104 protein-coding genes and 4 riboswitches are annotated in these 112,952 nt (G+C 64.3%); of the genes, 53 read left to right on the top strand and 51 right to left on the bottom strand.

Annotation, left to right across the window (positions count from 1 at the left end; all coding sequences use genetic code 11):
• Nucleotides 1–43: 43 nt before the first annotated feature.
• Nucleotides 44–811 carry a TerC family protein gene (locus NCR37_RS15500; protein ID WP_250473745.1) on the top strand — a complete coding sequence of 256 codons (768 nt, stop codon included), beginning with the start codon at nucleotides 44–46 and terminating at the stop codon, nucleotides 809–811.
• 3 nt (nucleotides 812–814) lie between these two features.
• On the opposite strand, the gene NCR37_RS15495 is transcribed toward NCR37_RS15500, so the two are convergent.
• The 5 genes from NCR37_RS15495 to cbiE are packed head-to-tail and all read right to left on the bottom strand — an operon-like array spanning nucleotide 815 to nucleotide 5,002.
• The gene (locus NCR37_RS15495; protein ID WP_250473744.1) at nucleotides 815–1,219 is read right to left on the bottom strand and encodes a DUF4186 domain-containing protein; all 405 of its coding nucleotides are present in this window, start codon (nucleotides 1,217–1,219) and stop codon (nucleotides 815–817) included.
• 6 nt (nucleotides 1,220–1,225) lie between these two features.
• Entirely contained in the window at nucleotides 1,226–1,951 is a 726-nt protein-coding gene (gene cobM, locus NCR37_RS15490) for a precorrin-4 C(11)-methyltransferase (protein WP_250473743.1), read from the bottom strand.
• 1 nt (nucleotide 1,952) lies between these two features.
• On the bottom strand, nucleotides 1,953–2,681 hold the full coding sequence (locus NCR37_RS15485) for a cobalt-precorrin-6A reductase (protein ID WP_250473742.1): 729 nt from the start codon (nucleotides 2,679–2,681) through the stop codon (nucleotides 1,953–1,955).
• Nucleotides 2,678–3,775 (bottom strand): cobalt-precorrin-5B (C(1))-methyltransferase, encoded by a 1,098-nt coding sequence (locus NCR37_RS15480; RefSeq protein ID WP_250473741.1) that lies wholly within the window; start codon nucleotides 3,773–3,775, stop codon nucleotides 2,678–2,680. The genes NCR37_RS15485 and NCR37_RS15480 overlap by 4 nt, the downstream gene beginning before the upstream one ends.
• A gap of 18 nt (nucleotides 3,776–3,793) precedes the next feature.
• Nucleotides 3,794–5,002: a precorrin-6y C5,15-methyltransferase (decarboxylating) subunit CbiE gene (gene cbiE, locus NCR37_RS15475; RefSeq protein ID WP_250473740.1), complete on the bottom strand. Its 1,209-nt coding sequence runs from the start codon at nucleotides 5,000–5,002 to the stop codon at nucleotides 3,794–3,796.
• Nucleotides 5,003–5,086: 84 nt separating this feature from the next.
• Nucleotides 5,087–5,274, top strand: a riboswitch (cobalamin riboswitch).
• A 142-nt stretch (nucleotides 5,275–5,416) separates the two neighbouring features.
• Between cbiE and cobG the strand changes: the two genes are divergently transcribed.
• Genes cobG through cobJ form a run of 4 tightly spaced genes read left to right on the top strand, consistent with a single transcriptional unit; the run spans nucleotide 5,417 to nucleotide 9,615 of the window.
• Complete coding sequence (gene cobG / locus NCR37_RS15470) at nucleotides 5,417–6,631, top strand: precorrin-3B synthase (protein ID WP_250473739.1); 1,215 nt, start codon at nucleotides 5,417–5,419, stop codon at nucleotides 6,629–6,631.
• Entirely contained in the window at nucleotides 6,624–7,250 is a 627-nt protein-coding gene (locus NCR37_RS15465) for a precorrin-8X methylmutase (RefSeq protein WP_250473738.1), read from the top strand. Before cobG ends, NCR37_RS15465 begins: the two co-directional genes overlap by 8 nt.
• Nucleotides 7,247–7,975, top strand: coding sequence for a precorrin-2 C(20)-methyltransferase (locus NCR37_RS15460; RefSeq protein WP_250473737.1), 729 nt, complete (start codon nucleotides 7,247–7,249; stop codon nucleotides 7,973–7,975). The genes NCR37_RS15465 and NCR37_RS15460 overlap by 4 nt, the downstream gene beginning before the upstream one ends.
• Nucleotides 7,963–9,615, top strand: a complete 1,653-nt coding sequence (gene cobJ / locus NCR37_RS15455; protein ID WP_250473736.1) for a precorrin-3B C(17)-methyltransferase — start codon at nucleotides 7,963–7,965, stop codon at nucleotides 9,613–9,615. The genes NCR37_RS15460 and cobJ overlap by 13 nt, the downstream gene beginning before the upstream one ends.
• Here cobJ and NCR37_RS15450 read toward each other — a convergent pair.
• The 4 genes from NCR37_RS15450 to cobW all read right to left on the bottom strand — a co-directional run bounded on the left by NCR37_RS15450 (nucleotide 9,594) and on the right by cobW (nucleotide 16,132).
• A complete protein-coding gene (locus tag NCR37_RS15450; RefSeq protein WP_250473735.1) occupies nucleotides 9,594–10,163 on the bottom strand; it encodes a vWA domain-containing protein in 570 nt (189 codons plus the stop codon). The two genes, cobJ and NCR37_RS15450, sit on opposite strands and share 22 nt — an antisense overlap.
• Nucleotides 10,164–10,276: 113 nt before the next feature.
• A complete protein-coding gene (locus tag NCR37_RS15445) occupies nucleotides 10,277–11,278 on the bottom strand; it encodes a magnesium chelatase ATPase subunit I (RefSeq protein ID WP_250473734.1) in 1,002 nt (333 codons plus the stop codon).
• Nucleotides 11,275–15,048, bottom strand: a complete 3,774-nt coding sequence (cobN, locus tag NCR37_RS15440) for a cobaltochelatase subunit CobN (protein ID WP_250473733.1) — start codon at nucleotides 15,046–15,048, stop codon at nucleotides 11,275–11,277. Before cobN ends, NCR37_RS15445 begins: the two co-directional genes overlap by 4 nt.
• A 4-nt stretch (nucleotides 15,049–15,052) precedes the next feature.
• Nucleotides 15,053–16,132, bottom strand: a complete 1,080-nt coding sequence (gene cobW / locus NCR37_RS15435) for a cobalamin biosynthesis protein CobW (RefSeq protein WP_250473732.1) — start codon at nucleotides 16,130–16,132, stop codon at nucleotides 15,053–15,055.
• A gap of 127 nt (nucleotides 16,133–16,259) precedes the next feature.
• A riboswitch (cobalamin riboswitch) is annotated at nucleotides 16,260–16,510 on the bottom strand.
• A gap of 53 nt (nucleotides 16,511–16,563) precedes the next feature.
• Nucleotides 16,564–16,811: riboswitch (cobalamin riboswitch) on the top strand.
• Between the two features lie 10 nt (nucleotides 16,812–16,821).
• Between cobW and NCR37_RS15430 the strand changes: the two genes are divergently transcribed.
• Genes NCR37_RS15430 through NCR37_RS15415 form a run of 4 tightly spaced genes read left to right on the top strand, consistent with a single transcriptional unit; the run spans nucleotide 16,822 to nucleotide 19,397 of the window.
• A complete protein-coding gene (locus NCR37_RS15430; RefSeq protein ID WP_250473731.1) occupies nucleotides 16,822–17,256 on the top strand; it encodes a cobalamin biosynthesis protein in 435 nt (144 codons plus the stop codon).
• An 8-nt stretch (nucleotides 17,257–17,264) separates the two neighbouring features.
• Nucleotides 17,265–17,867, top strand: coding sequence for a cob(I)yrinic acid a,c-diamide adenosyltransferase (gene cobO, locus NCR37_RS15425; RefSeq protein WP_250473730.1), 603 nt, complete (start codon nucleotides 17,265–17,267; stop codon nucleotides 17,865–17,867).
• A gap of 4 nt (nucleotides 17,868–17,871) precedes the next feature.
• Complete coding sequence (locus NCR37_RS15420) at nucleotides 17,872–19,170, top strand: cobyrinic acid a,c-diamide synthase CobB (protein ID WP_250473729.1); 1,299 nt, start codon at nucleotides 17,872–17,874, stop codon at nucleotides 19,168–19,170.
• Nucleotides 19,167–19,397, top strand: a complete 231-nt coding sequence (locus NCR37_RS15415) for a DUF1289 domain-containing protein (RefSeq protein WP_250473728.1) — start codon at nucleotides 19,167–19,169, stop codon at nucleotides 19,395–19,397. Before NCR37_RS15420 ends, NCR37_RS15415 begins: the two co-directional genes overlap by 4 nt.
• On the opposite strand, the gene NCR37_RS15410 is transcribed toward NCR37_RS15415, so the two are convergent.
• Both NCR37_RS15410 and NCR37_RS15405 read right to left on the bottom strand, forming a co-directional pair.
• Entirely contained in the window at nucleotides 19,394–20,158 is a 765-nt protein-coding gene (locus tag NCR37_RS15410; protein WP_250473727.1) for a CbtA family protein, read from the bottom strand. The two genes, NCR37_RS15415 and NCR37_RS15410, sit on opposite strands and share 4 nt — an antisense overlap.
• Before the next feature lie 9 nt (nucleotides 20,159–20,167).
• Nucleotides 20,168–20,404 (bottom strand): CbtB domain-containing protein, encoded by a 237-nt coding sequence (locus NCR37_RS15405; protein WP_250473726.1) that lies wholly within the window; start codon nucleotides 20,402–20,404, stop codon nucleotides 20,168–20,170.
• Nucleotides 20,405–20,435: 31 nt separating this feature from the next.
• A riboswitch (cobalamin riboswitch) is annotated at nucleotides 20,436–20,558 on the bottom strand.
• 27 nt (nucleotides 20,559–20,585) lie between these two features.
• Between NCR37_RS15405 and NCR37_RS15400 the strand changes: the two genes are divergently transcribed.
• From NCR37_RS15400 to hmuQ, 3 genes are all read left to right on the top strand, one after another.
• Complete coding sequence (locus NCR37_RS15400) at nucleotides 20,586–21,161, top strand: histidine phosphatase family protein (protein WP_502800531.1); 576 nt, start codon at nucleotides 20,586–20,588, stop codon at nucleotides 21,159–21,161.
• 72 nt (nucleotides 21,162–21,233) lie between these two features.
• Nucleotides 21,234–21,605, top strand: coding sequence for a DUF1428 domain-containing protein (locus NCR37_RS15395; RefSeq protein ID WP_250473724.1), 372 nt, complete (start codon nucleotides 21,234–21,236; stop codon nucleotides 21,603–21,605).
• Between the two features lie 39 nt (nucleotides 21,606–21,644).
• Complete coding sequence (gene hmuQ / locus NCR37_RS15390) at nucleotides 21,645–21,959, top strand: heme-degrading protein HmuQ (RefSeq protein ID WP_175941445.1); 315 nt, start codon at nucleotides 21,645–21,647, stop codon at nucleotides 21,957–21,959.
• Nucleotides 21,960–22,033: 74 nt separating this feature from the next.
• Here hmuQ and NCR37_RS15385 read toward each other — a convergent pair whose 3' ends face one another.
• Nucleotides 22,034–22,204: a hypothetical protein gene (locus NCR37_RS15385; protein ID WP_250473723.1), complete on the bottom strand. Its 171-nt coding sequence runs from the start codon at nucleotides 22,202–22,204 to the stop codon at nucleotides 22,034–22,036.
• A 232-nt stretch (nucleotides 22,205–22,436) separates the two neighbouring features.
• A complete protein-coding gene (lhpI, locus tag NCR37_RS15380; RefSeq protein WP_250473722.1) occupies nucleotides 22,437–23,378 on the bottom strand; it encodes a bifunctional Delta(1)-pyrroline-2-carboxylate/Delta(1)-piperideine-2-carboxylate reductase in 942 nt (313 codons plus the stop codon).
• A gap of 234 nt (nucleotides 23,379–23,612) precedes the next feature.
• Here lhpI and ppk2 point away from each other — a divergent pair, with 234 nt between their 5' ends.
• On the top strand, nucleotides 23,613–24,509 hold the full coding sequence (gene ppk2, locus NCR37_RS15375; RefSeq protein ID WP_175941441.1) for a polyphosphate kinase 2: 897 nt from the start codon (nucleotides 23,613–23,615) through the stop codon (nucleotides 24,507–24,509).
• Between the two features lie 6 nt (nucleotides 24,510–24,515).
• Here the strand turns inward: ppk2 and NCR37_RS15370 are convergent, their stop codons facing one another.
• The 5 genes from NCR37_RS15370 to NCR37_RS15350 form a co-directional block, all read right to left on the bottom strand.
• Nucleotides 24,516–24,737: a hypothetical protein gene (locus tag NCR37_RS15370; protein WP_250473721.1), complete on the bottom strand. Its 222-nt coding sequence runs from the start codon at nucleotides 24,735–24,737 to the stop codon at nucleotides 24,516–24,518.
• Nucleotides 24,738–24,882: 145 nt separating this feature from the next.
• On the bottom strand, nucleotides 24,883–26,388 hold the full coding sequence (locus NCR37_RS15365) for an efflux transporter outer membrane subunit (RefSeq protein ID WP_284506891.1): 1,506 nt from the start codon (nucleotides 26,386–26,388) through the stop codon (nucleotides 24,883–24,885).
• A gap of 8 nt (nucleotides 26,389–26,396) precedes the next feature.
• Nucleotides 26,397–29,597 (bottom strand): efflux RND transporter permease subunit, encoded by a 3,201-nt coding sequence (locus tag NCR37_RS15360; RefSeq protein ID WP_250473719.1) that lies wholly within the window; start codon nucleotides 29,595–29,597, stop codon nucleotides 26,397–26,399.
• A gap of 31 nt (nucleotides 29,598–29,628) precedes the next feature.
• A complete protein-coding gene (locus NCR37_RS15355) occupies nucleotides 29,629–30,825 on the bottom strand; it encodes an efflux RND transporter periplasmic adaptor subunit (protein ID WP_250473718.1) in 1,197 nt (398 codons plus the stop codon).
• 55 nt (nucleotides 30,826–30,880) lie between these two features.
• On the bottom strand, nucleotides 30,881–31,699 hold the full coding sequence (locus tag NCR37_RS15350) for an alpha/beta hydrolase (protein ID WP_250473717.1): 819 nt from the start codon (nucleotides 31,697–31,699) through the stop codon (nucleotides 30,881–30,883).
• 217 nt (nucleotides 31,700–31,916) lie between these two features.
• Between NCR37_RS15350 and NCR37_RS15345 the strand changes: the two genes are divergently transcribed.
• The 4 genes from NCR37_RS15345 to NCR37_RS15330 all read left to right on the top strand — a co-directional run bounded on the left by NCR37_RS15345 (nucleotide 31,917) and on the right by NCR37_RS15330 (nucleotide 35,957).
• The gene (locus NCR37_RS15345; protein ID WP_250473716.1) at nucleotides 31,917–32,927 is read left to right on the top strand and encodes a LysR family transcriptional regulator; all 1,011 of its coding nucleotides are present in this window, start codon (nucleotides 31,917–31,919) and stop codon (nucleotides 32,925–32,927) included.
• A gap of 253 nt (nucleotides 32,928–33,180) precedes the next feature.
• A complete protein-coding gene (locus NCR37_RS15340; RefSeq protein ID WP_175941427.1) occupies nucleotides 33,181–33,519 on the top strand; it encodes a DUF4148 domain-containing protein in 339 nt (112 codons plus the stop codon).
• 40 nt (nucleotides 33,520–33,559) lie between these two features.
• Nucleotides 33,560–33,706 (top strand): hypothetical protein, encoded by a 147-nt coding sequence (locus NCR37_RS15335; RefSeq protein WP_250473715.1) that lies wholly within the window; start codon nucleotides 33,560–33,562, stop codon nucleotides 33,704–33,706.
• Nucleotides 33,707–35,492: 1,786 nt separating this feature from the next.
• Nucleotides 35,493–35,957, top strand: coding sequence for a DUF3331 domain-containing protein (locus tag NCR37_RS15330; RefSeq protein WP_250473714.1), 465 nt, complete (start codon nucleotides 35,493–35,495; stop codon nucleotides 35,955–35,957).
• A gap of 35 nt (nucleotides 35,958–35,992) precedes the next feature.
• On the opposite strand, the gene NCR37_RS15325 is transcribed toward NCR37_RS15330, so the two are convergent.
• Entirely contained in the window at nucleotides 35,993–36,607 is a 615-nt protein-coding gene (locus NCR37_RS15325; RefSeq protein WP_250473713.1) for an NAD(P)-dependent oxidoreductase, read from the bottom strand.
• Between the two features lie 435 nt (nucleotides 36,608–37,042).
• Between NCR37_RS15325 and NCR37_RS15320 the strand changes: the two genes are divergently transcribed.
• Complete coding sequence (locus NCR37_RS15320) at nucleotides 37,043–37,240, top strand: hypothetical protein (RefSeq protein WP_159833576.1); 198 nt, start codon at nucleotides 37,043–37,045, stop codon at nucleotides 37,238–37,240.
• A 303-nt stretch (nucleotides 37,241–37,543) separates the two neighbouring features.
• Nucleotides 37,544–38,191, top strand: a complete 648-nt coding sequence (locus tag NCR37_RS15315) for a phosphoribosyltransferase (RefSeq protein WP_250473712.1) — start codon at nucleotides 37,544–37,546, stop codon at nucleotides 38,189–38,191.
• On the opposite strand, the gene mdeB is transcribed toward NCR37_RS15315, so the two are convergent.
• Nucleotides 38,188–40,902, bottom strand: coding sequence for an alpha-ketoglutarate dehydrogenase (gene mdeB / locus NCR37_RS15310; RefSeq protein WP_250473711.1), 2,715 nt, complete (start codon nucleotides 40,900–40,902; stop codon nucleotides 38,188–38,190). The two genes, NCR37_RS15315 and mdeB, sit on opposite strands and share 4 nt — an antisense overlap.
• A gap of 138 nt (nucleotides 40,903–41,040) precedes the next feature.
• On the opposite strand from mdeB, the gene NCR37_RS15305 reads away from it, so the two are divergent.
• From NCR37_RS15305 to NCR37_RS15290, 6 genes are all read left to right on the top strand, one after another.
• Entirely contained in the window at nucleotides 41,041–41,571 is a 531-nt protein-coding gene (locus NCR37_RS15305; RefSeq protein ID WP_250473710.1) for an Lrp/AsnC family transcriptional regulator, read from the top strand.
• A gap of 694 nt (nucleotides 41,572–42,265) precedes the next feature.
• On the top strand, nucleotides 42,266–43,159 hold the full coding sequence (locus NCR37_RS15300; RefSeq protein WP_250473709.1) for an ATP adenylyltransferase family protein: 894 nt from the start codon (nucleotides 42,266–42,268) through the stop codon (nucleotides 43,157–43,159).
• Nucleotides 43,160–43,209: 50 nt separating this feature from the next.
• Nucleotides 43,210–44,250 (top strand): S1C family serine protease, encoded by a 1,041-nt coding sequence (locus NCR37_RS15295; protein ID WP_250473708.1) that lies wholly within the window; start codon nucleotides 43,210–43,212, stop codon nucleotides 44,248–44,250.
• Nucleotides 44,251–44,372: 122 nt separating this feature from the next.
• A complete protein-coding gene (locus NCR37_RS28525; protein ID WP_350029063.1) occupies nucleotides 44,373–44,654 on the top strand; it encodes a putative hemolysin in 282 nt (93 codons plus the stop codon).
• A gap of 129 nt (nucleotides 44,655–44,783) precedes the next feature.
• Nucleotides 44,784–44,918, top strand: coding sequence for a hypothetical protein (locus tag NCR37_RS28385; protein ID WP_284506890.1), 135 nt, complete (start codon nucleotides 44,784–44,786; stop codon nucleotides 44,916–44,918).
• 167 nt (nucleotides 44,919–45,085) lie between these two features.
• Nucleotides 45,086–45,592, top strand: coding sequence for a DUF2628 domain-containing protein (locus tag NCR37_RS15290; RefSeq protein WP_250473707.1), 507 nt, complete (start codon nucleotides 45,086–45,088; stop codon nucleotides 45,590–45,592).
• A 116-nt stretch (nucleotides 45,593–45,708) separates the two neighbouring features.
• Here the strand turns inward: NCR37_RS15290 and NCR37_RS15285 are convergent, their stop codons facing one another.
• Nucleotides 45,709–45,909 (bottom strand): hypothetical protein, encoded by a 201-nt coding sequence (locus NCR37_RS15285; RefSeq protein WP_250473706.1) that lies wholly within the window; start codon nucleotides 45,907–45,909, stop codon nucleotides 45,709–45,711.
• A 270-nt stretch (nucleotides 45,910–46,179) separates the two neighbouring features.
• The gene (locus NCR37_RS15280; RefSeq protein ID WP_206469465.1) at nucleotides 46,180–46,923 is read right to left on the bottom strand and encodes a response regulator transcription factor; all 744 of its coding nucleotides are present in this window, start codon (nucleotides 46,921–46,923) and stop codon (nucleotides 46,180–46,182) included.
• A 490-nt stretch (nucleotides 46,924–47,413) separates the two neighbouring features.
• Here NCR37_RS15280 and NCR37_RS15275 point away from each other — a divergent pair, with 490 nt between their 5' ends.
• The 3 genes from NCR37_RS15275 to NCR37_RS15265 all read left to right on the top strand — a co-directional run bounded on the left by NCR37_RS15275 (nucleotide 47,414) and on the right by NCR37_RS15265 (nucleotide 50,484).
• Nucleotides 47,414–48,706, top strand: coding sequence for an MFS transporter (locus NCR37_RS15275; protein ID WP_250473705.1), 1,293 nt, complete (start codon nucleotides 47,414–47,416; stop codon nucleotides 48,704–48,706).
• A 107-nt stretch (nucleotides 48,707–48,813) separates the two neighbouring features.
• Nucleotides 48,814–50,250, top strand: coding sequence for an MFS transporter (locus NCR37_RS15270; RefSeq protein ID WP_250473704.1), 1,437 nt, complete (start codon nucleotides 48,814–48,816; stop codon nucleotides 50,248–50,250).
• Between the two features lie 66 nt (nucleotides 50,251–50,316).
• The gene (locus NCR37_RS15265) at nucleotides 50,317–50,484 is read left to right on the top strand and encodes a hypothetical protein (RefSeq protein ID WP_250473703.1); all 168 of its coding nucleotides are present in this window, start codon (nucleotides 50,317–50,319) and stop codon (nucleotides 50,482–50,484) included.
• A gap of 89 nt (nucleotides 50,485–50,573) precedes the next feature.
• Here NCR37_RS15265 and NCR37_RS15260 read toward each other — a convergent pair whose 3' ends face one another.
• A complete protein-coding gene (locus NCR37_RS15260; protein WP_175941399.1) occupies nucleotides 50,574–50,846 on the bottom strand; it encodes a hypothetical protein in 273 nt (90 codons plus the stop codon).
• A gap of 121 nt (nucleotides 50,847–50,967) precedes the next feature.
• Nucleotides 50,968–51,804: a helix-turn-helix domain-containing protein gene (locus NCR37_RS15255; protein WP_250473702.1), complete on the bottom strand. Its 837-nt coding sequence runs from the start codon at nucleotides 51,802–51,804 to the stop codon at nucleotides 50,968–50,970.
• Between the two features lie 235 nt (nucleotides 51,805–52,039).
• Here NCR37_RS15255 and motA point away from each other — a divergent pair, with 235 nt between their 5' ends.
• Entirely contained in the window at nucleotides 52,040–52,909 is an 870-nt protein-coding gene (motA, locus tag NCR37_RS15250) for a flagellar motor stator protein MotA (protein ID WP_250473701.1), read from the top strand.
• Between the two features lie 33 nt (nucleotides 52,910–52,942).
• The gene (motB, locus tag NCR37_RS15245) at nucleotides 52,943–53,926 is read left to right on the top strand and encodes a flagellar motor protein MotB (protein WP_250473700.1); all 984 of its coding nucleotides are present in this window, start codon (nucleotides 52,943–52,945) and stop codon (nucleotides 53,924–53,926) included.
• A 36-nt stretch (nucleotides 53,927–53,962) separates the two neighbouring features.
• Here the strand turns inward: motB and NCR37_RS15240 are convergent, their stop codons facing one another.
• Nucleotides 53,963–55,294, bottom strand: coding sequence for an Nramp family divalent metal transporter (locus tag NCR37_RS15240; RefSeq protein WP_250473699.1), 1,332 nt, complete (start codon nucleotides 55,292–55,294; stop codon nucleotides 53,963–53,965).
• A gap of 266 nt (nucleotides 55,295–55,560) precedes the next feature.
• On the opposite strand from NCR37_RS15240, the gene NCR37_RS15235 reads away from it, so the two are divergent.
• The 7 genes from NCR37_RS15235 (at nucleotide 55,561) to NCR37_RS15205 (ending at nucleotide 64,729) form a co-directional block, all read left to right on the top strand.
• Complete coding sequence (locus NCR37_RS15235) at nucleotides 55,561–55,839, top strand: DUF4148 domain-containing protein (protein ID WP_250473698.1); 279 nt, start codon at nucleotides 55,561–55,563, stop codon at nucleotides 55,837–55,839.
• Between the two features lie 164 nt (nucleotides 55,840–56,003).
• The gene (locus tag NCR37_RS15230) at nucleotides 56,004–56,267 is read left to right on the top strand and encodes a DUF4148 domain-containing protein (RefSeq protein ID WP_250473697.1); all 264 of its coding nucleotides are present in this window, start codon (nucleotides 56,004–56,006) and stop codon (nucleotides 56,265–56,267) included.
• Nucleotides 56,268–56,497: 230 nt separating this feature from the next.
• A complete protein-coding gene (locus tag NCR37_RS15225) occupies nucleotides 56,498–59,674 on the top strand; it encodes an efflux RND transporter permease subunit (protein ID WP_250473696.1) in 3,177 nt (1,058 codons plus the stop codon).
• Between the two features lie 24 nt (nucleotides 59,675–59,698).
• Nucleotides 59,699–60,982 (top strand): efflux RND transporter periplasmic adaptor subunit, encoded by a 1,284-nt coding sequence (locus tag NCR37_RS15220; RefSeq protein ID WP_250473695.1) that lies wholly within the window; start codon nucleotides 59,699–59,701, stop codon nucleotides 60,980–60,982.
• The gene (locus tag NCR37_RS15215) at nucleotides 60,979–62,430 is read left to right on the top strand and encodes an efflux transporter outer membrane subunit (RefSeq protein WP_250473694.1); all 1,452 of its coding nucleotides are present in this window, start codon (nucleotides 60,979–60,981) and stop codon (nucleotides 62,428–62,430) included. The genes NCR37_RS15220 and NCR37_RS15215 overlap by 4 nt, the downstream gene beginning before the upstream one ends.
• Before the next feature lie 47 nt (nucleotides 62,431–62,477).
• A complete protein-coding gene (locus tag NCR37_RS15210) occupies nucleotides 62,478–63,191 on the top strand; it encodes a heavy metal response regulator transcription factor (RefSeq protein WP_159834444.1) in 714 nt (237 codons plus the stop codon).
• Nucleotides 63,188–64,729 carry a heavy metal sensor histidine kinase gene (locus tag NCR37_RS15205; RefSeq protein ID WP_284506889.1) on the top strand — a complete coding sequence of 514 codons (1,542 nt, stop codon included), beginning with the start codon at nucleotides 63,188–63,190 and terminating at the stop codon, nucleotides 64,727–64,729. Before NCR37_RS15210 ends, NCR37_RS15205 begins: the two co-directional genes overlap by 4 nt.
• A gap of 13 nt (nucleotides 64,730–64,742) precedes the next feature.
• Here NCR37_RS15205 and NCR37_RS15200 read toward each other — a convergent pair whose 3' ends face one another.
• Genes NCR37_RS15200 through NCR37_RS15180 form a run of 5 tightly spaced genes read right to left on the bottom strand, consistent with a single transcriptional unit; the run spans nucleotide 64,743 to nucleotide 72,987 of the window.
• Nucleotides 64,743–67,490, bottom strand: coding sequence for a molybdopterin-dependent oxidoreductase (locus tag NCR37_RS15200; protein WP_502800530.1), 2,748 nt, complete (start codon nucleotides 67,488–67,490; stop codon nucleotides 64,743–64,745).
• Nucleotides 67,487–68,749, bottom strand: a complete 1,263-nt coding sequence (locus NCR37_RS15195; protein WP_250473692.1) for an NAD(P)/FAD-dependent oxidoreductase — start codon at nucleotides 68,747–68,749, stop codon at nucleotides 67,487–67,489. The genes NCR37_RS15200 and NCR37_RS15195 overlap by 4 nt, the downstream gene beginning before the upstream one ends.
• The gene (gene nirD, locus NCR37_RS15190; protein ID WP_250473691.1) at nucleotides 68,746–69,090 is read right to left on the bottom strand and encodes a nitrite reductase small subunit NirD; all 345 of its coding nucleotides are present in this window, start codon (nucleotides 69,088–69,090) and stop codon (nucleotides 68,746–68,748) included. The genes NCR37_RS15195 and nirD overlap by 4 nt, the downstream gene beginning before the upstream one ends.
• Nucleotides 69,091–69,105: 15 nt before the next feature.
• Nucleotides 69,106–71,646, bottom strand: a complete 2,541-nt coding sequence (nirB, locus tag NCR37_RS15185; protein ID WP_250473690.1) for a nitrite reductase large subunit NirB — start codon at nucleotides 71,644–71,646, stop codon at nucleotides 69,106–69,108.
• A gap of 15 nt (nucleotides 71,647–71,661) precedes the next feature.
• Nucleotides 71,662–72,987 (bottom strand): MFS transporter, encoded by a 1,326-nt coding sequence (locus NCR37_RS15180; RefSeq protein WP_250473689.1) that lies wholly within the window; start codon nucleotides 72,985–72,987, stop codon nucleotides 71,662–71,664.
• 574 nt (nucleotides 72,988–73,561) lie between these two features.
• On the opposite strand from NCR37_RS15180, the gene cobA reads away from it, so the two are divergent.
• From cobA to NCR37_RS15140, 8 genes are all read left to right on the top strand, one after another.
• Nucleotides 73,562–74,335, top strand: coding sequence for a uroporphyrinogen-III C-methyltransferase (gene cobA / locus NCR37_RS15175; protein WP_250473688.1), 774 nt, complete (start codon nucleotides 73,562–73,564; stop codon nucleotides 74,333–74,335).
• 106 nt (nucleotides 74,336–74,441) lie between these two features.
• On the top strand, nucleotides 74,442–75,017 hold the full coding sequence (locus tag NCR37_RS15170) for an ANTAR domain-containing response regulator (RefSeq protein ID WP_250473687.1): 576 nt from the start codon (nucleotides 74,442–74,444) through the stop codon (nucleotides 75,015–75,017).
• A gap of 20 nt (nucleotides 75,018–75,037) precedes the next feature.
• Nucleotides 75,038–76,165 carry a CmpA/NrtA family ABC transporter substrate-binding protein gene (locus NCR37_RS15165; RefSeq protein WP_250473686.1) on the top strand — a complete coding sequence of 376 codons (1,128 nt, stop codon included), beginning with the start codon at nucleotides 75,038–75,040 and terminating at the stop codon, nucleotides 76,163–76,165.
• 416 nt (nucleotides 76,166–76,581) lie between these two features.
• Nucleotides 76,582–77,175 carry a DUF2760 domain-containing protein gene (locus tag NCR37_RS15160; protein WP_250473685.1) on the top strand — a complete coding sequence of 198 codons (594 nt, stop codon included), beginning with the start codon at nucleotides 76,582–76,584 and terminating at the stop codon, nucleotides 77,173–77,175.
• Nucleotides 77,172–79,055, top strand: a complete 1,884-nt coding sequence (locus tag NCR37_RS15155; RefSeq protein WP_250473684.1) for an Hsp70 family protein — start codon at nucleotides 77,172–77,174, stop codon at nucleotides 79,053–79,055. Before NCR37_RS15160 ends, NCR37_RS15155 begins: the two co-directional genes overlap by 4 nt.
• Nucleotides 79,056–81,875 carry an Hsp70 family protein gene (locus NCR37_RS15150; RefSeq protein ID WP_250473683.1) on the top strand — a complete coding sequence of 940 codons (2,820 nt, stop codon included), beginning with the start codon at nucleotides 79,056–79,058 and terminating at the stop codon, nucleotides 81,873–81,875. It begins immediately after the preceding gene.
• Nucleotides 81,876–82,014: 139 nt separating this feature from the next.
• On the top strand, nucleotides 82,015–82,173 hold the full coding sequence (locus NCR37_RS15145; protein WP_159834431.1) for a hypothetical protein: 159 nt from the start codon (nucleotides 82,015–82,017) through the stop codon (nucleotides 82,171–82,173).
• A 257-nt stretch (nucleotides 82,174–82,430) separates the two neighbouring features.
• A complete protein-coding gene (locus NCR37_RS15140) occupies nucleotides 82,431–84,440 on the top strand; it encodes an ATP-binding response regulator (protein WP_250473682.1) in 2,010 nt (669 codons plus the stop codon).
• Here NCR37_RS15140 and NCR37_RS15135 read toward each other — a convergent pair.
• The 5 genes from NCR37_RS15135 to NCR37_RS15115 form a co-directional block, all read right to left on the bottom strand.
• Nucleotides 84,427–85,104, bottom strand: a complete 678-nt coding sequence (locus tag NCR37_RS15135; protein ID WP_250473681.1) for an alpha/beta hydrolase — start codon at nucleotides 85,102–85,104, stop codon at nucleotides 84,427–84,429. The two genes, NCR37_RS15140 and NCR37_RS15135, sit on opposite strands and share 14 nt — an antisense overlap.
• Before the next feature lie 12 nt (nucleotides 85,105–85,116).
• A complete protein-coding gene (locus NCR37_RS15130) occupies nucleotides 85,117–85,506 on the bottom strand; it encodes an MAPEG family protein (protein WP_250473680.1) in 390 nt (129 codons plus the stop codon).
• 40 nt (nucleotides 85,507–85,546) lie between these two features.
• A complete protein-coding gene (locus NCR37_RS15125) occupies nucleotides 85,547–86,389 on the bottom strand; it encodes a metallophosphoesterase family protein (RefSeq protein WP_250473679.1) in 843 nt (280 codons plus the stop codon).
• Nucleotides 86,386–87,393: a diacylglycerol/lipid kinase family protein gene (locus NCR37_RS15120; protein ID WP_250473678.1), complete on the bottom strand. Its 1,008-nt coding sequence runs from the start codon at nucleotides 87,391–87,393 to the stop codon at nucleotides 86,386–86,388. The genes NCR37_RS15125 and NCR37_RS15120 overlap by 4 nt, the downstream gene beginning before the upstream one ends.
• A gap of 129 nt (nucleotides 87,394–87,522) precedes the next feature.
• Nucleotides 87,523–87,963: a CBS domain-containing protein gene (locus NCR37_RS15115; RefSeq protein ID WP_175941349.1), complete on the bottom strand. Its 441-nt coding sequence runs from the start codon at nucleotides 87,961–87,963 to the stop codon at nucleotides 87,523–87,525.
• A gap of 312 nt (nucleotides 87,964–88,275) precedes the next feature.
• Between NCR37_RS15115 and NCR37_RS15110 the strand changes: the two genes are divergently transcribed.
• Complete coding sequence (locus NCR37_RS15110; protein WP_250473677.1) at nucleotides 88,276–89,232, top strand: chemotaxis protein; 957 nt, start codon at nucleotides 88,276–88,278, stop codon at nucleotides 89,230–89,232.
• A gap of 121 nt (nucleotides 89,233–89,353) precedes the next feature.
• On the opposite strand, the gene NCR37_RS15105 is transcribed toward NCR37_RS15110, so the two are convergent.
• From NCR37_RS15105 to NCR37_RS15095, 3 genes are all read right to left on the bottom strand, one after another.
• On the bottom strand, nucleotides 89,354–89,629 hold the full coding sequence (locus tag NCR37_RS15105; RefSeq protein ID WP_244850042.1) for a hypothetical protein: 276 nt from the start codon (nucleotides 89,627–89,629) through the stop codon (nucleotides 89,354–89,356).
• Between the two features lie 295 nt (nucleotides 89,630–89,924).
• Nucleotides 89,925–90,356 (bottom strand): response regulator, encoded by a 432-nt coding sequence (locus NCR37_RS15100; RefSeq protein WP_250473676.1) that lies wholly within the window; start codon nucleotides 90,354–90,356, stop codon nucleotides 89,925–89,927.
• A gap of 62 nt (nucleotides 90,357–90,418) precedes the next feature.
• Entirely contained in the window at nucleotides 90,419–90,766 is a 348-nt protein-coding gene (locus NCR37_RS15095) for a hypothetical protein (RefSeq protein ID WP_250473675.1), read from the bottom strand.
• A gap of 229 nt (nucleotides 90,767–90,995) precedes the next feature.
• On the opposite strand from NCR37_RS15095, the gene NCR37_RS15090 reads away from it, so the two are divergent.
• On the top strand, nucleotides 90,996–92,018 hold the full coding sequence (locus NCR37_RS15090) for a transporter (RefSeq protein WP_250473674.1): 1,023 nt from the start codon (nucleotides 90,996–90,998) through the stop codon (nucleotides 92,016–92,018).
• 21 nt (nucleotides 92,019–92,039) lie between these two features.
• Here NCR37_RS15090 and NCR37_RS15085 read toward each other — a convergent pair whose 3' ends face one another.
• Nucleotides 92,040–92,507 carry a nuclear transport factor 2 family protein gene (locus NCR37_RS15085; protein ID WP_250473673.1) on the bottom strand — a complete coding sequence of 156 codons (468 nt, stop codon included), beginning with the start codon at nucleotides 92,505–92,507 and terminating at the stop codon, nucleotides 92,040–92,042.
• A gap of 93 nt (nucleotides 92,508–92,600) precedes the next feature.
• On the opposite strand from NCR37_RS15085, the gene NCR37_RS15080 reads away from it, so the two are divergent.
• Nucleotides 92,601–93,185 (top strand): TetR/AcrR family transcriptional regulator, encoded by a 585-nt coding sequence (locus NCR37_RS15080; protein WP_250473672.1) that lies wholly within the window; start codon nucleotides 92,601–92,603, stop codon nucleotides 93,183–93,185.
• 10 nt (nucleotides 93,186–93,195) lie between these two features.
• On the opposite strand, the gene NCR37_RS15075 is transcribed toward NCR37_RS15080, so the two are convergent.
• The 4 genes from NCR37_RS15075 to NCR37_RS15060 all read right to left on the bottom strand — a co-directional run bounded on the left by NCR37_RS15075 (nucleotide 93,196) and on the right by NCR37_RS15060 (nucleotide 98,880).
• Entirely contained in the window at nucleotides 93,196–94,527 is a 1,332-nt protein-coding gene (locus NCR37_RS15075) for a TolC family outer membrane protein (RefSeq protein ID WP_250473671.1), read from the bottom strand.
• A complete protein-coding gene (locus NCR37_RS15070) occupies nucleotides 94,520–96,640 on the bottom strand; it encodes a peptidase domain-containing ABC transporter (RefSeq protein WP_250473670.1) in 2,121 nt (706 codons plus the stop codon). The genes NCR37_RS15075 and NCR37_RS15070 overlap by 8 nt, the downstream gene beginning before the upstream one ends.
• Before the next feature lies 1 nt (nucleotide 96,641).
• Nucleotides 96,642–97,871 carry an HlyD family secretion protein gene (locus NCR37_RS15065; protein ID WP_250473669.1) on the bottom strand — a complete coding sequence of 410 codons (1,230 nt, stop codon included), beginning with the start codon at nucleotides 97,869–97,871 and terminating at the stop codon, nucleotides 96,642–96,644.
• A gap of 73 nt (nucleotides 97,872–97,944) precedes the next feature.
• The gene (locus tag NCR37_RS15060; RefSeq protein ID WP_250473668.1) at nucleotides 97,945–98,880 is read right to left on the bottom strand and encodes a lysophospholipid acyltransferase family protein; all 936 of its coding nucleotides are present in this window, start codon (nucleotides 98,878–98,880) and stop codon (nucleotides 97,945–97,947) included.
• A gap of 650 nt (nucleotides 98,881–99,530) precedes the next feature.
• Between NCR37_RS15060 and NCR37_RS15055 the strand changes: the two genes are divergently transcribed.
• Entirely contained in the window at nucleotides 99,531–99,686 is a 156-nt protein-coding gene (locus NCR37_RS15055; protein WP_250473667.1) for a hypothetical protein, read from the top strand.
• A 156-nt stretch (nucleotides 99,687–99,842) separates the two neighbouring features.
• Here NCR37_RS15055 and NCR37_RS15050 read toward each other — a convergent pair whose 3' ends face one another.
• The 6 genes from NCR37_RS15050 to NCR37_RS15025 all read right to left on the bottom strand — a co-directional run bounded on the left by NCR37_RS15050 (nucleotide 99,843) and on the right by NCR37_RS15025 (nucleotide 108,656).
• Nucleotides 99,843–100,361, bottom strand: a complete 519-nt coding sequence (locus NCR37_RS15050) for a fimbrial protein (protein WP_250473666.1) — start codon at nucleotides 100,359–100,361, stop codon at nucleotides 99,843–99,845.
• Between the two features lie 76 nt (nucleotides 100,362–100,437).
• The gene (locus tag NCR37_RS15045) at nucleotides 100,438–101,520 is read right to left on the bottom strand and encodes a fimbrial protein (RefSeq protein ID WP_250473665.1); all 1,083 of its coding nucleotides are present in this window, start codon (nucleotides 101,518–101,520) and stop codon (nucleotides 100,438–100,440) included.
• A 34-nt stretch (nucleotides 101,521–101,554) separates the two neighbouring features.
• Complete coding sequence (locus tag NCR37_RS15040) at nucleotides 101,555–104,146, bottom strand: fimbria/pilus outer membrane usher protein (protein ID WP_250473664.1); 2,592 nt, start codon at nucleotides 104,144–104,146, stop codon at nucleotides 101,555–101,557.
• Nucleotides 104,147–104,290: 144 nt separating this feature from the next.
• A complete protein-coding gene (locus NCR37_RS15035) occupies nucleotides 104,291–105,034 on the bottom strand; it encodes a fimbria/pilus periplasmic chaperone (RefSeq protein ID WP_250473663.1) in 744 nt (247 codons plus the stop codon).
• Between the two features lie 117 nt (nucleotides 105,035–105,151).
• On the bottom strand, nucleotides 105,152–105,697 hold the full coding sequence (locus NCR37_RS15030; protein WP_250473662.1) for a fimbrial protein: 546 nt from the start codon (nucleotides 105,695–105,697) through the stop codon (nucleotides 105,152–105,154).
• Nucleotides 105,698–106,130: 433 nt separating this feature from the next.
• Nucleotides 106,131–108,656, bottom strand: coding sequence for an adenosylcobalamin-dependent ribonucleoside-diphosphate reductase (locus tag NCR37_RS15025; RefSeq protein ID WP_250473661.1), 2,526 nt, complete (start codon nucleotides 108,654–108,656; stop codon nucleotides 106,131–106,133).
• A 175-nt stretch (nucleotides 108,657–108,831) separates the two neighbouring features.
• On the opposite strand from NCR37_RS15025, the gene mobB reads away from it, so the two are divergent.
• Complete coding sequence (gene mobB, locus NCR37_RS15020) at nucleotides 108,832–109,356, top strand: molybdopterin-guanine dinucleotide biosynthesis protein B (protein ID WP_250473660.1); 525 nt, start codon at nucleotides 108,832–108,834, stop codon at nucleotides 109,354–109,356.
• Here the strand turns inward: mobB and NCR37_RS15015 are convergent.
• Nucleotides 109,353–109,850 carry a cupin domain-containing protein gene (locus tag NCR37_RS15015; RefSeq protein ID WP_250473659.1) on the bottom strand — a complete coding sequence of 166 codons (498 nt, stop codon included), beginning with the start codon at nucleotides 109,848–109,850 and terminating at the stop codon, nucleotides 109,353–109,355. The genes mobB and NCR37_RS15015 overlap by 4 nt on opposite strands.
• Before the next feature lie 74 nt (nucleotides 109,851–109,924).
• Here NCR37_RS15015 and NCR37_RS15010 point away from each other — a divergent pair, with 74 nt between their 5' ends.
• Nucleotides 109,925–110,662: an ABC transporter substrate-binding protein gene (locus NCR37_RS15010; RefSeq protein WP_250473658.1), complete on the top strand. Its 738-nt coding sequence runs from the start codon at nucleotides 109,925–109,927 to the stop codon at nucleotides 110,660–110,662.
• Nucleotide 110,663: 1 nt separating this feature from the next.
• The gene (locus NCR37_RS15005; RefSeq protein ID WP_250473657.1) at nucleotides 110,664–111,083 is read left to right on the top strand and encodes a GNAT family N-acetyltransferase; all 420 of its coding nucleotides are present in this window, start codon (nucleotides 110,664–110,666) and stop codon (nucleotides 111,081–111,083) included.
• A gap of 3 nt (nucleotides 111,084–111,086) precedes the next feature.
• On the opposite strand, the gene NCR37_RS15000 is transcribed toward NCR37_RS15005, so the two are convergent.
• Nucleotides 111,087–111,776 (bottom strand): DJ-1/PfpI family protein, encoded by a 690-nt coding sequence (locus NCR37_RS15000; RefSeq protein ID WP_250473656.1) that lies wholly within the window; start codon nucleotides 111,774–111,776, stop codon nucleotides 111,087–111,089.
• Between the two features lie 91 nt (nucleotides 111,777–111,867).
• Between NCR37_RS15000 and NCR37_RS14995 the strand changes: the two genes are divergently transcribed.
• Nucleotides 111,868–112,866, top strand: a complete 999-nt coding sequence (locus NCR37_RS14995; protein WP_250473655.1) for a GlxA family transcriptional regulator — start codon at nucleotides 111,868–111,870, stop codon at nucleotides 112,864–112,866.
• Nucleotides 112,867–112,952: the final 86 nt, after the last annotated feature.

Raw genomic sequence — 112,952 nt, 5'->3', positions numbered from 1 at the left:
CGGCTAAGATCACGCCTCTTCCCTCCCACGAACAACGCATCGCATGGACTACATTGCCGCCCTTCTCACCGACCCCGCCGCCTGGGCAGCCCTCGCGACGCTCGTCGTGATGGAAGTCGTGCTCGGCATCGACAACCTCATCTTCATTTCGATTCTGACCAACAAGCTGCCGGCCGAGCACCGGGCGCGCACGCAGCGCATCGGCATCGGGCTCGCGCTCGTGATGCGGCTCGGCCTGCTCGGCACCGTCGCGCTGATCGTGCGGCTCACCGCGCCGATCTTCGAAGCGTTCGGTCACGGTTTCTCGTGGCGCGATCTGATTCTGATTGCCGGCGGCGTGTTCCTCGTGTGGAAAGCTACGAGCGAAATTCATCATCACGTCACGCACGACGCCGAGGACCACGCCGGGCCCGCTTCCGGCGCGCGGCTCACGCCGTTGTCGGCCATCGGCCAGATTCTGCTGCTCGATCTCGTGTTTTCCATTGACAGCATCGTGACTGCGGTCGGCATGACGGAGCACATTCCGATCATGTTCGTCGCGGTTATCGCGGCGGTTTCCGTGATGCTGTTCGCGGCGGGGCCGCTCTCGCGCTTCATCGAACGCAATCCGACGATCGTGATGCTCGCGCTCGGCTTTTTGCTGGTGATCGGCATGACGCTGATCGCGGAAGGCTTCGGCACGCACGTACCGAAGGGGTACATCTATGCCGCGATGGCGTTCTCCGCGCTGGTCGAAGCACTGAACATGCTGGCGCGCCGCGCGAGCAGCAAGCGCCGCGTTGCGGTGCCGCGCGAGCAGAAGCCGCATTGAGCGTCAGAAGGGCAACTCGCGCTGCGGGTTGTCCTCGGTGCTTTCAGCGGCAGGCGGCATCGGCTGCGCGCGCAGCCATCGCTCGATGGCATCGACCACATGCTGACGCTCGGCATCGTCGAGCACTTTTCCCGCCGCGATGCCGTGCCATTTGGCGAGACATGTCCGGCAGCACGTTGCCGTCGCATGCTGCGCGATGAACACGGGATGCCCGCGAAACGGCGTCTGCTTGCCGTCGTTGAGCGGCGCCTGCGGCGCGAGGCGTTTCGCGATCAGTTCATGCGCCTGCGCGACCACCGTTTCAACGCCGCGCTCGCGCAGATAGCGGCCTTCGCGCACGCCGAGCGCAAATCGCCGGCGAAACGCGGATTTCGCGAGCGCATCGAACACGGCGTCGAGATTGCGCATGAACGCTCAGTCCTTCGCGTAGAGCGTCGAATCGGCGAAATCGCGAGCGTCGAGCACGCGGCCCACGAGAATCAGCGCCGTGCGCTCCATGCCCGATGCACGCACTTTCTGCGCGATATCGACGAGCGTGCCCTGCACGCGTTCTTCGTCCGGCCAGCTTGCGCGGAAGATCACGGCAACCGGACAGTCCTCGCCGTAATGCGGCAGGAGATCAGCGACGATGCGCTCGATATGCCGCACGCCGAGATGAATAGCGAGCGTTGCGCGATGACGCGCGAGGTCCGCGAGCGATTCGCCGGGCGGCATCGACGTTTTCGCCGCATAGCGCGTGAGGATCACCGTCTGCGAAATGCCCGGCAGCGTCAGTTCGCGCCCGAGCGCCGCCGCCGAAGCCGCCGTTGCCGTCACGCCCGGCACGACTTCATAAGGAATCCCTATCATTTCCAGTCGACGAATCTGCTCGCCAATTGCGCCGTACAGCGACGGGTCGCCCGAATGCACGCGCGCGACATCCTCGCCATTCATGTGCGCTTGCTGCAACAACGCGACGATGGCATCCAGATCGAGTTCCGCCGTATTCACGACGCGGTGCGCGCTATGCCCTTCGAGCACGCCTTCCGGCACGAGCGATCCCGCATAGAGAATCACGGGGCAAGCGCGAATCAGCCTTTGCCCTTTGACGGTGATGAGCTCCGGATCACCCGGTCCCGCGCCGATGAAATAGACCGTCATGTCAGTGAGAGTCGAGAGCGAGCAACGCGTGAAGCGCGCTCGCGGGGTCGTCGAATTCGCGGTCTGCTTCGGGCAGCATCGGCCGCGCGAGCATCACCACGGGTAACTGCTGTTCACGCGCCACCGCGAGCTTCGCCTCGGTCGCCCTGCCGCCGCTGTTCTTGCTGATGACGACATCGATGCGCGCGGCGTCGAACAATGCGCGCTCGCCGTCGATATCGAACGGTCCGCGCGCATCGAGAATGCTTGCGCGCGCCGTCCCTTCATGCGTCCCGAGACAGCGAATGGTCCAGTGCTGCGACGCGGGGATCTCGTTCAGATGCTTAAGCGGCTCGCGTCCGAGCGTGAACAGCGGCCTGCGAAACGGCGCGATACGCTCGACGATGCCGCGCCAGTCAGCCGCATCGCGCCAGTCGTCGCCGGCTTGCGGCTGCCACGCGGCCCGGCGCACGGCCCACAGCGGCACCTTCGCAAGCGTGCAGGCTTCGCGCGCATGGCGGCTCATTTGCGCGGCATACGGATGCGTCGCGTCGATGACGAGCGTGATCCGTTCAGCGTGCAAATAATCGACGAGACCCGCCACGCCGCCGAAGCCGCCCACGCGCACCGCACAGGCGAGATCCGTCGGCACGCGAGCGAGTCCTGCAAGACTATAGACATGCGGCGCGCCCATGTTTCGCGCGATGGCGAGCGCGTCGCCCGTGCCGCCGAGCAGCAACGCGCGCGTCATGCGGCGCTCCCGACGATCACGCCTTGCCTGTCGATTGCGAACGCCTCGACGATCACGCCGCTCGGCACGATATCGAGCGCCACGTCGCGGGCGCGCGCGCAGACGAGGTCGCCCAGCGCAATGCCTTCGGCGCGCGCCAGCTTCAGCGCTTCCTGACTCGTATTCGCCGCGCGGATGGCCGACTGAAGCGCCGCGCTCGCGCCCGCCTCCGCGGCCCGGCAGGCCAGCAGCGGCAAGTCGATGCTGGAGCTACGGCTGTGCAGGTCCATGTGTCCCGCCGCGAGCTTGCTGAGCTTGCCGAAGCCGCCGCACAGACTGAGCTTCTCGACCGGCGCGCGACGCAGATGCTTGAGCACCGCGCCCGCGAAGTCGCCCATTTCGATCAGCGCGATATCCGGCAGGCCGTAGCGCGCGCGCATCGCGTCTTCGCTCTGATTGCCGGTGCAGGCCGCGATATGCCGCACGCCGTTCGCGCGCGCCACGTCGATGCCCTGATGAATCGAGGCGATATACGCCGAACACGAAAACGGCCGGACGATGCCCGTGGTGCCGAGAATCGACAAGCCGCCCACAATGCCGAGCCGCGGGTTCATCGTCTTTTGCGCGAGCGCTTCGCCATGCTCGACGCCTATCGTCACATCGAAGCCGCCCGCATAGTCCGCGAGCGGCGCGAGCGCGAGGAGATGCTCGGTCATCATCTTGCGCGGCACGGGGTTGATGGCCGGCTCGCCGATGGCGAGCGCCAGGCCCGCTCGCGTCACCGTGCCCACGCCCGGTCCGGCGTGAAAGCGCACGCCCTGATCCGCCGAGAGACGCACGCGCGCAAACACGAGCGCGCCGTGCGTTACGTCCGGATCGTCGCCTGCATCCTTGATGACGCCCGCTTCCGCCGCATCGCGCATGCCGTCGATCAAGCGGCAGAATTCGAGCTTCATCGTGACGCGCTGGCCCTTGGGCAACACGATCTCCGCGCGATCGCTCGCCTGCCCGGTCAACAACAGACGCGCGGCTGCGAGGCACGTCGCCGTCGCGCAGCTTCCGGTCGTGTAGCCGCTTCTGAGCGGCGCGGGTTGTTCCGATGTCTCGTCACGCATGATGGGCGTCGAATGCGGTCAAGGCTTGCTCGCGCAGAGCAGCGTGATCGGCAACGCTTGCCGCCACGTATCGAAGCCGCCGAGCGGCTCCGCGAGCGCCACGCCGATGCGCACGAGTTCACCGCCATGCCGCGCGCGCCAGTCGACGAGCGCGGCTTCGCTTTGCAGCGTGACCGCGTTCGCAATCAGCCGCCCGCCCTGACGCAGCCGCGACCAGCACGTATCGAGCACGCCCGGCACGGTCACGCCGCCGCCGATGAACACGACGTCGGGCGCGGGAAGGCCCGCGAGCGCGGCGGGCGCTTCGCCCTTGACGAGCTGGAGCGCGGGGACGCCGAGCGCATCGCGGTTATGTTCGATCAGACGCTGCCGGCCCTCGTTCGCTTCGATGGCAATGGCACGGCAGGACACATGCGCGCGCATCCATTCGATGCCGATAGAGCCGCAGCCCGCGCCCACATCCCACAGCAGTTCGTGCGGCTGCGGCGCAAGGCGCGCGAGCGTGACGGCGCGCATATCGCGCTTGGTCAACTGGCCGTCGTGACGATACGCGTCGTCGGGCAGGCCGGGCGTGAGCGGCGGACCGGCATGACCCGCATGCGTGCGGCATTCGATGGCCACGAGATTGAGCGACGCCACGAACGGCTCGCGCCAGTCGTCCGCGCGCTCGTCGATGCGGCGTTCGTTCACGCCGCCGAGATGCTCGAACACGGTCATGCGGCTCGGGCCGAAGCCATGCGCCGTCAAGAGCGAAGCAATCGCAGCGGGCGTCGCGCCGTCCGCGCTCAGGACCAGCAGGCGCTCGCCGCGAAAGACATGCGCAAGCAGCGAGGCAACGGGCCGCCCGACAAGCGACACGCAGCACGCGTCCTGCAACGCCCAGTGCAAACGCGCAGCGGCGAGCGACAGCGACGAAGGCGTGGGAATCACGCGCATCTCGTCGACGGAAAGCTCGCGAGCGAGCGTCGCGCCGACGCCGAAGAACATGGGATCGCCGCTCGCGAGCACGCATACAGGCCTGCCGCGCGTGCGCTCGGCGAGCACCGCATCGAGAGAAAACGGGCTGGGCCACGGCACGCGGCGCGCGGCGATGCCCGCAGGCAAGAGCGCGAGATGACGCTCGCCGCCGTGGATCGCGCCGGCCTCGACAAGCGCGCGTCGCGCCGCGCGGCTGAGGCCCTGCCAGCCGTCCTCGCCGATGCCTACCACGGTCAGCCAGCTCGACATGGGGCGTGCCCTCCTTGCGGTTCGCGACGCGCTTCATGCGACGATACCCTGCACGAAGCGTTCTGATGGTCGATAAAAGCGGGCATAATACATCGGTACGTCGGTGCCCAACGGTTCAACCCGCGGGCCTAACAGGGAACACAGCGAAACTGTGGCTGCCCCCGCAATTGTACGCAGCGAGTCCGCGCTCCACTGCCACTGGTTTATACCGGGAAGGCCGGCGCGGGCGCAGACCTGCCAGCCAAGAGACCTGCCGACTCACGCTTTCCACGCTCAGCACGCTTCACACGCATTATTCGCGCGACGCCGTCCGGGCGGGGTGTACCGGTGGCATTGCCCGAAGCGAGAATCGCACCGGTCACGCTTTTGAACGCTTCTTTTCCGACACCGCGGCCATCGGCTTGTCCCGGCCTCATGCGCATCGTGCAGGCGCGCGACGGCGGGCTCGCGCGCCTGCGTCTTGCCGGCGGCGAACTTCGCGCGCACGCGGCGCATGCCGTCGCGCACGCGGCCGTACGGTGCGGCTCCGGCGTCATCGAACTGACCAATCGCGCGAATCTGCAGCTGCGCGGCATTCGCGACGATGCCCACGCGGAACTCGTCGATATCGCGCTGAACGCGGGCCTCGGTCCGCAAGCCCAAGGCGGCGACGACTTGCGCAACGTGATGCTGAGTCCGCTTGCGAGCGACGCCACGCGCCGCCTTGCCGCCGCCATCGTCACCGCGCTGCAGGGCGATGCCGCGCTGCACGCGTTGTCGCCGAAATTCGCGCTGCAACTGGACGGCGGCGAACGGCTCGCCATGCTCGATCATCCGCAGGATCTCTGGCTTTCCGCGCTCGACGACGACGCGCGTTACGCGTTCGGCTTCGCGGGCTCGATGCCGCATCGTGATAGCGACTTACCCGCGCTCGGCAGCATCGCGCGCGAACAGGTCGTGGACTTCGTGATCGCGGCGCTGCGCGCATTCGTTGCGCTCGCGTCGAAGGATGAACATCGCATGCGTGACCTGCTCGCGCGAATCGGCGTGACGCGCTTTCTCGCAATGCTTTCGTTCGATACCCTCGACACTGCCTGGCGTCGCGCGCCTGTCAGCGACGCGCTGCGCTTCGGCGCGCATCCGATGCCGGACGGCGGGCACTGGCATGTCGGCGCGCAGACGCGACTCGGACGGCTCGACGCCGCCACGCTCGACGCGCTCGCCAATCTGGCATCGACGCACGCGCAAGGCCGGCTCTTGATGACGCCCTGGCAAGGCGTGCTCGTACCCGGCGTCATGCCGCAACATGCTGAACACGTGCTCGACCGCATGAACGCGCTCGGCCTCGTCACGCGCGCGGATCATCCGCTCGCGCGTCTCATCGCGTGCGCCGGTTCGTCAGGCTGCGCAAAGAGTCGCGCCGATACCAAAGCCGACGCTCACCGCCTCGCCGCTCTGCTGTCTGTGCACGAGGATGTGCATCTAAGCGGCTGCGAACGTTCGTGCGCCGCCGCGCATCCCGTCGCAAACACATTGATCGCGGTGTCGACCGGACGCTATGACTTGCATGTCGACGCGCGCCTCGTCGCGCCAAACGTATCCATCGAAGAGGCGGCCGCGTGGCTCGCCCGGAGCCATGCCGATGCTTGACTATATCCGCGACGGGGCCGAGATTTATCGCCAGTCGTTCGCGACAATCCGCGCCGAAGCAAACCTGAGCGCCATTCCGCGCGACCTCGAAAAGCTCGCCGTGCGGCTGATTCATGCTTGCGGCATGGTCGATATCGTCGACGATCTGCGTTTCTCTCCCGGCGCGGGCGACGCGGGACGCGCGGCCCTCGCAGCCGGCGCGCCGATACTCTGCGATGCCCGCATGGTCTCGCACGGCATCACCGAGGCGCGTCTTCCGGCCGATAACCGCATCATCTGCACGCTCGGCGATGCGTCCGTGCCCGAGCGCGCCCGCGCGATGCGCAACACGCGTTCCGCCGCTGCGCTCGAACTCTGGCGGCCGCATCTGCAAGGGGCGGTCGTCGCGATAGGCAACGCGCCCACCGCGCTCTTTCATCTGCTCGACATACTCGATGCCGGCGCGCCGAAGCCCGCGCTCATTCTCGGCTTCCCGGTCGGTTTCATCGGCGCGGCGGAATCGAAGGCGATGCTCGCAGCCGACAGCCGTGGCGTGCCCTTCGTCGCATTACAGGGACGACGCGGCGGCAGCGCGATGGCCGCCGCCGCAGTCAACGCACTTGCTTCGGAAAACGAATGATGAGCGGACGCCTGTATGGTCTCGGCGTCGGTCCGGGCGACCCCGAACTCATCACCGTGAAAGCGCTGCGGCTTCTGAAGTCCGCGCCGGTGGTCGCGTATTTCGTCGCGAAGGGCAAGAAAGGCAACGCGTTCAGCATCATCGAAGCGCATCTCGACGACGCGCAGACGCGCCTGCCGCTCGTGTACCCGGTGACGACCGAAGTGCTCGAACCGCCGCTGTGCTACGAGACGATCATCAGCGCGTTCTACGATGAAGCCGCGCTCGCCATTGCAGATCATCTCGAAGCGGGCCGCGATGTGGCCGTGATCTGCGAAGGCGATCCCTTCTTCTACGGTTCGTACATGTATCTGCACGACCGTCTCGCCGGACGTTTCGATGCGCATGTCGTGCCCGGCGTCTGTTCGATGCTGGGCGGCGTGTCCGTGCTCGGCGTGCCGCTCGTTTATCGCAATCAGAGTCTCTGCGTGCTGTCCGGCGTGCTGCCGGAAGACGAGTTGAAGTGCAAGCTAGAAGCATCCGATGCAGCCGTCGTGATGAAGCTCGGCCGCAACTTCGACAAGGTGCGGCGCGTCCTCACCGATCTGGGACTGGACAAGCGCGCGCTCTATGTCGAGCGCGCGACGATGGCGAATCAACGGATCGTGCCGCTCGACGAAGTGGATCCGATGGCGTCGCCCTATTTCTCGCTGCTCGTCGTGCCGGGGACGAAATGGCAGGCATGAAGGCGGCGTCATCCATCGCGATCGTCGTGCTCGGCGAAAGCGCGCTTCCTGTCGCGCGCCGCATTCAGGCGCGTTATCCCGGGTCGCTCGTGCATGGTTTCGCCAACCGTGTTCATGCCGATATCGCCTACGACGATTTTGGGGCGCACTTGCGAGCGCTTTATCTTGCAGCCACGCCGATCGTCGCGCTGTGTGCGGCAGGCATCGTCATTCGCTCGCTGGCGCCTTGTCTCACGAACAAAAGCGCGGAGCCGCCAGTGCTCGCGGTCGCGCAGGATGGCAGCGCCGTGGTGCCGCTGCTCGGCGGCACGAGCGGCGTGAATGTGCTGGCGCGCGAACTCGCCGCGGCGCTCGATGTCACGCCCGCGATCACGACGAGCGGCGAGTTGCGCTTCGGCATGTGCCTGCTCGCGCCGCCCGAAGGCTACGCGCTGGCGGATATGGAGCGCGGCAAGCGCTTCGTGTCCGGCCTGCTCGCGGGCGAAACGACGCGCATCGAAGGTCATGCACCGTGGCTCCATGAGGCCGACTTGCCTCGCGCTCATGACGCGCGCCTTGCAGTGCGCATCACGCCGTATGTGATGAATGACGAGAGCAGTCTCGTGATTCATCCGCGTTGCGTGGCCGCATGGATCGAAGCGCCGGACGATGCGATTGCTGATCGCGTTCAGCGCGCGTTGCGCGAACACGGGCTGTCACCGCTTGCGCTGGCCGCGCTCGTCGCACCGACAGAGAGCATGACGTTCGATGCGCTCAGCGATGCTGCCAACACGCTCGACGTTCCCCTTCGCTTCAGCAACGAACAGCCGCCTAATGACGCGCTTCGCGCCCACGGAGTCGCGCTGAGCGTGGCCGAAGCGCCGATCGACGTCGAATCCATCGGTCGCGCGCGCGGCAGGTTGACGGTCATCGGACTCGGCCCCGGCAGCGCCGACTTGATGACGCCTGCCGCAAAAGCCGCGCTCGCGTCCGCGCAGGACGTTCTCGGATATGAAACGTACGTACGCATGGCCGGCCCGTTTCGCGCAGACCAGCGCGTTCACATGACGGACAACCGCGAGGAGTTGCAACGCGCACGCCATGCGTTCGAACTCGCGAGCGCAGGGCGAAAGGTCGTGGTCGTATCGTCGGGCGATCCAGGCGTCTTCGCGATGGCTGCCGCCGTGCTCGAAGCGCTCGACGAAGGACGCGCGACGCATGCCGAATGGGCCGCCGTGAAGCTCGCTATCGTGCCGGGCGTGTCCGCGTCGCTCGCAACGGCCGCGCGCGCGGGCGCGCCGCTCGGCCATGACTTCTGCGTGCTGTCGCTCTCCGACAACCTGAAGCCCTGGGACGTGATCGAGCATCGCATCCGGCATGCAAGCGAAGCGGATTTGGTCATGGCGTTCTATAACCCGCTATCGAAGGCGCGGCCCTGGCAGTTCGATCGCGCAATCGATATCGTGCGCGAGCATCGCGACGCGGCGACGCCCGTCGTGCTCGGCCGCGACGTGGGACGTCCGGCGGAAACGATGCGGGTCGTGACGCTCGGCGAATTGCACGGCGGTCTCGTCGACATGCGAACGATGGTGATCGTCGGGTCGACGAAGACACGCGTGATCGGCAACGGCGAATGGGTCTACACGCCCCGCTCGTATTGAAGCGATTCGGCGGATATGTGCTGCGCGCGCCAGTCGAGCGCCAGCGCGTGCGCCCCGCCGACTTGCACGCGTCCTTCCTCGAAATCCACCACGACGATACGGTCCGCCAGCGCGGGCGCTGCGGGCCGTTCGTTCGTGCGTCCATCGCTCAACAGCCACAGCCAGCGGCGTTGCGAAGGCTTGCGACGCGCAGCCCGCGCAAGCACGGTCGATGCCGTCGCTAACCCCAGCGTGAGCGGCGTGCCGCCTCCGCCGCCAATCGGCGCGATCCAGCGGTCATTGAACCAATGCGCCGTCCCCGGCTGACGACGCACTTCGGCGCGTCCCCCGCCGAAGCACACCAGCGCGACCTCCGCACGTTCGCGATAGGCGCGGTCGAACAGCGCGATCAGCAAGCCCTTCGCGCGCGCGAGACGTTCGCCGCCGAGCATCGAGCCGGAGCAATCGAGCACGAAGCAATGCAGCGCGGATGCTTCGCCCTGGCCGCGTCGAAAGCGCAAGTGGCCGACATCGAAGCGTGCATTGCCTTTGGCGCGCAGCGTCGCCATCCAGTCGACCGATGTCGTCGCGAGTCCCTCACGCGCATGTTCTCGCCCACGGGAGCGCGCCTCCTGCCATCGAAGACGATGCGCGTTCGCATCGGCGTCGGGCCTTCGATGGCTCAGGCTTTTTTTGCGGCGAGCGGCCTGACCTGCTTGACCTTCGCGATGCCGACGGGCTCCGGCGGCATGTAACCCCAGTCGCCGCCTTGCGCGGTATTGGCGCTTGCTTCCGGCCGCGATGACTCGCGAGACGACGCTTCAGGCTCGCGCCGGCGATGCCGCAATACCGCATCGGCCACGCAATCGACATGCTTCGTTTCAACGTATTCCGCGCCTTCCAGCGCCGCGAGCGCACGCGCCGCGCGCAACATCACGAGATCGGCTCGCAGGCCGTCGACGTTGGCCGCAATGCACAGTTCGCTCACGTGCGCATGCACGACGTCATCGAAATCGAATTCGTCGAGCGCGCCGCGCGCCGCCTCGATGCGTTCGGCCAGCGCCGCTTGGTTATCCGCGTGCCGCGCGCGAAACGCTTCGGCGTCCGAATCGAATGCGAGTCTCGCCTTGACGATCCGCTGACGCACGTTGGCGTCGAAGCAGTTCGCGAGTTCGACGGCAAGCCCGAAGCGATCCAGCAATTGTGGACGCAGTTCCCCTTCTTCCGGATTCATGGTGCCGATCAGCACGAACCGCGCGTCATGGCGATGCGATATGCCGTCGCGCTCGATGATATTCACGCCGCTCGCCGCCACGTCGAGCAGTTGATCGACGAGAGGATTCGGCAGCAGGTTCACTTCGTCGACATACAGGACACCGCGATGCGCTTTCGCGAGCAAGCCCGGCGAGAACTTCACGCCGCCATCACGCAATGCGCTTTGAATATCGAGCGTGCCGATGAGTTGCTCTTCGCTCGCGCCGAGCGGCAGGGTGACGAGTTTCCCTTCCGGCAGGAGTTCAGCGAGCGCGCGCGCCGCCGTGGATTTCGCCGTGCCGCGCGGTCCGCTCACGAGCACGCCGCCTAATGACGGATCGACAGCCGCGAGCAGCAACGCCTGTTGCAACGGCGCTTGCCCGACGAGCGCGGTGAAAGGAAACGCGGGAAAAAAAGAGGTTTCGTTCAAGTCTGTCGGCCTTCGAGTTGCTGCTCGACATCGAGCAGATGCTGCGTCACGGACTGCCGATAGTCGCCGGGTTCCTGCCACAGCCCGCGCTGCATCGCTTCGAGCAGGCGCTCGCAGATCGACTGGAGCGCGTGCGGGTTGTGTCGCGCGATGAATTCACGCGTACCGGCATCGTTCACGTATGCATCCGTGACGAGCGCATATTGGTGATCGGAGACGACGCGCGCGGTGGCATCGTAACCGAAGAGATAATCGACCGTCGCGGCGAGTTCCGACGCGCCTTTGTAGCCATGCCGCTTCACGCCGTCGATCCACTTGGGGTTGACCACGCGCGAGCGCACCACGCGCGAAATTTCTTCGTTCAGCGTGCGCATGCGCGGCGCGGCGGGGTTGCTGTGGTCCGCGTTGTACGCCTGCGGCTGCACGCCCGACAAGTAACGCACCGCCGCGATCATTCCGCCCTGAAACTGGTGATAGTCGTTCGAATCGAGCAAGTCGTGCTCGCGGTTATCCTGGTTCTGAAGCACCACATCGAGTGTCGAGAGCCGCGCGCCGAAGGTCGAACGCGCTTCGACGCCATCGCCGGCCTGCGAATAGGCATAGCCGCCCGTGCTTTGATAAGCGGCGGACAGATCGGCATCGGTTTCCCATTGCTTCAGGTCGATGAGCTCCTGCAAGCCCGCGCCGTACGCGCCCGGCTTCGTGCTGAACACGCGCCAGCCGGCACGAAGCCGAGCTTCTCTGGCATCGACGCCGCGTCCGATCAACTCGTCCCGCTCACGCAGAATACGCGCGCGAATCGGGTTGACGTCTTCCGGCTCGTCTTCGAGTTCCGCTATGGCCTGCACGGCTGCATCGAACAGATGCATGAGATTGGCGAACGCATCGCGGAAAAAACCGGATACGCGCAGCGTGACGTCGATGCGCGGCCGGTTGAAGATGGAGATCGGCAGAATCTCGAAGTCGGTGACGCGATGGCTGCCCGCCGCCCATTTCGGCCGCACGCCGATGAGCGCGAACGCTTGCGCGATGTCGTCGCCGCCGGTGCGCATGGTGGCCGTGCCCCACACCGACAGACCGATGGCGCGCGGAAAATCGCCATGGTCCTGCACGTGCCGCTCGACGAGCAGGTTCGCCGACTTGAGCCCGAGCGACCAGGCGGCTTGCGTCGGCAATGCGCGCGTATCGACCGAATAGAAGTTACGCCCCGTCGGCAGCACGTCGGGTCTGCCGCGCGATGGCGAACCGCTCGGCCCCGGCGGAACGAAACGGCCTTCGAGACCGCGTTTCAGTTGCAGCGACTCGTGCGGTCCACATGCATCGAGCCGCGCGAGCACATCGCCATGCAAGCGTTCGAGCACGCGTTCCGTATGCGGACCGGGTGCGGCTGCATGGCCTTCGAGCAGTTGCAATGCAAGGCATTCCAGCCGCTCGCGCGTGTCGCCGTGATGACGCCAGGGCGCATCATTGATCGACTGCAATGCCTGCGGACGCGGTCCCTTCCACGGCGCGGCCCAGTCAGCGTCGAGCGGATCGAAGTCGTCGCCTAGTTGCAGGTCGCGTGCGAGCGCAGTGATCAGGCTTGCATTCGCGCCCTGACCGTCACCGATCGGAAAACGCCCGAGCGCAAGCAGCGTATCGCGCCGCTGCGCGCCTTGCGGAGACACGCCGAAAACATGCAGCCCATCGCGTATCTGTGCCTCTTTCAGCTCGCACAGGTACGCATCGGCGCGCGTGAGCAACGCGTCTTCGCCCGATGTATCGCGCGGGGCATCGAGGCCGAGTTCTTCGTGCAGCTTGTTCTCGACGATGCTCGCGAGTATGGACTTGCGCAACAGCTTCGCGCGTCGAGCGTCGACCATTAACGCTTCGTAGTACTCATCTACCTGCCGCTCCAGGTCTTGCAGCGGACCATAGTTCTCGGCGCGTGTAAGCGGCGGCATCAGATGATCGATGATGACCGCCTGCGCTCGCCGCTTGGCCTGACTGCCCTCGCCCGGATCATTGACGATAAACGGATAAAGATGGGGCATCGGCCCGAGAATCAGATCAGGCCAGCACGATGCCGACAGCGCGACGCTCTTGCCCGGCAGCCATTCCAGATTGCCGTGCTTGCCGACATGCACGAGCGCGTCCGCGTTGAAGCGCATGCGAAGCCAGAAATAGAACGCGAGATAGGAATGCGGCGGAACGAGTTCGGCATCGTGATAGCTCGCGTAGTCGTTGCGCTCGCGCGACCGCGACGGCTGAATGCCGACGAACACTTCACCGCAGCGATAGCCCGCGATCATAAAGCGGCCGCGCCTTAATGTCGGGTCGTCTTCCGGCGCGCCCCACGTGTTTTCGAGCGCGGCACGTGCATCGGCGGGCAACGCGCGATAAGCGTCGAGATAGTCGTCGAGCGAGAGGCTTTGCAACGCCGGCCGCATGTCGCGAACCACGGGATCGTTCGTCACGCCTTGCGTCAAAGCGGCGATGAGCGCGTCGCCGCTCTCCGGCAATTCACCCAGGCGATAGCCTTCGCGTGCAAGCATCGACAGGATGCCGACCGCGGATGCCGGCGTGTCGAGCCCCACGCCGTTGCCGATGCGCCCTTCGCTCGCCGGATAGTTCGCGAGCACGAGCGCGATGCGCTTCTCGTGGTTGAGCGTATGCCGCAGCTTGCACCAGCGGCGGCTCAACTCGGCGACGAAGCGCACGCGTTCGGCATCGGCCTGATAGCGGACCACGTCCACTTGCGTCTGCTCGCAGTAATAGGCGAGTCCCTTGAAGCTGACCGCGCGCGTGATGATGCGGCCATCGACCTCGGGCAGCGCGACATGCATCGCGACGTCGCGCGAATTGAGGCCGTGGTTGTCCTTTTCCCAGTCTTCGCGATTACCGCCGCTCAATATCACTTGCAGCACGGGCGCATCGCCCGCAATGTCGAAGTCTTCGCTTTCGCCGATCACGCTTGCTGCAAACGCGGTCGTGTTCAATACGAGCGATGCGCGATGCTCCATGCATAAGCGCGCGATCACTTCGCGGCTCACGGTTTCCTTGAGGGATGCGATCGCAATCGGCAGCGGATTCAGCCTTTCCTTTTCGAGCGCTTCGATGAGCGCATCGAATACAGCGGTGTTGCCCGCTTGCAGATGCGCGCGATAAAACAGGATTGCGACAACGGGCGCGCCGTCGGTCCATCGCGCGCGCCAGTCCTCGATTGCCGCGATGTCGCGTTCGGGATGATAGATCGCCACAGCAGGCAGCGGACGCGGCGCTTGTGGCGCACGACCGAAGCCGAATGCGCGATGACCCATCGCGCGCAGGAATTCTTCGGCATTGCCCGCGCCGCCTTCGCGCAGATAGCGCGACAATTCACGGCAGAACGCGGCATCCGCGGTACTCTTGCTGATCAGGTTCGGGTCTTCGGTGAGATCGCCCGAGAACATGGCAAGCATCTGCTTCTCGCGCCCGGCGAGCGCCACGATTCGCTCGATGCCATAAGGCCAGTACGATTCACCGCCGAGATGATCGACGATGACGACCCGCGCATGACGCAATACATCGTCGACATAGAAGTCGACCGATGCGGGCTGCCGCAAAAACGATTGATTCGCGAGCCGCACTTCGGGAAAGCCCGGCTCCAGACGCGGAAACACGCTTGCAAGCAGCGCAAGCGTGGTATCGGCCGAACTTAGCACGACGATCGGTGCGCGCGTCTGCTCGATACGCGTGACGCCTGCCGCGTCATCGACAAAACCTCCCGGCGTCGTGCGTAGCAGATGCATCGCGTCAAGCCTGCGCGAGCGCGTTCGCAAGCGCCGCGTGCAACGCAGCCTGCAGGGTTTGACGATCGAGGTCTTCTCCGATCAGCACGAAGCGGCTCGCGGCTTCGCCTTCGTTCCAGCGCCGGTCGAAATAGCTGTCGAAGCGCCGGCCCACGCCTTGCACCACGAGACGCATGCCCGCGCCCGGCAGCGCGGCGAACCCTTTCACGCGATAGATCGTGTGGCTCTCCACGAGCGCCTGCAATGCGGCAATGACCTGTTCGCGCGATTCCACCTGTGCTTCGACGACGACGGAATCGAATTCGTCATGGTGATGGTCCACGTGGCCTTCGTCGTCGGCAGAATGGTGATGATCGTGGCGAAGATGAATGCTGTCCTCGGACGCGGATTGCAGACCGAGCAGCGCATGCAGATCGAGCTTGCCCATCTGCGCGGGCACGACCTTCACTTGCGGCGGAATCTCGGGCCGCACGAGCGCTTCCACGCGGCGCAGTGCATCGGCGTCCATGAGGTCCGTCTTGTTGACGATCACGAGATCAGCCGAAGACAGTTGATCTTCGAATAGCTCGTGCAACGGCGATTCGTGGTCGAGATTCGGGTCGGCCTTGCGTTGGGCATCGACCGCTGCGGGGTTCGCGGCGAACTGTCCGCTTGCGGCCGCAGGACCATCGACCACCGTAATGACGGCATCCACCGTGAAGGCATTCTTGATCGACGGCCAGTTGAATGCCTGCACGAGCGGCTTGGGCAACGCGAGGCCCGACGTCTCGATCAACACATGATCGATGCGCTCGCGGCGTTCCAGCAACTGCTCCATCACCGGATAAAACTCTTCCTGCACGGTGCAACACAGGCACCCGTTAGCGAGTTCATAGAAATTGCGCTCCGAGGACCCGGCTTCGTCGTCGCAACCGATGCCGCAACCCTTCAGGATTTCCCCGTCTATGCCGAGCTCGCCGAATTCGTTCACGATGACAGCAAGGCGCAAGCCCTGCGCATTGGACATGATGTGGCGCATCAAGGTGGTCTTGCCGCTGCCGAGAAAGCCGGTCACGACCGTGACGGGTATCTTGCGGGTTTGCATCGTCGCTCCGTGGCTCGTGTATGCGTGCGTCGTGCGTGCGTCGCGCGAGGAAGGTATCGCCGGCGAGATCTGCGGGGAAAAAGCGCACGACTGATGGATCATGGGACATGCCGCATCCCCGCGGCGTGGGCCCTGCGAAATTCTGGCCGGTATCCGGGCTTGGGACCTCGTTGCGCAGCCTTCCTGCCGTGAATCGACAGTGGCTCCGTGCGCAGCGCGCGATATCGTACTAGCCGATACCGCCGGTCGCTTACCGTTGCGGGGGCAGCGCAGGTTGGCGCGCGTCCGTTCGCTTCATGGACCGATGCGCTTCCTGCTTCCCGTTTAACTGCGTGCGAAAGAAGCTCGCACGCGGGCACCAGAACTGCGTGAAGTCTAGGCTGCCTGCGAAAGAGCGTCAAGGAAGCCGGCGCCGAAACCGGTGCATGTGGTATCGTTGGCGCGCGACTGGTGCTCGCGCGTTCGCACGAAACGCGCAGTTAAACGGGAAACAGGAAGCGGCGTCTTCACAAGCATGCAAGCGCTCGCCAACCTGTGCTGTCCCCGCAACGGTACCCGACCGGCGGTATCGGCTTGCACGATATCGCGCATGGCGCACACGGCCACTGCCCGTTCACGGTGGGAAGGCTGCGCGATGACGGCCGCAAGCCCGGATACCGGCCAGCGCAGGGGACGAAGCGCATCTCGCCATGGCGATGCCTTCGCCGAACGCCGCCATCCGCGAGGGACGCATGCGCGGCGCAAGCACTCCGTCCATTCGTTCGATGATGCTTCCTTGCGTGAGCCGGCGCCATCTCGCGGTCGGCATCGGCTGCAAACGCGGCGTAAGCGCCGATGCGATAGAAGCGGCCGTGCTTCGTGCGCTTCGAGCAGCGGAACTCACGTTCGCGCACGTCGCGGTGATCGCCAGCATCGACATCAAACACGACGAGGCGGGCTTGCGTGTGTTCTGCGAGCGTCATGCCCTGCCATTGCGTTTCTATCGCGCGGACCAGCTCGCGCACATGCCCGCCGAGGGCGTATGCGAGCCTAGCGCGTTGCTTGCGAGCGAGGGCGGAGAGCTTGTGGTGCCGAAGATGATCGACGGTCACGTGACCGTCGCCATAGCTACGAAGAAAGCCTGAAAGAGCCCATGAAAACCGATATGGAATCGCATCTGCGCATGACGCAGCGTCGCAAGGAAGGCCACGAAAAGAAGCAGGCCGCGGCCGATCACGAGAAGGGTCTCCTGATCGTCAATACAGGCAATGGCAAGGGCAAGACCACGGCCGCTTTCGGCATGGCGGTGCGCGTGCTCGGGCACGGCATGAAGCTCGGCGTCGTTCAGTTCATCAAAGGCGCGCTGCATACGTCAGAGCGCGATTTCCTGAGCGCGGTCGCCAATTGCGATTTCGTGACGATGGGCGACGGCTATACATGGAACACGCAAAACCGCGAGGCCGACATGGCGACCGCGCGCAAAGGCTGGAACGAAGCGCGGCGCATGATCGAGAGCGGCGAATATCAGATGGTCGTGCTGGATGAGCTCAACACCGTGCTCAAGTACGAGTACTTGCCGCTCGACGAAGTGCTCGATGTGTTGAAGGCGCGCCCGGCGATGCTGCATGTGGTCGTGACGGGCCGTCATGCGCCGGATGCGCTCGTCGAACTGGCGGACCTCGTCACGGAAATGCGGCTCGTGAAGCATCCGTATCGCGAGCAAGGCGTCAAGGCGCAACGTGGCGTCGAGTACTGAGCTTATGGCGTCCTGCCCTGCACTCTTTATCGGCGCGAGCGCGTCGCATCAAGGCAAGACCACGGTGACGGCCGCGCTTGCGCGTCATCATGCGCGGCGTGGCCTTCGTGTGCGTGTATTCAAGACCGGCCCTGATTTTCTCGATCCGATGATTCTGGAACGCGCATGCGGATCGCCCGTCTATTCGCTGCATCTGTCGATGGTCGGTCTCGACGCATGCCGCGCGTTGCTCGCAAAGGCCGCGCGTGAAGCCGATCTGATCCTGATCGAAGGCGTCATGGGTCTCTTCGACGGCACGCCGAGCAGCGCCGATCTCGCCGCCGCGTTCAACGTGCCCGTGCTCGCGGTGATCGGCGCGCATGGCATGGCGCAGACGTTCGGCGCGGTGGCGTTCGGTCTCGCGCGTTATCGCGTGGACGTGCCGTTCCATGGCGTACTCGCCAACCGCGTTGCATCGGCGCGGCATGCGCAGATGCTGGCCGAAGCCATTCCCGATGGACTGCGCTATTGCGGGCATCTTTCGAATGCAGACGATATCGCACTGCCCGAGCGTCACCTGGGCCTGACGCAAGCGCAAGAAGTGGCGGGACTGGACGCGCGTCTGGATCGCGCCGCCGATGCCATTGCAGCTACCGCGCTGGCGGATCTACCGCCGCCTGTTCACTTCGAGGACGCGAAGCCGGAAGCGCCGCCGCGTTTGCTCGAAGGCTTGCATATCGCCGTGGCGCGCGATGCCGCGTTTTCATTCGTCTATCCGGCCAATATCGACTTGCTGCACGCAATGGGCGCGCGCGTGAGTACCTTCTCGCCGCTCGCCGACGAACCCGTGCCCGCCGATGCCGACGCGGTCTATCTTCCCGGCGGCTATCCGGAACTGCATGCGGCGACGCTTGCCGCGAACCTTCACACCCGGGCAACGATCGAGGCGCATGTGGCGCGTCGCAGAGCCGTCGTCGCTGAATGCGGCGGCATGCTGTATCTGCTCGATACGCTGACGGACGTTGAAGGCACGAAGCATGCGATGCTCGCTATTCTCCCGGGCAACGCCTACATGCAGCGCCGCCTCGCGCGTCTTGCAATGCAAAGGCTCGATACCGCGCATGGCGCGCTCACCGGCCACACGTTCCATTACTCCACGCTCGATACACCCATGCAGCCGCATCTGACCTCGAAGCATGCAACGACAGGCGCCGAAGGCGAAGCCCTCTATCGCCACGGTCCGATCACGGCCACCTATATGCACGCGTATTGGCCATCGAATCCGGCCGCCGCCGCGGCACTCTTTCGCGGTGAAGCGCTATGACGATCATCGACCTCGCCTTCACCATTGCGCGAGCGAAGTCGCAAGAGCCGGTCGGTTCGCCGTGCACCGGCGTATGCAAGCTCGATCCCGCACACGGTTTGTGCGCGGGATGCTTCAGGAGCCGCGAAGAGATAAAGTCGTTCCGCTCGATGGACGATGCCGCGAAACTCGCGCTATTGGAGGAATTGCCCGCAAGGCAAGCGGCCTTGTCGCGAGAAAACGCTTAGACGGCGGGCACTTTGCGCAACGCGGGCCGCTCGAGTTCGCGGGCAGCGAGCGCGCCGAACACGAGCCCGAGCGTCGTCCAGATGATGACCTGAATACCAATGGCCGCGACGCGAAAGTTCCACAGCAACGACGCCGAGAAGCCGGCCGGCACTTCTTCGACACGCGGCAGCGCGAACTGCGCGAGCAGCATCAACGCGATGTAGAGAGCTCCTGCAAACATCGTTGCGTTCCACTCGCCCCGCCGCACGCGCAGCCGCCGTTGCAGCGCGACGGCGATCACCGCTGCCGCGATCGAGATGGCCAACATGCCGAAGAACAACGCGGTGCGCGGACCGATCGTCGCCGCGTTGCCGACCGAAGGCGGGTTCGGCGGATACTTCAGGAAAGGCACGGCCGCCACGCTCAGGAAGCCGAGCATCGCCAGCAATGCCGATGTGCCGCGCGCATGCAATGCGCCGAGCCGTCCATAAGCGAACGCGAAGACGAGCGAGAAAATGCCGCCGAGCGCAGCGCTGAATACCGCCACGCCGGTAAAGAGGCCGAGACCCGCCTGCGTGTCCCGGCTCACCAGTTCTTCGTCGCCGTCGTGATGGTGTGAATGAGCCGTGGCTTCCTGATGGTTATGCCCATGCGCATGTTCTGCTTCGAACGCGATGGCTTGTGCAACGAACGGCTCACCGACGAGCTTTGCAAAACCGAAGCCGAGCACGCCCGCGACGAGACCCGCGATCATGCCGCGTATCAACAAGCTGCGAATCATGGCGCGCCCTTAGTGACAGGGAAAGCCGAGCAAGTGCCGGCCGTCATGCACGAATTCGTGAACGTACATGCCGGAAAAGATGGACGTCGCGCCCTGCTCCGCGCCGACGAAATAAATGGCGATCAAAAGAATCAGGCCGATGAACACGGCCCAAGGCAATAGTTCACGTACCGGAATAGGCACCGGCGCGTCGAGGGCGGGCGAAACAGAGGCGGCGGCATCGACCGGCGCGTGAGCGACATTCATTGATTTTCTCCGAGGGAAAAGCGCGTCCCGATAGACGAAAGAACTTGCAGCGGGGTCTGACTCGCGAACCGTCGTTTTCACGAAAGCCGCTTACAGTGGCGCGACCGTGCCGGGCTTGCACCGGCTTCCTCGCACTGCAAGCTTGCCATTCTAGGACGATTGCGGGCAAAGTAAAGCAACGATGCGCCCATTGCCTCCATCATTGAACGTAACGCTTCTCTGCCACGCCGCCACGCACGCGATGAAAACCGCCCGCTTTCCGACGGGCGACGAGCCGCCTGCCTGCGATAACCGCGCGGCTCTTGCGCAGCGCTTTGCGCATTTCGACGGCCGCGTGATCGCGAGTCCCGCAGCCGCTGCCCGCGCGACGGCCGCATGGATAGCAAGCAGTGTCGAAACGAGCGTCGCCTTCAGCGATATCGACTACGGCCGCTGGCGCGGGCTTGCGATACGCGCCATCACCGAAAAGGAGCCTGAAGGCATGAGCGCATGGCTCTCGAAAGTCGCCGCGCGGCCGCACGGCGGCGAGAGTATTGCCATGCTGTCCGAACGCATTGCGCAGGCGCTCGCGACCCTGATTTGCGACGATGCCCGTACCGAACGATACTTGATCGTCACGCATGCCATCGTCGTCAAAGCTGCATTGGCGCATGTGCGAGGCGACCCGCTCGAATCCATCTTTGCGATGAACTTTGCGCCCCTGTCGTCCGTATCGCTCGACTATGACCGACCGTGCGGAGTCTGGACCGTGGCCTGAACTTCGTCTTGCGGCTCAGGCTCCAATGCAGTTGACGGCATGACGCTGTCGATACCGCTCAAGGAGGCTCACATGGCGCACTATGTAGATGGATTCGTCGTACCTGTCCCCACCGGCAAGATCGACGCGTATCGCGTCATGGCCGAACAGGCCGGCAAGATCTGGCTGGAGCACGGCGCACTGCAGTTCGTCGAGAGCATTGCCGACGACGTCAAGCCAGGGGAAGTCACTTCATTTCCGCAAAGCGTGCAATTGAGAGAAGGTGAAACGATTGCCTTCTCGTGGATACTCTATGAATCGCGCGAGCAGCGCGACGCAGTCAACGCAAAGGTCATGAATGACCCGCGACTGAAGGCGATGATGGAACACGGCGAGCCGCCGTTCGATGCGAAGCGCATGTTCTTCGGCGGCTTTGCGACGATAGTCGAACTGGCGCGCTCTTAAGTCTTCGTTTGTTTAATCACCAAGAAGGAACGTATCGACATGTATATCGCCATGAATCGCTTCAAGATCGTGCCCGGCGCCGAAGCCGACTTCGAGCGCCTATGGACGAGCCGCGACACGCATCTCAAAGACGTCGCCGGCTTTGTCGAATTTCATTTGCTGAAAGGGCCGGCCAAGGACGACCACGTCCTTTACTCGAGCCACACGATCTGGGCGAATCGGGCGGCGTTCGAAGACTGGACGCGGTCCGACGCCTTTCGCGCCGCACACCGCAACGCAGGCGGCGAGACGCGCCAGCTCTATCTCGGGCACCCTGAATTCGAAGGCTTCGAAGTCATTCAGACCGTCAAGTAGCACGTCTCTTTTACACGTTGATGAAAGAATGTGCTTAAAGAGCGTCTACTACGACTGCTTTCCGTGCTTTGAATTCAGGCCTTCGCTCCACGCGCCATGCGCTGCAACGTAGAGGAGTCGATGGCGGCGGCGCAAATGCGCACCGCCTCTTTGAGCGTTCGCGGCCGTCCGGCGCCGAATTCGGTCTCCAGCATGGCGACGGCGCGCATGCGCTCCTCCTTGGCGAGCTGCTCGCCGGTTGCCATTTCGAGAACCGAGATAAAGTAAGCGGCGGGCGGCGCGGCGCGGCCTTGCGCAGAAGGCGCCGGCGCGCGGGAAACCGCAAGTTCGTTGCTATGGGCGGTTCGGTATACAGCCGGCCACGCTGCCCGGTCGGTGTCGTTTCGACTGTTCATTGATCTGTTCATTCGCTGGAGTGCTTGAGCGCCGACGCGCAATCGTCATTGAGCAAACTTACAGCAAAGGTTGTTCCACCTGTCACCCGGCTTGGCCCTGGTCCGACAAGACCGCCCTCGCGACGCGGCAGGCTGCGAGGTCCCAGGCCGCGCATCCGACCGACTTGAAAACCACCGGAACGTCGGGTCTTTCGGGGGATGCAAGCGCCGTCGCGAGCGGCCGCACGGTGTTCCAGTCGATTCCGGCGAGGATGAAGTCGCCCGCTTCGTGGCGCGCGCCTGCGAGATCGTCGACGAATAAGGCGCTGGCTTGAATGGTAGACGCCGCGATTTCGGCGGCATTAGCGGTGAAAGCGCCTACGCCTATCACGAGTCGTGCCGCGCTGGCCGCAAGCGTGTACACCGGCGTCTTACTGGTGGTCGTGGTTATCACCACGTCAATAGAGTCCGGTATCGGAGCCCCTTCGAGCGCAACGAGATTCGGCGAAAGCGCGGCATAGTCCGCGCAAAAAGCACTCGCGCGGCCCGCACGCGAGCCGAGTATAAAAAGGCGCGCTTCCGGATACAGGCTTGCAAGCGCTTCCACATGCGACGCCGCCTGCTTTCCGGTGCCGATCACGAGGACTTCGCGCGGGATATCGGCGGCCAGCACGCGTATCGCCAGCATGGAGACCGCAGACGTGCGGCGACCGGTGACCGTAGGACCGTCGAGCATGAACTGGGGCACGCCTGTCGTGGCGTCGAAAGCGGTGACCTGACCGTGAATTGTCGCCAGGCCGCGCGCGCCATTTCCCGGGCACACATTTACCAGCTTGTGCATGGCAATATCGGCGGCCGTTGCGGGCATAGAGAGCATCACCCCGCCGTGCGCGAGCGGGACCACCATCCGCTCGGGACTCTCGATGCGGCCGGTTGCATAATCGAGCATCGTCGCGGCGAGCGTATCCGCCAAGCGGTCGTAAGGCAGAAGGCGCGCGGTTTGCGCCGCGTCGAAAATGGGAATTGCGCCAGGTGTGTCGATCATCGTGCGGTTCGCCTCAGGAATGGTTGTGCCATCGTCATGCCCTCAAACGCTCGACCATTCTACGGGCCGCGCGGCTCGTGTCATAAAGCGCGCGGCTTCATACAATGAATGACGCGAAATGACGCGGAAGGCGGTGTCACACGACTGCCATGCGGGGACGTCACCATCGGGCGTTCAGCGCCGCCCGCACACTGCACACAGGAAGCACGCCACAGCACGCACATGGAGCATTCAATGACCACGACGGACAAGCAGCGCCGCTTTCACGCCGACCTGATCGACAGCTACGACGAAGAGTTCGAGATGGAAATCGACGATCGCTTCCTCGATGGCGAAGCGGCTTTCTCGGACGAAGAGCGGCAGCTTCGCAAGACCTATTTCCGAGAGTTGTTCCGGCTGCAGGGCGAATTGGTGAAGCTACAGGACTGGGTGGTCCATACCGGCCACCGGCTTGTCGTGATCTTCGAGGGGCGCGATGCCGCCGGCAAGGGTGGGGCGATCAAACGCATTACGCAGCGGCTCAATCCGCGTGTCTGCCGCGTCGCCGCCCTTCCCGCGCCCAACAATCGCGAGCGCACGCAATGGTACTTTCAGCGATACGTCTCGCACTTGCCGGCGGGCGGCGAGATCGTGCTGTTCGACCGGAGCTGGTACAACCGCGCGGGCGTCGAGCGCGTGATGCATTTCTGCACCGACGAAGAGTATGAGGAATTCTTTCGCTCGGTACCGGAGTTCGAGAAGATGCTCGTGCGTAGCGGCATCCAGATCATCAAGTACTGGTTCTCGATCACCGACGACGAACAGGAAGTGCGCTTCCAGGCGCGAATTGAAGATCCGCTGAAGCAATGGAAACTGAGTCCGATGGATCTGGAAAGCCGCCGTCGCTGGGAAGCGTACACGGCGGCGAAGGAAGTCATGCTGCAACGCTCGCACATTCCCGAAGCGCCGTGGTGGGTCGTGCAGGCCGTCGACAAGAAGCGCGCGCGCCTCAACTGCATTCATCACCTGTTGAGCCAGGTGCCGTATCACGAGATCGAACACCCGCAGATCACGCTGCCTGAACGCGTGTTCAATCCCGATTACCTGCGTCAGCCCGTGCCGGAATCGATGTATGTCCCCGAAGTGTATTGAGTACGGTCAGCAGCAGTGACGGCAGGCAATGCGCCCCACCGCCGCGCCGTCACGCTGACGCAGCGCCGCCCGATGCATGAAATGATAAGCCTGCTGCGAGCCTCTCAGCAGCACCACGAATGCGACTTGCGCGAGGTTGAAGTCGAGCGACACCATCAGGCGCGTTAGAAGAAGCAGTGGCAGGACCACTGACGGTTGATATAGCTGTCTTTCGATCAAGGCTCTCATTGCACGCTCCCGTTCCCATGATTGAGATTCTAGGGATCGCGTCGCATGGGATAAATGGGCGCCAGGTGAAGACATATGTTCCTCGCGACGAACAATCGCCTTCATAACAAAAGCCCCGCTTCGAGCGGGGCTTTGTGCGTTCGCATTACTTCTGCGCGAGGCTCGGTTCAGGCACGGGCGTGGGCATTGCATCGCCCCAGCCGCCGCCCAGAGCCCGAACAAGATTGACGGTCGATACCGCCTGCGCGCCCGCGAGCTGAACCGCCGCACGCTGCGATTGCAGCACCGTGCGGTCCGCGTCGATCACGTCGAGATAGTTCACCGCGCCTTCCGTGTACTGCCTGCGCGACAGTTGCGCGGCGCGTACCGACGCATTCACCGCATCCGCTTGCGTCGCCGTCTGCGTCTCCAGAATGCGCAAGTCAGACAGGTTGTCCTCGACTTCGCGAAACGCCACGAGCACTTGCTGGCGATAATTCGCCACGTCCTCTTCGTAGATGGCGCGCGCATTGGCGAGATTGCCCTTGCGACGGCCGCCATCGAAGATCGGCAGATTCAGCATGGTGCCCGCAAACGGTCCGAGCAGGAACGTGCGGCTCGACCAGTTGAAGAGATCGCCGAGCGTGGCGGACTCGAAGCCGCCCGATGCCGTCAGGTTGAGCGACGGAAAGAACGCCGCCTTCGCCACGCCGATGCGCGCATTCGCCGCCGCCATCGACCGCTCGGCAGCCGCAATGTCCGGACGACGCTCCAGCAACGAAGACGGCAAGCCAGGCGGCACGTGCACGGTGACAGGCTTGAGCGGATTAGCGGCCATCGAAAACTCGGCGGGCGTCTTGCCGAGCAACACCGCGAGACTATGCTCGGATGCCGCGCGCAGCCGCTGTACGGTCATCGCATCCGAACGCGCGGTCGCGAGTTCCGACTTGGCGCGCGCCACATCGAGCTCGCTGATATCGCCTTCGGTGAACCGTCGCTCTGCGAGCTTCAGCGCCTCCTCGCGCAACGTCACGGTGCGCGTGTACACGTCCAGTTCGGCATCGCGCTCGCGCAGTTCGAAATAGTTTTGCGCGACATCCGCCTGCAACGCGAGCTGCACAGAACGGAACAACGCTTCGCTTTGCTGCGTGTCGGCGTTGGCGGCCTGCACGGTATTGGACACGCGCCCGAACAGATCCACCTCGTACGACACGCTGGCCTGCGCGCGCCACAAGGTCTGCGCCGGAACGTTCGCGTTCGGAGGCAGGAACTGCGATGCGGGCGAGAACTTTTCGCGCGTCGGACCGAAGCCTGCGTCGAGCGTCGGAAAGAGTCCTGCGCGCGCAGTCTGATTGATCGCCCGCGCTTCCTTCACGCGCGCCGCCGCGGCTTTAAGGTTCTGATTCGCTTCTTGCGCCTGACGTTCGAGATCGTTGAGCGTGGCATCGTCGAAAAGCGTCCACCATTCGCCGCGCATCATCTCTTCCGAAGGCTGCGCGGTCTTCCAGGTGCCCGCTTCCGAAGGCGCGAGCGTCGGCGTTTCCTTATAGGCGCTCGGCGCGTTCACGTCCGGCTTTTCATACGTGGGCGCGAGCGAACATCCCGCGACCACCAGCAATGCGCTCATCAGCGCGGGCAAACCCAGCCATTTTTGTATAGGCATCTTGTTCATTATCGACCTCATTGCGCCTCGTACGAAGCGCCGATACCGCGCATCTGCGGATGCGTGCCATGCTTGTCCGTCACATGTTCGGTGCGGCTCAGCTTGCGCAGAATCACGTAGAACACGGGGGTGAGCATCAGGCCGAAGAGCGTCACGCCCAACATGCCGAAGAACACCGCGACGCCCATTGCGTGCCGCATTTCAGAGCCTGCACCCGACGACAAGACGAGCGGCACCACGCCCATGATGAACGCGATGGACGTCATCAGGATCGGGCGCAGACGCAGGCGGCTGGCTTCGATCGCGGCCTGCACGATGGAGCGCCCCTGCATCTCCAGTTCGCGTGCGAATTCGACGATCAGAATCGCGTTTTTCGCGGACAAGCCCACGAGCACCATCAAGCCGATCTGCGTGAAGATGTTGTTGTCGCCGTCGGTGAGCCATACGCCGAGCAGCGCGGACAAGATACTCATCGGCACGATCAGAATGACCGCGAGCGGCAGCGTGAGGCTTTCATACAGCGCGGCAAGCACAAGGAACACGAGCAGCACGCTGATCGGGAACACCCACAGCGCAGCGTTGCCCGCGAGGATCTGCTGATACGTGAGATCGGTCCACTCGAACTTGATCCCGCGCGGCAGCACTTCCGCTGCGATGCGTTCGGCCGCCGCCTGCGCCTGTCCCGACGAATAGCCGGGCGCGGGACCGCCGTTGATGTCCGCTGCCGTATAGCCGTTGTAGCGCACCACCATTTCGGGGCCATACGTTGGCGAGACTCTCACGAGCGACGACAAAGGCACCATGTCGCCATTCGCATTGCGCGTCTTCAGCAAGCCGATGTCCTCGGGATTCGCGCGGAACGGCGCATCCGCTTGCACGCGCACCTGATACACGCGGCCGAAGCGATTGAAGTCGTTCACATACAGCGAGCCGAGATAGACCTGCATCGTGTCGAACACATCGGTGACGGAGACGCCCAGTTGCTTTGCCTTCACGCGATCCAGATCGACGTTCAGCTGCGGCACGTTGATCTGATAGCTGGAGAACGTCGAGCCCAGTTCCGGCGTTTGCGATGCACGCTTGATGAATGCTTGCGTGGCATCGGCGAGCGCAGCATAGCCGAGCGCGCCGCGATCTTCGAGCTGCATCTTGAAGCCGCCGAGCGTGCCCAGGCCGAGCACCGGCGGCGGCGGGAACACGGCGATGAACGATCCCTTGATGCCCGCGTATTTCTGGTTCAGCGCGCCTGCGATCGCGTTCGCGGAAAGCGCCTTGTCATGCACGCGGTCCTTGAAGGGCTTGAGCGTGACGAACACGATGCCCGCACTCGACGAATTCGTGAATCCGTTCACGGACAAGCCCGGAAACTCCACCGCGCTTTCCACGCCCGGCTGCTTCAGAGCGATGGCGCTCATTTCGCGGATCACGCCTTCTGTGCGGTCGAGCGATGCGCCGTTCGGCAACTGCGCGAAGCTGATCAGATACTCCTTGTCCTGCGCGGGCACGAAGCCGCCCGGCACGATCTTGCCCATCAATGCCGCGCCGCCGAGCAGCACCGCATAGAGCACCATCATGATCGCCTTGCGGTTGATGACGCTTTTCACGCCCTTGCTATAGGACTCGGAACCACGATGAAACACTGCGTTGAAGCGCCGGAAGAAGCCACCGAACACGCGATCCATGCCGCGCGTGAGCCAGTCCTTCGGCTCGTCATGACCCTTGAGCAGCAGCGCGGCCAGCGCGGGCGACAGCGTCAGCGAGTTGAACGCGGAGATCACCGTCGAGATGGCGATGGTCATTGCGAACTGCTTGTAGAACTGGCCCGTCAAGCCGGACATGAACGCGAGCGGCACGAATACGGCCACGAGCGTCAGCGCAATCGCGATGATCGGCCCGCTCACTTCGCGCATGGCCTGATACGTCGCCTCTCGCGCGGACAAGCCCGCTTCGATGTTGCGCTCGACGTTCTCGACCACCACGATCGCATCGTCCACGACGATACCGATAGCGAGCACCATGCCGAAGAGCGATAGCGCGTTGATCGAGAAACCGAATGCGAGCAACAGCGAGAACGTACCGACGATCGACACCGGCACGGCGAGCAGCGGAATGATCGACGCGCGCCACGTCTGCAAGAACACGATCACCACGAGCACGACGAGCGCAATGGCCTCCGCGAGCGTATGGATGACGGCTTCGATACTGGAACGCACGAACTGCGTCGGGTCATAGACGATCTGATATTCGAGGCCTGCGGGCATGTCCGCCTGCAGTTCCTTCATCGTCTTGCGCACTTCGTCGGAGATTTGCAGCGAGTTCGCGCCAGGCTGCTGATTGATCGCGATAGCCACGGCCGACTTGTTGTCGAGGAGCGAGCGCAAGCCGTATTCGGACGCCGCGAGCTCGACACGGGCGACATCGCCGAGATGCGTGACCGCGCCGTCCGGCGACGTTTTCAGCACGATATCGCGGAACTCGGACTCGTTCTGCAAGCGACCGCGCGCATTCACGTTCAGTTGCAGCGGCACGTTAGGCAGCGTCGGCGAACCGCCGATCACGCCTGCCGCGACCTGCACGTTCTGCTCCCGAATGGCGTTGACGACATCGGTCGCCGTCAGGCCGCGCTGCGCGACCTTTTGCGGATCGAGCCATACACGCATCGAGTAATCGCCCGAGCCCCACAGTTGCACTTCGCCGACGCCGGCGATACGTTCGAGCCGGTCCTTCACGTTGATCAGCGCGTAATTGCGCAGATACGTCATGTCGTAACGGCCGTTGGGCGAGTTCAGGTGGACGACCATCGTGAGCGTGGGCGACGACTTGATCGTCGTGACGCCGAGCCGCTGCACGTCTTGCGGCAGACGCGGCAACGCCTGATTCACGCGGTTCTGCACGAGCTGCGTGTTCTTGTCCGGATCGGTGCCGAGCTTGAAGGTGACCGTGGTCGTCAGGTTGCCGTCGCTGTTGGCCTGCGACTGCATGTAGAGCATGTCTTCCACGCCGTTGATCTGCTCTTCGAGCGGCGAGGCCACGGTCTCCGCGATCACCTTCGGATTCGCGCCCGGATACTGCGCATGGACGACCACCGAAGGCGGCACGACTTCCGGATACTCGGAGATCGGCAGCCTGAACATTGCGATGATCCCGGCCAGCAGCACGACCACCGATAACACGCCCGCAAAAATCGGGCGGTCGATGAAGAATTTGGATATGTTCATGACGGGTTCTGTTCGTTACGAATGACGCGCATCACTGTGCCGATGCCGTCTTCACCGCAGGCACATCGCCGGCGTTGTTCATGGCGACGGCGTTAACCTTCACGACATCGTTGGGACGCACGCGCTGCAGGCCGTTCACGACAATGCGCTCGCCCGGAGCGAGTCCCTTAGCGATCACGCGCAGGCCGTCATGCGTCTGGCCCAGCGTGACTTCGCGGTATTGCACGCGGTTGTCCTTGTCCACGACCATCACGTACTTCTTGTCCTGATCCGTGCCGATGGCGGCGTCGTCGACGAGCACCGCCGGATGCGGGGTGCCGCCGCCCACCTTGATGCGCGCGTAGAGCCCCGGCACGAGCGACCCATCCGGGTTGTTGAAGCGCGCGCGCACGCGGATGGTGCCGGACGTCGTGTCCAGACGGTTATCGACCGAATCGACGACGCCTTCGCGCGAATAGCCGTCCTCGTTCGCCAGGCCCAGCGAGACCGGCACGGTGCTGCCCGCATCGCGGCCGAGATAGCGCAGGTACGTCTGCTCATCCACATCGAATGAGGCGTAGATCGGCGAAACAGAGACGAGCGTTGTCAGTAGCGGCGCATTCGCGCCCGTCGACACGATGTTCCCGACCGTCAGTTCCGCGCGCGAGACGCGGCCCGACACCGGCGCGACGATATGCGTGTACGCTAGATTGATCTTCGCGGCTTCGAGCGCGGCCTGCGCGGCCTTCAGATTCGCGACGGCCTCGCGCGCAGCGTTCTGCTTCTCGTCGTAGTCGCGCTTGGCGATGGCGTTGTCCGAGAGCAGACGTTCGGCTCGCGCCGCGTCCGTAGACGTATAGCCGTTACGGGCCTGCGCTGCCGCGAGCTGCGCCTGTGCGCGATCCACTTCGGCTTCGTAGGGACGCGGATCGATGGTGAAGAGCGGATCGCCCTTCTTCACGAGCGCGCCGTCCTTGAAATGAACGGCGACGATGGTGCCGGGCACGAGCGGACGAATGTCCACGTGATTCACCGCTTCGAGCCTGCCGGAATAGCTTTGCCAATCCGTGATGGTCTTCGACAAGACGGTCGCCACGTCCACTTCGGTGGCGGTCGGACTGTGTGCCGCGGCGCGCGCCTGATTGATGGCCGCGTCGCCCTGGCCGCGCCAGACGGTATAGCCGCCCGCGCCTGCGATGATCAGCGTCGCGCCTAGCGCGGCGTAGATGCGTTTGCGAGTGAACATCATGATGGAAAGCTCCGGTTGCGTTGAGTTCGTATTTTTGTGGTGCGTGGCTTTGCGCTTATGTGGTGCGCGCGAGCCGTTTCCTGAAGAAGGCGACGACATCCTTCAATGCCGCCGCATGCGCGGCGAGCGCCTGGTGCGATGCCTTGCAATGGCGCGTGACTTCAGTCGGCACGCCTGCCGCAATGAGTTCGGCCGCGTATTTCTCGGCTTCGATATGCAGAAGGTCGTGCTCCGCGCTCGCGATCAATGCAGGAGGCAAGCCAGCGAGACGCCGCGATTCGAGCGGCGCGGCGTACGGATGCAAACGTTGCGACGGATTCGGCAAGTACGCGCGATAGCACCGCGCGCATTCGCTCAGTTCGAGATCGGGGCACAGAACCTTGCGCTCGTCGGCCACGCGCGTCATGCTCGGATCGAGCAGCGGCGCGAGCAGCGCCTGCGCCGACATGCGAATGTCCCCGCGATCGCGAGCAATGGCGGCCACGCACGTCGCGAGATTGCCGCCTGCATCGTGGCCCGCGACACCCATGCGCTGCGGGTCCGCGCGCTGGCCGCGTGCATGGGCGAAGGCCCATTGCGCCGCGCGATAGCCGTCTTCCGGCGCAGCGGGAAACGGATAGGCCGGCGCGAGCGAATAGCCGACGGACACGACCCACGCCGGCGTATCGCGTGCAATGGTCGAAGCGGCGATGTCGGCATCGTCCAGATTGCCGTGTGTAAAACCACCGCCATGAAAATAGAGCACGATGGGCAAGACAGTGCCATCGGATGCCGGGCGATAGCTGCGCAGCACGATTGGCTGGACGTGCCCTGCGATATGCACCTCTTCGATGCACAGTCTCGGGCGTTGCTCCTGATCCAGCAGTGTTGCCATGGTTATTCCGTTCGCACGGCCTTGCGTGCAAGGCGTCCGCGCATGAGTTGCGATGGTGCGAATTCTGGAGTCCACGCCTTCTTAGATAAATGCCTATAATCCGGCAACACAATTCGGTCGCCCCGAACAATCGGGGCAATCGTGGCTAGACCGCGCAATTCATTTTCTTAGCCACCCGCTTAATTCCTCGCTCACTCAGCATCGAAGGTACGAGAACATGGATCGGCTACAAGCAATGCAGGTCTTTACCCGCGTCGTCGACACGAACAGCTTTTCGCGGGCGGCGGATACGCTCAATCTGCCGCGCGCGTCCGTGACGACGATCATTCAAAACCTCGAAGCGTTTCTCAACGTGCGCCTGCTTCAGCGCACGACGCGCAGGCTCAATCTCACGCCGGACGGCGCGGCCTACTACGAGCGCTGCGTGCGCATTCTCGCGGATATCGAAGAGGCGGAAAGCACGTTCGCGAACAACGGCAAAGGTCCGCACGGCAAGCTGCGCGTGGACATGCCCGGCGCAATCGGGCGTCTGATCGTGATGCCTCAGCTATGCGATTTCCACACGCGCTATCCGGATATCGAGTTGATGATGGGCTTCGGCGACAAGCCCGTCGATCTCATTCAGGAAGGCGTCGACTGCGTGATTCGCGTGGGCACGCTGCAGGATTCGAGTCTCGTCGCGCGGCGCATCGGCGTGTTCCAGGGCGTGACGGTGGCGAGTCCGCAATATCTGGAGCGTCACGGCACGCCGAAGACGCTCGATGATTTGCAGAACCATACGGCAGTGAATTATTTCTCGAGCCGCACGGGCCGCATCATGGATATGGATTTCGTCGTGGAAGATGAAACCATCGAAGTGAAGATGCGCGGCATGATCGCGGTGAACGACGCCGAAGCGTATCTCAGTTGCGGGCTGAAGGGCGTCGGCATCGTGCAGGTCGCGCGTTTCATGGCGCTGCCTTATCTGCGCTCGGGCGAACTCGTCGAAGTCTTGCCGCAATGGAATCCGCTGCCGATGCCTATTTCCGCGGTCTATCCGCACAACCGGCATTTGTCGCCGAAAGTGCGCGTCTTCGTGGACTGGGTCGCCGAGCTATTCGAACGCTGCCCGCTGCTGCAAGGACAGAAGGATGCGGAAGAGCGTTGCCTGCCGACGAGCACCGCATCGCCGATGATCGTGCGTCATGGCACGCCTGAAGTGGCAGGCACGGCAGACGTCGTGGTTTAACGAAGCATCGCTGTTCTTCTCGTTTCTCGAATGCTTTCCATCGCCATGATGGAAAGCATTTCTCTCGTTTCCCGCTTACTTCAATGACGACGCCGCGAGCGATTATTCGCGGATGTCGATAAATCTATTCGCGGATGGGGCATTTATCCGCCGGCACCGCGCGACTACATTTCGTCCTGCCACGACGCATCGCTGAATGTGAACAATGCGCCGTATCCCGATGCATATGGAACGGATCGAAAGGAGTCGCAACATGAAAAGCTTTATCGTCGCGAGTGTCTCGCTTGCCGCTATCTCTGCCGTCATTTCGAGCACGGCTTTCGCTGAAGGCGGGCAAGGCATTGGCCGTGCGGGAACGTATCTGACTCAGACCACGTCGAGCACGAGCGAAGCACCGAAGACTCGCGCGCAGGTCCGTGCGGAACTTGCAGCGGCTTACTCCGACGGCTCGCTGCCGGCGTTGAATCGCAATAGCTATCCGTCGCGCAGCATGTGGGGCGATGCGGTCGCCGCTCAGGCGGAAGCGCGCAATCGCGGGATCGTCGAGTATGCGAATGGTTCGCCGGTGCGAAACAATGTCGTCGCGCGTTGATTTACTTCGCTTAACTAACTACATAGAAATGAGGTCGATCATGTTCGATAACACGTCGCTCGAACAATTCTCGATGCTCGACGATTTCGCGCCGACTGCGCCCGTGTGGCGGCCGTTCGTGCAGCCGGCATCGACCGACGCGTTGCAGGCCGCGCAAGAATGCGGCGAATATGCTGCGCTTTCCTGAGCAGGCTCGATCGCGCCTACGCGTTCCTCGGGCGCGGGCGCGATCTGCGCGTCCGGCTCGGGGATGACCGGGCATGCGGCGGTCGCCGGCGGCATCGTAGTCGCGTGATGGGAGTTGTTGCGAAGGTGTCTTGGGTGGTCTCAGTACGTCGAGCAGAAAGGCAGTCCCGGCGCTGCCGCCGTTCTGCCCGCCATGCCGTCGGGCGCGCTGGCCTTGCTGGCTGCCCTCCTCGCTGAAGTCCTCGTCACGCGCTTTCTCGCCTGAGCGGGCCGAACTGCATTTCGGCAGCGAAATGGCTTACCGTCCGGTTGTTGCTTTTATTGCGCTCGCATGGCTTTCGGCGCGGGCGATAGCGGTCTAACGCCGCGGCGGTGGACCAGACCGCAGGCTTATCCGTCGGGCTCCGGCGCTCTGCCACGCGCCTGCACTAGGGCCTGTACCTTTCGAGTCGGTCCCAACGCCCGCTGAATGCGGCCTGCGCTATGGCCGGAACCCGCAGACGGCGGCGCTCGCTCTTTCTCGCCCGAGAGGACCAAACCGCGGTTCCGCCGCGAAACGGCTTACCGCCGAGTACTGCTTCGACTTGCGCTCGCAGAGCTTTTGGGCCCGGGTGATTGCGGTCCGAGGCCTTGGCGGTGGATCTGAACGCCGGCTTATACGGCAGGCTTCGGCGCTGGGCCACGCGCCCGCACTAGGGCCTGTTCGCTTCGGTTCCAACGCCCGCTGAATGCCGCCCACAGTATGGCCCGAACCGAGCCCACGGCGGTGCTCGCTCTTTCTGCCTGAGCGAGCCAAACCGCGGTTCCGGCGCGAAACGGCTTACCGCCGAGTATTGTTTCGACTTGCGCTCGCAGAGCTTTTGGGCCCGGGTGATTACGTCCGAGGCCTTGGCGGTGGATCAGAACGCAGGCTGATATGGCGGGCGTCCGCCCTGGGCCACGCGCCCGCACCAGGGTCTGTTCCTTTCGATCTCAACGCCCGCTGAATGCTGCCCTCACTATGGCCGGGACCGAGCCCACGGCGGCGTTCGCCGCCGGGCGTAGACTCTGCGCGCTCATCCGGCCTTGTGGGCAAGGCGCCTCTCCTTGCTCGCCCGCGCTGCGGTCCTCTCGCGTCGTTTGCTTTCGTGCTCGTTTCGCGTCCGCAGCCATTCCTAAATCAACGCGTCGTCGCACTTCGTCGCCTGAGCGACTAAACGGGATCGCCTAAGCAAGCGTCAAGTGCGGACATTGCCGCACACGCACTTGTGCATCCCGTCTCCGACGGGCGTCTGGTCGCGCTCGGACGTCAGTTCAGGTGCGAGGCAGTGGGCCGAGAAAGTGCCGGTGGACCACGCCGCGGCCTTGTTCGATAAGCATCGGAGTGGGGCCGCCGGTAGCCATCCAGGTCCGCGCGGTCGGTCGACTTCCTGTGCCTCACCCGCGATGCGCAGACCAAGCGCCGAATCGAAAACGCCCGGTGGCGCTCTCCTCACGGGCGGCGCGCGGCTTTTCGGCCGCACAAACCCACGTCGCCCGTACGGAGAAGCGCGCCGTTTGTCTCCCTACCGCGACTAAACAGGGCCGCGCCGTCCGGCCTTTGGTCAATGGCGTGGCCCGCCGCAAAGCCCCGCCACGTAAGCCTCCGCGTGGGTCCAGATACCAGTCCGGTGGCCCGCACCCGACGCCCGCCCTCTACCCTTTCGGATTATTCGCACTAACGGGACAGTGTTTTCACCTATCCCGTATTTATCGGAATATGCTTAATGACGTACGTTCTAGGTCGAGTCAAAGCCTGGAACAATGCCATGACAGCTTTTTCGAAAAGAGCGGACCCGTGGTCACAGACCGTCCACCAACTTGAAACGATCCCCGTCGAGTCGGGGCGCACGGCGCCGTCGCAGAAGACGGCTCGCGCCGAAAGCGCGTTCGTCGAACGCCTGACCCGCGACTGGAATCGCACGCATCCGCGGGAGTCGAGCGACCGCTTGCCTTTCCCGCAAGCCATCGTGCGCGTAATCGAGCGCCCGAGCAGCGCGACGGCGCTCGTTTATTGGTCCGACCCGGGAACGTGCCATTACGGCTATCAGGGCTGGCGCGCCACCACCGCGTCCGGCGACGGCGTGTGCTCGCTCTCGGGCATGCCGATTCATCGCGGGGATCAGGTTTATCGGCCGTCGCAGCGCGATCCGAAGCCCCAGAACGCATCGGCGATGATTCTCGCCGCCGCCATGCCCAAGACCGAGGAAGTCGAAGCCGACGTCCACGGCTGACCGACGCAGGCGGCGCTCCGTGCAGCCGCCTGCGGTCAATAGCCGACCGTGAACCGCTGCTTGATATGCGCTCCGCGTTCGAGCTCGTCGAGGAACGCGATCGCGAAATCGTCGAAGGAAATCCAGGACCGGCCGTTGGCATCGACCAGCAGTTCGTCTACGCCCGTGCGAAACCGCTGCGTGCGCGGGCCGCTCACGAACTCCGCCGACGGCGACACGAACGTCCAGTTCAGCTCGCGGTCGCGGCGCAGGGCGTCGAGAAACGCCGCGCCCGCTGTCGCTTCCGCGCGGTAGGCGTCGGGAAAGCCCGGCGCGTCGAGAAGGCGCTGCCCGGGCGCCAGATAGAGGCTGCCCGCCCCGCCCACCACCAGCAGCCGCTCCACGCCCGCGCGCTTCACCGCGCCCACGATCGCGTTCTCGGGCACGCTCGAAAAACGCGTCGCGCTGAAGACGGCGTCGTGTCCGGCGATGGCATCGGCGAGCGCGTCGAGAGCGAGCGCATCCACGTCTCGCGCGTCGAGACCTTCGCGCTTTTCTAGCTTCGACGTGTCGCGGGCGAGCGCCGTCACGGTGTGTCCGCGCCGCAACGCTTCATGCGTGAGCCGGCTTCCGACATTGCCGGTAGCGCCGATGATCGCGATCCTGCTCATGTTTCTTTTCTCCTTGTTTTACCGCGTGCGGATGGTCGTCGCGCGCGCCTCCCGCGCCGGATGCCGAAAAGGAACGTCGAGTGAGCGGTCCTGATGGTTCGGATTCCTTCCCGCGAACAGCCGTTGGCGAGAACGATCGTACGGGACGCGCTGAGCCGAGCAACGTGCCCGATGCGGGGATGCAATTTCCGCGCCGCTTTGTCACGCCCGCATCCGATACTGCCGTGCGGGCGTTATAAGAAAAAATCGCCTCGCCGGACGCGCGCCGCCGTTACACTAGAGCCCCCGCGCTCTTTGACATTGCGTCAGTACGGCGAATACCGGCGCGCCGGACGCGTATGTTTCGGATGCGCGATCAGTCGAAGTCGTCAATTTGTCACGACACTGGTTTATCTTGCAGGTCCTCGCCGCTCCCTTACCGGAAAGGAGTTAATCGTGAAGAATCCGCAATTGCAGAGTGCCATCGAAGGACGCAACAATCCGGCAGGCGAGACTGCCTACGAGCCGATTCCGGTCGGCGCTGCGCCCGCCGAGTCAGCCGAGAAAACGGGCTACTCGGACTCGCTGGACATTCCGCTCAATTACGGCATCGTGATGGACGCTCTCAGGGACGCAGTGCGCGCGAATCTCTGAGCGTTCGAATCCCTCATGCAAAAGCGCCCCTGAGTCGGGGCGCTTTTTTTTCGCCTGTTGCTTTGCTGCGCGCCGTCGTGCCTCTGGGCGTCGGCGCGCGCGAGCACGCCCAGTCCCCTTGTCGTCCGCGCGCGCGTTCGTGGACATGGGCTACAACAGGTTTATCGCCTACGATGTAGGGAAGCTCCCTAGGCGGATGCGCGCGAAACGCCCGGCGACCCGCGCCGTGCGGCCATCACGCGTGCCTCGGCGCGATGTCGATCACGACGACTCAGCCTCCCGCGCCGACAGGACCCAAGCCACATGAACTCCTTCTTCAAGGACCGGCGCGAGGCCGGCCGCGAACTCGCCACGCTGCTTGCGGAGTTCGCGAACCGCGACGACGTGATCGTGCTCGGTTTGCCGCGCGGCGGCGTGCCGGTAGCCTTCGAAGTGGCGAGCGCGCTTGGCGCCGCGTTGGACGTGCTCATCGTGCGCAAGCTGGGCGTGCCGTCGCAGCCTGAGCTTGCGATGGGCGCGATCGCATCCGGCGACGCCTTCTATCTCGATGAGCGCATCGTCGACTATGCGGGCGTAAGCAAGCCCGAACTCGTCGCCGTGATCGAAGGCGAGCGCGCCGAACTGGCCCGGCGCGAGGCGATGTATCGCGGATCGCGTCCACCGCTCGATACCGCGGGCAAGGTCGCGATCGTCGTGGACGACGGCATGGCCACTGGCGCAACCATGCGCGCCGCCGCGATGTCGCTGCGCAACGGCGGCGCCGCGCCCGCGCGTCTGATCGCGGCGTTGCCGGTCGCGCCGCTGGATGCGGCGTCGCGCTTCACCGAAGTCGTCGATTCATGCGTCTGCGTGCTTCAGCCGCGTCACTTTCTTGGCGTCGGGCAGTTCTACGTTGACTTCGAGCAGACGAGCGACGACGAAGTGCGCGCGCTTCTGGGATTGAGCGCCTAGCGCGTCCACGGCGCCTCGCGTTCGACGTGCGTCGCGCCGTACTTCTCCCGCGCAAGCCGCAGCACCGCTCGCTCGATCAGGCCGTCGTCCGCCAGCGCCTTCAGCGCCGAGAGCACGATGGCCACGCGGTCCACCTCGAAGAACGCGCGCAGCGACTGCCGCGTGTCGCTGCGCCCGAACCCGTCGGTGCCGAGCGTCACGTAACGGCGCGGCACATACGCGCGGATCAGCTCGGGCACCGCGCGCACGTAGTCGGTCGCGGCAATCACCGGCCCGCGCGATGCCTGCAGCGCGCGCGTCACATAGGGCGTCGGCGCGTCGTCGGACAGGCGGTCCATGCGCTCGCACGCCGCGCCATCGCGATGCAGTTCCGCATAGCTCGTCACGCTCCACACGGCCGCCTCGATGTTCCAGTCGGCTTGGAGCATGGCGCGCGCAGCGATTGCCTCGTTCAGGATTGCGCCCGAACCGAGCAGTTGCACTTGAGCGCCACTCGCCTCCTCATCACTGGAAACGCGGTGGATGCCGCGCAGAATGCCTTCGCGCGTAGCCGGATCGAGCGTCTTGCCGGGCGCGGAGGGTTGGGCGTAGTTCTCGTTCGTGACGGTGAGGTAGTAGAAAACGTCGCGTTGGCGCGTCAACATCTCCTGCATGCCCTCGTCGACAATCGCCGCGACTTCGTACGCGAACGCCGGATCGTAGGCGCGGCAGTTTGGAATGGTCGATGCCGTCAGATGACTCGTGCCGTCCTGGTGCTGCAAGCCCTCGCCGCCGAGCGTCGTGCGCCCGGACGTCGCGCCGATCAGAAAGCCGCGCGAACGCTGGTCCGCCGCCGCGAAAATGAGATCGCCGATGCGCTGAAAGCCGAACATGGAGTAGTAGATGTAGAACGGCAGCATCGGCAGGTCGTGGACGCTATAGGACGTCGCCGCCGCGATCCACGACGAAATCGCGCCCGCCTCGGAGATGCCCTCTTCCAGAATCTGCCCGCGCGTGTCCTCGCGGTAGTACAGCATCGAGCCCATGTCTTCCGGCTCGTAAAGTTGGCCAAGCGGCGAATAAATGCCCACTTGCCGGAACAGATTCGCCATGCCGAAGGTGCGCGCCTCGTCGGCCACCACCGGCACGATGCGCGGGCCGAGCGTCGCGTCCTTCATCAGACTGCCGAGCATGCGCACGAACGCCATGGTCGTGGACATCTCCTTGCCGGCGCTTTCGAGCGCGAACTGCGCCCAGGTGCCGAGCGCGGGCGGCATGAGCGATTCCGACGTCTTCGCGCGTCGCCGCGGCAGGTAGCCGCCGAGCGCCGCGCGGCGTTCGTGCAGATAGCGCATTTCCGGGGCGTCGTCGGCGGGCTTGTAGAACTTCAGGGCCTCGACGTCGGCATCGGAAAGCGGCAGGCGAAAGCGGTCACGGAACGCTTTGAGGTCGTCGAGATCCAGCTTTTTTTGCTGATGCGTGGTCATGCGGCCCTGCCCGACCGTTCCCATGCCGAAGCCTTTCATCGTCTTCGCGAGGATCACCGTCGGCTGGCCCGTGTGAGCGAGCGCTTTGGCGTACGCCGCATGCAGCTTGCGCACGTCGTGGCCGCCGCGCCGCAGACGGTCGATGTCTTCGTCCGACAAATGCGCGGCGAGCGCAGCCAGTTCGGGGTTTTGGCCGAAGAAGCGCTCGCGGTTGTAGCGGCCGTCGTTGGCGGAGAACGTCTGAAACTGGCCGTCGACGGTATGCGCGAACGCTCGCAGCAATGCGCCGGTGCGGTCGCGAGCGAAAAGCGCATCCCAGTCCGATCCCCACAGCACCTTGATCACATTCCAGCCCGCGCCGGTGAACTGCGCTTCGAGTTCGTCGACGATGCGCCCGTTGCTGCGCACCGGTCCATCCAGCCGCTGCAGATTGCAATTGATGACGAACACGAGGTTGTCGAGCCGTTCGCGCGAAGCCAGCGACAGGGCGCCGATCGACTCGGGCTCGTCCATCTCGCCATCGCCGAAAAAGCCCCAGACCTTGCGCCCTTCCGTCTGCTTCAGGCCACGGTTTTGCAAATAGCGCATGAAGCGCGCTTGGTAGATAGAGTTGATGGGCCCAATGCCCATGGAGCCGGTCGGAAACTGCCAGAAATCGGGCATCAGCCACGGATGCGGGTACGAGCACAGCCCCGGCCCCCCAATCTCGCGCCGGTAGTGCTGCAAATGGGCTTCATCGAGGAAGCCTTCGAGAAAGGCCCTCGCATACACGCCGGGCGACGAGTGCGGCTGAAAGTAGACGAGATCGCCGCCGTGGTCGTCGCCCGCCGCGCGAAAGAAATGATTGAAGCCCACTTCGAAGAGATCGGCGGCCGACGCGTAGCTTGCAATATGGCCGCCCAGTTCGCCGTAGGCGCGGTTCGCGCGCACCACCATCGCCAGCGCGTTCCAGCGCAGCACGCCGGCGAGTTTCTCTTCGATATCGAAGTTGCCCGGATACGGCGGCTGCTGTTCGACAGGAATGCTGTTGGCGTACGGCGTCGCGCGCGCCCGCGCCGATTCAACGCCGACCGACAGCGCATGCTCCGCGAGACGGTCGAACAGATACTGCGCGCGCTCCTTGCCGACGTGGGCAACGACCGCGTCGAGCGCATCGAGCCACTCGGCTGTTTCGCCGGGGTCCGCGTCTTCACGCCCCCGCGCAAGAGAGAGAAGCTGACTGGTTCCGTTCGACAAGTCGGTCATGGCGCGGCTCCGCTGGCAGGCTGGTATCAGTCGAGGATAACCACTCGCCCGAAGAATGTGCATCTCATTTGGCTGCGAGATCGCTTTGCGGTAGTGTTCTTATTCTGCCGAAACGCGTGAAACAGGAATGATTGAACTATGAGCTCTCAGACGAAGCAGCGGCTCGACCGCATCGACATCGGCATTCTCAACGAGCTTCAACACAATGCCCGCATCACGAATTCGGAGCTTGCGCGCGCCGTCAACCTGTCGCCGACGCCGTGCTTCAATCGCGTGCGGGCGCTGGAGAAAGCCGGGCTTTTCAGGCAACACGTCACGCTGCTCAGTCCGGAGGCGCTCGGCCTGAGCATCAACGTGTTCATTCAGGTGAGTCTGGAGAAGCAGATCAAGGACGCGCTGGCGCGCTTCGAGCAGGCGATCAGCGAGCGACCGGAGGTGATGGAGTGTTATCTGATGACGGGCGACGCCGACTATCTGCTGCGCGTGGTCCTGCCCGACGTGGCGGCGCTGGAGCGCTTCATCCTGGAGCGGCTCACGAAGATGCCGGGCGTGTCGAATATTCGCTCGAGCTTCGCGCTCAAGCAGGTGCGCTACAAAACGGCGCTGCCGCTGCCCGCGTCCGGTCTGACGTTGCCGGAGCCGAAGAACGGCGAAGAAGACTGGGCGTGAATTGTTCTGCGGCAAAGGCTCCCAGAGTGGGAGCCTTCGAACAACCGGGTCACGCTCTCACGAGGAGAGCGGCAACCTTACGCCGAGATGTTGATCTCGACGGTCGTGTTGGTCGACGACGAGCTCGACGCCTTGGCCGTGCCGCCAGCGATGTTTGCTTGAGCCAGAGCAGCGCGTTCGATCTTTTGCATGTGCATACCTTCTTGAATAACGGTTGAAGCGATAGTGCGGTAACGCCGAAATCGCAGCTTTAAGCCGTGATCGTGACGGAGACGTTGGTGGTGGACGAAGACGTGCTCGACGCCTTGGCGGTGCCACCAGCGATGTTTGCCTGAACCAGAGCTGCGCGTTCGATTTTTTGCATGAGAGTGCCTCTCGCTGAAAACTGAGAAAAGTAGGTAATACGCCGGAAAGAAGATTCGCGCTTGGCGCCCGAACCCTTGCAGCGTGGACCTCAGTCATGACGACTATTCGCTATGTACAACGAACCAATGACTGCATTCGCGAACGACTGAGTGGGAGAAAGTCTATCGAAGTCGCCGCCGGAACTGAACGCCGAAAAGTCTGAACTATCGAAACCACTCTGTGCTATTTCGCTGCGCAGACGTTCTTTAGCAGCCGCCCGGAAACAGCTCCCGCACGCAATGTGCGCAAAGGCAGCAGAATGCTCATTCCGGCAACACTCGTGAGAAACATGAGCTCAACTTCACTGCCAGAAGCGCCTTCATGGCAAGCCGTCGTCGAGCAGACGGCGCGCGCGCTCGCGTGCGGCGCGCTGCGTCCGTTCGAGACGATCGAGCACGTCGTCGAGGAAGGCGGCGTGCGCTTTCTCGTCCGGCAAGCGGCGAATCTTGCGCGCAAGGAAGAGGCCGCGAAGCTCGCGGCCAAGACTGCCACCGATGCGGCAAGCGCGTGGCGCGATCCGTTCTCGCCGTGCGAGGACGCGCTGCGCGTCGGCGATATCGGCGAGCGGCATTTTCTGTTGTTGAACAAGTTCAATGTCCTCGCGCACCATCTGCTGATCGTGACCACGCAGTTCGAGCCGCAAGAAGCCTTGCTCAATACCGACGACTTCGCCGCCCTCCTCGCGTGCCTGAACCAGTTCGACGGACTCGGCTTCTACAACGGCGGCGCTGTCGCCGGATCGAGCCAGCCGCACAAACACATGCAGATGGTGCGGCTGCCGCTCGACGGTCTCGCGGCGCCCATTGAGCCGTTGATCGAAAACGCGCGAAACGGCGCGATTTTTCGCGTGCCGGGGCTCGCGTTCGGTCACGCGGCGGCTTGGCTCGACGCCCCGTCCGACAACACGCCGCCACGCGCGCACGACCTGTATCGGCGGCTGCTCGACGCGATCGGCGTCGAGCCGCTCGATGTCGCCGGGGCAACGCATCAGGCCGCGCCGTACAACTTGCTCGTCACGCGCCGCTGGATGCTCGCGGTGCCGCGCACCGTGGCCGATGTCGAAGGCATCGCGATCAACGCGCTCGGCTTCGCCGGCTCGCTCTTCGTGCGGGACGACGCCCAGCGCCGCATCGTCGAAACGCTCGGGCCGATGAACCTGCTCGCCCGCGCCGCGCGGGCTTGAAAAGCGCCGGCGCGGCCCGCATGTCGCCTCTCGAATATCGGGAGTCCAACATGGGAAGCCGACCACAATTCATCGACGATCTTGCGCGCGGCTCGCAAGACGCCCCGCAGCCACAGCCGCGGCCGCGGCCGCTCGACGACACCGCGCTGCTCGATGCGTATTCCCGCACCGTGATCGGCGCGCTGGAACGCGTGCAGCAGGCCGTCGTTTTCATCTCGGTCGAGCGCGAACTGGCCGATGCTCGCGGCGCGCGCCGTCAGGCGGGCGGCACCGGCTCGGGCTTCATTTTCACGCCCGACGGTTATCTGCTGACCAATAGCCACGTCGTTCACGGCGCCACCCGCATTACCGTGACGCTCGCCGACGGCGCACACTTTCACGCCGATCTCGTCGGCGACGATCCGGGCAGCGACCTCGCAGTGCTGCGCATCGGCTCGCCGGAGCCGCTGCCGCACGTCGAACTCGGGGAATCGGGAAATCTGCGCGTCGGCCAGATCGCGATCGCGGTGGGCAATCCGCTCGGCCTTGCTCAGACGGTGACGACCGGCGTCGTCTCGGCGCTTGGACGGTCGCTGCGCTCCACCTCCGGCCGCATGATCTACGACGTGATCCAGACCGACGCCGCGCTCAATCCCGGCAACTCGGGCGGTCCGCTCATCAATTCGGCGGGACAGGTGATCGGCGTGAACACGGCCATCATTTCGGGTGCGCAGGCCATTTCGTTCGCGACTGCCATCGATACGGCAAAGTGGGTCATCATGCAGATCTTCGCGTACGGACGCGCGCGGCGCGCGTATATCGGCGTGGCGGGAACGACGGCGCCGGTATCGCGGCGCGTGCAGCGCTTCTTCGGGCTGACGTCGGCGAGCGCGGTCCACGTCATGGAAGTCGTCAAGGGCAGCCCGGCCGCGCTGGGCGGGCTGCGCACGGACGACCGCATCGTCGCGGTGGATGGCGTGAGCATCGATAGCGTCGACGGTTTGCAGCGCGCGCTGGATGCATCGCGGATCGAACGGGCGGTGAAGGTCGCGGTGCTGCGCGGCACGCAGATGATCGATGTGGACGTGACGCCGGTCGAGCAGACGGGTTGAAGGTTGGCGGGCGGCGCCCGCCACGCGCCGCTCGACTGGAACCCACGGCGCGAAAATTCGACGGCGCCGGGAGCGCTTGATATATTCGCGGCGCTCAGGTTTCCGATCGAAGTCGCTCGTCCATGTTCAGGCTCGCCACCTCATTTACCGTTGCTACTCTGTTGGCAGCGTGCATGTCGCCCGTCCCTTCCGCCACCGGCGTTCCTGCAGACCAGCCCGCCTCGCGGCCCGATTCGCATGTAGGACTTCCCAACCCGGCTTCCACCAATTGCATCCACCGAGGCGGGACGCCGCAAATCGTCGACCGTGACGACGGCCAGATCGGCATGTGCCGCTTTCCGAACGGCAAGTCGTGCGAGGATTGGGCGCTGCTTCGCGGCCAATGCTCGCCAGATCAGAAGTAACTGGTCCTGGCCGGGCGCGTTTTCGTCCGTTGCGCAACGCCGGCGCAATTTTGAGATACGTCCGATGGCAAGGACAAGCACGCTATCTCAAAATTAAACCTGTCACAAACGCAACCGAGGTAACGAATCATGAGCCCCTTCTTCTTGATCGATGTTGCAGCCTTGTCCCGCCAATCCGACCTGCGCCGCAATTCTCTTAACCACGCGGTTCCGACGACGATGCTCGAGACGCTTGCACGTCTGCTCACTTCGCTTTTCCATTAATCGACGGGCGCATGGCTTCGCACGACGGAGCTCTGAATTAACTTTTTATCGTCGTTTAGCCTGCCTAATGAATTAAAACATTTGATCAAACCGAAGCGAACACATGGACGCCGCTACGCTGATCGTGCGAAGCTGCTTCCTTTGATTAATACAATAAAAAATCGCCGATGAATGACATCAATGAGCAAGCCGCACCAGAAACCGACGCACGCTCCGCACCGTTTCAGCTTGACCGCGACATGGCAGTGTTCGTGGGAAAGAACATTGATTATTACAGTCGCAAATGGGTGATTCAAAACCCGCGCACGTCGAAGCGAACCTGGAACGGCGCGGCGTTCCTCTTAGGGCCGGTCTGGCTCGTGTACAGGAAAATGCACTGGCAAGCGGCCGCATACATTGCAATTGCTCTGGTTTGTAGTTTAGCGACGTCTTTGCTCAGTGAGGGCATTAATCATGCGCTCTCCTACGCCTTCCCGGTGGCAATCGGGATGTGCGGGAATTCCATTTACCTTGCGCACGCCGAGAAAGTCATTAAGAAGGTAAGCGATTCTCCCTTACCGGCTGACATACGCGACGCTGAGTTAGTTCGTCGTGGAGGCACGAACCCCGTTGCCGCGTGGCTTCTCGGTATTGCGATTATCGTGCTGACCGCGGTGGCGGTAATCAGCGCGTGAGACAGTGTCTGAGCTGGGTCGCAGTACAAGGTCTGAACAAGTGGACGGCTGCATTTGATTTACCCGGCTTGGTTATCTAATCCCGCGCATTGGGCCAGTCGCGAACGGCTGAGGGATCACCGGCTTGCACCTACCCGGCCTTGGCGCAGTGCGGCGGTGTGCAGTACTTCGGCCCGCCCGTCGTCGAAAAGAGCCTGCCACTGCGGGCAAGGCGTCGCGTTCGCGGAAGTCCGACGCAGCGCGGGCCCCCGGCGCCGCGCGAGCCGGGAAACCGCGAGCTGGGCGGGCGCATCCTTGGTCGGGGCGATGTAGCTCATGCTGGCCGCCATCGCGCCGCCGTCGATGCCGCGCCTAGGTCACTGCGATCAACGCACTGTGCGCCGCGAAGTCTCACGGCGCGCGCAGCCCCGGCGAACGCCCGCGCTGATAATTTCCCGGATTCAGCGCCCGGCGAGAGAGCGCAAACGCCCGCCGCGCTTGCCGCTCGCGTGCGACGAACATCGCAAGCCAAAGCGCTGCATCCGGCTTCCAGAAACGAAAATGCCGTCTCGCGACGGCATTCTCATTCAGCTTCGTTCAATCACGCCTCAAGCAGCGATTCGCGCGTGCTCCGTTTCCACGCGATCGTCGCCCGCGTCCTCGCCGTCGTCGTAAAGATGGAGCAGCCGATAGCCGCTCTTGTATACCGGCTGCAGACGGAAGTGATTCACCGGCTCGATTTCCAGCGCGAGACGCAGGCGCGACACATGGCTATCTATAGTGCGCGTGGTTTCGCGGAATTCACGGCCCCAGACCATCGCGAAAATGTGATCGCGCGACAACACGCGGCCGATATTCGAGAAGAAAAGCTGCGCCAGCCTGAACTGCGTGCCGCTCAATTGCACCGGGCGGCCGCGCACGGTGACGGTCTGCTGACGAGAATCGAAGCGATACGGCCCGATCTCCAGGCACGCGCTGGAAGTCGTCGGGTACGCGCGGCGCAGCAACGCTTCGACACGCGCGCCGAATTCGCCCGGACGGATGGGATAGACGACGAAGTCGTCCGCGCCCGCCGTGAGCGCGCAGACGACGTTGTGCTCGGCGCCATCGGCCGTGGCGAACATGACCGGAACACGCTCGCCGAAGCTCGATCGCACGGATTTGAGCAGATCGAGACCGCAGAGGCCCGTGGAGTTCCAGTCGAGGATCAGCAGATCCACGGTCGAGCGGGACAGTGCCTTGGAAAGCAGCAAGCCGTCGCCGAAGGTGACGACAGTGTGTCCGAGTCGTTTGACGACTTCGGCGATGAGATTTCGGTAACTTGGGTCGGTTTGCAAAACGGCGACGCGCATAGTGTCAAGCCTGATGAGTCTGAGGACATGGGCCGATACCGCTTCTCGCGGCATTTCCCCGGGCGTCTCGTTACAAAAAGAGACGGCAAATACAGGCACGCATTCTGGTCAGCGCGACCACCCTTTCCCATCGGACTCGTCCGAAATGTCAACGCATGTAACCGACGCACGCCGCCAATGGCGCGAGCGCGCGACATCTAAACGTGATTTTTTGTGTAGTGGCGACTTACATCCTGTAACATGCCGCCTTCGGCGTACATCGAGCCGAAAGTCCCCGCTTCCGCCGCCTTACAGAGACGGCGCGAGCGCAAGCTGCGACACGGCTGTCCGCCGGCATGCGCAGCGCGGTGACGGGCGCGGTTTCGGACCGCGCCCCAGTCGTTCCCGTTTTCGCGCTCACCCGGCGCGTCGGACATCCCGCAGGACATCGCCTCGTCCCATGCGTCGCTCCACTGCACGCGTGGCTTTTCTCATTACGGGTTCTCATTCGATGCAGGCAACACCTTTCGACGGCGCGTCGCACGCCGCCGGCCGCGCCCTCACGCGCGGCGATTACAAGACGCTCGCGCTCGCCGCGCTCGGCGGCGCGCTCGAGTTTTACGACTTCATCATTTTCGTGTTCTTCGCGCCGGTCATCGGCCAACTGTTCTTCCCGGAGTCCATTCCTGACTGGCTGCGGCAATTGCAGACTTTCGGCATCTTCGCCGCCGGTTATCTGGCGCGGCCGCTCGGCGGTATCGTGATGGCGCATTTCGGCGATCTGCTCGGACGCAAGCGGATGTTCACGCTTTCCGTCCTGCTGATGTCGGTGCCGACGCTCTTGATGGGCCTCTTGCCCACCTACGCGTCCATCGGCCTGATGGCGCCCGTTCTGCTGCTGGTTTTCCGTGTGATGCAGGGCGCGGCGGTCGGCGGCGAAGTGCCGGGCGCGTGGGTCTTCGTCTCGGAACACGTGCCGCGCCGTCATATCGGCTATGCGTGCGGCACGCTCACGGCGGGCCTGACCGCGGGCATTCTGCTCGGCTCGCTGATCGCGACGGCCATCAACAAGACGTTTTCTCCTGCCGATGTCGCGAGCTTCGCGTGGCGTCTGCCGTTCCTGCTCGGCGGGTTGTTCGGACTCTGCTCGGTCTATCTGCGCCGCTGGCTGCATGAAACGCCGGTGTTCGCCGAACTCCAGAAGCGCAAGTCGCTGGCGGCGGAACTCCCGCTGAAGGCCGTTCTGCGCGACCACGGCCGCGCCGTCATCGTGTCGATGCTGCTCACGTGGATGCTCTCGGCCGCCATCGTCGTCGTGATCCTGATGACGCCCACGCTGCTCCAGAAGCAGTTCCACATTGCGCCGGCCACGGTGCTGATCGCGAACTGCGCCGCGACGCTCTGCCTCACGGTCGGCTGCGTGCTCGCGGGCGCGATTGCCGGCCGCATCGGCGCGGGCAAGACGCTTTTCGTCGGCGCGTTTCTGCTGGCAGGCTCGTACTACGCGCTGTTCCAGCAAGTCGCGGTCGATGCATCGACGCTGCTGCCGTGGTACGCGCTCACGGGCTTCACTGTCGGCGTGATCGGCGCGATTCCGTTCGTGATGGTCAAGTCGTTCCCGCCCGCCGTGCGCTTTTCGGGCATCTCGTTCTCGTACAACGTCGCGTATGCGGTGTTCGGCGGACTTACGCCGATCGTCGTTTCGCTGATGATGAAATCGAGCCCGGCCGCGCCGGCGCTCTATGTCGGCGCGCTGTGCGTGGTCGGCGCGGTGACCGCGCTGTTCATCAGGGAAGCGCGCTGAAGCCGCAAGCCGTTTCGTTGTGACGGCAAGACAATGGCGCACGCCCCGGCGGTGCGCCATTTTCATTTCAGGCGAGGCCGAAACATCCGGAACGGCATGCGCCTACGATGAACGGCATGAACTCGAACCTGTCTTCCCGCCAGTTGTGCGTCGTGGCCGCGACGAGCGTCGGCTTCGTCGTCTCGCAACTCGACGTGTCGATCGTGAACGTCGCGCTCGCGAGCATTGCACATGATCTCGGCGCGAGCGTCGCGAGCCTGCAATGGACCGTGGACGCGTACGCGCTCGCATTCGCCGCACTGATGCTTCTGGCCGGCTCGCTCGGCGACCGGCTCGGCGCGCGGCGGCTGTTCGTCGGCGGACTCGCGGTGTTCGCGTTCGCTTCGCTCGCCTGCGCATTTTCGCGCGATGCCGCGCAGCTGATCGCTGCCCGCGCCATTCAGGGCGTCGGCGCGGCAGCGATGCTGCCGAATTCCCTCGCGCTGCTGAACGCCGCGTGCGGCCACGATCGGCGCGTGCGGGCGCGCGCAGTGGGCTTATGGACGGCGGCGGGCGCGGTGTCCATCGCGGCAGGCCCGATTGTCGGCGGAGCGCTGATCGCGGCGTTTGGCTGGCGCAGCATCTTCTGGGTCAATCTGCCGATTTGCGCGGCGGGCGTCGCCGCGACGCTCGCATGGGTGGACGAGTCGCCGTCGCACGGGCGCGGCGACGGCATCGACGTGAGCGGCCAGGCGCTCGCCATCGTGGCGCTCACGGCGCTGGTCGGCGCGGTGATCGAAGCGCGGCCGCTCGGGCTGTCGCATCCGCTCGTGATTGGCGCAATCGCTATCGCGGTGACGGCGACGGCCGCGTTCATCGCAGTCGAAAGGAGAAGCCGCGCGCCGATGCTCCCGCTCGCGCTCTTCGGCGAGCGCACGTTCAGCGCCGCGGTGCTGTTCGGCATCGCCGTGAACTTCACCTACTATGGAAGCGTGTTCGTGCTGAGTCTTTATCTGCAACGCGTGCTCGGCCAGACGCCGTTGCAGACCGGCCTCGCGTTTTTGCCGCTCACGGGCGGCTTCCTGCTGTCGAATCTCGCGAGCGGTCCGGTGGTGGCGCGCTTCGGCTCGCGCGGCCCGATGATCGCCGGCGCATTGCTCGACGCGGCGGGTTTCGCGGCGCTCGCATTCGTCGATGCCCATACGCCGACGGTCGCTCTGCTGCTTCCGTTCCTGCTGATTCCGTCGGGCATGGGCGTGGCCGTCCCCGCGATGACGACCGCGCTGCTCGGCACCGTCGGCCAGCGGCGCGCGGGAACGGCGTCGGCCGTGCTGAACACCGCGCGGCAGGCCGCCGGCGCAATGGGCGTGGCCGCGTTCGGCGCGTTGGCGGGCCACGCGGGAGGCGCGGCGGCATCGGCGCAGATCGTCGATGCGGTGCGCTGGTCGGCGGCTGCTTCAGTGGCGATGCTGGCGTGCGCGGCGGTCATCGCGCGCGGCGTGCGCGGCAGCACGGCGGCGGACGGCAAAGAAGCCGCGAACCGGCCGCGACGCGCGGTGAAATAGCGCGTGCGCATCGGCGGGAACACGGGTTGCGAACCGGCTCAGGCCATTTCAAGGAGAACCCGCATCATGTCCAACCTGCCACACGCACCGGAAGAAACCGTCGAACCGGATCCGGACAAGTTGCTCGATCCGGATGCGGCGCCGAATCCCGACGATCCCGACATGCCGGACGGTCCCGATTCGGCAATGCCGCTCGTCCCGGCCGATCCGAAGAACGGCGAGCCGCGCATGTAGCGGCTGCTCGTAGCTTTTTTCTGTGGCCGCAAGACGCGCATGCCCGCGCAGCCTTTCGGGCCGCGCGGGCATGGCTTTATCGAAGAAAATCAGAGACTCGTCGTCTGAACCTCGCCAGTTTCCAGCGCCCGTTCGATCAATGCTTCCTGCTGCGCCTTGCGCACCGCGTCCGCGACGAACGTATCCGGCGCTTCCACTTCCGCCCTGATCGTGCCGATGATGCCATCGGCCTGGACGATGACGAGCGACTCCGCCGAGTCCGCCCGGCTGATGATAACGCGCTGCGGTCCGCCGCCTTCCGCGATGCTCGCGCAAAACTGCATGCGCTCGCCGCCGATCACGTGTTCGAATGTCTGAATCATGGCTGCCTTCTGCGTTGGTTGGACAAAAGCTGACGCAGGCACCGGCGCGCGCGTTGGCAGCGCGCGCCGCTCCCCTCCTGTTGATTGATTCGCGCGGCGGCAGCAGGTTCCACATCACGCGTCAGCGACGCTCGCCGTGCGCCCGATGGAGTATGCGCGCAGTGGCGTCGTCCGCGGGGAAAAAGGCTTCGATCGCGAGCTCGGAAAGCGTGATATCGACCGGCGTGCCGAACACGGTCGTCGTGCTGATGAGCGACAGCACGCCGAGCTCCGTGCGCAAGCGCAGCGGCACGGCGACGAGATCGGTTCCGCCCCGTTCGGCGCGTCCCGCGTGCGGCGGCGCGGGATACGCTTCGAGTTCGTCGAGCAGCGCGGCGAGCGTCGTGTCGCCTGACGCGTCGATCTGCCGACGCAGCCGCGCGAGCAGATGCGCGCGCCACTCGTGCCAGTTCTCGATCACGCTCGCGAGCCCGCCCGGATGCAGCGACAGGCGCAGCACGTTGACCGGCGACGCAAGCAACGACGCATCCGCCGACGCGACGAGCGGTTGCAGCGCGGCGTTGGCGGCGATCATCGTCCAGTGACGATCCACCGCGAGCGCGGGATACGGCTCGTGGCCCTTCAGCACGAGTTCGACGGCACGCCGCGCGGGTTCGAGGTCCGGGTCCGCGAGTGGCCGCTCCTTGTACAGCGGCGCATATCCCGCTGCGAGAAAAAGCGCGTTGCGCTCGCGCAAAGGCACGCCCAGTTGCTCGGCGAGCCGGATCAGCATGTCGCGGCTCGGCACTGAGCGACCGGATTCGATAAAGCTCAAGTGGCGCGTCGAAACGTCCGCTATACAAGCAAGTTCCAGCTGACTCATGCGCCTGCGTTGACGCCATTCGCGCAGCAGCATGCCCACCGTGGCAGGCGTGCTGCCCGGCGCGCGCGGCCTGGCTTCTGTCAGTGTCGTGTCCATGCGCCGATGTTAGACGAAGCGCATGGCAGCAATCCATTACCTTGCGCGTAAATCGCGCGTGTAAGTTTTACCTTGAGGGTGGGAGCGTCGAAATGTTTGCGGGAGCCACCCTAAATGTCGGCGTGTACTGCGCCGTTAAAAAGCCCAGCATCATGCAGACAATGCATTGCGAGCCGTGCGTGTTTCGCTAACGAGCGCGCACGGCTCGCAACGCCCGGACATTTGCGGAGAAATCATGTTTGTCGTTATCGGATGGGTACTCGTCATCGGCTCCGTCATCGGGAGCTTCATGGGGGTCGGCGGTCACCTGGCGGCCCTCGTTCAGCCTTTTGAATTGCTGTGTATTTTCGGCGCGGCCATCGGGGCTTTCGTCGTATCGAACCCCACGTCCACGCTCAAGAAAACCTTGCAGGCGTTGCCCAAGGTTTTCAAAGGCGGCGGGTATAGCAAAGAGAAATACCTGTCGCTCATCGCGTTGCTGTACGAACTGCTGCAGAAGGCCCGCAAGGAAGGAATGATGGCGCTCGAAGCAGATGTCGACGCGCCCGAGTCCAGCCCGGTCTTCCAGAAGTACGAACACGTGATGGCGGATCATCACCTGCTCGATTTCATCGTCGATTACCTGCGCATGATGTCGGCGGGCAACGTGAACGCGCTCGAATTGCAGGACCTGATGGACGAGGAACTCGAGACGCATCACACGGAAAGCGCGGTGGCCGCGAACGCCATTCAGAAGATGGCCGATGGTTTGCCGGCATTCGGCATCGTGGCCGCGGTGATGGGCGTGGTGCATACGATGGGCTCGGTCGGCGCAGCGCCCGCCGTGCTCGGCGAGATGATCGCGGGTGCGCTCGTCGGCACGTTCCTCGGCATCTTGCTCGCGTACGGCTTCATCGGCCCGCTCGCGGACCTGCTCAACGCGAAGGGCGCGGCAGAAGCCAAGCCGTTCCAGTGCGTGAAGTCCGTGCTGCTCGCATCGATGAACGGCTACGCGCCGACGGTCGCTGTCGAGTTCGGCCGCAAGGTGCTCTTCACGGCGGACCGTCCGAGCTTCAAGGAACTGGACGACGCCGTGCGCGCCACCAAGACGCCGAAGTCGGCCTGACCCGCTGCTGCGTAGACACAAGGAGCATCGTTCATGGCTGAAAGACCGTCACGCGACCCGTTGCAATCCGTGCTCGCGCCCACTGTCGTCGTGCGCCGCAAGAAGAAGGGCGGCGGCCACGGCGGCCATCATGGCGGCGCGTGGAAGATCGCCTACGCGGACTTCGTGACCGCAATGATGGCGTTCTTCCTCTTGATGTGGCTGCTCGGCTCCACGTCGAAGTACGACAAGGAAGGCATCGAGCAATACTTCAATACGCCGCTCTCGGCGCTGTTCGGCAACGAAGGCGGCGCCTCCGCCCATACGAGCGTCGTCAACGGCGGCGGCAAGGACCTGTCCAGCTCGCGTCCCGGCGAAGCCAACAAGAGCCAGACGCAGCCGGTGCCGCCCTCCATCGCGCGCGCGGCCGTCGCCGCCGACGACATGCAGCGTCTGCAACAACTGAAGCAAAAGCTGACCGCGCTGATCGAGAACACGCCGGCATTGCGCGCGTTCAAGGATCAGATCCGCATTGCGATCACGAGCGAAGGCTTGCGCATCGAGATCGTCGATTCGCTCAAGCGGCCGATGTTCGCATCGGGCAGCTCGAAGCTCGAAAGCTATGTGACGACGATTCTGTCCAACATCGGCGCATCGCTCAACGACGTTGACAATCGCGTGTCGATTGCAGGCCATACGGATGCCGTGCCCTACTCCGGCAATCAGAAAGGCTATTCGAACTGGGAACTGTCGAGCGAGCGGGCGAACGCCGCGCGGCGCGCGCTGGTCGCGGGTGGCATGAACGAAGGCAAGGTGCTGCAAGTGCGCGGTCTCTCCGACGTCCTGCCGCTCAACAAGGACGTCATCGACGAGCCGACGAACCGACGTATCAGCATTCTCGTGCTGAACAAGGCGGCTGAACTCGCGTTCTTCCGCGATGGCGGACGCACGACGGTCGATCAGGCACTGCCCGCCGACGCTGCGATTCCCGCTGCCGTCGCGGCGAAATCGAATACGCCGGTCGCTGTCGTCAAGTAAGGAGTAGGCAGTAAGAGGTTCGCGCAAGCCTCGCGCTTACGCGAACCACTCCGTCGCGGTCTGCACGACGAGCCAGATGTTCGCGGCGCTGATCACGACGAAAAGCAGCCACGCGATAACCTTCGTATGCGCCGCGTTCGCGAAGCTGCCCATGAGCGTGCGATCGCTCGTCATGCGAATCAGCGGATACAGCGCGAACGGCAATTGCAGACTCAGCACGACCTGGCTCGCGACGAGCAGCTTGCCGACCGCGCCGTTGCCGAGCATATAGACACCGATCAGCGCGGGCACGAGTGCGAGCGCCCGCGTAATGAAGCGCCGCTGATAACACGGAATCTTCAGGCGCAGAAAGCCTTCCATGATGACCTGCCCTGCAATGGTTCCCGTGAAGGTCGAGCTTTGCCCCGACGCGAAGAGCGTCACCGCGAACAGAATTGCGGCAAGCCCGCTGCCGACGATGGGCGCGAGCAGCTTGTATGCGTCTTCGATTTCGGTCACTTGCGTATGACCTGTCGCGTGAAACGCGGAAGCCGCGAGAATCAGGATCGCGGCGTTGATCAGGAGCGCAAGCATCAATGACGCAACGGTGTCGAGCCGCGAAAGTCTGATCGACAAAGCAAGGTCCTTGTGCTCGCGAGTGACCACGCGTGTCTGCACGATCGACGAATGCAGATACAGGTTATGCGGCATCACGGTCGCGCCAAGTATGCCGATGGCGAGATAAAGCGGCTCGCGCTCGGAGAGCACGTTGAACGATGGCACGAGTCCCGCCGCGACGGACGGCCAGTGCGGTTTGACGAGCGCTAACTCCACGATGTATCCCACGCCGATGGTCGCGATGAGCCCGAGCATGATCGCTTCGAGGTCGCGGAAGTTCTTGCCCTTCAGCCCCAGTACGATCAGCGTATCGAATGCCGTGAGCACCACGCCCCACATCAGCGAACAGCCGAAGAGCAGATGAAACGCGAGTGCGCCGCCGAGCACTTCGGCGAGATCGCACGCGATGATCGACAACTCCGCGAGCATCCATTGCGCATGGGCGACAGGCTTCGCGTAACGCTCGCGCGACAACTGCGCGAGATCGCGGCCGGTGACGATGCCAAGGCGCATCGACAGACATTGCAGCACCATCGCCGCGATGCTCGACAACACGACGACGAACAGCAGGCTATAGCCATAGCGCGAGCCTGCTTCGATGTCGGTTGCCCAATTGCCCGGGTCCATGTAGCCGATAGAGATGAGCAGCCCCGGCCCCGCGAATTGCAGCAGCTTCTTCCAGAGCGGAGTGCCCGGCGCAACGACGACGGAGCCTTTGACTTCTGATGGGCAGAACGGAGCGGTAGCGGTAGTCGGCAGCTTGAACGGCAATTGATCGTATCCGGTTCGATGAAGAGGCGGGCGTCGAGCGCTCCGTCCGATGGGCGGGCCTCGCGCGCAGGCGAGTCTATCACTGGCCGCGCCGTCTTTCAGGCAGCCGACACGCGCGCCGCTGACCGAAACGTCATGTGCGCGCCAGCATCTCGTCACGGTACGACAAATAGAATTCAGCCGTGGCGAGAGCCCTGTTCGCGGCTCTCGCTCACCGTTCCCGACCGCATGCCGCGATCGCCATTCACCCGTATCAGGAGTTCGCCATGAAACTCGTCATGCGTATCGTCGCCGCCGCGCTCATCGCCTCACCCGTCGCCGCAATGGCCCAGCAAGGCCTGACACGCGATCAGGTCAAGCAGGACCTTCAGCAACTGGAGCAGGCCGGCTATCGGCCGGCGGCACGCGAGGCGTTCTATCCCAATGACATCGAGGCCGCCGAAGCGCGCGTGCATCAAGGCACGGCGTATGGCGCATCGCCGGAAGGCACGTCGGCCTCGGGCGGTACGATGTCGAACACGCCTTCACAGCAGATGCCGCAATAGTCCGCGCATTCGTTCACTACCCTCCTTCGCAGTCTTCGATAAAACCGCCGCAAACAGGCGAATTCTCGCAACTGCCCGTGCTTACAATGGACCGGTCCACGGCAACTCTGCCGTGGACGCGCATTGGAATTGCGTCCGTCCATCATCTGCATGAGGAGTTCGCCATGAAGCCAGTCACGCGCATTGCCATCGTTGTATTCGCACTCTCGCCGCTTGCCGCCGCTGCGCAGTCGAACGGTTTGACGCGGCAGCAGGTCCGCGACGACCTGATTCGAGCCGAGCGGGCCGGATACTTTCCGGGCGTCGACGATCAACGGTATCCCGGCAGCTTCCTCGACCGACGCGAGGGCATCTATACCGGCGCAAGCGTGTATCGCCCGGCGGCTCCGCAATCGCCAGCCAACGACACGAACGGCATCATGAACTGATCCCGTCACGGAGCGATCGGCTCGCGCGGTCGCTCCGCAGTCGATGAATGTCCGAACGTTCGCGCGTAACTGACGGAAAATGACGGGAGCGCCATTTTCGCGTCATTATCACGTTGGTGCCCGCGCACTACCATAGCGGCACCGAACGCAAGGCGCCCGCCTCTTCGTGGTACGCCGCGCGCTGACAAGCACGATACCGGCGCCCTTCCCCGCACTCTCCTAACGACTCAATGTGGATCGTCAACGTTGCGCTGAAGCGCCCTTATACGTTCATCGTCATGGCCATCATGATCGTGCTGGCCACGCCGTTCGTGCTCTTGACGACGCCAGTAGACGTGCTACCCGAGATCGACATTCCCGTGGTCAGCATCATCTGGACGTACACGGGTTTGTCGTCGCAGGACATTGCCAATCGCATCACGTCCGTCAACGAGCGCAGTCTGACGACGACGGTCAATAACATCGAGCACATCGAGTCACAGTCGCTTCCGGGCATCGCCATCATCAAGCTGTTCCTGCAGCCGACCGCCAACATTCAGACGGCGATTGCGCAGACGGTAGCAGTCGAGCAGGCGCAGCTCAAGCAGATGCCGCCGGGCGCGACGCCGCCGCTCGTCATCAGTTATTCGGCGTCGAGTATTCCGGTGATTCAGCTCGGCCTGTCGAGTCCCAAGCAGTCGGAGCAGGAACTGAACGACACCGCGCTCAACTTTCTGCGCCCGCAACTGGTGACCATTCCGGGCGCGGCCGTGCCGTATCCGTATGGCGGCAAGACGCGCCTGATTTCCGTAGACCTGAACACGCGCGCGCTTCTAGCCAAGGGCCTCACGCCGACAGACGTGGTGAGCGCCGTCAACGCGCAGAACCTGATCCTTCCGACCGGGACCGCGAAGATCGGCTCGAAGGAATACACGATCAATATGAACGGCTCGCCGACGACGGTTGCGGGCCTGAACGACATCCCGGTTCGTACGGTGAACGGCGCCACTACGTACTTGCGTGAAGTGGCGCACGTACGCGACGGCTCCTCGCCGCAGACAAATATCGTGCGGCAGGACGGTCGACGCGGCGTGCTCATCTCCGTCCTGAAGAACGGCAACGCGTCGACGCTCGCCATCGTCAATACGTTGCATAGCCTCTTGCCGCAAGCGCGCGCCGCGCTGCCGCAAGATCTCAAGATCACCGCGCTCTTCGACCAGTCCGTCTTCGTCAAGGCCGCCGTCGAAGGCGTGGTGCGCGAAGCGTTGATTGCCGCCGCGTTGACCGCCGCGATGATCCTGCTCTTTCTCGGCAACTGGCGCAGCACGTGCATCATCGCCGTCTCGATTCCCTTATCGATTCTTTCTTCGCTGCTCGCATTGCATGCGCTCGGGCAGACCATCAACATCATGACGCTCGGCGGCCTGGCGCTTGCTGTCGGCATACTGGTCGACGACGCGACCGTGACGATCGAGAACATCGAGCGTCATTTGCACATGGGCACCGACTTGCACGAAGCAATTCTCGAAGGCGCGGGCGAGATCGCCGTGCCTGCGCTCGTTTCCACGCTATGCATCTGCATCGTGTTCGTGCCGATGTTCTTCTTGACCGGCGTAGCCCGCTACCTGTTCGTGCCGCTCGCGGAAGCCGTCGTCTTCGCGATGCTCGCGTCGTATGTCCTGTCGCGCACGCTCGTGCCGACGCTCGCTATGCTTCTGATGGGCCACGCGCACGCACCGGATGCGAAGGCCCGACCAAATCTTTTCGTACGGCTGCATCGGCGGTTCGATCACGGCTTCGAACGCATGCGTGCCGCCTACATCGTCATTCTGAGCAGCCTGCTCGTACGGCGACGCGTGTTCGGCTCGCTATTTCTCGGCTTTTGTCTGTTGTCGGCGGGACTGGTCTTCGTGCTCGGCGAAGACTTTTTCCCGAGCGTGGATGCAGGCGATATCCGCATGCACATGCGCGCCCCGACGGGCACGCGCATCGAGGAAACGGCGCGTCTCGCGGACGAAGTCGAGAAGGTCGTGCGCAAGGTCGTGCCGCAGGACGAACTCGCCACCATTCTCGACAACCTCGGTCTGCCTTATAGCGGCATCAACTTGTCCTATAGCAACGCGGGCACGATCGGCACGCTAGATGGCGAGATACAGGTAGCGCTCAAGCCCGATCATGCGCCGACGCAAACCTACATCGACCAGTTGCGTTCCCTGCTGCCGCGCCTTTTTCCCGGTGTCGAATTCTTCTTTCAGCCAGCGGATATCGTCACGCAAATCCTGAACTTCGGTCTGCCCGCTGCTATCGACGTGCAAATTCAGGGGCAAAATCAGCAAGGCAATTTTCAGGTCGCCAGTAACCTGATGAAGCAGATACGCATGATCCCCGGCAACGTGGATACGCATATCCAGCAGAAGCTCGACCAACCCACGCTCAATCTTCTGATGGACCGCACGCGTTTGCAGCAACTCAATCTGTCGGCGAGCAATGTCGCGCAGAACGTGCTAATTTCGCTGTCGGGCAGTTCGCAGACGTCGCCTGGCTTCTGGTTCAATCCGCGCAACGGCGTCGAATACAACATGGCGGTGCAGACGCCGCAGTATCAGATATCGTCGATCGATGAACTGATGCGCACGCCCGTATCCGCGCCCGGCACGGGGCCGACGCAATTGCTCGGCAACCTCGTGCGCCTGTCGCCGCAGAGTCAGTTCGCGGTCGTGTCGCATTACAACATCCGCCCTGTCATCGACATCTTCGTGAGCGTGGAAGGACGCGATCTCGGCAGCGTCGCGCGTCGCGTGAACGAGCTCGTCGATCAGGCGCGCGGCACGCTGCCACGCGGAAGCCAGATCGCCGTGCGCGGACAGGTGGAGACCATGCGCACATCGTTCTTCGGCCTGGGTGTCGGCGTCGCGATGGCGATCGTGCTCGTGTATCTGCTGATCGTCGTGAACTTTCAGTCATGGATCGATCCGCTCATCATCGTGAGCGCACTGCCTGCCGCGCTTGCAGGCATCATCTGGATGCTCTTTCTCACGGGCACGCACCTGTCCGTTCCGGCGCTGACCGGCGCGATCATGACGATGGGCGTCGCCACCGCCAACAGCATCTTGATGGTGTCGTTCGCGCGCCAACGCCTCGCGGCCGGCGCGCCGCCGCTCACGGCCGCGCTCGAAGCCGGCGCGAGCCGCATTCGCCCTGTATTGATGACCGCCTTCGCGATGATCATCGGCATGATCCCGATGGCGCTCGGCCTCGGCGAAGGCGCGGAGCAGAACGCGCCGCTCGGCCGCGCGGTCATCGGCGGCCTGCTCTTCGCAACCGTATCGACGCTCTTCTTCGTGCCGCTCGTGTTCGCCGGAATTCACGCGCGGCTCGCACGCCGCGCACGGCGCAAAGACGAAGCGCAGCATCGCGATCAACATTGAACCGCATCACGCCCAAAGCCGAACATGACTGAAAAGAACCACGCATCGCTGGCCATTCCCGCTCGCGATCCCGACGAAGGTCCGGCGTTGCCGCCGCGCAACCTCGAATGGAAGCGCGCGAAGATTGCGATCGTCATCGTGCTCGCGCTGCTGGCGATAGGCGCCGCTCGCACGGTCGTGAGCGACCTCATGCATAACCGTTCGGTCGCCACGCGCACGCAGCAAAACGCCCAGCAATACGTCAACGTGGCTTCGCCGACACAGACGGACGGCAGCGGCGAAACCACGCTGCCGGGCACGCTGCGCGGCTTCGTCGAGTCGCCGATCTACGCGCGCGCAACCGGTTATCTGCTGCACTGGTACGTCGATATCGGCGCGCGCGTGAAGCAGGGACAAGTGCTCGCTGATCTCGACACGCCCGAGATCGATCAGGAACTCGCGCAGGCCGTCGCGCAACGCGACCAGACCGCATCGAGCCTCGGGCTTGCGAAGACATCGCTTGAACGGTGGAAGCAATTGCGTCAACGCGATGCCGTTTCCCAACAGGAACTGGATGAACGCCAGAGCACCTTCAACCAGGATGTCGCCAATCTTGCGGCAGCCGATGCCAACGTGAAGCGCCTGCGCCAGCTCGAATCGTTCAAGCGTATCGTGGCGCCGTTTGCTGGCGTGGTCACGCAGCGCAACGTCGATGTCGGCGATCTCATCGATGCAGGCAGTGGCGCAAGCCGCGCGCTCTTCGCGCTCGCGCAGTCCGATCCGTTGCGCGTGTATGTGCAGCTGCCGCAGGCCTACGCGCAAAACGTGTCTGTCGGGCAGCAGGTGGTCGTGACGCAAGCCGAGCTGCCGGGGCAACAGTTTCACGGCAAGATCACGCATATCTCCGGCGCGATCGACGTGCCCACGCGTTCGCTGCAAATCGAAGTGACGCTGCCCAATGCCGATGGACGTCTGCGCCCCGGTGCGTATGTGCAGGTCGCGGTGCCGTCCGTCGCGCATGCGCGCCTGATCGTTCCCGGCAATGCGTTGCTGTTTCGCTCGGAAGGTCCGCGCCTCGCCGTCGTCGATTCGAGCGGACACGTGCATCTCCACAAGATCGTGATCGCGCAGGACCTCGGGCAGACGCTGGAGATCGAGAGCGGCATCGAAGCGAACGACAAGATCATCATCAACCCGAGCGACTCGGTCGCGGACGGCGATCATGTGGTGATCGCGCCGCAACAAGGCCAGCAGCACGAGCAGCAGCAGCAACCTCAGCAACCCCAGCAACCCGAGCAGCAGGCGAGCGACAAGAAGGCCGCATCATGAGACGCATCGCCTCTATCGCGTTGCTGTCGATGCTCGCGGCCTGCACGGTCGGCCCCGACTATCAGCGCCCGCTTGCAGAGACGCCGCCGACATGGAAGACGGACTCCTACTGGCGCGTGGCCGAGCCTTCGCATGCGCCGCTCGCTCTCGACTGGTGGCGCGGCTTCGATGACGACATTCTCGACGGGCTCGAATCGCAGGCGCTCGCGCAGAACCAGACGCTCGCCGCCGCGAGCGCCCATTACGAGCAGGCTCGCGCGACACTCGCGCAGACGTCATCGCTCGCGCTGCCCGAAGTCGATCTCGGCGCACAGGCGGCACGCACGCGCACCTCGCGCAATCGCCCGGTGAACAACTACAGCACGCCGAGCATGTCGACCGTGCAGAACGATCTCAAGCTCGCGCCCACGGTCGATTACGACCTCGATCTCTTCGGCCGCATTCGCCGCGAAGTGGAAAGCGCGCAGGCATCGGAAGACCAGACACGCGATGACCTCGCCAACGCGCGCCTCGTCCTGACCACCGACCTCGCGAGCGCTTACTTCTCGATGCGCGAACTCGATGCCGAGATCGACGTGCTCAATCGCTCGGTGCAGTTGCAGGAGAAGGCGCTCGACTACGTGAACACGCAGCACAGTCTCGGCGCGGTATCCGGCCTCGATGTGTTGCAACAGCAATCGCAGCTTGATTCGACGCGTGTGCAAGCGCAACTGCTGCTCAATCAGCGCGCGCAATACGAGCATGCGATCGCCGCGCTGGTCGCCACGCCCGCGCCGCAGTTCTCGATTGCCGCGAGAGTCGATGAACGCCCGATTCCGCCGATACCGCTCGGCGTGCCGAGCGACGTGCTGCAACGCAGGCCCGATGTCGCGTCCGCGGAACGCGCGATGGCCGCCGCCAACGCGCAGATCGGGGTCGCGAAGGCCGCGTTCTTTCCGAGCCTCACGTTGCACGGCTCCATCGGCTGGGAAAGCACCGCGCTCACGAGCCTGATCTCTGCGCCGAGTCTCTTGTGGACCATCGGCACGATGGCGAGCCAGGTCGTGTTCGATGGCGGCCGTCGCTCGGCGGCGGTCGCATTCGCGAGCGAGGGTTATCGCGCAACCGAAGCGAATTACCGTCAGACCGTGTTGAACGCGTTCCAGCAAGTACAGGACGGCATCGTCGGGCTCTCCGTGCTGGACGGCGCAGCGAAGCAGTCGCATGCCGCCGTGATGGATGCGCAGCGTCTGCTCTCGCTCGCGAATGACCGCTATTCCGGCGGCCTCGTCGCTTATCTCGATGTCATCACGGCGCAGCAGCAGTTGCTCACGAGCGAGCGGCAGGATGTGCAGATTCGCGGCCAGCAGCATACGGTATCGGTCGCGCTCGTGAAGGCATTGGGCGGCGGATGGAATGTGAACGAGCCGGCGCAGACGCAAGATGTCGCCGACGCGCAGGCCAAGTGAATACCGCCGCGGCACAATAAGCACACACTGAACACACAGGTGCACGCATGAAAGTCCTGATAGTGGAAGACGAACACAAGGTCGTCGACTACCTGCGTTCCGGCCTGACCGAGCAGGGCTGGGTCGTCGATATCGCAATGGATGGCGAAGAAGGCACGCATCTCGCCGTCGAATACGACTACGACGTGATCGTGCTGGACGTGATGCTGCCGCGGCGCGATGGCTTCGCCGTGCTTAAGGCACTGCGCATGCAGAAATCGACGCCGGTCATCATGCTCACCGCGCGCGATCACATCAATGACCGCGTGCGCGGACTGCGCGAAGGAGCGGACGACTACCTCACGAAGCCGTTCTCTTTTCTGGAACTCGTCGAGCGGCTGCATGCGCTCGCACGGCGCACGCGCGCTCAGGAATCCACACTGATTTCGGTCGGAGATCTTTACGTCGATCTGATCGGACGACGCGCGACGCGGGACGGCGTGCGCCTCGATTTGACCGCGAAGGAATTCCAGCTGCTGAGCGTGCTCGCGCGTCGTCACGGCGATATCCTGTCGAAGACGGCGATCACCGAGCTCGTATGGGAAGTGGATTTCGAAAGCCATACGAACGTGGTCGAGACGGCGATCAAACGCTTGCGCGCGAAACTCGACGGACCGTTTCGCACGAAGCTGCTGCATACGGTGCGCGGCATGGGCTATGTGCTGGAAGTGCGCGAGCCGCGCGATGCACGCGACACGAGGGAAGACGCGAGGCCATCATGAACGTTCCGTGGGCAGCATCGCAGGAGGGTCCGCACGCACAGAACCTGCCGCGTTCGCAGCGCTCCATCGCGCGGCGGCTCGCGGTCATGTTCGCGCTGGTCGCGCTGTTCGTGTTCTCGCTCGTGGGCTCGGGGCTTTTTTTGGTGCTTCGCGTGCAGCTCGAACAGCACTTGCGCGATTCGCTCGATAACCGCGCAGAGATCGCGCGGCTCATCGTCACACATGTATCCAACGCGGACAAGTGGAAGATCGCGAAAGAGAAGCTCGCGGATATCACGCCGCGCGACGGCTCCACGCTTTTCGCGGTGACGAGCAACGATGCGCGCTTCAGCTACGGCACGCCGCCTGCGGGGCACGTCACCAAACGCGTGCTTGGCGGCTATGCGCGCTTCAAGCCAGAAGGCCGTGCGTACGACATGCTGATGACCACGCTCACGATCCCGCCCAACGCCGACCGTCCGCCGCTACAGCTTTTCGTCGCGGTGGATTGCTCGCCGAACGTGCGCACCATGCGCGTATTCGGCGTGGCGCTCGCCGCGCTCACGGCGCTCGCGACGGTCGCTGTATTGCTGCTAAGTTACTCGGTCGCGCGGCTCGGCCTGGCGCCGCTCACGCGGCTCACACGCGATGCCCAGAGCGTGAGCCCTAACAATCGCTCGCAACGGCTCAACACGCGTTCGTTGCCGCTGGAACTGGAAGACCTCGCGAAGTCGTTCAACGGCGCGCTCGAACGGCTCGATCATGCATACGGACGTCTCGAAGCGTTCAACGCCGATGTCGCGCACGAATTGCGCACGCCTGTCACCATTCTCATCGGTCAAACCGAAGTGGCATTGACGCGGGACCGTCCGATAGAAGAACTGCGTCATACGTTGCAGTCGAATCTCGAGGAATTCGAGCGCGTGCGCGCGATCATCAACGACATGCTGTTCCTCGCGCGCGCCGATCAGGGCGAACGCGCGACAGGCCTAGTGGAAGTGTCGCTTGCCGCAGAAGTGCAACGCACGCTGGATTTCCTGGAGATTCCGCTGGAGGAAGCGCAAGTGCGCGCGGTATCGAGCGGAGATGCGCGTGCTTTCGTGAACACATCGCTATTCGGACGCGCGTTGTCGAATCTCGTGATGAACGCGATTCAGCATTGCGCGCCGGGCGCGACCATATCGGTGTCGATCAAGCGGGAGCAGACGCGCGTGCGCATAGCGGTCGCCAATCCTGGCGAGCCGATTGCGCCGCACATCATGGACCATCTGTTCGACCGCTTCTATCGCGCGGAGAGTTCGCGAACGAATAGCCGCGAGAATCACGGGCTCGGGCTTGCCATCGTGAAAGCGGTCGCGGAGATGCATCGCGGCACGGTGTCGGCGACGAGCGAGAGCGGCATCAATACATTCGCGTTCTCCGTCGCACGCTTCGGCAACGACGATCGGCCGATGCACGATCTACGCATGCACGGCACCGCGCATGCCCTCGCGAAGAACGGCGCGCCGCACTCATCGCCGACACGCGAAGGCAAGATCGGCGTGCGGCCCGCCGGATAGACGGGGCGAGGCGTCAGCCGACGCTCAGTTGCGCCATCTCCGTTTCCACGATGAGCTTCTTCAACTCAGGCACGCACGACCCGCAATTGCCGCCTGCCTTCACGCATGCAGTGACTTGCGCCGCTGTTTTCAGCCCTTTCTCGCGGATTGCATTGCAGATCGTGTTGCGTCCCACGCCGAAGCACGAGCACACCGTCGGCCCCGTGTCCTCGCCCTTGCCGATCGCTTGGCCAAGCAAGAGGCTCGCGCGGTCTTCATCGGTCAGCCGGTCCTTATCGAAAAGACTTGCGAGCCATGCCCGCGCCGGCAGGTCCGGGCGCTCGCAGATGAACACGCAACTCTCGATGCGATCATTCACCACATGCGCCGCGCGATACACGCCCGCGCTCTTGTCCTCGTACTCGATCCAGTCGGCGTGCGGATTGTCGACGCGGAGGAACGCACGCGCCCAGTCGTGATGACTGCCATGCGAGGCATCGAAGCGATTGCGTCCCGCGAGTTCATAACGCATGAAGCGGTTGCCATGAACGCGCGTCCAGTGCGTGACCGAATCGATCGCCGGCGTGCTGCGCGAAAGCGAGAAGCCGTGCCACGTCACATGGAATTTCTCGACGGCCACGGGCGTATGCTTGAACTCGGGCTCACCCGACACCGGATCGACAACAGGATTCACCACTGCGCCCACCCGCGCATCCGATGCAACCTGGTCGCTCCAGTGAATCGGCACGAAGACGCTGCCGCGCTGCATGCCGCCGCTGTGTTGCACGCGAGCGATCATCGAACCCCAGCGGCTCGTGATCCGCGCCAGTTCGCCTTCACGCACGCCGCATCCGAGCGCGTCTTGCGGATGCATGTCGATGAACGACTCGCTGATGTGTCCTGCGAGCTTCGCTGAACGACCGGTACGCGTCATCGTGTGCCACTGGTCGCGCACGCGTCCGGTATTAAGCACGAACGGGTATTCGCTATCAGGCGCATTGACGGGTGCGCGCGGCGGCGTTGCGATGAAACGCGCGCGGCCGTCCGCATGGCTGAATCGGCCCGTTCCGAACAACCGCATGCCGCTTGCGGCTTGGGTGGGGCGCAGCGGCCATTGCACCGGCTCCAGTGCATCGTATTGCTCGCGTGTCAGATCGCTCAATCCGCCGATATCGAATGCTCGATACACGCCGCTTTCCGCATTGTTGCGATATGAGGAAAGACGCGCGTGCTCATCGAAAATCTCATGCGGCGCGTCGAAGTCGAAACCATCGAAGCCCATGCGCCGCGCGACGTCGCAAATGATGCGCCAGTCGGCGCGCGCTTGTGCCGGGGCGGGCAGAAACGCGCGCTGACGCGAGATGCGCCGCTCGGAGTTGGTCACCGTTCCTTCCTTCTCGCCCCATCCGAGCGCGGGCAACAGCACATGCGCGAAGGCATTGGTATCCGTCTTCTCGATGATGTCCGATACGACGACCAGTTCGCACTTGTCGAGCGCCCGCTTGACGCGATCGCCGTCGGGCAGACTCACCACCGGATTCGTGCCCATGATCCACACTGCCTTCACGCGGCCTGCTTCGATGGCATCGAACAGTTCGACGGCCTTCAGGCCACCGCGCGCTGCGATGCGCGGCGAAGTCCAGAACGTCTGCACCATCTCGCGGTGCATCGCGTTATCCAGTTCGAGATGCGCGGCGAGTGTGTTGGCGAGGCCGCCGACTTCGCGGCCGCCCATCGCGTTGGGCTGGCCCGTGAACGAAAAAGGCCCCATGCCCGGCTTGCCGATGCGCCCCGTCGCCAGATGACAGTTGATGATGCTGTTGACCTTGTCCGTCCCCGCGCTCGACTGGTTGACGCCTTGCGAATAGACCGTAACGACACGCTCGGTGCGCGTGAAGAGTCGATAGAACGCGAGCAGGTCATGCACATCGACCTTGCAATCGCGCGCCACTTGCTCGATGTCCGCGGCCCCCGCTGCCGAGAGCGCCGCGTCGTAGCCATCGGTATGAGCGTCGACGAACGCGGCATTCGTTGCCCCATGCGCCGCGAGAAACGCCAACAGGCCGTTGAAAAGCCGGACGTCGCTGCCGGGCTTCAATGGAAGATGCAGGTCTGCCATCTCGCATGTCGCGGTGTAGCGCGGATCGATCACCACCATCTTGACGTCCGGCCGCGCTTCTTTCACCTTCATCATGCGCTGAAAAAGGATCGGATGGCACCACGCCGTATTCGATCCGACAAGCACGATCAGGTCCGCCAGTTCGAGGTCTTCGTAGTTCATCGGCACCAGGTCTTCGCCGAACGCGCGCTTGTGCCCCGCCACCGACGACGACATGCAGAGCCGCGAATTCGTATCGATGTTCGCGCTGCCGATATAGCCCTTCATGAGCTTGTTCGCGACGTAATAGTCCTCCGTCAGCAGTTGCCCCGACACATAGAACGCGACGGCATCGGACCCGTGTTCGGCAATGATGCGCGAAAAGCCGCTGGCAACCGTGCCGATCGCATCGTCCCACGACACGTCGCTGAGCTGGCCCGTCGCCTTGTCGCGCACTTTCGGATACAGCAGCCGCCCTTCGAGGCCGACCGTATCGCCGAGTGCCGAGCCCTTCACGCACAGACGGCCGAAGTTCGACGGATGCGCTTCGTCGCCTGCAATCGCAACGTCGACCGGCGTGCGCCGTGTCGCGACGACGCCGCATCCTACGCCGCAATAGGGGCATGTCGTGCGCACGCCGACCGGATCGGCGCGCGTGATAGGAATGATGTCCATGCTACTCATGCGGCCCCTTCGCAAAGTGTCTTGCCGAACAACAAGCGGTCGCGATAGCGCGAAACATCTGTGCCGCTCTGAATCAGATCGAAGTACCAGCCGCCGTCCTTCACGTCGCCATACAAGACCGTGCCAATTACGCGGCCCGCTTGCAGCACGAGTCGCTTGTACACGCCGCGGCGCGGGTCGCGCAACACGAGATCTTCGCTGCCTGCGCCGCCGATGAGATCGCCCGCGGAATACAGGTCCACGCCGGTCACTTTTAGCTTGGTCGCGGTGGCACGTTGCACGTAACGCCGATGCCCCGCGCCCGCGAGATGCGCGCCGGCCACGCGCGCCTGATCCCAGATCGGCGCGACCAGACCGAACGTGGCCGAGCGATGCTGCACGCATTCGCCCACCGCGTACACGCGCGGATCGAACGTTTGCAGCGTATCGTCCACGACGATCGCGCGATCGCAGTGCAAACCCGAAGCCTTGGCCAGCGCGATATTCGGGCGCACGCCCGCGGTCATCACGACGAGGTCCGCCTCGATCTCCGTGCCGTCGGCAAAGCGGACCGCTCGCACGCGTTCGTCGCCGACGATCTCGGTGGTTTGCGCGGCCATTGCAAAGCACAGGCCCTTTGCTTCGAGTGAACGCTTGAGCAGCGCGGACGCGCTCGCGTCGAGCTGCCGATCCATCAGGCTATCGCTCGCATGCACGACGGTCACCGACATGCCCTGTCGCTGCAACCCGTTCGCCGCCTCCAGCCCGAGTAGTCCCCCGCCGATGACAACGGCGCGGCGATGACAACGCGCGGCCTCACGCATCGTTTCGACATCCTGAATGTCTCTGAACGCGATGACGCCCGGCAAATCGCGGCCGGGCACGGGAATCACGAACGGCGTCGATCCGGTCGCGATCAGCAAGCGGTCGTAGCGGGCTTCGCGTCCCATCTCCGATCGCACGATACGGCGCGCACGATCGATTTCGACGACCGCATCGCCCGCATGCAGCGTGATGCCGTTCGCGTCGTACCATTCGCGCGTGTTGATGACGATGTCGTCGATGCTTTTTTCCCCGGCTAGCACCGGCGAGAGCATGATGCGGTTGTAGTTGCCGTGAGGTTCGGCGCCGAACACGGTGATGTCGTACAGCTCAGGCGCGATCTTCAGCAGCTCTTCGACGGTGCGCATGCCGGCCATGCCGTTGCCGATCACCACGAGCTTTTGCCTCTCGACGCGAGCCGCGCCCGCCGCAGCCGCAACCGCATATTCGGTTCTCATGCCGCGATCCAGACTTTGCCGCCCGCGACGCGCGCGCGATACGCATTGACCGAACGCTCCGGCGCTTCGAGGCATTCGCCGGTGCGCAGATCGAAGTGCTGTTTGTAGAGCGGCGAGGCCACGACGAGCCGTTCGCCGAGACTGCCGACGATGCCGCGCGAAAGCACGGCGGCCTGCGAATGCGGGTCGACGTTGTCGATGGCGTACACCGTGTTCGAATCCGCCGCGACGTGAAACACGGCGACCTGCGCGCCGTTGACGAGCGCGCAGACGCCCGTGTCGGGGACGATATCGTTCAGTTCGCAAACGGCGGTCCAGTCCGGTTCGATGCGGTCGTTCATGATGTGCTCCTGAGATCAGACGGTTTCGACAACCACGGGAATTTCGATGCGCTTCGTCTTGCGCTCATCCGGCGTCGCAGGCCGGATCTGACCGCGCTCTTCCACGAAGGTCACGGTTTCATCGCCCTTGTCGCTGTTCACGAAATGACGGAAGCGCTTGCGGGTTTCAGGGTCGGTGACGGCTTTCTTCCACTCGTCTTCGTACGTGTCCACGACGAGTCGCATCTCGCCTTCCAGTTCATCGGCGATAGCGAGCTTGTCGTTGACGACCACATCGATCAGATAGTCGAGGCCGCCTTCGAGGTTGTCGCGCCATACGCTCGTACGCTGCAGGCGGTCGGCGGTGCGCACGTAGAACATCAGGAAGCGATCGATGTAACGCACGAGCGTCGCCTGATCCAGATCGGACGCGAGCAGTTCCGCATGACGCGGCTTCATGCCGCCGTTGCCGCAGACGTACAGGTTCCACCCTTTCTCGGTCGCGATGACGCCGATATCCTTGCCCTGCGCTTCGGCGCATTCGCGCGTGCAGCCCGATACGCCGAACTTGATCTTGTGCGGCGTGCGCAAGCCCTTGTAGCGATTTTCAAGTTGCACGGCGAGGCCGACCGAATCGCCGACGCCGTAGCGGCACCACGTCGAGCCGACGCACGACTTCACCGTGCGCAACGCCTTGCCGTACGCATGTCCGGACTCGAAGCCGGCCGCAATGAGTTCTTCCCAGATGAGCGGCAACTGCTCGACGCGCGCGCCGAACATATCGACGCGCTGCCCGCCCGTGATCTTCGTGTAGAGCCCGTACTTCTTCGCGATCTGACCGACGGCGATCAGGCCGTCGGGCGTGACTTCGCCGCCGGCCATGCGCGGCACGACGGAATACGTGCCATCGCGTTGAATGTTGGCGAGGTAGTAATCGTTCGAATCCTGCAAGCTGGCGTGCTCTTTCTTCAGGACGAATTCGTTCCAGCACGAAGCGAGAATGCTTGCGACCACGGGCTTGCAGATATCGCAGCCAAGCCCCTTGCCGTGCTTCGCGAGCAGGGACGCGAACGTGCGATGTCCTTCGACTCGCGCGATGTGATACAGCTCCTGCCGCGAATAAGCGAAGTGTTCGCACAGGTGATTGTTCACCGCCAGGCCCTGACGGCTCATCTCCGACTTCATCACTTGCGTGACGAGCGGCACGCAGCCGCCGCACGATGCGCCCGCCTTGCACGCGCTCTTCAATGCGCCGATGCTGGTCGCGCCCGCGCAGACCGCCGCGCAGATCTCGGCTTTGCTCACGTTGTTGCACGAGCAGATCTGCGCTGCGTCCGGCAACGCCTCGACGCCGAGCGCCGGTTTGGCCTTGCCGTCTGCCTGCGGAAGAATGAGGAATTCCGGCGCTTCGGGCAGTTCCATCTTGTTCAGCATCAACTGAAGGAGCGTGCCGTATTCGGTCGCATCGCCGACCATCACGCCGCCGAGCAGATACTTGCCGCAATCCGATACGACGAGCTTCTTGTAGACCTGCTTGCGTTCATCGCTGAATTGATAAGCGCGGCTGCCCGGCGTCTTGCCATGTGCATCGCCAATGCTCGCCACATCCACGCCCATCAGCTTGAGCTTCGTGCTCATGTCCGCGCCCGCGAACGACGCCTCTTCGCCCGACAACTGCTTCGCGACGATGCGCGCCATGTCGTAACCCGGCGCGACGAGGCCGAACACCTGGCCGTTCCACGATGCGCATTCGCCGATCGCGTAGATATGCTCGTCGCTTGTGCGGCAGGTGTCGTCGATCACGATGCCGCCGCGCGGACCCACTTCGAGCCCTGCGGCACGCGCGATATCGTCGCGCGGACGAATGCCTGCGGAGAACACGATCATGTCCGTGTCGAGATGGGCGCCGTCCGCAAAGTTCATGCGGTTGACCGCACCCTCGCCGTCGACGATGGCGAGCGTATTGCGGTTCGTATGCACCGTCACGCCGAGCGCCTCGATCTTGCTTCGCAGCACGCGGCCGCCGCCCTCGTCCACTTGCACGGCCATCAGGCGCGGCGCGAATTCGACGACGTGCGTTTGAAGCCCCATGTCACGCAGCGCCTTCGCGGCTTCGAGCCCGAGCAAACCGCCGCCCACCACCGTGCCCGTCTTCGCACGCGCGCCGAACGCCTGCATCGCTTGCAGGTCTTCGATCGTGCGATAGACGAAACATCCTTCGCGCTCCTTACCTTCTACCGGCGGGACGAATGGATACGATCCGGTCGCCAGGACGAGCTTGTCGTAGCCGAGCGTCTCACCGGTCGATGTCGTGACGGTGCGCGCCGCGCGGTCGATGGCGACGGCTCTCGCATTCAGCTTCAGCGCGTAACCGGAACGCTCGAAGAAGCCCGCTTCGACGAGCGAGAGGTCGTCCGCCGACTTGCCCGCGAAAAACTCCGACAGATGCACGCGGTCGTACGCTGCGCGCGGTTCTTCGCACAGCACCGTGACATGCAGTGCTTCATTGGCGCTTTCAGCGAGGCATTCGAGGAATTTGTGGCCGACCATCCCGTGGCCGATGACAATGATCTTCATGACAGTGACCTTTCCTCAGTGGGCAACGCCGTTATTGACTGCGAGCGCGCTTTCGCGCAGCGCGGCTTCGCGGGCCTTGTGTTCGGGAGAGAAGCGCACGGCGATGGCGCACAGCGCGGAGCCCGCGACCAGCACGCCGAGCAGCGAGAGCGTCTGCTGCACATTGCCGACGCCCTTCATCAGAAAGCCCGCAGCCACCGCGCCCGCATTGCCGCCCGCGCCGATCACGCCGGCCACGCCGCCGAGCGCCTTGCGGTCGATGAACGGCACGAGCGCATACGTGGCGCCGCATGCCATGTGCGTGAAGAGACCGAACGCGATCATTGCGATGACGGCGAGCGCGATGCTGTCCGCGTGAGCGAACGCATAGAGACCGACGCCCTCGCCCGCGATCAGCACGAAGAGCAGCGTCGCGCGTATGTCGAGGCCGCGCCGCGCGGCGGCTTTATCCGAGAGCCAGCCGCCGAGGGCGCGGGCGAACAGTGCGAGCAAACCGAAGCTGCCCGCCGCCATGCCTGCCTGACCGAGCGACAACCCGAAGTGATCGACGTAATAGACCGCCGCGATGTTGTGGATGAACACCTCGACGCCGAAGCACGCGCCATACGTCACGAAGAGCATCCATACGCGATAGTTCGCGCAGGCGGTGAGAAAGCTCTGCCAGCCGCCCTTCTTGCCGCCGTCGATGGCGATGCCGGCGCGACGCAATTGCGCGAAGTCGCCTTGCGGGCAGTCCTGCGTATAGCGCCAGTAGAAGAAGGCCATCACAGGCATCGCCAGGCCCGGCACGATCAGCGCGATACGCCATGCCGAGGCTTCGCCTGCGCCCAATGCAATCGCCGCCGCCACGAGCAAGGGCACGACGGCTTGCGCCGCGCCCGCGCCTGCGTTGCCCCAGCCCGCGGTCGTCGCGTTGGCCGTGCCCACGACGTTCGGCGCGAACATCACCGACGTGTGGTACTGCGTGATGACGAAGCTCGCGCCGATCGCGCCGATCGCGAGACGGCACCACAGAAAGCTGTCGTATCCCGTGGAAAGCGCCGCGCCGATGACCGGCACCGCGCCGACAAGCAACAGCGCGCTATACACCTTGCGCGGGCCGAAGCGGTCGCACATCGGGCCGACCACGAGCCGCACGAGAATCGTCACCGCGACCGCTGCGATGTTGATGTTGGCGATCTGGTCCGCGTTGAGTCCGTATTCATGCTTGATGAGCGGCATGAGCGGCGCGCACGCGAACCACGCGAAGAAGCACACAAAGAACGCCATCCACGTGAGATGGAAGGCGCGCATCGGCGCCGTGCGCAAGCTGAAGAGATCGATCCGGGTGGCTTTATCCATCGTCTTTCCGCAAAAAGAAAGGCGTCCCGCGCATCCGGCCGATGGCCAGATGCAGGGGACGCCGTTGTCCGTGCCCACTTGGCTTCAATTCGCCGGGCGCTATGTTCAGGACGGATCGCCGTTGATCCGATGGCGAGACTAAAGGCAAGGGCTATGCCATGCGCGTGGCATCGTCCGCTCTCGCTTGCGGCATAAGGCTGTGAGCGCAAGGCGCACTCGTTGCGTGCATCCATCGCGCGTCGCATTCGGATGCACGCCGGCACAGCGATGGTGCGACGCAGCACTCATCGCGTGCGAAGGGCGATTCGCTGCTTCGTGTGTACGCACCGGTTAGCGCACGCTGATCTCCACTGTTCACGCGACTTCTTCATGGCGGATGGCATCCACACAGAAAATGGCCCGCTTATTGCATTGGAAAGAACGCCACGGCAACGGCGCCGTTGGCGCATGAGTATTGACGGATCGAACGCACCGACTGCGAACCACGGACAACGGCGTCCCTCGTGCCCGACACGAGCGGACGCTTTCCGCGTTCGCCGCGCCGATTCCAGCAACATGCGATACAGGACCGAATATGAGCACCACTCCCGCGAAGAACCCAGGCAAAGTGACGCTGCTGAGCGCAGGCCCGGGCGACCTCGATCTGCTGACCATCCGCGCCGCCAACGTGCTCGCCGCAGCGGACATACTTCTGCTCGACGACCTCGCGAATCAGGACATCGTCACGCTGGCGCCGCGCGCTCGCGTGATTCGCGTGGGAAAACGCGGCGGCTGCAAGTCCACGCCTCAGGCGTTCATCGAGCGCCTCATGCAGCGTTACGCGAAGAAGGGCCTGCACGTGGTGCGCGTGAAGGGCGGCGACGCGCTGTTGTTCGGTCGCGCAGGCGAGGAGTTGACCGCGCTGCGCGGCGCGGGCATTCCGGTGGACATCGTGAACGGGGTGTCGTCGGGCTTTGCGGCGGCGGCGAGTCTCGGCGTGTCGCTCACGCATCGCGACCATTGCCAGGGCGTGACCTTCGTGACCGCGCACATGCAGGACCACGGCGAGCCGGACTGGCGCGCGCTTGCGGCCACCGGCATGACGCTCGCCATCTACATGGGGATGAGCCGCATTGCGAGCATCGCGGCGACGCTGCTCGACGCGCTGCCCGCCGGCACGCCGGCGGCGGTCGTGCAGCACGCGGGCTCGGCGCATGAGCAGCGGCTCGTGACCACGCTCGATCGCCTTGCCAGCGATGCTGCCGCAGCCGGGCTTGGCAGCCCGGCAGTGATCTTCGTGGGCGGAGCGATCGGCGAAGCGGTCGAGTTTGCGGCGCGCCGCGAGCCCGGTTTCGCTCACGCGGCCTGAGCGACGCCGTCATGCGGCCTATGCCATTCGGCCAGGTTTTCGTTCGTGGCGCCGTGCGTTAGAGTCGAATCCACCGATACCCCGAACACCGCTTTCCGTTCAACAGATGCTTCGCGTCCTACTCGTCACCGACACAGCCAAGCCCATCGGCGATCTTCGCGATCAGCTCGCCCGCATGGGCTATGAGATGCTCGCCGAGGTCGCCGCGCCTGCCATGCTGCATGCGGCCGTCGAGAGCCAGAAGCCGGATGTCGTCATCATCGACACAGACTCCCCTTCGCGCGACACGCTCGAACAGCTCGCGGTGATGAACCAGGCCGCGCCGCGCCCCGTGCTGATGTTCAGCAACGACGCGAACCAGCAGTTCATCCGCGCGGCCGTCGGCGCGGGCGTGACAGCCTATTCGGTCGAGGGCCTCGCGCCGGAGCGGCTCGCGCCGATCATCGAAGTCGCGCTCGCGCGCTTCGCTCACGAGGCGCGACTGCGGCTGCGGCTGGAACAAGTCGAGAACGAACTCGCGCAACGCAAGCTCATCGACCGCGCAAAGCGCTTGCTGATGGAACGGCGCGGCATGTCGGAAAACGACGCTTATGCCACGCTGCGCAAACGCGCGATGGATCAGGGCATGAAAGTCGCGGAAATCGCCCGTCAGCTTCTTTCCGTGGCCGACCTGCTCGGTTAGACAGTACTCCCAATCAAGTCATGAATTCGCCCAAATCCGCTTCATCTGCCACGCACGCGCCCGAACGCACGCATCTGCGGCTCGGCTTCGTCGCGCTCAGCGACGCCGCGCCGCTCGCCGCCGCCGCGCTGCGCGAGATGGGACAGCGCCACGGCATCGAAATCGAGTTGTGCCGGCAGCCGTCGTGGGCCGTCGTGCGCGACAAGCTTCTGTCGGGCGAACTCGACGCGGCGCACGCGCTCTACGGGCTCGTCTATGGCGTGCAGCTCGGCATCGGCGGGCCGCAAGCCGACATGGCCGTGCTCATGGTGCTCAATCGCAACGGGCAGGCGATCACGCTGTCGAATCCGATTGCCGACGCGATCCGCGAAGGTGCAAGCGTGAAGGACGCGCTGGCATCGCTCGATCGCGTGCCGGTTATCGCGCAGACGTTCCCGACCGGCACGCATGCCATGTGGCTCTACTACTGGCTGGCGGCAAATGGCGTGCATCCGCTGCGCGACGTGCGCAGCGTGGTGATTCCGCCGCCGCGCATGGCCGAGGCGCTCGCCGAAGGCACGCTCGACGGCTTCTGCGCGGGCGAGCCGTGGCACGGTGTCGCCGAAGCGCGCGGCGCGGGACGCACGGTCGTCCATACGAGCGAGATATGGCCGGATCATCCGGAGAAGGTGCTCGCCTGCCGGCGCGATTTCGTCGCGCTTTACCCGAATACCGCGCGCGCGCTGGTGCGCACGATGCTCGACGCGTGCGCGTGGGTTGACCGACCCGAGCACCGCGCGGAGATTACGCGAGCGTTGGCTTCGTCCGACTTGCTGAGCGTGCCGCGCGAACTGATCGCTGCACGGCTCGGCTCGCCGCGCGGCATCGCGCCGGTGCGCTTTTTCGATGAAGGCGCGGTCAACTATCCGCGCGCCTCCGAGGGCTTGTGGTTCATCACGCAGTACCGTCGATGGGGCATGCTCACCGACGAGGGCGACGACGCGGCCGTTGCCGCCGCCGTGAACCAGACCGCTCTGTACCGCGAGGCGGCGGGCGCTTCGGGCGTGCCGATTCCTGCGGAAGGGCAAGCCGCGACCCTCTGCGACGGCCGCGTGTGGGATGGCCGCGATGCGGTGGCGTATGTGCGTGGGTTTGATGTGAGAGCCTGAAGCCGCGCCGATCACGCCGGAGATAGCGCATTCAGCAAGAATCGGTGTGCGGAGCCGCGTCGGGCGATGCGTGCCCCCCGCACCAACCCGCACCCCGCCTCGCCCCGCCTTGACTTACCCCCGCAAATCCCGAGAATGAGCGCCGCCGCCACGCGCGACGCCCCCGGCGAGCGGCCAGCCCAAACCCGCCCGCGAGGATGTTTTCCCGCGTGATCCGCAACTTCATGGACAATAACGGGATGAGGCACGAACGCCCCGGCGTTTCCTGCTCTCGTCTCACCGGCGCGCGATGCATCTCGCGCCGACGCAGCATCCACGGCAACCGGCCCTTTGTGGCCGGTCAGCCACCGAACTCGGCCACCCGCGCCGCCCGAGGATGAGGTCGTCCTCGAACGCGGCCTACAGGAGCATCATCCATGACCGACATGAATCCGTCCTTTTTCGGCCGGCTGTCCATCGCTTTTGGCACCTTTTTCGGCATTCTCGGCAACAGCGCGTTCGCCGGCCGCGTGCAGCGTCTGCGCGAAGCGCCCGACGCGCCCGAAGCGCCCATCAAGACGCCCGCGCCCGCCGCAGCGCCCGTAGCGCCCGTTGCCCCGGCAACGCCCGCGCCCTCGCCCTTGAAGGAAGCGAGCCCGGTCGCCGCGCTCCAGTTGCTGGGCCTGCTCCAGCGCGACGCGCGCTTCATCGATTTCGTCGAGGAAGACATCGCCAATTACAGCGACGCCGACATCGGCGCGGCCGCGCGCCTCGTGCACGACGGCTGCCGCGCCGTGCTACGCGAGCACTTCACCATCAAGCCGGTGCGCAGCGAAGCGGAAGGCAGCCGCATCACGCTGCAAGACGGCTTCGACGCAAGCGCCGTGCGTCTCACGGGCAACGTCGTCGGCAAGCCGCCGTTCAACGGCAGCATCAGCCATCGCGGATGGAAGGTCGAGGCAACGCGCCTGCCGAAGCTCGCCGAGACGCATGACGCGAGCATCGTCGCCCCGGCGGAGGTGGAGCTATGAGCGACTTCGACCAGCAAAACACGCCGCGCTATTCGATCGGCGTCGATCTCGGCACGACGCATTGCGCGCTGTCGTACGTGGATTTGTCCGCGAGCGACGGCGAAAAGACCGCGCAGGGCGTGCTGTCCATCGCCCAGTTGACCGCGCCCGGCGCCGCCGAGGAGCGCGATCTGCTGCCGTCGTTCCTCTACTTGCCGCATCCGAACGAACTCGCGCCCGGCGACCTGACGCTGCCGTGGACGCAGGACCGGCCCTTCATCGTCGGCGAACTGGCGCGCAGCCGCGGCGCGGGCACGCCCATTCGGCTCGTGTCGAGCGCGAAAAGCTGGCTATGCCACCCCGGCGTGGACCGGCGCGCCGCGATCCTCCCGGCCGACGCGCCCGAGGAAGTCGAGCGCGTGTCGCCGCTGGAAAGCTCGGTGCGCTATCTGACGCATCTGCGCGAGGCGTGGAACCACGCGCATCCGGACGCGCCGTTCGATCAGCAGGACGTCACGGTGACGATCCCCGCCTCTTTCGATCCCGCCGCCCGCGAGCTCACGGCCGAAGCGGCCGCGGCCGCCGGCTACGCGCGCATGACGCTGCTCGAAGAACCGCAGGCGGCGCTCTATAGCTGGATCCAGAAGTCGGGCGGCGGCTGGCGCAAGCAGGTCAAGGTGGGCGACGTGATTCTCGTCGTCGATGTCGGCGGCGGCACGACCGACTTGTCGCTGATCGCGGTGGTCGAGCGCGAAGGCAATCTCGAACTGCATCGCGTGGCGGTCGGCGAGCACATTCTGCTCGGCGGCGACAACATGGACCTGGCGCTCGCGCACGTCGTCGCCCGCAAGCTCGCCACTCAAGGCACGCAGCCCGATCCGTGGCAGTTGCGCGCGCTGACCTACGCGTGCCGGTCGGCAAAGGAAACGCTGCTTTCCGATCCGAATACCGACACGGTGCCGCTCGTCGTGCCGAGCCGCGGCTCGAAGCTCATCGGCGGATCGCTGCGCACCGAACTCACGCGCGCCGAGCTCACGCAGATTTTGCTCGAAGGCTTTTTCCCGCAAGTGGATGCGTCCGCCCGCCCGGTGACACGCGCCCGCGTCGGTCTCACGAAACTCGGGCTGCCGTATGCGCAGGATGCGGCCGTCACGCGCCATCTGGCCGCGTTCCTCGGCCGGCAAGTGAACGCGCTCGCCGAAGTCGAGGGCATCCAGCGCGAAGTGCCGCCCGGCGCGACGCTCTTGCACCCCACCGCCGTGCTGTTCAACGGCGGCGTGTTCAAGTCGCACTTGCTCGTCGAACGCGTCATGACGACGCTCAACGCGTGGCTCGCCGCCGAGAACGCGCCGCCCGCGCGGCTGCTCGAAGGCGCGGACCTGGACCTCGCCGTGGCGCGTGGCGCGGCGTATTACGGCTACGTGCGGCGTGGCAAGGGCGTGCGCATTCGCGGCGGCACGGCGCGGGCGTATTACGTGGCGGTCGAATCGGCCATGCCGGCCGTGCCTGGGCTCGAGCCGCCCGTGTCCGCGCTCTGCGTCGCGCCGTTCGGCATGGAGGAAGGCACCGACGCGGCATTGCCGGCGCAAGAGTTCGGGCTCGTCGTCGGCGAGCCGGTGCATTTCCGCTTCTTCGGCTCGTCGGTGCGCAGACAGGATCAGGTCGGCACGCTGCTCGATTACTGGCAGCCGGACGAATTGCAGGAACTGGAGGAAATCGAAGCATCGCTGCCGTCCGAAGGACGCACGCCGGGCGAGGTGGTGCCGGTCAAGCTGCACGCGCGCGTGACCGAAGCCGGCACGCTGGAACTCGAAGCGGTCCCGCGCGGGTCGCAGGAACGCTGGAAGGTCGAGTTCGACGTCCGCGGCAGCGCAAACGCGGATCACGGCGCGGGCCTGTAAGTGTCGGCGCGCAAGAAGAAGCCGTCGGCGGCGTCGGGCGCGCGGTATCGCGTCGGCATCGACCTGGGGACGAGCAATACCGTCGTCGCCTATGCCGAGGCCGGTTCGAACGATATTCGCGTGTTCCCCGTCGAGCAGCTGGTCGGTCCCGGCGAAGTCGCCGCGCAGCCGCTGCTGCCGTCGCTGCGGTATCACCCCGCGCCGGGCGAGCTCGCGCCGGGCGACGTGCAATTGCCCTGGCCGCCGGCTTTCGCGACCGAGCCGCCTGCGGTCGTCGGCCGCCTCGCTCGCCATCTCGGCGCGCAGGTGCCGGGGCGGCTCGTGTCGAGCGCGAAGAGCTGGCTTTCGCATGCATCGGTGGATCGCGTCGCGCCGATCCTGCCGTGGGGCGCGAGCGACGATGTCGCCAAGGTTTCGCCCGTCGCCGCGAGCGCGAGCTATCTCGCGCACGTGCGCGCCGCGTGGAATCAGCAGTTTCCCGACGCGCCGCTCGAAGCGCAGGACATCGTGCTGACCGTGCCCGCTTCCTTCGATGAAGGCGCGCGCGCCCTCACCGTTGAAGCAGCGCGCATGGCCGGGCTTCACGCGCTGCGGCTTCTCGAAGAACCGCAGGCCGCGTTCTACGACTGGCTCTTTCACCACCGCGAAACACTTGGCGACGAACTCGCGAAGACGCGTCTCGTGCTGATCTGCGACGTCGGCGGCGGCACGACCGATCTCACGCTCATTCAGGTCGAAGCCGGCGACGGCGAAGAGCCGCGTCTTACGCGCATCGGCGTCGGCAATCACCTGATGCTCGGCGGCGACAACATGGACCTCGCGCTCGCGCATCTCGTCGAGAAGCAGCTCGCGGGCGGCGACGGACGGCTGTCGGCCGCGCGGCTGTCGCAGCTGGTCGAGCGGTGCCGCGCCGCCAAGGAGCAGTTGCTCGGCGAAAACGCGCCCGCGTCGGCGTCGATCACGCTGCTCGGCGCGGGATCGAAACTGATCGGCGGCGCGCGATCGGCGGAGGTGACGCGCGAAGAGATCGAACGGATCATCGTCGAGGGCTTCTTTCCGCTGGTGTCGGAGAACGAGCGGCCGGGCCGCACGCGCGCCGGCATCGTGGAATTCGGGCTGCCTTATGCGAGCGATCCGGCGATCACGCGACACGTCGCGGCGTTCCTCGCGCAACATGCGACGCCTTCGCGCGAAGCGTTGCGCGAAGCTTCGAAAGCCGATGACGCGCTGCCCGTTCCCGACACGCTGCTTCTGAACGGCGGCGTCTTTCGCGCCGCCCCGCTCGCGCGACGCGTCGCTGATACGCTCGGTCACTGGCGCGGCGAGCCGGTGCACGTGCTCGCCAACGACGATCCCGACGTGGCCGTCGCGCGCGGCGCGGTCGCCTATGCGCTCGCGCGCGCGGGCCATGCGCCGAAGATCGGCGGTGGCTCGGCGCGCAGCTACTTTCTGCTGCTGGACGAAGACGGCGACGCGTCGCGCGGCGTCTGCGTGCTTCCGCGCGGCACAGAAGAAGGCCTGGCGATCCATCTCGCCGATCGCACCTTCGCGCTACGACTCGGCGCGCCCGTGCGCTTTCACCTCGTCTCGTCAGTGGCGGATACCGCGTACCGGGCAGGCGAAATCGCCGATGTCAGCGCCTCGGCCGGCGACTTCGTGCGCCTGCCGCCGATCGCGACGGTCGTCGATCCGCGCGGCCACGCGAGCGCCGGCAAGCCCAGCGAGACGCCTGTGCAGCTCACGACATCGCTCACGGAAGTCGGCACGCTGGAGATGCACTGCATCGCCACCGACGATCCCGCGCAACGCTGGCTGCTCGAATTCCAGCTGCGCCGCGAAGAACCGAAGGGCGAGGCCGCCGTCGGAGAGACGCATCCGGCGCTGCCGAAAGCCATCGAACTGATCGACCGCACCTTCGGCACGCGCGCGCAGGACGTCGCCCCGAAGGAAGTGAAGCGGCTGCGCGCCCAGCTCGAGCAGGCGCTCGGCCCGCGTGACACATGGGACATCGCGCTCCTGCGCGAATTGTTCGGCGCGCTCTGGGACCGCGCGAAGAAGCGTCGGCGCAGCGCGGACCACGAACGCCTGTGGCTGAACCTCGCGGGCTACGCGGTGCGTCCCGGCTTCGGGCATCCGCTCGACGAATGGCGCGTCGAGCAGTTGTGGACGCTCTTCGATCAGGGCATTCAGTACGTCAACGAAAACCAGATCTGGTCGGAATGGTGGACGCTCTGGCGGCGCGCGGCGGGCGGGCTCGATGAAGCCGCGCAATTGCGCCTGCTCGACGACATGGCCTTCGTGCTCCAGCCGCCCGGCACGAGCCGTTATCGACGCGCGGCGGGCGCGGCCCGCGCGGGCTACGAGGACATGGTGCGGCTCGCGGCATCGCTCGAACGCGTGCCGGTCGAGCGCAAGATCGAGGTCGGCGAGTGGCTGCTCACGCGCCTGAAGAAGCCTTCGGAGAATCTGCAAAGCTGGTGGGCGGTCGGGCGCATCGGCGCGCGGCAGCCGTTCTATGGCAGCGCGCATGGCGTCGTGCCGCCGGAGGTCGCCGCGCGCTGGCTCCATGCGATCCTCGCGCTCGACTGGAAAAAGGTCGAGCCTGCGGCATTCGCGGCGGTGCAGATCGCGCGCATGACCGGCGACCGCTCGCGCGATGTCGCGGACGACGTGCGCGCCGCCGTCATCGAACGGCTCACGACGCTAGGCGCCGCGCAATCGTGGATCGCGATGGTGAGCGAGACCGTCGCGCTCGATCGCGCCGACGAAGGCCGCGTGTTCGGCGAGACCTTGCCGGCGGGGCTCAAGCTGATCGGCTGAACGGCTCGCGCGCCGGGCATTTAATTGCTTCGCTCTCAGAAGCGTTTTCGCGCCCGGACTCGTGATCGCTTGAATAGCGGCTGCACGCGTCCTAAGGTTATCAGTGTGTCGCTTCGACACTCACTGAAGGAGGTCCACCATGCCATCCCCGCGTAAGGCTCAAGCGAGCCATCCCGCCGACACGGAAATGTCGAGCCGCAAGAAAACCGCCGGCACCAAGGCGTCCACCGCGAAGACCGCCGGCGCGAAGGAAATGAGCGTCGGCAAGCGCACCACGAAAGCGAAACCGAAGTCGTAAGTGGCCGGCTGGTACCGCGCTCGACCGCGCGGGGATCGGTCACGGCTGTCCTTCGAAGCGGCGAGCGGCAAGCCATAGCAATCGGTCCGCTCGCCGTTCGGCTTTCTGAGGTCCGCTTAGAGCCTGCGCCGCCCGATCTCCGAGACCGCAGTTTTTGCCGCACGCAGCGGATGTGCCCGCAAAAAAGGCGTTGCCACATGGCAGCGTTCATCTAAAGTAGTTAACCTCCCTTGCACCGCTCTTTCGAGATCCCGACGATGGCCGTCCCGCCACGCGCCGCCTCCGTGCGCGCTGAAGGAATCCTGACCGCCGCCGCCCGCGAAGCCGGCGCGAGTCTCGTGCGCAACCTGTCGATCCCGGCGCCGTTCTCCGACGCCGCGCTCGAAGCGCAGTTTCTCGAAGACCACAGCCAGCGGTTCTGCGCGTTCCGGCGCGCGTCGGCGCTGCTCGCGCTCGTCATCTGGACATGCTTTCTGTGGTGGGATTTCAGCTTCGTGCGCGGCAACAAGGCGCTCAACGTGCGGCTCGCCGACATTCTGGCGCTGCGCTTCGCCGGCGTCGCGCTCCTGATCTGCGTCGGCTTTCTGGTGCTGCGGCCGTCGTTTCGCTCGCACGCGACGGCGCACCGCGTCATCCTCACCGGCATTTACGGCCTGCTGTGCCTCATCCTGACGATGGTGGCGATCACGCCCGCGCCGTACAACTACACGCAATACTTCATCGGCCTGTACCTCGCGCTCTTCTTTCAGTTCAGCTTTTTCTATCTGCGTTCGCGCGCCGCGCTGATCGTCGGCGTCATCACGATGGCCTCCGTCGTCTTCATGCAGATCACGGTCGGGCTGCTCAACGCGGAAGATTTCTTCGCCGGGCTCTTCTATATGTTCAACGTCGTGGTGGTCGGGCACGGCGTCTGCGCGCACGCCGAGCGCGTGTCGCGGGAACGCTATCTGGCCGAGCGCGCGCTGGCCTCGCTCAACGACGAACTGCGCGGCGCGAACGGTTCGCTGGAACGCAAGAACCGCGAACTTGAAATCGCGAAGAAGGATCAGGAGACGAAGACCAACGCGCTGCTCGCGCTGCGCGAACAGCAGATGATCGCCGCGCAGACGGCGAGCCGCGAGAAATCCAACTTCCTCGCCGCCGCGACGCACGACCTGCGGCAGCCGATGCACGCGCTCAATCTCTTTCTGCAAGCGGCCGCCGAAGCCATTCGCAACGAGGAATTCGATCAGGCGGAGCGGCTCATCAACGAATGCGGGCGCTCGTCTGTGATTCTCGCGCGCCTTCTGAACGCCGTGCTGGACTTGTCGCGGCTCGAATCGGGGCGCGTCGTGCCGCGCTATCACGTCTTCGATGTCCGCGAGATCGTCGAGGAAGCCGCCGAGCAGTTGCGCCCGTTCGCCCGCAGCCGTGGCGTGGACTTGCGCCTGCGCCTGCCGAAAGACGATGTCGTATGCGTGCGCAGCGACGCGCACTGGCTCGGCCGCGCGGTGGCGAATCTGGTGTCGAACGGCATCAAGTACGCGGATACCGCCAAGCGCGCGAAGCCGACGGTGATCGTCGGCGTGGTGCGCTCGCCGACGCGCGCGCGTATCGACGTGCTCGACAACGGCATCGGCATACCGGCCGACTACTTCGACGCCATTTTTCAGCCGTTCTTTCAGGTCGATAATCCGGAGCAGGATCGCGACAAGGGGCTGGGGCTCGGCCTGTCGATCGTGAATGCGGTGATTTCGATGCTCGACGAACATCGCATCGAGCTAAAGTCCGCCGAAGGACGCGGCTCGCGCTTCTCGGTGGATATTCCACTGTGCGGGCCGTCTCCCGATCAGCCGTCCGCGCGCGCGCCGGCGCGCTCCGAGGCCGCGGAAGCTGCGCAGCTGGACGGGCGCTATGTGCTGCTCGTGGAAGACGACGGCCTCGTCCGCGCCTCCACCGAGGCGCTGCTCTCGCAGTGGGGCGTGCTCTACGACTCGGCCGCGACCTTCGAAGAATACGAAGCGATGCTTGCCACCATCGAACGCTTTCCCGATCTCATCATCACCGACTACCGCTTAGGCGATGCGAAAACCGCCCGCGAAGTGGCGATGCTCGGCGCGCGCAAGCTTGGGCGCGCGTGCCCTTGCCTCGTCGTGACAGGCGAGCCGGCGGCGACCATCGTGCCGCTCGCCTGCGACCACGACGTGCTGAGCAAGCCCGTGAGCCCGGCCGAACTGCGTCGCGGCATGGTGTCGATGATCGAGGCGAACGCGTTCAACGGCCGGTGAGCCGCGCCGCGAACCACGCCCGCAGCGCTTCGACTTCTTCCATGCAGACCGTATGCGCCATCGGGTACGCGTGCCAGTCCACGGCGCAACCGTGGCCGCGCGCGAACTCGCACGCTTCCTCGCCGAGCCGCACGTCGAGCACGTCGTCGAAGCTGCCGTGCGCGGCGAACACCGGCGCGGCGCGGTTCGCTTCGCTGATCGAGGCGTCGATCAGACCTGGCGACGGAATATAGCCCGACAGCACGATCAGGCCCGCGAGCTTTTCCGGATGCGTGAGACCGGCGTGATACGTCATCGCGCCGCCCTGCGAAAAGCCGGCGATGAAGATGCGCTCGGTCGGAATGCCGCGCGCGTTCTGCCCGGCGATCAGCTCCCGCACGCGCTCGACCGACGCTTCGATGCCCGCTTCATCCACCTTCCGGTTGATGCCCTCGAACGACAGGATGTCGTACCACGCGCGCATCACGTAGCCGTTGTTCGCCGTGACCGGAATCTCCGGCGCGTTCGGGAAGACAAAGCGCACGGCGGGCGCATCCGCGAGGCGCAGTTCGGGCACGAGCGGCACGAAGTCGTTCGCGTCGGCGCCGAGGCCGTGCATCAGAATGACGGCGAATTCGGGATTCGGCGCAGTTTCGATTTCCACCACCGACGGTGAATCGCTCATGAGCACTTCTCTCTAAATAATGGGAACGAGGATCTGAATGATGCCCACCACGGAAACCAGCCACGCGAGCGAGCGCAAAAACGGCACGCCCGCAGCGTACAGCGGCACATAGACCACCCGCGCGACGAAGTAAGCCAGTGCGCCGTAATGCGTGAGCGGGTTCTCGCGCCCGGTCACGTGGACGATCAGCACGGCCACCGCGAAGACCGGCAGCGTCTCGAAGAGATTCGACTGCGCGCGCATCAGACGCGCGGTGAGCTTGGCCGGCGGCGGCGCGGGGCCGTCGCGCGGGCCGGTGTTGTATCGGATGCCGGTTTCGCGGTTGCGCAAGAGCGCCGGCAGCAGCACTTGCACCAGCGCGAGCACGAGCGTCCAGGCCAGCATCGTCAGTTCGAAACTCATGGCGTCTCCTGTCGGGCGTCTATTCTTTCATGCGCGGGCTTCATTCGGCCGATGTCAGCGCCGCAGCCTGCGGCGCACCGTCGAGCGCGAGATCATGACACGCGAGCTGTTCGAAGCGGCCGCTCGGCTCTGCATAATCCCAGCGTTCCACGCGCGCGCGCCGTCCGGCCGCGTTGCACGCGTAGCGGATCACGTTGACGGAATTGCCGACGGCGGCCCGCGTGCGCGACGACAGCGCCGTGCCCGCCTGCACCGCCCACATGCGGCGCGGCAGGTCGGCGAACGTGTCGTGCAGCGGCAGCACGTATGGCAGATGGATGTGTCCGCCGAGAATCAGGTCAGCGCCCGCCCGCGCCCAGCGCGGCACCGCGCGCTCGCGCCCGTGCAGCAGATTCGTCTCGTCGCTCGCGCGCGAGACCGCCACCGGCTGATGCGTGACCACGACGCGCAACTGCGCCGCGCTCGCCGCCTCCAGCCGCGCAGCGACGCGCCGGATTTGCGGCATCGACACTTCGCCGTCCTTGTGGCGATACGGCCGCGTCGTGTTGACGCCGAGCACGAGCACATCGCGCGATTCGAACGACGGCTCCAGTTCCGCGCCGAACGCGCGTTGATGGTTCGCGTACGGGCGCACGAGCCGCGTGAGCACGTCATAGAGCGGAATATCGTGATTGCCCGGCACGATCACGGCGGGCGTCGCGCCGAACGTATTCATGAAGGCACGCGCCTCGTCGAACTGATAGCGGCGCGCCCGCTGCGTGATATCGCCCGACAGAATCACGACATCGGGCAGCACCGCTTCGGCGAGACGCAACAGCGCCGCGACGACTTTGGGCCGCTCGGTGCCGAAATGCGGATCGGAGATATGCAGCAATACGGTCATGAGCGATTGGCTTCGGCCACGGCGGGCTCGGGCTTGAGCAACAGCAGCGGCCGTTCGGACACGCGGAATTCGAGCGGCATGTCGAGCCACGCGATCTCGCCGTCGGTCGCCACCTTCGTGCGGCGTCTGCCCGTCGAACGCATGCCACGCGACGGCCGCGTCACCGTGATTCGGTCGAAGGTGAAGCTCTCGACGTGGTCGGAATCGGCGAGACGTCCCGCCGCGCCACGCAGGGACAGCAGCAGATGCGCGAGCCGCCCGATCGGACGCGGCGCAATCGCAACGAGCAAGCCCTGTTCCACTGCGCGAGCCTCGGCCATGCCGATTTGTTCGAGCTGGAGCCGGTTGTTGCCGACGAAGAGCGTCGACGAACGCAATTCGCGCGTGCGTCCCTCATGCTCGATATGCAGCCTCAAATGACGATGCCGCCGCAACAGCGTGAAAAGCGCCGACCACAGCGCAACGAGCCGGCTCCGGCCGAATTGCCGCTTATAGGCTTCGCGGTCTTCGAGCAGCGTCGGATACAGCCCGAGGCTCGCGTTGACGATGAACATGCGGTCGTTCACGTAGCCGACCTGCACCGGATACGCGCGCGCGTCGAGCAGCAGTTTCGTCGATGCGTCCAGATCGGCGGGAATGCCGTGGTCCCGGCTGAAGTAGTTGAAGGTGCCGCGCGGCAGCACGCCGAACGGCACGTCCGCTTTCAAAGCCGCTTCGGCAACGGTGCAGAGCGTGCCGTCGCCGCCCGCGCCGACGAGCACGCCGCGTTGTTCGCGGGCCTGCTCGGCGGCTTCGCGCGCGGCGGCGGCGAGACTCCGGGGCTTATCGACCACGCGCAGATCGAAGCGCCGCCCCGCCGCGCCGAACTCGCGTGCCAACGCCGCGCGTGTTTCGTCCGCCTGCTTTCGCCCGGAACCGGCGTTCATCACGATGAAAAACGGCGCGTCGGGCGCGAGCGCGCGGGCGGCGGCCGACGCATCGGCCAAAGGTGCGGACACGGTCATCGGCTGCGCTCCTTGCGGTTCGTCGCATAAGTGCGTGCGCCGAACCGCAAGGAGCGGCCGGCGAGCGTGCCGATTATAACGAAAGCCTTACAACGGGAGCGCGCCGGGGTGACGTCTACTGCGGGACGCTTACGTGTGTTCGCCCCGAATGTAGTACTCGAGTTGCTGAATGGTGAACTGCTGCTCGGAGATGATGTTCTTGACCAGATCGCCGATCGAGATCATGCCGACGAGCTTGCCGTTGTCGATCACCGGCAAATGGCGCATGCGCTTGTCGGTCATGAGCGCCATGCAATCGTCGGTGGTCTGGTCGGGCCGCACGTAGCGCACGTGCGAAGTCATGATGTCGCGCACCGGCGTGTCCTTCGACGAGCGGTCCATGAGCACGACTTTGCGCGCATAGTCGCGCTCGGTCATGATGCCGACGATCTCATCGCCGCGCGTGACGATCACCGCGCCGATGTGCTTGTCGGCCATCAGCTTGATCGCGTCGAAGACCGGCGCCGTGTCCGCGATCGTATAGACCGTCTGTTCGGGTTTCGAGCTCAGAACCTTTGCGACTGTTGCCATCGACCGCCTCCGTCTGACTTGCGCGCCGTTCGCCGTCCCCGTGGACGGCCGGGCGCGCTGCGTTGTATCCGGAACACGTTGCTGCGCTGTATGAGCGTAAGGCTTCCGTGCGATGCATTCATCGGCATTAACCCGACCATTCGCGAAGAGTATAGGACACACAGCGGACACACAGCGGGACACGCGCCGCGCCGCACGTGTGCTTACCCTGCCTTCAGTTTCGCCGATTTCTGCCGCTAATCAGGCATCGCGCGGGAATTCCGTCTTCCGCCAGGACTACGCGGCGCAAGCGCCCACACCACAGGAGAAGAAGTGAGCAATTCACAACAGGATATCGAGCAGCGCGTGCGGCTCGCGGGCAGCAACATGTTCGAGTTGCTTCTCTTCAGGCTGGGCGAAGCGCCGGATTCAGAGCAGCGCGAGCTTTATGGCATCAACGTGTTCAAGGTGCGCGAGATTCTCGCCATGCCGACGATCACCGCCGTCGCCGGTTCGAGCGAGGAGATTCTCGGCGTCGCGGACATTCGCGGGCAGATTATTCCGGTGATCGACCTCGCGCGCATCACTGGCTGCCGCCCGAAGAACGGCCCGAAGATTCTGCTCGTGACCGAGTTCGCGCGCACGACGCAGGGCTTCGCGGTCGAGGAAGTCGACGATATCGTGCGGCTGGAGTGGAATCAGGTATTGTCGGCGGAGTCGCATTCGAGCGGCCGCACGGTGACGAGTTTCGCGCGCCTCGACGGCAACGTCGACGGATCGCGGCTCGCGCAGGTGCTGGATGTCGAGCGCATCGTGCGGGACGTGCTGCCGGGCCAGGAAACGGACATCACGGAAGCGCGCACCGGCCGCCTGCAACTGAAGCCGGGCGCACGCGTGCTGGCGGCAGACGATTCGGGCGTCGCGCGGGCGCTGATCGAACAAAGCCTGACCGCGATGGGCGTGCCCTTCGTCATGACGAAGACCGGTCAGGAAGCGTGGGATGTGCTCGAAGCCGCGCTGCACAAGGCGCAGAAGCACGGCACCGAGGTCTCCGACGAAATCGCGCTCGTGCTCACCGACCTCGAAATGCCCGAGATGGACGGCTTCACGCTCACGCGCCGCATCAAGGCGGACAGCGGCTTGCAGCACATTCCGGTGGTGATTCACTCGTCACTGTCGGGTTCGGCGAACGAGCAGCACGTGCGCAAGGTCGGCGCGAACGCGTATGTCTCGAAGTTCGAGGCCTCCGAACTCGCCAGCGTGATGCGCGGCGCGATCGTCAACGCGTGAATCGGCGGCACAAATGCATCGGCGCCCGGAGCGGGGAGACCTTGTGAGTCTGCCGCGCCGGGCGCCGAATGGGTCGCTTCAGTCGTGAGAGCCGGCGGATAAGCCGGCCGGACCGGCTCGATCAGTGACCGAAGAAGACCGAGTTGGTGCTGTTTGCTGCTTGCGTGCGGGCGCCGGACTGAGCCAGCGAGTCACGCGAACCACCGTAGGCGTTGGCATCGACGCCGTGTGCGTGCTCTTCAGCAGCGATCGCTTGGGCGCTCGGGCCTTGTTGCGACGTCGGAGCGCCGGCAGCCGGGCGATAGAACGGAGCCGGGCCGTAGCCGCTTGCGAAAGCGGGCGCAGCGAGGGTGGCGGAAGCGGCGATAAGAAGGGTAGCGAGAAGATTGCGTTTCATGGTGTGCTCCAAAGACGGTTGACGTTCAATCAGAAAGCGCCGCAGCGGTCTTGCGAGAAACTGTCTGCCACGTCGATGGAAAGCAGTGTATACCCCTACTATCGTTTTTTTATCCCGATATATTTCAATACACTTTTCATCCAGCGCCAACAATCGCTGGCCGCACGGGCGTGCGAAATCGCGCAAAGCCGCGCCCCATAAAGCGCGGAGCGTGACAGGCGTCGATGATGCTGTTCGCTAGGGACAGAACAATTTCGTGCCGGCCGGCGTTGCCGAAGCGCGGTTCGGGACGTTATCAGTGAACGAGACGCTGCATCAGATGGACGAGCGTCGCAGGCGAATTGCCCTTCTGGCAGTACGCGTCGAAGCCGGCGTGCAGCCCTTTCGTGCGCACGAGCTCCTCGCCGAGAGCGGTGAACGCGATGATTCCCGCGTCGCGCGTGCAAGCGATACGCCGCAGGACACGCGCAGTCGCGAAACCGTCGTGCTCGGGCATGCTGATATCGAGAATGACGATGTGCGGCACCCAGCCGTCGACCGCATGGAGCGCATCGACGCCGGACAGGGCGACTCGCGTCTCGAATCCGTCGGCGGCGAGGGCCGCGGCGAGCGCCTCGGCGCTGGAAGCGTTGTCATCGACGACGAGAATCCGCCAGCACGGGAGATCGACTTCGATACTGCGGTTGGTCCAGAGAGCGCATTTGGGCGAATGCAAATTCACGGGCATGGCAAGTCGCGATATTCATCTGACCGCCGTACCGCACGAATCACGCCCGGTCGCGCGATCCGTCATGCGCCCGCTTCGCGCTTGCCCTTGCGCCCTTTCGCGGCGCTCTCTTCGCTCTCGCGCAGCCGCGCATTCGCCTGAACCAGCGAGGCGGCGTCGCGCTGCCGCAGCGCCAGGTCGAGCTCGCCGAGCGCGGCCACGAGCGCATCGCGGTCGGCCTGCTCGCACGCCAGCTCACCGCCCGCCGCCACGCGGCGCGCTTCTTTGTCGAGCCGCTTGAAGAGCTTCGCGCCGAACCGCGTGTCGAGCGCGCCGTCGCGCGCCAGGCCGGATATCACCGATGCGAGGCGTATCAGTCCCGCCGCGGTGGTTTGCGTCGCGCCATCCAGATCGTCACGGTCATCATCCACAACCCTTCTCCCCAAGTTCGACAGTCGGCGCGCGCCGGTCCGGCGGCTATCGTCGCGTGTCCGATCATCATACGCTGTCAATATGACAATTATTCTTACATTCCGCAGCACAAATGCCGCCATTGTTTCCACGGGCGATTCGCGCCGAACCTGCGTCGCGTGCCCCGAGCGGTGGCACACTAGCGCCTGACGATGCAGCCGCCAGTCTTCGACCGCACATCACGACCGCATGAAAACCGCTATCCCGCAAACATCGCTCTACGGTTCCGACTTCACCGGGCTCGTCTGCGGCTTCCGCTTTCGCGTCGATCAACCCGGCGAGCCCATCGATTCGGAACAGGCGAGCGACTGGCTCGGCCGTGACGACACGGCCAAGGAGTTCCTCTGGCTGCACTTCGATCTCGCCAACAGCGCATGCGAGCGCTGGATCAAGACCCGGCTCGGCTTACCCGACGCGTTCTTCGACACGCTGCACGAGGGCTCGCATTCGACGCGCATCGAGCATCAGGAAGGCGCGTTGTTCGCGGTCATCAACGACGTCATGTTCAATTTCGAGTTGACGCCCTCGGAGATTGCGACGCTCTGGGTGTACACGCATCAGAAGCTGCTGGTCACGGCGCGCATGAAGCCGCTGCGTTCCATCGATTCGCTGCGCGAGTCCGTGCGGCGCGGCGAAGTCTTCCGTGCGCCGGCGGAATTGCTTGCACACCTGCTGCGCGATCAGGCGGATCTGCTCGTGCAGATCGTGCGGCGGACGAGCGCGGAAGTGGACGGCATCGAAGATCGCTTTCTGTCGACGCACGCGTCCACGACCCGCTCCGATCTGGGCGCGCAGCGGCGCGTGCTCGTGAGGCTGCAACGGCTGCTCGCGCCCGAACCGGGCTCGGTGTTCCGGCTGCTCGCGCGCCCGCCGCGCTGGCTGCACGCGCAGGACATCCAGGACCTGCGCGACGCGACCGAGGAATTTTCGCTCGTCCTCAACGACCTCGCCGGGCTCGTCGAGCGTATCAAGCTCCTACAGGAAGAAATCGCGACGCGCATGGACGAGCAGAGCAACCGCACGCTTTTTACGCTGACGCTCGTGACGGTGCTCGCGTTGCCGATCAATATCGTGGCCGGTTTTTTCGGCATGAACGTCGGCGGCATACCGCTCGCCGAGAACCATCACGGCTTCTGGCTGCTCGTGGCGATCGTCGCGAGCTTCACCGTGCTCGCCGGATGGTGGGCGTTCCGCCGGCGGCGCGATATGTGAGCGTCGCTCGCCTCGTTCTGGCTAAAGCCCGAGATCGCTCAGTCCCGGGTGATCGTCGGGGCGACGCCCGAGCGGCCAGTGATACTTGCGCTCGGATTCTTCGATCGGCAGATCGTTGATCGACGCATGCCGATGCGTCATGAGCCCGGCCTCGTTGAACTGCCAGTTCTCATTGCCATAGCTGCGGTGCCAGTTGCCCGAATCGTCATGCCATTCATACGCGAAGCGCACGGCGATACGGTTTCCGGTGAACGCCCACAGCTCCTTGATGAGCCGATAGTCGAGCTCGCGCACCCACTTGCGATGCAGAAACGCCTCGACTTCCGCGCGTCCGTTGACGAATTCCGCGCGGTTGCGCCAGCGCGTGTCCTCGGTGTACGCGAGCGCGACGCGCTTGGGATCGCGCGTGTTCCAGCCGTCTTCGGCGAGACGAACCTTGAGGGCGGCGGTTTCAGCGTCGAACGGCGGGAAAGGCGGTCTGGTGTCCATGGCATGTCCTGTTGACGTTGCGCGCGGTAGACAGGGTTGTCTACCTGAAGCGCACTCTAGCGTAGGTAGACAGACCTGTCTACAATTGGCTGCATGAACATCATCGCCTCCCCTGCCGACTCGACCGAGCTTCCACCGGATGCCCGCATTCTGCGCACCGCGCACGACCTCTTCTACCGCGACGGCATCCGCGCGACGGGAATCGACCGGGTGATCGCGGAGTCGGGCGTGGCGAAGAAAACGTTCTATCGATACTTCGCGAGCAAGGACGACCTCATCGTCGCGTTTCTGGAATACCGGCACGACAACTGGATGACGTGGTTCCGCGACGGCCTTTCGCGTCACGGCGGCACACTCTCGGCGCTCGTACCGACCCTCGCCGAGTGGTTCGGCGGCGACGCCTATCGCGGCTGTGCGTTTATCAATTCGGTGGTCGAAGTCGGCGGTACGCTGCCGCAGGCCGTCGAGATCGCGCGGCGGCACAAGCGCGACATGACCGCCGCGATTCGCGCGCTGATGCCGCCGTCACGCACCGCGAAGGCCGACGCGCAGGCGCTCGCGTTGGCGGTGGACGGCGCAATCGTCGCGGCGCAATTCGCCGGCGCCCCCGCCGATTCATTGAAGGCGCTCGCCCGCGTGGTTCGCGCGGTGAAGCGCGCAGCGACGAGCGCCGAATGATGCGCGACGTCTAGCGCACGTCGACGCTCGACGTCTGCAACGCGCAGCACAGCTTGCTGTTCATGTCGGCGATATCGTCGGTGCTCAGGGTGGCGACATCCGCCTTCAACTGGAGAAACGCGACGACCGCCGCATAACGGGAGCGCAGAAGATCGCGGCGGGCCGAGTACAGCGCATCGATGGCGCGCAGCACGTCGTTGCCCGTGCGGCTCCCCACCTTGAAACCGACTTCGGTGGCGCTCAAGGTGTCGCGCGAGCTTTGCACCAGATGCGTGAGCGCGTCGGTCCGCTGACGTTCGCGCAAGTACTTCGCGAAGTCGTCGCGAGCGGATGCTTCCGCCTGATTCGACGCCAGCTCGTAGCTCTCTTTGGCTTTGTCTTCGAGCGCCAGCGACTGCTTGACGCGCGCCTGAAGCTCGCCGCCGGAAAAAAGCGGGATCTGAATTTGCAGCATACCGGTTGTCGTCGTGGTGGGCCGCGCGTAACCCGACGCGGCGCCCGCCGGCGTATAACTGCCCGTCACGCTGACGACGGGATAATGCGCCGCTCGAGCCTTCGTGGAGTCGAACTTGGCGATTTCCCAGCCGAGTTGCTTGGACTGCACGTCGTACCCGCGCGATTTGGCCTGCTCGACCCACGTCTCCTCGCCTTCGGCCAGCGTCGGCAATGCCGTGCCGGGCGGCAACGAGGCGAGCGCGGCGAACGGCCGGCCGGTCACTTGCTGCAATGCGCGGCGCTTCACGCGCAGTTCCTCTTGTGCGTCCGCATGCTGCAACTGCGCCTGCTCGCGGGCGGTGTCGGCTTCGCGCTGGTCGATGAGCGTCACCTCGCCTACCGCGCGTTTGCGACGCACCTGCTCCAGCTGCGCGTCGATGGCGGCGAGATAGTCGGCCGCGCGCCTCACTTCGTCTTCGGCGGCGAGTTCGTCAAAATACGCACGCACGGCCCGCAAAATCGACGCCTGCTGCGCGCCCGCGAAGTCCACCGCGCCTTGCGCCACGACGAAATCTGCCTGCCGGTAAGCGGTCCACTTGCTCCAGTCGAAGAGTGGCTGCGACATTGTCACCATCCAGCCGTTCTGCCAATATTTCTGGCGAGGAAAGCCGTCCATGTCGATGCGGTTGTACGAACGCCCCCAGCCGCCCGCAATCTGCGGCAGCAACCCAGCCCGCGCAATGGGAATCGCCTGCTTCGAGGCTTCGTACGCAGCCCGCGCCTGACCGAGCTCGGCGTCATGATCGAGCGCCTGCTGGACGATGGCGACGAGGTCGTCGGCGCGCGCGGCGTCGACGAATACGACCGCGCACGCGAGCGCGCATAGGGAAATGCGTCGACTAAGCATGGAGCGCTTCGTCCGGCAGGGTGTTGCTCGTTGCATCGCGTTCGGGCAACAGCGCCCCGGCGTCGAACCGGTAGCGTGTATCGAATGCCGAAGCCAGCGACATGTCATGCGTAATCACCACCACCGTGCGATCGAGATTGCGTAGCAGCGATGCGATGCGGCGCACGGACGCGGGGTCGAGATTCGATGTCGGTTCGTCGAGCAGCAACAGCTCACGTTGCTGGTACAGCGCCCGCGCAAGCAGGAGCCGCTGGCGCTGACCGGCCGAGATGTTCGCGATAGTGTCGCTGATGACGGTGCGCGTACGCATCGGCAAACGCATGATGTCATCGAGAAGGCCGACGTCGGCGAGCAGCTTGTGAATGCGGTCTTCGTCGGTCTGCGCTGCAAACAGCGTCACGTTATCCGCAATGGAGCCGTGCAGAATGATGTCGCCCTGCCGCATGTGCGCCTGATGGCGGCGGATTTCATCGACAGTGAGATTCGGCCATGCAATGCCGTTTAACGCAATATGCCCGTCCTGAAGCGGCTCGGCCGCCGACAGCAGCTTGAACAACGTGGACTTGCCGCTGCCGGAAGGCCCGGTGATCGCAATCTTGTCGCCGCGGCGAATACGGAAGCTCGCGTTCTTCAGCACCGGCTCGTCCGAGATGCCGTAGCTGAACGTCACGTCGCGCACTTCGATGTGCTCGAATGACCGCACTTCGGTTGCGCGCTGTGTATCGGCGAGCGGCGTGTAACGCTCGTTCTCGCTCTCCACGATATCGTCGACACGCGCGGTCGGCACGCTCAGCATGAAGTACTGGAACGTGGCATTGATCCCGCTCGCGAGCCGCTCGGACATGAGCGATTTATAGATGAGAAACGAATAAAACACGCCCACCGACACCTTTCCGCCGAGCATCAGCCGCGCGGCGAGCCACGTGATGACGATGGTATCCGCGTAAGTCACGAGCTTCAGCAATCCGTCACGCGTGCACGTAAGACGGCTGCTCTTGAGAAGCGCCGCGGCATACGCCTTGTAGATGGTCATGTAGATGGCGGTGCGCCGCGTCTCGCCTTGCGCCAGCTTCAGCAGCGAGGCGGCGCGGATCGTTTCGATCAGTGAGTCGTCGCAGCGGGCGGAGGTTTCCAGCACGAGCGCATGGTTGTCGCGCATCGCGGCGAACATGCTGAGCGCCAGCGCGACGTACACGGCGAAGATCAGCAACGCCACGCCCGCCAACTGACGGCTCTGTATCAGCATCAGCACGAGCGCGATGGCCCCGACTGTCAGGTCGATGATCAGCGACACCGTCGTGCGGGTCGTGAACACGCTGATTTCGTCCTGCGCTTTCACGCGTGCAAAGACATCGCCCACGTGACGCTTCTCGAACCACGACATCGGGTTGCGCAGCAAATGCCCGAGCAGCCCTTCGGTGGAATTAATCTGCGTGATGTTGTAAAGCAGCTCGGTCAGGTACTTCTGAACGTATTCGCTGAGCGCCCCCAGCATGAAGATGCTGGCGAACGTCGCGACGAGCACGTTGAGCAGATTGCGGTTGTCCGCCGCCACCACGTAGTCCAGCACGAGGTTGCCGAAGTAAGGCGCGGCCAGAATGGCGAACTGGCTGCCGAGCGCGACGAACGCGATCTTGCCGATCTGCGCCTTCATCTGCGGACTGAGCGCGCGCACGCGCTTGAGCGCCGCCGGCACGCGCGACTTCGCGCGGATGCGCGGCATTTGCGGTGTCGGCGCAAATTCGAGCAGGAAGCCCGAGACGGCGGAGCGGAACGTGTCCATCGAAACGCGCCGACGCCCCGTCGCCGGGTCGATCACGCGGACATAGCCGTGCCCCGCTTTCTCGAATACGACGAAGTGAGCGCCGCCGAAATGCAGAATCGAGCCTTTCTTGACGGCCGACAAGTCCGATGCGTCGAACCGATACGCCTGCACTGCAAGCCCGAAATCGATGGCGACGTCATACAGGTCCATCAACGAGAGGCCATTCGCCGAGATCGGCTTGTACGCCGACAGCTCTCGAACCTCGGTCGCGCGGCCGAGATGAGACAGCACCATCGCGAGACACGCGTAACCGCATTCGGCGACTTCATTCTGATAGATAACGCGCACATCAACCTCTCAGCATTCTGAACAGCGGCGCCAGCACCCATTCGGCAATCGTCCGGCGTTCGACGACGATGCTGGCCGTCGCCCGCATGCCTGGAAGAATCTTGAAGTGCTGCCCTTCGAAATCGAACGTGTTGCCGCGCAGCGTGGCCCACGCGAGATAATCTCCGTCGGATTCCTTGGTGGTTTCCGTTTGCTCCGACGGGTCGGGCGCGCCGGGCGTGCCGGGCGGGGCCAACGGACTCGCGGGCAACACCGTCGTGCCCGAGATGGAATCGATGCGCGCCTCGTACGTCCCGAACTTCGCGTAGGGGAAAGCATCGAACTTGAGGCGCACGATCTGGCCTTCGCGCACGAAGCCGCGACGCCGCGAAGGAATGCTCAGCGCCGCGCGCAGCGGGCCATTGTCCTTCGTCGATATCACCATCGCGACGTCGCCCGTGGCGAGCATGCGGCCCGCCACCAAGCCTGAAAACGTCACGGTGCCGCCTTTGGGCGCGGACACCGTCGCGTCCTGTCGCTCGCGCTCGAAGCGTGCGCGGACATCCTGTACATCCCGGGCATGGCGTGCGTCGAGTTCGCGCACTTGCGCTTCGAGGTCGGTCTGACTGCTGCTCGACGCGCTTACCTCACCCGCCAGTTGCTGCCTGCGCGCGACGCTCTGCGCCACCGTCACCTTGCCTTGATGCACGTCCGCCCGAGCCTGTTCGAGTTTGTCGGCCGTCACGTAGTCCGACACAGAGTTGAGCCGCGCCAGCCGCTGCTCGAATTCACCGACGAGTTGCGTGTTCTGCGCGATCTGCGCGTCGAGCGAACCCAACTCCGCGCGCTTGCTGGCTTCGGTGAGACGCGCCGTCTCGCGCTGCGCATTCAGTTGCACGCGACGCTCGGTGTACTGTTCGTCGATCGAGCGAATCTGATCGTCGCGCATCTTTTCGTCGAAGGCTTGCCGGCGCAGGCCGTCGGTAGTCAGCGAAAAGTCGCGCTGAAGACGAAAGAGCGGCGTTCCCGGCTCGACATGATCCGAAGGCCGCGCGTAGATCGCCGAGACGAGCCCCGCCAATCCCTGAATCTTGACTTCGGATGCGGAAACGACTTCACCGGTCACGTCCTGCTTCAGTTCGATTTCGTGCAGGAACCCGAAGGCGATCGCCGCGATGGTGAAAACCGATGTCGCGTAGGCTATCCAGCGCCACGGCACATCTTTGAATTGGGGAATATCGGTCGGTTGCATGAATGATTGCGTGGAATGACGATGCCTCGCGCTTCGATAGGTCTGAACGCGGTGCCGGTTCGGTCGTGCCTTGTCAGCGCGACGGAGCAAACGCGTACATGGCGGGATGTCCGGCCGGTAGCCACTGCTCGTAGTTGTCGCTCAGCGCGGCTTCGATATAGCCCGCCAGGCGCTGCGGCGACGCGGGCGCGTCGAGGGGAAGCGGCTCGAATATGCGCGCTTCGAAGCGGCCGCGCGCGAAGCGAAGAGAGAACGGCAGCAGCACGGCGCCGAAGCTTTCGCCCATGCGGAAAACGCCGTTATGAATGCGGGCGCTCTTGCCGAACATGGTGACTTCGACCGTCTCCATCGGATAACGGTGCATGGTGAACGGCGGCACGTCGCTGAAAAGGACCGCCACGCCGTCGCGCTTGAGCGAGCGCGCCACGCGCACGCCGAGTCCGTTGCGATTCGCGTCGCCATACGTGTAAAGAACCTTGATGCCGGGAATCAGCGCGTGGTCATCGCCGTATTGATTGCGCGGCACGCCGGAAACCACCGACATGGATTGCAGCCCGAGCAGCCCCGCCATGCGCTCGACGATATAAATGTTTGCGTATTGCGACACGAAATGAAACGGCGAGATAAATACCGGCCGCGTGGGCGCTTCGTGTTTTAGCGTTTTCACCACCGTGACAAGGTTTTTCGCGATGGCATCGAGATCCGCCCATGCTTCGCTCCTGCGGATATCCCGCCCGAAATAAATCCGCTGATCGACCAGTTTTTCGACTTGCGCGCCAAAGCGCGCCCGGACTGCGCGATTTTCCGGCAAGCCGATGACTGCGCTGCCGATTTCCGCGCGGATTTCCCCGTTCGCCCGGCAGTTAGCGTCAAACAGGCTGCGCACGATCCATGATGAAAGCGCAAGTGTTTCCACCGCGTTCATCGGAATTCGACCGACGATACAACGCCGCATGCGATGCTTTTGCAACGCGAGCCATTTCTTAAGCGTCGGACGAAGGGCAGACATGAGTAACTTTCTTGAAATAACTGCGGGGCGGGTCCGTGGCCCCGCCCCATTTAAGCTATTGCTCGCCGGCAGCAGCGCCGGATAGCAACGCGCCCATTATGCGAATCGCTTCGTCTTACTTTCCTTGGATGTAAATGACGACCGTCGTCTTCGCCGACGACTGGCTGCTTGCCTTGTGGCAGCCGCCAGCCAGCGATGCTTGAGCCAATGCGTTGCGTTCGATTTTCTGCATTTCAGTTTCCTCCTGCAAAATTGCTAAATAAGAGTCGCGCCGACTGAAAATCGGCCGACCCAACAATCAGCCCTTTAGTATCAGGGCTTTATCAGGAAATATTTACTTATCCTGAGTGCGCAATCTTAGATAGCTTCGCCATGTCGGTAAACCGCGAAAATTCCGAAAGACACGACAAAAGGCATATTTAGGCAGTGTTTCGCTTGAAACCGTCAGCTTATTAATGTATTCGTAAGCTTAACTACCTTATTCTCATGCAAATCCGCAAACATAATTCCCAGATGACTGTTTAACAACAGCGAATTAACGAGCGCGATGACACGTAATTGGAGCCGTAGTCGACAAATAAAAAGGCCATCCTCAAAAGAGGATGGCCTCGATTCCTACCCGTCCGAATTAGCGAAGGCGGAGTGCGAGAATGGCTTTGTCGTTGGAATTGTTCGAGCCGCCAGACCCGCCGGAGCCGCCCGAGCCGCCCGAGCCGCCCGACGAACCGGCAATCGAGATGCTGACGTGTGTGGACGAAGACGAGCTGCTTGACGCCTTGGCGGTGCCGCCAGCGAGCCCACACTGAGCCAGTGAGTTACGGTCGATTCTTTGCATTTCAGTACCTCTAAGTTTCAACAATCAAGGGACACGGGCGCTGTTGTCGCGCCGCGCGACCCAACTTACCGCAGGGACACCGCGCACCGATATGAGTATTTGCGCGGATATTCTGCATTCCTTTACATCAGTTATACGCGAAGTTCACCGTGGCGCTGGCCGACACTGTGCCGCCTGTCATGGTTCCGAGCCTGTAGAAGCGAGCCACCATCGGGATGGTCATCGCGTTAGTCGCATCGACGGTTCCGAGCGTGGCAGACGTATTGAGGGCGATGGGTGAACCGGTCGTGTCGCCAGAGTTGGCGGCCTTCAACAGCTCCACGCCGACTTGCGCCGCCGTGCCCGTGTTCTTCAGCACGCTTTGCACGGTGTCCGACGTTCCGTTGACGGTCATGGAAACGTTGGTGTTGGCCGCACAGTTGTTCAGCTTGAGATTGAACGGAGTCGGGTTCCTGGTGTCGCCCACGGCGGCGAAGTCTGTCGTTCGCGCGGTCCCGAGCGGAATCGTTTGGCTGACGGACGTCGGATCGACAGTGCAGGTCGGAAGAAGGATCGTACCGGTAAAGGTCAAGGTGGCATCGGCCGCGAATGCCGATGCTGCGCTCGTGAGCCCGAGCACTACGAGCCCGGCTTTCCACTTGTTCATGTTTCATTCTCCTTTGATCTCGGTTGCAGGCTTGCGGGGCGACATGCACGTAATGCTCATGCCGCCGCCGAAGGGGTCACTGATACAGCACCGTCATGGTCATCGTCGAGTTCGCGGGACCTGCGCCGAGCGCGCCCGTGCGGTAATAGCGCGCTTGCATCGGTATCGTGTAATTGCCGCCGTTCGTACTGTCGAACCCGTTCAGCGTCTTATACGTTCCGTACGGAAACACCGCGCCCGAGCTGTCGTAGAGTTGAATGCCCACGCCCGCCGCGCTCGGTGCCCCGCTCAACGCGGCAACGTTGCTGTAGCCGGAGACCAGACCGCTCGAAGGATCGATCCTGTATTGGATGCTGTGTATCTGCCCTGCCAATGTCCCGCTCACGGCCGTCCCGCCAGGACAGTTGTTCAGGCTCAGATTGAACGATGAGACCTTGTTCGGCGCCGGTCCGATGCTCGGCAGGTCCGCCGGTCCCTGAATGCCCATTGGAACCGTGACATCAGGCGTCTGGCACGTCAACACCGTGATGACAACCGGCGTGATATAGAAGTTGATGACCCCGGCCGACGGCACATCGCCCGCTGGCGGCGGCGTGAGCGTCTGCCATGAAAACGCCTGTGCCACCATGCCGGTGGCCGTCCCAGGCGTGATGTCGCCAATCTTGACCAGGGCGACGATCAACTGTCCGCCGTTGTAGATCGTGCCATTGGTATTCCACTGACGGCCGAGCTTGGAAAAGGTGCGCGGGCCGGCGGGCAGGCTGTTGGGAATGACATAGCCGCCCATTGCGATGCCCACGCCCGGCACGTTGGTCGGATACACCTCGAAGTCGACGCCCTGATAATTGGCCGTGTAGACGCTCGGCCCGCCCGTCGTGATGCCCGCCGTTTCAAAGTCCGTTCCCGTGTAGACCTGCCCCGTGACAATGCAGGTCCAGTAATCGTTTTTCGAGGGCGACAGTGACCATGCCGTCAGAATCGATCCGTTCGGCAAGTCACGCGCCACGGCTACCGATGGCGGCAGCGTCAGCGTGAACGAACTGTAGTTGACCGTGCAGCTTGCAGTGGCCCATGCAGACGAAGGCACAAACACCAGCGCAGCGATCCAGCACAACACACACCGCAGCAGCCTGGCTGCGAGCCGATCCATGTTTTTCATTTTGGTTTCCTGACTAATCTAATCTGAATGGCGCTCACTGACAGACAGCGTCCGAAATGCTGATCGAGTTCGGTCTGGACGCATCCGTCACTGCCGGCAACTGGTAACGCACCGCGCAACGCTGCTCGGGTGCATCGCCCCATTTCACGTTCAAGGTGCCGGCGTCGGCCTTCAGACCGGTCGCGATGATGCGGCTACCCTGCGCCACGGTGCCGACGTTGCGTTCCTCTGCGTCGAACACTTCGGAGCCGAACGGCAACGGCTTGCCATCCGCTCGCGAGATGCGCATGACCGCGGGCTTGCCCATGTTTTCCGTCTCGAACTTGAGGCGCACCACCGCACCGGCAGTCGGTGCCGTGCGCTGCACGGTGGACTTCATCGCGATGTTGATCGGCAAGCCCTTCGGGTCCAGTTCGATGTCGTTGTTCGAATATGGCTGCATGCCCGATACGACCGCGTGTCCCCAACGGTCCACGCGCAAGCCCGTGCCGCTGGCGAGGCGCGCGCCGGCCGCGTCGCTCGCTTCGACCACGGCGACCGTATCGCCCATGTTCGGCGTGAACGCGACGCCGTCGCGCCATGCCACCACGCCGCCCGACATGCCCGCGCCGACCTGCGAGTAGTTGCGGCCCGTGCTCGCATTCGCGGTGAGCATCGCGAACGGCGCCACGTATCCGATGTTGCCGCCTGCGCTCGCGGAACTGCTGGCGTGGTTGCCGCCGTCGTTGAGGTTGGCGTTGATGCCGTAGCTGAATGCGTTGTCGACGCCGAGCGTACCCGTGACCGATTGCTGAATGGTCGAACTGCCGTCGGCGGTGTCGTGCTGGAAGTTGGTCGTCGACTGTGGCGCGTGAGCGCCGAATCCGAGCGGAACCGACAGGTTCAGCATGATGCGGTTGTCCCACCGGTTCGTGTTCACCTGGAATTGCCGCACGAACGACGCGCCATACGTCATGCGCTTCCAGCTATTGGTGTAGCCGATCTGCAGTTGCGTGTCGTGATTCGAGCGGTTCCAGTACGTCTGGAAGGAACCCATCGCATAGAGGGAGCCGTACTGCGCGCCCTCGCCGATGCTCTGGTTCAACGTGAACTGAACGCGCGACTTTTGCAGCGCGGTCATGAGACCGGGCTGATGCTCCTCGTTCAGCTGACGCATCATCACGGCGTCGGGCAGCGAGAAGAATCCGCTCGTCGAATAGCGGTATGCAGCAATGGCGATGTTCGTGTTCGTCGGCTCGAACAAACGCGAATAGCTGATCCGCACGCTCGCCCCGTTGCGCGTGCCGTAGCCCTTGAAGCTGGCGATCGCCTGCGTGACGTCGAGACCGAATGCGCCGACGCTCGTGTTGAGCGCAGAGCCGATCATCGTGGCGAGGTACATGTCCGCCGCGCTCACGCCGCCGTACAGCGTCACCAGATTGCTGATGCCGCGCTGCAGCGTGAACTGCGACACGAACGGATGAATGTTGACGTTCGGATCCCGATACTGACCGATGCTCGCGCTATAACGCGTGACGTCCGGGCGCAGCGCATTGACCGCCGCGGCATAAGGCACCGTCGAGATACGCTGAGTGCCGTCCGCCTCCGTGACGATCACGTCGAGGTTGCCGCCGTAACCCGTCGGGTACAGGTCGTCGATCTGGAACGCGCCGGGCGCAACCGTCGTCTCGTAGATGATGTTGCCGTTCTGCCTGACCTGCACGCGCGCATTGCTGTTGGCGATGCCGTGCACCACTGGCGCATAGCCGCGCTGCGACTCAGGCAACATGCGGTCGTCCGTGCCGAGCGTGGCGCCGCGAAGCCCGAAGCTGTCGAACAGCGCGCCGTCTGTGAAGGTGTCCCCGACCGTCAGCTGGCTCTTGATGTCCTTGAACGCACGCTGCGCATACGTCTGCACGCTCTGATAATGCGAGCCGCTGACGCTGTTGTGCGTGAGGTTGCCCTGATAGCGGAAACGCCACGGTCCGACGTTGATGCCGCCGATCAGGCCGAGATATTCCGAATCGTTGCTGAGGCCGCCCGCGGAACTGTGGTACGCGTTCGCGTTGTACTGCAAGGTGCCCGCGGTGATACCGTCGTCCCAGTACTTCGGATCGACGTAGCCGCGCGCCCTGCTGCTCATCGCGATTTGCGGCACGCTTACGTCGAGACGCTGCTCGCCGCCATCGAATGTGGCGATGGCCCCGGGGATCAGCTCGGGCAGCGTCAGGCATGCGCTCCCGGCCGATTCGAGCTTCGCGGCGGATTCCGGCGAAAGCTTGCGCAGATCGACACCGAAGCCTTCGAGCAAATCCGTGGTCACGCACGGCTGAACCACGCCAGGATGCGCCGTGGAATCTCGCACGTCCACGCTGAACTTGCCGCGCCACACGTTGTTGACGTAGGTATCGGTGCGATACGTGCCCGGCAAGACCGGCTGTCCGTTGTTGAAGCGCGAGATGTCCAGCTTCTGGCCGCCGCTCGAATCGAGAAACTGCTCGTTGAACTCCACGGCTGCGGGCTGAGGCGAGGCATCCGCCCAAGCGTGCGCGCTGACGCCCATCGCGGCCAAAGCCTGAAGCGTGAACAGCGTGACAGGTCTCAATCGCGCGCCGGACATATCGGCGCTGCAGTAGTGCGTTTTCATTGAGTTATCCGAAATATTCGAGCAAAGCCGCCCCCCGGCATGCCATGGGGCATGCGCGTTAAGGCATCTTCATGGGGGCATTGTGCGGCGCTATACCGCGCGGGCGTCTGGCAGCCGGCTTGTGCCGGTTCGCGACGTCGCCGATCAGGGCGCGAGGGTGGCGTCGCCGGCCTGCGGTCCGCCGTAATCGTTGATCGCGGTGTAGCGAACTTTCGCACCGGCTGGGGGAAGCTCGCCCTTCAGCGGGAAGGCCTTGCTCTCGCCCGGTCCGACCATGCCGCCGTCAGTGAATTGCGCCGTATGCGCGCCGTCCGTCAGTTCCAGGCGGTCGAAGGACACGTGATACTGCGTGGGGTTATCGGCCACGAGCGCGTTCTTGCCACCTTCGCGCTTCAGATGCCAGACAATGGCTTCGGGCGCGTCGCTTGCCTGGCCCTTCAGCCCTGTCGGGCGATAAAAGAACTTGATGCGTGTGCGGAAGGCGAGTTGCAGTTGATTGGCGCTCGCTTCGTCGCCTGTCGGCTTCGGCGGTATTTCCAGCACATTCAGGTAAAGCACGGATTCGGCGTTCGCCGGCAGAGTCTCGCCGGTCGACATGATGCGCAGGGTCTGCGACTTGCCCGGATCGATGCGCATCATCGGCGGGTTGATCGTGAAAGGCACGTCGATCGTATCCGGCTTGGCGTCCGCATCGCCCTTATCGATCCAGACTTTCGTGAGACCGGGAAGCTTGCCGTTGTTGGTCAGCTTCACGGTGACTTCTGAATCGCTCTGGTTGTACACGACGCGCGTGCCGGCGATGACCACCGAAGCACGGGCCTGCGGGCCAAAGCCCTGGATCACGGCAAGAAGCACTGCAACGGATGCGAGTCGGCTAAACAATTTCATATTGATGAAGAAGCGCCCAAGCGAAGCACGATATCAAGGAGAGGCGGGCTTGCGCCCGCCCTTGCACCGGACCATTCGCGAATGTGCGAAGCGAATGGTCCGCTGTCACGACACCGCTTATTGGTAGTCGATGCTGTACACGACCGACGAGTTCGCCGGACCTGCGGACGTCGCGCCGGTGGCGTAGTAGCGCACGTCGTAGTACAGCGTGGCCGCGCCCGACGCGATGGACGCCGGCTTCGAGTTCTGCAGGTCGCTGGAGTAGCCCGCCTTGATCTGCGATCCGTCCTGGTTCAGCAGTTCCAGCTTGACGTTGCCCGCGCCGCCGGCAGCAACGAGCAGACGGCCATCGGAAGGATCGACCGTGGTGCCCGCCTGATAGAACACCGATGCCTTGCTCGTTGTCGTGACCGGGGAGCACGCGCTCAGCGCGATGCTGTACGAGGTGGTGCCGGCCGTCTGGCCGGAAGCAGTCAGCGTCGAGGTGGAAACGGTCGGCAGCGTGACCGTGAAGTCCTTCGACGAGGTGCCGTTGCCGTTGATCGTGCAGGTGGCGGCCGTGAGCGCGCCATTGAACGTGATGGTTCCATCGGACGCAAATGCGCCGCCGGCAGCAACGCTCAACAGACCAGCGACGACGGCCGAGATTACAGACTTCTTCATTTTCAAAACTCCATGCATTAAAAAATCGGTTTCAAATTTAGAGCGGCGCTGCTTGATACAGAGCAGCAGCGCACCCTCACCTTGAGGCCGGGTAGGTGCATTCGCCCACGGCCGCCACTACATGAGCAGAAGGACGGGTGCGGCCCTCGGATTAGTTCTAGCCCGTCCAGTTGAAAGCACCGGGCCGAATTTTTATTCATTCGGCGTCGAAAGGACATCCCGAGAATTCTTAATTAGTAAGCAATCTTTATTAATTGCCTGAGCGCGAGATCTACCGCGATTTGCTTGCACGAAAGCAGCGTTGTGCTCGAAGGAACAAGAGGAGCGGTCAGCGCGAGTCGGGAAGACTCGTCGCTGACCTCATTGAAACGTGGAAAGGGTTTATCGTCGCGCGAATGGCGCTTTGGATTTTGAATTCAAGCGAATCGGCGGCTTACCCACACGCACCAATCTCCCCGCAAGCGGTGCAGAAATCACATCCGTCCTTACGAATCACCGCATTCGCGCCGCACGTCGCGCATTTACGTCCGTGCATTTGCGCCAGTCCATGGGGATCGACGGGCGCTTCAGCCACGTCCTCGTTCGCGTCCTGCTCGTCTTCGGGCTGCAAGGTGCGCAGAGGCGCCGCCGCCTCGCTGCGCTTGCGCGCGAGCACGCGCGAAGGAACCTGATTACCCTCTGCATCAAGAAAACCTCGTCGATACAGAATCTGCTGGATCGCGTAAGCCAGCGCCGCGACTTCGGAGTCGTGCCAACGTGGACTGCGATGACCGTCGAGCCGCTCGACATCGCCGAGCCGCACTTGTCCCCGATCCCATGACACCTTGCGCATGTCCTGCAACGTGCGCGCCGCGAACCCGCCACGCGCGGCGAGCGAGAGCGAACGCATCGTCGCCGTGATCCACTGCTGCGATTCGTCGCTCTGTCCTGTCGGTATAAAGAATTCAATCGGACGCTCGATGGTCACGTCCTCGCCCGCGATGCGCCCGGTCACTTCGATGAACGACACCGCGAGATACAGCGACTTCTTCCCCGCTTGCGTCAGATATTCGACCTTTTCGATGATCGCGGGCAATTCGCCGCGCGGCCGATGATCGATTGCGATGCGCAGCGGATCGAGGTCGAGTTCGGGATCGGGGGAATCGCTCGGCGTCTCTTGCGGTGTCACCGAAAGCACCGCGCCGAGCGTATCGTTCGGCCGGTAAGTGGCGAGACCCTTGAGCCCGCGCCGCCATGCTTCGAAGTAGAGGTCCTGGAACTTGTCGAACGGATAGTCGGCCGGCACGTTCACCGTCTTCGAGATGGACGTATCCACGAAAGGCTGCACTGCCGCCATCATTTCGAGGTGATCGTGCGCGGACATGTCGAGCGCGTTCACGAAGTAATCGGGCAGCGCGTTCACGTCGCCGCCCATCTCGCGATAAAGACGGTACGCGTGGTCTTCCACCGCGAAGCTCTGCCGCGAGCCGTCCGCCATGCGCTTGGTGCGTTGATATGTCCACGAGAACGCGGGCTCGATGCCGTTCGACGCGTTATCCGCGAACGCGAGGCTTACCGTGCCGGTCGGCGCGATGGAAAGCAGGTGGCTGTTGCGAATGCCGTGCGCGCGAATCGCGCTCGTGATGTCGTCGGGCAGGCGCGATGCGAACGTGCCCTCTTCCAGATAGCGCCGCGCGTCGAAGAGCGGAAAGGCGCCCCGCTCGCGCGCCAGTTGCACGGACGCGCGATACGCCTCGTCGCGCATGGTGCGCGCGACGCGCGCCGCGAAGTCGCGTCCTTCCTGCGAGTCGTATCGCAAGCCGAGCATGACGAGCGTATCGCCGAGCCCCGTGAAGCCCACGCCGATGCGCCGCTTCGCCTGCGCTTCGCGCGCCTGTTCCGGCAGCGGCCATAGCGTCACGTCGAGCACATCGTCGAGAAAGCGGACTTGCGTGCGCGTCGTCACCGCGAGGCCGTCCCAGTCGAAGCCCGGCGCGCCGCCACGCATCTGCGCGAAGGGATCGGACACGAAGCGCGTGAGATTGAGCGGCCCGAGATTGCAGCAGCCATACGCGGGAAGCGGCTGCTCGCCGCACGGATTCGTCGCGCGAATGGCTTCGAGCGCGCGCAGGTTGTTGTCGTCGTTCATGCGCGAAATGAAGACGACGCCCGGCTCCGCGACATCGTAAGTAGAACGCATGATCGTGTCCCAGACCTCGCGCGCCCGCACTTCGCGATACACCCACAGGCCATCTTCGCGCTGCCGGATATCCGCCGATGCGCGTTGCGCCGGCGACGACTCCGCCTTGTGCACGAGTTGCCACACGGCGTCATCGGCGACGGCCTGCATGAATTCGTCCGTCACCGCGACCGATACGTTGAAGTTGTTCCAGCGCCCTTTCGTGTGCTTGGCCGCGATGAATTCGAGCAGGTCCGGATGCGTGCAGTCGAGAATGCCCATTTGCGCGCCGCGACGCGAGCCCGCGCTTTCGACGGTGCGGCACGAGGCATCGAACACGTCCATGTAGCTGCACGGTCCCGATGCCGCCGATCCTGTCGAATGGACGCGCGCGCCACGCGGACGGATTGCCGAAAAGTTATACCCCACGCCGCCGCCTCGCCGCATGGTCTCGGCGGCCTGCAACAGCGCGACGTAGATGCCCGGAAGACTGTTGTCATCGACGCCTTGTATCGCATCGCCGACCGGCTGCACGAAGCAGTTGATGAGCGTGGCATCGATGCCCGCGCCCGCCGCGCTCATGATGCGGCCCGCGCCCAGTGCGCCGCGCTTGAAGTTGTCGACGAACTCGGCTTCGATTTTCGCGCGCTGCTCGGGTGGTTCGGCGAGCGCGACGCCTCGCGCCACGCGTCGATAGATATCGTCGACGCGCGTCTCGTCGCCTTTAGCGTACTTTTCGAGCATGACGTCGATGGAGAATTGCTGCGGAGCGAGAGCGGTGCTGGGATTGTCTTCGGCCATGTCCTGATCCTGTGAAGTGCGCTGGCTCGACACGTTTCTTGTGCCTCGCGCGTTACGCAATGCAGCGCGGTCGATGCAAGCACGATGCCTGACGATAGCGCGATTCGGCCCGGCTCGCCACGGAGCCGCTACACTTGCCGAACTTGTTCGATGACTACCACGACACAACCATCGCATGAATTCGCCGCACCCGCCGCTTTTCGGCATCGCCGGGCGCTCCGGCCAGGGCAAGACCACGTTGATCGAAGCCCTGCTGCCGTGGTTTCGCGCGCAAGGACTCACAGTCAACGTCATCAAGCATAGTCATCATTCCATCGAGCTCGAACCGCCGGGCAAAGACAGTGCACGCTTTCGTCGCGCGGGCGCAAGTGAAGTGCTGATCGCGTCGCCGTATCGCTATGCCATCTTGCACGAACTCAGCAACGAACCCGAGCCGCCGCTCGCGGCGCTTGCCGCGCGGCTTTCGCACGCCGACTTCGTGATCGTGGAAGGTTTCGCGCGCGAAGCCATGCCACGGCTCGAAGTCGTGCGGCCGTCAACGGGCAAGGACCCGCTCTATCTGACCGATGTGGAGATTCTCGCCATCGCAACGGACGACGCCGCCGCGATCGAATCGGCCCTGCCCGTGCTGGCCCTCGATGACATCGAGCGCATCGGCGCGTTCATCTGCTCGACGCTCGGGATTGCGCTGCCTCGCTAAGCGAGCCGCTCGATCAACTCGCGATGCTGCGGATAACGCGCCTTCAGTTCTTCGCAACGAGCAAGCTCGAACTCGCTGAATTCGAATCCCGGCGCGACGGTGCACCCGACGAGCGACGCGCCCGACGCGATGCTGCATTCCGCGGCGAACCAGTCGCCCGCCTGGACGACAGCCTGAAACACCGTGTCGGCGTGCTGCGTCATATCGCCCAGCCGGTGCGTGGTGAGCGCGCCGCGAGCATCGAGCACATGCACGAGGAGCGGATCGCCCGCATGAAAGTGCCAGACTTCGTCGGAGCGTATGCGATGCCACGCCGAATGCGCGCCTTCGCATAGCAAATAGTAGATTGCCGTCGATGCCGAACGCCTTTCACTCGCGCCCTCACGCGTCACGCGCTGCTCTGCACGATACGTCTCACGAAAGTAGCCGCCTTCGGGATGCGGCTGCAAGTCGAGGCGCGTGATGAGGGCTTTGGCATCGAGCAGTGCGGGCATGGCGGTATCCTTTTGCAAGCGTGGTCACGGTTCGCGTATTCTGCATGCTCATGCAACATGAGGCGCACGATGCCATGACTCTTTCTTCGACCTTGCTGCAAGCCATCGCGCCGACAGGCGTGCTGCGCGCATCCCTCAATCTGGGCAATCCCATTCTTGCCCACCGCGATGCTGAAGGCGAGCCCGGCGGCGTATCGGTCGATCTCGCGCGAGAACTGGCGTCGCGGCTCGGCGTGGACGTCGCGTTCGCGGCTTTCGACACCGCGGCGAAATCGGTGGAGACCGTCACGAACGAAGCGGCCGACATCGGCTTCTTCGCGATCGATCCGTCGCGCGGCGCAGGCATTGCCTTCACTGCGCCTTACGTGTTGATCGAAGGCTTCTACCTCGTGCGCGACGACTCGCCGTTGACGCGCAACGACGAAGTGGACCGCGCGGGCAATCGCATCGTCGTCGGCAAGGGCAGCGCGTATGACCTTTTTCTCACGCGCGAGATCAGGCATGCGCAGATCGTTCGCGCGGCGTCGTCGCAAGCGGTCGTCGAGACCTTCCTGCGCGACGGGATCGAAGTGGCTGCGGGCGTCAAGCAGCAACTCGAAGCTGATGCCGCGCGCGCGCCCGGCCTGCGTCTCTTGAACGAACGCTTCATGGTGATTCAGCAGGCGATGGGCTTGCCGAAATCGCGCGGCGAAGCAGCCGCCGACATGCTGCGCGAATTCGTCGAAGACGTGAAGCGCTCTGGTTTCGTCGGCGAAGCACTGGCGCGGCATGGAATCAAGGGCGCATCCGTCGCGCCGGCCGCGAGCGTCTGACATGGGCGACGTGAGCGTGTCCGTCACCGACTGGATCGACGACTCGTTCGAAGACGAAGTCGCGGGCGGGCTCGCCGCGTTCAATGCGGCGCAGCTCGGACCGAGCGGGCACCGGGAACTCGCCGTGTCGCTCTATGTGGACGACGCGTTTGTCGGCGGACTCGCGGGCTTCACCGCGTGGAACTGGCTCTTCGTCAAATGGCTCTGGATACGCGAGGACGCGCGCGGCCGCGGCCTCGCCACGCGCGCTCTCGAAGCGGCGGAAGCGGAAGCGAAAAAGCGCGGCTGCGGCGGCGCGTGGCTGGATACGCTCAATCCGCAGGCGCGCGATCTCTACGCGCGCTGCGGCTATCAGACATTCGGCGAGCTGCCGGGCTTCCACGGCGAACGGTCGCGCTACTTCATGCAGAAGCGCTTCTAGCCCTTATGCGCTCGCATTGAGCAGTTGCGCGACGCGCTGAGTGATCTCGCGGCGCGCCGCCAGCGACGCAGCCTCGTGCTGTCGCACCATCTCGACCACATCTCGGCTTGCGCGGTCAGGATCGCCTGCATCGAAAGGTGGCGCGGGCGCGTATTCCATTGCGAGCTGGATCGCCTTCGCGCCCTGCTCGCCGATGAGTTCCGCCGCGAGCGTCAACGCGAAGTCGATACCCGCCGTAATCCCGCCGCCCGTCAGCACGTTGCCGTCGCGCACCACGCGCCCGCGCACCGGACTCGCGCCGAGTTCGCCGAGCAGCGCGTGATACGCCCAATGCGTCGTCGCGCGCTTGCCGCGGAGCAACCCGGCCGCGCCGAGCACGAGCGCGCCCGTGCATACCGATGTCACATAGCGCGCGCCCGACGCTTGCCGGCGCAGGAAAGCGAGCGTCTCGTCGTCCTCCATCAGCGCGCCGACGCCGCCGCCGCCGGGCACGCACAACACGTCGAGCGCGGGGCAGTCTGCGAATGTCGTGTCCGGCGTGAGCACCATGCCCGCCGTCGATCGCACTGGCTCGCGCGTCTTCCAGATGAGGTGAACCTCGGCGCCGGGCATGTGCGCGAAGACGTCGTAGGGGCCGGTCATGTCGAGTTGCTGCACGCCCGGAAACAGCAACAGGCCGATGTGCAAGGTCATCGCTTTCTCCTTGGTCGATGTGAGTGGACGAACCCATGCTACCCGGCTACGCTATGGCGAAATCGACAGCCAGCCCACGTTTTACGCCACCATGAGCCGCCCAACCGATCCGACGCCGCGCGACGTCGACGTACTCGCCTTTCCAGACGTGCAACTGCTCGATGTCGCCGGGCCGCTGCAAGTGTTCGCGTCTGCGAACGAGCTGGCCGTGGCGGCGGGCATGCCGCGGCCGTACCGCGCGCGGGTGGTCATGCCCGGCGCGGCGGCGACGGCTTCGGCGGGCCTCGGCCTCGTCGGCCATCCGCTGCCGGCGGCCGACGCGCCGTGCGACACGCTGATCGTCGCTGGCGGCTGGGGCGTGCACGGCGCGGTGCGCGACACGGCGCTCGTCGACTGGCTGCGCGAGCGCGCGAGGCACGCGCGCCGCACGGCGTCCGTATGTACCGGCGCGTTTCTGCTCGCGGCAGCGGGCCTGCTGAACGAGCGCCGCGCCGTCACGCACTGGACCCGCTGCGACGAGCTTGCCGCGCGCTTTCCGGCTGTGCGCGTGGAGTCGGATCCCATCTTCATTCGCGACGGCGCTGTCTGGACGTCGGCCGGCGTGACGGCGGGCATCGATCTGGCGCTGGCGCTCGTCGAAGAAGATCTCGGGCGCGCGCTCGCGCTCGACGTGGCGCGTCATCTTGTCGTGTTCCTGAAGCGTCCCGGCGGGCAGGCGCAGTTCAGCGCCGCGCTGTCGTTGCAGAAAGCGGGCGACCGCTTCGGCGAGCTCCACGCGTGGATCGCCGAGAATCTGGCGGCGGATCTCTCCGTGGCGACGCTCGCCGCGCGCGTCGGCATGAGCGAGCGCAGCTTCGTGCGCCATTACCGCGCGCAAACCGGCGTGACGCCGGCGCGCTCCATCGAACGGATGCGGCTGGAAGCCGCGCGGCGTCTTCTGGGCGATACCGCGCTGCCCGTCAAGCGCGTGGCGGCGCGTTGCGGCTTCGGCACCGAGGAAACCATGCGGCGCGGCTTCCTGCGCTCGCTCGGCGTGTCGCCGCAGGCTTACCGCGAACGTTTTGCAGCAAGCGGCGCGTCCGCTGGCTGACGAGCTTTTGCACGATTTTTTTCGGTGAAGCTCAAGCCTGTATGCTGGCTGCCGTTAGCCCGGTAAGAGCGAATGCTCGAAAAAGT

Source organism: Caballeronia sp. GAFFF1 (assembly GCF_023630705.1).
GTDB lineage: Bacteria > Pseudomonadota > Gammaproteobacteria > Burkholderiales > Burkholderiaceae > Caballeronia.
Note: the sequence above shows the minus strand (reverse complement) of the source record. Positions and strands in the feature narration are given on the sequence as shown.

Bases quoted from the DNA above. Each gene is read 5' to 3' on its own strand.
- NCR37_RS15430 (WP_250473731.1), top strand. From the start codon at position 16,822: ATGGCGATGCCTTCGCCGAACGCCGCCATCCGCGAGGGACGCATGCGC.
- NCR37_RS15345 (WP_250473716.1), top strand. From the start codon at position 31,917: ATGGATCGGCTACAAGCAATGCAGGTCTTTACCCGCGTCGTCGACACG.
- NCR37_RS28525 (WP_350029063.1), top strand. From the start codon at position 44,373: ATGTTCAGGCTCGCCACCTCATTTACCGTTGCTACTCTGTTGGCAGCG.
- NCR37_RS15300 (WP_250473709.1), top strand. From the start codon at position 42,266: ATGAGCTCAACTTCACTGCCAGAAGCGCCTTCATGGCAAGCCGTCGTC.
- NCR37_RS15405 (WP_250473726.1), bottom strand. From the start codon at position 20,404: ATGAATGTCGCTCACGCGCCGGTCGATGCCGCCGCCTCTGTTTCGCCC.
- NCR37_RS15130 (WP_250473680.1), bottom strand. From the start codon at position 85,506: ATGAGTTTCGAACTGACGATGCTGGCCTGGACGCTCGTGCTCGCGCTG.
- NCR37_RS15090 (WP_250473674.1), top strand. From the start codon at position 90,996: ATGAAAACCGCTATCCCGCAAACATCGCTCTACGGTTCCGACTTCACC.
- cobG (WP_250473739.1), top strand. From the start codon at position 5,417: ATGCGCATCGTGCAGGCGCGCGACGGCGGGCTCGCGCGCCTGCGTCTT.
- NCR37_RS15465 (WP_250473738.1), top strand. From the start codon at position 6,624: ATGCTTGACTATATCCGCGACGGGGCCGAGATTTATCGCCAGTCGTTC.
- NCR37_RS15210 (WP_159834444.1), top strand. From the start codon at position 62,478: ATGAAAGTCCTGATAGTGGAAGACGAACACAAGGTCGTCGACTACCTG.
- NCR37_RS15050 (WP_250473666.1), bottom strand. From the start codon at position 100,361: ATGAACAAGTGGAAAGCCGGGCTCGTAGTGCTCGGGCTCACGAGCGCA.
- NCR37_RS15015 (WP_250473659.1), bottom strand. From the start codon at position 109,850: ATGCCCGCACTGCTCGATGCCAAAGCCCTCATCACGCGCCTCGACTTG.
- NCR37_RS15140 (WP_250473682.1), top strand. From the start codon at position 82,431: ATGGCCGTCCCGCCACGCGCCGCCTCCGTGCGCGCTGAAGGAATCCTG.
- motB (WP_250473700.1), top strand. From the start codon at position 52,943: ATGGCTGAAAGACCGTCACGCGACCCGTTGCAATCCGTGCTCGCGCCC.
- NCR37_RS15035 (WP_250473663.1), bottom strand. From the start codon at position 105,034: ATGAAATTGTTTAGCCGACTCGCATCCGTTGCAGTGCTTCTTGCCGTG.
- nirB (WP_250473690.1), bottom strand. From the start codon at position 71,646: ATGAAGATCATTGTCATCGGCCACGGGATGGTCGGCCACAAATTCCTC.
- cobM (WP_250473743.1), bottom strand. From the start codon at position 1,951: ATGACGGTCTATTTCATCGGCGCGGGACCGGGTGATCCGGAGCTCATC.
- NCR37_RS15080 (WP_250473672.1), top strand. From the start codon at position 92,601: ATGAACATCATCGCCTCCCCTGCCGACTCGACCGAGCTTCCACCGGAT.
- NCR37_RS15315 (WP_250473712.1), top strand. From the start codon at position 37,544: ATGAACTCCTTCTTCAAGGACCGGCGCGAGGCCGGCCGCGAACTCGCC.
- NCR37_RS15290 (WP_250473707.1), top strand. From the start codon at position 45,086: ATGAATGACATCAATGAGCAAGCCGCACCAGAAACCGACGCACGCTCC.
- NCR37_RS15450 (WP_250473735.1), bottom strand. From the start codon at position 10,163: ATGGCGACGCTGCGCGCCAAAGGCAATGCACGCTTCGATGTCGGCCAC.
- mobB (WP_250473660.1), top strand. From the start codon at position 108,832: ATGAATTCGCCGCACCCGCCGCTTTTCGGCATCGCCGGGCGCTCCGGC.
- NCR37_RS15305 (WP_250473710.1), top strand. From the start codon at position 41,041: ATGAGCTCTCAGACGAAGCAGCGGCTCGACCGCATCGACATCGGCATT.
- NCR37_RS15275 (WP_250473705.1), top strand. From the start codon at position 47,414: ATGCAGGCAACACCTTTCGACGGCGCGTCGCACGCCGCCGGCCGCGCC.
- NCR37_RS15135 (WP_250473681.1), bottom strand. From the start codon at position 85,104: ATGAGCGATTCACCGTCGGTGGTGGAAATCGAAACTGCGCCGAATCCC.
- NCR37_RS15200 (WP_502800530.1), bottom strand. From the start codon at position 67,490: ATGAGTAGCATGGACATCATTCCTATCACGCGCGCCGATCCGGTCGGC.
- NCR37_RS15160 (WP_250473685.1), top strand. From the start codon at position 76,582: ATGACCGACATGAATCCGTCCTTTTTCGGCCGGCTGTCCATCGCTTTT.
- NCR37_RS15495 (WP_250473744.1), bottom strand. From the start codon at position 1,219: ATGCGCAATCTCGACGCCGTGTTCGATGCGCTCGCGAAATCCGCGTTT.
- NCR37_RS15100 (WP_250473676.1), bottom strand. From the start codon at position 90,356: ATGCCCGTGAATTTGCATTCGCCCAAATGCGCTCTCTGGACCAACCGC.
- NCR37_RS15285 (WP_250473706.1), bottom strand. From the start codon at position 45,909: ATGAGCTACATCGCCCCGACCAAGGATGCGCCCGCCCAGCTCGCGGTT.
- NCR37_RS15205 (WP_284506889.1), top strand. From the start codon at position 63,188: ATGAACGTTCCGTGGGCAGCATCGCAGGAGGGTCCGCACGCACAGAAC.
- NCR37_RS15060 (WP_250473668.1), bottom strand. From the start codon at position 98,880: ATGTCTGCCCTTCGTCCGACGCTTAAGAAATGGCTCGCGTTGCAAAAG.
- NCR37_RS15180 (WP_250473689.1), bottom strand. From the start codon at position 72,987: ATGGATAAAGCCACCCGGATCGATCTCTTCAGCTTGCGCACGGCGCCG.
- NCR37_RS15485 (WP_250473742.1), bottom strand. From the start codon at position 2,681: ATGACGCGCGCGTTGCTGCTCGGCGGCACGGGCGACGCGCTCGCCATC.
- NCR37_RS15165 (WP_250473686.1), top strand. From the start codon at position 75,038: ATGAATTCGCCCAAATCCGCTTCATCTGCCACGCACGCGCCCGAACGC.
- NCR37_RS15420 (WP_250473729.1), top strand. From the start codon at position 17,872: ATGGCGTCCTGCCCTGCACTCTTTATCGGCGCGAGCGCGTCGCATCAA.
- NCR37_RS15325 (WP_250473713.1), bottom strand. From the start codon at position 36,607: ATGAGCAGGATCGCGATCATCGGCGCTACCGGCAATGTCGGAAGCCGG.
- motA (WP_250473701.1), top strand. From the start codon at position 52,040: ATGTTTGTCGTTATCGGATGGGTACTCGTCATCGGCTCCGTCATCGGG.
- cobO (WP_250473730.1), top strand. From the start codon at position 17,265: ATGAAAACCGATATGGAATCGCATCTGCGCATGACGCAGCGTCGCAAG.
- cbiE (WP_250473740.1), bottom strand. From the start codon at position 5,002: ATGTCGAGCTGGCTGACCGTGGTAGGCATCGGCGAGGACGGCTGGCAG.
- NCR37_RS15260 (WP_175941399.1), bottom strand. From the start codon at position 50,846: ATGATTCAGACATTCGAACACGTGATCGGCGGCGAGCGCATGCAGTTT.
- NCR37_RS15155 (WP_250473684.1), top strand. From the start codon at position 77,172: ATGAGCGACTTCGACCAGCAAAACACGCCGCGCTATTCGATCGGCGTC.
- lhpI (WP_250473722.1), bottom strand. From the start codon at position 23,378: ATGATCGACACACCTGGCGCAATTCCCATTTTCGACGCGGCGCAAACC.
- NCR37_RS15415 (WP_250473728.1), top strand. From the start codon at position 19,167: ATGACGATCATCGACCTCGCCTTCACCATTGCGCGAGCGAAGTCGCAA.
- NCR37_RS15030 (WP_250473662.1), bottom strand. From the start codon at position 105,697: ATGAAGAAGTCTGTAATCTCGGCCGTCGTCGCTGGTCTGTTGAGCGTT.
- NCR37_RS15075 (WP_250473671.1), bottom strand. From the start codon at position 94,527: ATGCTTAGTCGACGCATTTCCCTATGCGCGCTCGCGTGCGCGGTCGTA.
- NCR37_RS15480 (WP_250473741.1), bottom strand. From the start codon at position 3,775: ATGCGTGACGAGACATCGGAACAACCCGCGCCGCTCAGAAGCGGCTAC.
- NCR37_RS15410 (WP_250473727.1), bottom strand. From the start codon at position 20,158: ATGATTCGCAGCTTGTTGATACGCGGCATGATCGCGGGTCTCGTCGCG.
- NCR37_RS15065 (WP_250473669.1), bottom strand. From the start codon at position 97,871: ATGCAACCGACCGATATTCCCCAATTCAAAGATGTGCCGTGGCGCTGG.
- NCR37_RS15040 (WP_250473664.1), bottom strand. From the start codon at position 104,146: ATGAAAACGCACTACTGCAGCGCCGATATGTCCGGCGCGCGATTGAGA.
- NCR37_RS15295 (WP_250473708.1), top strand. From the start codon at position 43,210: ATGGGAAGCCGACCACAATTCATCGACGATCTTGCGCGCGGCTCGCAA.
- NCR37_RS15215 (WP_250473694.1), top strand. From the start codon at position 60,979: ATGAGACGCATCGCCTCTATCGCGTTGCTGTCGATGCTCGCGGCCTGC.
- NCR37_RS15340 (WP_175941427.1), top strand. From the start codon at position 33,181: ATGAAAAGCTTTATCGTCGCGAGTGTCTCGCTTGCCGCTATCTCTGCC.
- NCR37_RS15115 (WP_175941349.1), bottom strand. From the start codon at position 87,963: ATGGCAACAGTCGCAAAGGTTCTGAGCTCGAAACCCGAACAGACGGTC.
- nirD (WP_250473691.1), bottom strand. From the start codon at position 69,090: ATGAACGACCGCATCGAACCGGACTGGACCGCCGTTTGCGAACTGAAC.
- NCR37_RS15145 (WP_159834431.1), top strand. From the start codon at position 82,015: ATGCCATCCCCGCGTAAGGCTCAAGCGAGCCATCCCGCCGACACGGAA.
- NCR37_RS15000 (WP_250473656.1), bottom strand. From the start codon at position 111,776: ATGACCTTGCACATCGGCCTGTTGCTGTTTCCGGGCGTGCAGCAACTC.
- NCR37_RS15120 (WP_250473678.1), bottom strand. From the start codon at position 87,393: ATGACCGTGTCCGCACCTTTGGCCGATGCGTCGGCCGCCGCCCGCGCG.
- NCR37_RS15230 (WP_250473697.1), top strand. From the start codon at position 56,004: ATGAAGCCAGTCACGCGCATTGCCATCGTTGTATTCGCACTCTCGCCG.
- cobA (WP_250473688.1), top strand. From the start codon at position 73,562: ATGAGCACCACTCCCGCGAAGAACCCAGGCAAAGTGACGCTGCTGAGC.
- NCR37_RS15005 (WP_250473657.1), top strand. From the start codon at position 110,664: ATGGGCGACGTGAGCGTGTCCGTCACCGACTGGATCGACGACTCGTTC.
- NCR37_RS15370 (WP_250473721.1), bottom strand. From the start codon at position 24,737: ATGAGAGCCTTGATCGAAAGACAGCTATATCAACCGTCAGTGGTCCTG.
- NCR37_RS15195 (WP_250473692.1), bottom strand. From the start codon at position 68,749: ATGAGAACCGAATATGCGGTTGCGGCTGCGGCGGGCGCGGCTCGCGTC.
- NCR37_RS15335 (WP_250473715.1), top strand. From the start codon at position 33,560: ATGTTCGATAACACGTCGCTCGAACAATTCTCGATGCTCGACGATTTC.
- cobW (WP_250473732.1), bottom strand. From the start codon at position 16,132: ATGCAAACCCGCAAGATACCCGTCACGGTCGTGACCGGCTTTCTCGGC.
- cobN (WP_250473733.1), bottom strand. From the start codon at position 15,048: ATGCATCTGCTACGCACGACGCCGGGAGGTTTTGTCGATGACGCGGCA.
- NCR37_RS15500 (WP_250473745.1), top strand. From the start codon at position 44: ATGGACTACATTGCCGCCCTTCTCACCGACCCCGCCGCCTGGGCAGCC.
- cobJ (WP_250473736.1), top strand. From the start codon at position 7,963: ATGGCAGGCATGAAGGCGGCGTCATCCATCGCGATCGTCGTGCTCGGC.
- NCR37_RS15045 (WP_250473665.1), bottom strand. From the start codon at position 101,520: ATGAAAAACATGGATCGGCTCGCAGCCAGGCTGCTGCGGTGTGTGTTG.
- NCR37_RS14995 (WP_250473655.1), top strand. From the start codon at position 111,868: ATGAGCCGCCCAACCGATCCGACGCCGCGCGACGTCGACGTACTCGCC.
- NCR37_RS15085 (WP_250473673.1), bottom strand. From the start codon at position 92,507: ATGGACACCAGACCGCCTTTCCCGCCGTTCGACGCTGAAACCGCCGCC.
- NCR37_RS15220 (WP_250473695.1), top strand. From the start codon at position 59,699: ATGACTGAAAAGAACCACGCATCGCTGGCCATTCCCGCTCGCGATCCC.
- NCR37_RS15105 (WP_244850042.1), bottom strand. From the start codon at position 89,629: ATGAAACGCAATCTTCTCGCTACCCTTCTTATCGCCGCTTCCGCCACC.
- NCR37_RS15255 (WP_250473702.1), bottom strand. From the start codon at position 51,804: ATGGACACGACACTGACAGAAGCCAGGCCGCGCGCGCCGGGCAGCACG.
- NCR37_RS15400 (WP_502800531.1), top strand. From the start codon at position 20,586: ATGCGCCCATTGCCTCCATCATTGAACGTAACGCTTCTCTGCCACGCC.
- mdeB (WP_250473711.1), bottom strand. From the start codon at position 40,902: ATGACCGACTTGTCGAACGGAACCAGTCAGCTTCTCTCTCTTGCGCGG.
- NCR37_RS15265 (WP_250473703.1), top strand. From the start codon at position 50,317: ATGTCCAACCTGCCACACGCACCGGAAGAAACCGTCGAACCGGATCCG.
- NCR37_RS15225 (WP_250473696.1), top strand. From the start codon at position 56,498: ATGTGGATCGTCAACGTTGCGCTGAAGCGCCCTTATACGTTCATCGTC.
- NCR37_RS15170 (WP_250473687.1), top strand. From the start codon at position 74,442: ATGCTTCGCGTCCTACTCGTCACCGACACAGCCAAGCCCATCGGCGAT.
- NCR37_RS15235 (WP_250473698.1), top strand. From the start codon at position 55,561: ATGAAACTCGTCATGCGTATCGTCGCCGCCGCGCTCATCGCCTCACCC.
- NCR37_RS15280 (WP_206469465.1), bottom strand. From the start codon at position 46,923: ATGCGCGTCGCCGTTTTGCAAACCGACCCAAGTTACCGAAATCTCATC.
- NCR37_RS15025 (WP_250473661.1), bottom strand. From the start codon at position 108,656: ATGGCCGAAGACAATCCCAGCACCGCTCTCGCTCCGCAGCAATTCTCC.
- NCR37_RS15350 (WP_250473717.1), bottom strand. From the start codon at position 31,699: ATGGCAACACTGCTGGATCAGGAGCAACGCCCGAGACTGTGCATCGAA.
- ppk2 (WP_175941441.1), top strand. From the start codon at position 23,613: ATGACCACGACGGACAAGCAGCGCCGCTTTCACGCCGACCTGATCGAC.
- hmuQ (WP_175941445.1), top strand. From the start codon at position 21,645: ATGTATATCGCCATGAATCGCTTCAAGATCGTGCCCGGCGCCGAAGCC.
- NCR37_RS15460 (WP_250473737.1), top strand. From the start codon at position 7,247: ATGATGAGCGGACGCCTGTATGGTCTCGGCGTCGGTCCGGGCGACCCC.
- NCR37_RS28385 (WP_284506890.1), top strand. From the start codon at position 44,784: ATGAGCCCCTTCTTCTTGATCGATGTTGCAGCCTTGTCCCGCCAATCC.
- NCR37_RS15365 (WP_284506891.1), bottom strand. From the start codon at position 26,388: ATGAACAAGATGCCTATACAAAAATGGCTGGGTTTGCCCGCGCTGATG.
- NCR37_RS15125 (WP_250473679.1), bottom strand. From the start codon at position 86,389: ATGACCGTATTGCTGCATATCTCCGATCCGCATTTCGGCACCGAGCGG.
- NCR37_RS15010 (WP_250473658.1), top strand. From the start codon at position 109,925: ATGACTCTTTCTTCGACCTTGCTGCAAGCCATCGCGCCGACAGGCGTG.
- NCR37_RS15385 (WP_250473723.1), bottom strand. From the start codon at position 22,204: ATGGCAACCGGCGAGCAGCTCGCCAAGGAGGAGCGCATGCGCGCCGTC.
- NCR37_RS15395 (WP_250473724.1), top strand. From the start codon at position 21,234: ATGGCGCACTATGTAGATGGATTCGTCGTACCTGTCCCCACCGGCAAG.
- NCR37_RS15055 (WP_250473667.1), top strand. From the start codon at position 99,531: ATGGCTTTGTCGTTGGAATTGTTCGAGCCGCCAGACCCGCCGGAGCCG.
- NCR37_RS15330 (WP_250473714.1), top strand. From the start codon at position 35,493: ATGACAGCTTTTTCGAAAAGAGCGGACCCGTGGTCACAGACCGTCCAC.
- NCR37_RS15355 (WP_250473718.1), bottom strand. From the start codon at position 30,825: ATGATGTTCACTCGCAAACGCATCTACGCCGCGCTAGGCGCGACGCTG.
- NCR37_RS15360 (WP_250473719.1), bottom strand. From the start codon at position 29,597: ATGAACATATCCAAATTCTTCATCGACCGCCCGATTTTTGCGGGCGTG.
- NCR37_RS15270 (WP_250473704.1), top strand. From the start codon at position 48,814: ATGAACGGCATGAACTCGAACCTGTCTTCCCGCCAGTTGTGCGTCGTG.